Origin of the sequence: Nocardioides carbamazepini, assembly GCF_024614185.1 — a bacterium.
Classification (GTDB): domain Bacteria; phylum Actinomycetota; class Actinomycetes; order Propionibacteriales; family Nocardioidaceae; genus Nocardioides; species Nocardioides carbamazepini.
Genome location: NZ_JAHTLF010000008.1, coordinates 339,898 through 453,112, shown reverse-complemented (window position 1 = coordinate 453,112; position 113,215 = coordinate 339,898). Strand labels below are relative to the sequence as shown.

111 protein-coding genes and 1 tRNA gene (2 of these 112 running past the window's edge) are annotated in these 113,215 nt (G+C 71.2%); 81 read left to right on the top strand and 31 right to left on the bottom strand.

What is annotated here, in order from left to right:
• Window positions 1-1,283 carry the 3' portion of an MMPL family transporter gene (locus tag KVF89_RS04730; RefSeq protein WP_257423811.1) on the top strand. Its footprint begins 823 nt before the window's first position, so 1,283 of the gene's 2,106 nt are visible here — the last part of the coding sequence; the start codon falls outside the window, past its left edge; the stop codon is at window positions 1,281-1,283.
• Between the two features lie 213 nt (window positions 1,284-1,496).
• Here KVF89_RS04730 and KVF89_RS04725 read toward each other — a convergent pair whose 3' ends face one another.
• Together KVF89_RS04725 and KVF89_RS04720 are read right to left on the bottom strand one after the other, a co-directional pair.
• The gene (locus tag KVF89_RS04725; RefSeq protein WP_179650634.1) at window positions 1,497-1,673 is read right to left on the bottom strand and encodes a DUF6104 family protein; all 177 of its coding nucleotides are present in this window, start codon (window positions 1,671-1,673) and stop codon (window positions 1,497-1,499) included.
• Between the two features lie 12 nt (window positions 1,674-1,685).
• The gene (locus KVF89_RS04720; RefSeq protein WP_257423810.1) at window positions 1,686-5,399 is read right to left on the bottom strand and encodes a multifunctional oxoglutarate decarboxylase/oxoglutarate dehydrogenase thiamine pyrophosphate-binding subunit/dihydrolipoyllysine-residue succinyltransferase subunit; all 3,714 of its coding nucleotides are present in this window, start codon (window positions 5,397-5,399) and stop codon (window positions 1,686-1,688) included.
• Window positions 5,400-5,653: 254 nt separating this feature from the next.
• Here KVF89_RS04720 and KVF89_RS04715 point away from each other — a divergent pair, with 254 nt between their 5' ends.
• Window positions 5,654-6,196 (top strand): hypothetical protein, encoded by a 543-nt coding sequence (locus tag KVF89_RS04715; protein WP_257423809.1) that lies wholly within the window; start codon window positions 5,654-5,656, stop codon window positions 6,194-6,196.
• A gap of 1 nt (window position 6,197) precedes the next feature.
• Window positions 6,198-7,097 carry an LCP family protein gene (locus tag KVF89_RS04710; protein ID WP_257423808.1) on the top strand — a complete coding sequence of 300 codons (900 nt, stop codon included), beginning with the start codon at window positions 6,198-6,200 and terminating at the stop codon, window positions 7,095-7,097.
• A 383-nt stretch (window positions 7,098-7,480) separates the two neighbouring features.
• Here the strand turns inward: KVF89_RS04710 and rnhA are convergent, their stop codons facing one another.
• Both rnhA and KVF89_RS04700 read right to left on the bottom strand, forming a co-directional pair.
• On the bottom strand, window positions 7,481-7,945 hold the full coding sequence (gene rnhA, locus KVF89_RS04705; RefSeq protein WP_257423806.1) for a ribonuclease HI: 465 nt from the start codon (window positions 7,943-7,945) through the stop codon (window positions 7,481-7,483).
• Window positions 7,946-8,008: 63 nt separating this feature from the next.
• Window positions 8,009-8,081 (bottom strand) — tRNA-Arg (locus KVF89_RS04700).
• A gap of 83 nt (window positions 8,082-8,164) precedes the next feature.
• Between KVF89_RS04700 and argS the strand changes: the two genes are divergently transcribed.
• Both argS and lysA read left to right on the top strand, forming a co-directional pair.
• Window positions 8,165-9,841, top strand: a complete 1,677-nt coding sequence (gene argS, locus KVF89_RS04695; protein WP_257423804.1) for an arginine--tRNA ligase — start codon at window positions 8,165-8,167, stop codon at window positions 9,839-9,841.
• On the top strand, window positions 9,838-11,238 hold the full coding sequence (gene lysA, locus KVF89_RS04690; protein ID WP_257423802.1) for a diaminopimelate decarboxylase: 1,401 nt from the start codon (window positions 9,838-9,840) through the stop codon (window positions 11,236-11,238). Before argS ends, lysA begins: the two co-directional genes overlap by 4 nt.
• Before the next feature lie 37 nt (window positions 11,239-11,275).
• Here lysA and KVF89_RS04685 read toward each other — a convergent pair whose 3' ends face one another.
• Both KVF89_RS04685 and soxR read right to left on the bottom strand, forming a co-directional pair.
• Window positions 11,276-11,824 carry a hypothetical protein gene (locus KVF89_RS04685; protein ID WP_257423800.1) on the bottom strand — a complete coding sequence of 183 codons (549 nt, stop codon included), beginning with the start codon at window positions 11,822-11,824 and terminating at the stop codon, window positions 11,276-11,278.
• Window positions 11,825-11,861: 37 nt separating this feature from the next.
• Window positions 11,862-12,329, bottom strand: a complete 468-nt coding sequence (gene soxR, locus KVF89_RS04680) for a redox-sensitive transcriptional activator SoxR (RefSeq protein ID WP_257423798.1) — start codon at window positions 12,327-12,329, stop codon at window positions 11,862-11,864.
• Between the two features lie 36 nt (window positions 12,330-12,365).
• Between soxR and KVF89_RS04675 the strand changes: the two genes are divergently transcribed.
• The 40 genes from KVF89_RS04675 to KVF89_RS04480 all read left to right on the top strand — a co-directional run bounded on the left by KVF89_RS04675 (window position 12,366) and on the right by KVF89_RS04480 (window position 52,149).
• On the top strand, window positions 12,366-13,325 hold the full coding sequence (locus KVF89_RS04675; RefSeq protein WP_257423796.1) for a zinc-binding dehydrogenase: 960 nt from the start codon (window positions 12,366-12,368) through the stop codon (window positions 13,323-13,325).
• A complete protein-coding gene (locus KVF89_RS04670; protein ID WP_257423794.1) occupies window positions 13,322-14,662 on the top strand; it encodes an MFS transporter in 1,341 nt (446 codons plus the stop codon). Before KVF89_RS04675 ends, KVF89_RS04670 begins: the two co-directional genes overlap by 4 nt.
• A 70-nt stretch (window positions 14,663-14,732) precedes the next feature.
• Window positions 14,733-16,043 carry a homoserine dehydrogenase gene (locus tag KVF89_RS04665; RefSeq protein WP_257423792.1) on the top strand — a complete coding sequence of 437 codons (1,311 nt, stop codon included), beginning with the start codon at window positions 14,733-14,735 and terminating at the stop codon, window positions 16,041-16,043.
• A gap of 2 nt (window positions 16,044-16,045) precedes the next feature.
• Window positions 16,046-17,125: a threonine synthase gene (thrC, locus tag KVF89_RS04660; protein ID WP_257423791.1), complete on the top strand. Its 1,080-nt coding sequence runs from the start codon at window positions 16,046-16,048 to the stop codon at window positions 17,123-17,125.
• 10 nt (window positions 17,126-17,135) lie between these two features.
• Window positions 17,136-18,056 (top strand): homoserine kinase, encoded by a 921-nt coding sequence (gene thrB, locus KVF89_RS04655; RefSeq protein WP_257423789.1) that lies wholly within the window; start codon window positions 17,136-17,138, stop codon window positions 18,054-18,056.
• Window positions 18,057-18,239: 183 nt separating this feature from the next.
• The gene (rho, locus tag KVF89_RS04650) at window positions 18,240-20,189 is read left to right on the top strand and encodes a transcription termination factor Rho (RefSeq protein ID WP_308212701.1); all 1,950 of its coding nucleotides are present in this window, start codon (window positions 18,240-18,242) and stop codon (window positions 20,187-20,189) included.
• Between the two features lie 120 nt (window positions 20,190-20,309).
• On the top strand, window positions 20,310-20,528 hold the full coding sequence (gene rpmE / locus KVF89_RS04645) for a 50S ribosomal protein L31 (RefSeq protein ID WP_257423788.1): 219 nt from the start codon (window positions 20,310-20,312) through the stop codon (window positions 20,526-20,528).
• A 165-nt stretch (window positions 20,529-20,693) separates the two neighbouring features.
• Complete coding sequence (prfA, locus tag KVF89_RS04640; protein WP_257423787.1) at window positions 20,694-21,776, top strand: peptide chain release factor 1; 1,083 nt, start codon at window positions 20,694-20,696, stop codon at window positions 21,774-21,776.
• 2 nt (window positions 21,777-21,778) lie between these two features.
• On the top strand, window positions 21,779-22,666 hold the full coding sequence (gene prmC / locus KVF89_RS04635; RefSeq protein WP_257423785.1) for a peptide chain release factor N(5)-glutamine methyltransferase: 888 nt from the start codon (window positions 21,779-21,781) through the stop codon (window positions 22,664-22,666).
• Window positions 22,663-23,370, top strand: a complete 708-nt coding sequence (locus tag KVF89_RS04630; RefSeq protein WP_257423783.1) for an L-threonylcarbamoyladenylate synthase — start codon at window positions 22,663-22,665, stop codon at window positions 23,368-23,370. The genes prmC and KVF89_RS04630 overlap by 4 nt, the downstream gene beginning before the upstream one ends.
• The gene (locus KVF89_RS04625) at window positions 23,363-24,568 is read left to right on the top strand and encodes a glycosyltransferase family 4 protein (protein ID WP_257423781.1); all 1,206 of its coding nucleotides are present in this window, start codon (window positions 23,363-23,365) and stop codon (window positions 24,566-24,568) included. Before KVF89_RS04630 ends, KVF89_RS04625 begins: the two co-directional genes overlap by 8 nt.
• Window positions 24,569-24,638: 70 nt before the next feature.
• On the top strand, window positions 24,639-25,082 hold the full coding sequence (locus KVF89_RS04620; protein WP_257423780.1) for a hypothetical protein: 444 nt from the start codon (window positions 24,639-24,641) through the stop codon (window positions 25,080-25,082).
• 30 nt (window positions 25,083-25,112) lie between these two features.
• Entirely contained in the window at window positions 25,113-25,367 is a 255-nt protein-coding gene (locus KVF89_RS04615; protein ID WP_257423779.1) for an AtpZ/AtpI family protein, read from the top strand.
• 16 nt (window positions 25,368-25,383) lie between these two features.
• The gene (atpB, locus tag KVF89_RS04610) at window positions 25,384-26,181 is read left to right on the top strand and encodes a F0F1 ATP synthase subunit A (protein ID WP_257423777.1); all 798 of its coding nucleotides are present in this window, start codon (window positions 25,384-25,386) and stop codon (window positions 26,179-26,181) included.
• Window positions 26,182-26,246: 65 nt separating this feature from the next.
• Window positions 26,247-26,465, top strand: coding sequence for an ATP synthase F0 subunit C (gene atpE / locus KVF89_RS04605; RefSeq protein WP_036542107.1), 219 nt, complete (start codon window positions 26,247-26,249; stop codon window positions 26,463-26,465).
• Between the two features lie 44 nt (window positions 26,466-26,509).
• A complete protein-coding gene (locus KVF89_RS04600) occupies window positions 26,510-27,073 on the top strand; it encodes a F0F1 ATP synthase subunit B (protein ID WP_257423773.1) in 564 nt (187 codons plus the stop codon).
• Window positions 27,073-27,879: a F0F1 ATP synthase subunit delta gene (locus KVF89_RS04595; RefSeq protein ID WP_257423771.1), complete on the top strand. Its 807-nt coding sequence runs from the start codon at window positions 27,073-27,075 to the stop codon at window positions 27,877-27,879. The genes KVF89_RS04600 and KVF89_RS04595 overlap by 1 nt, the downstream gene beginning before the upstream one ends.
• A 50-nt stretch (window positions 27,880-27,929) precedes the next feature.
• The gene (gene atpA, locus KVF89_RS04590) at window positions 27,930-29,567 is read left to right on the top strand and encodes a F0F1 ATP synthase subunit alpha (RefSeq protein WP_257423769.1); all 1,638 of its coding nucleotides are present in this window, start codon (window positions 27,930-27,932) and stop codon (window positions 29,565-29,567) included.
• 3 nt (window positions 29,568-29,570) lie between these two features.
• Window positions 29,571-30,485, top strand: coding sequence for a F0F1 ATP synthase subunit gamma (locus KVF89_RS04585; protein ID WP_257423766.1), 915 nt, complete (start codon window positions 29,571-29,573; stop codon window positions 30,483-30,485).
• Window positions 30,486-30,518: 33 nt separating this feature from the next.
• On the top strand, window positions 30,519-31,973 hold the full coding sequence (atpD, locus tag KVF89_RS04580) for a F0F1 ATP synthase subunit beta (RefSeq protein ID WP_257423764.1): 1,455 nt from the start codon (window positions 30,519-30,521) through the stop codon (window positions 31,971-31,973).
• A gap of 2 nt (window positions 31,974-31,975) precedes the next feature.
• On the top strand, window positions 31,976-32,383 hold the full coding sequence (locus KVF89_RS04575; RefSeq protein ID WP_257423763.1) for a F0F1 ATP synthase subunit epsilon: 408 nt from the start codon (window positions 31,976-31,978) through the stop codon (window positions 32,381-32,383).
• Between the two features lie 18 nt (window positions 32,384-32,401).
• Window positions 32,402-32,854 carry a DUF2550 domain-containing protein gene (locus KVF89_RS04570; RefSeq protein ID WP_257423761.1) on the top strand — a complete coding sequence of 151 codons (453 nt, stop codon included), beginning with the start codon at window positions 32,402-32,404 and terminating at the stop codon, window positions 32,852-32,854.
• A 362-nt stretch (window positions 32,855-33,216) separates the two neighbouring features.
• On the top strand, window positions 33,217-34,122 hold the full coding sequence (locus KVF89_RS04565) for an ABC transporter ATP-binding protein (RefSeq protein ID WP_257423760.1): 906 nt from the start codon (window positions 33,217-33,219) through the stop codon (window positions 34,120-34,122).
• A 60-nt stretch (window positions 34,123-34,182) separates the two neighbouring features.
• A complete protein-coding gene (locus KVF89_RS04560; RefSeq protein ID WP_257423757.1) occupies window positions 34,183-34,833 on the top strand; it encodes an Rv1363c family protein in 651 nt (216 codons plus the stop codon).
• Window positions 34,830-35,627, top strand: coding sequence for an MlaE family ABC transporter permease (locus KVF89_RS04555; RefSeq protein WP_257423756.1), 798 nt, complete (start codon window positions 34,830-34,832; stop codon window positions 35,625-35,627). The genes KVF89_RS04560 and KVF89_RS04555 overlap by 4 nt, the downstream gene beginning before the upstream one ends.
• Before the next feature lie 5 nt (window positions 35,628-35,632).
• Window positions 35,633-36,484 (top strand): ABC transporter permease, encoded by an 852-nt coding sequence (locus KVF89_RS04550; RefSeq protein WP_257423754.1) that lies wholly within the window; start codon window positions 35,633-35,635, stop codon window positions 36,482-36,484.
• Complete coding sequence (locus KVF89_RS04545) at window positions 36,485-37,666, top strand: MCE family protein (RefSeq protein ID WP_257423751.1); 1,182 nt, start codon at window positions 36,485-36,487, stop codon at window positions 37,664-37,666. It abuts the gene before it with no gap.
• Window positions 37,663-38,751, top strand: a complete 1,089-nt coding sequence (locus KVF89_RS04540) for an MCE family protein (protein WP_257423750.1) — start codon at window positions 37,663-37,665, stop codon at window positions 38,749-38,751. Before KVF89_RS04545 ends, KVF89_RS04540 begins: the two co-directional genes overlap by 4 nt.
• On the top strand, window positions 38,748-39,806 hold the full coding sequence (locus KVF89_RS04535) for an MCE family protein (RefSeq protein ID WP_257423747.1): 1,059 nt from the start codon (window positions 38,748-38,750) through the stop codon (window positions 39,804-39,806). The genes KVF89_RS04540 and KVF89_RS04535 overlap by 4 nt, the downstream gene beginning before the upstream one ends.
• The gene (locus KVF89_RS04530) at window positions 39,803-40,996 is read left to right on the top strand and encodes an MCE family protein (RefSeq protein WP_257423745.1); all 1,194 of its coding nucleotides are present in this window, start codon (window positions 39,803-39,805) and stop codon (window positions 40,994-40,996) included. Before KVF89_RS04535 ends, KVF89_RS04530 begins: the two co-directional genes overlap by 4 nt.
• Window position 40,997: 1 nt before the next feature.
• The gene (locus tag KVF89_RS04525) at window positions 40,998-42,131 is read left to right on the top strand and encodes an MCE family protein (RefSeq protein WP_257423743.1); all 1,134 of its coding nucleotides are present in this window, start codon (window positions 40,998-41,000) and stop codon (window positions 42,129-42,131) included.
• A complete protein-coding gene (locus KVF89_RS04520; RefSeq protein ID WP_257423741.1) occupies window positions 42,128-43,171 on the top strand; it encodes an MCE family protein in 1,044 nt (347 codons plus the stop codon). Before KVF89_RS04525 ends, KVF89_RS04520 begins: the two co-directional genes overlap by 4 nt.
• A gap of 288 nt (window positions 43,172-43,459) precedes the next feature.
• Window positions 43,460-44,251, top strand: coding sequence for a hypothetical protein (locus KVF89_RS04515; RefSeq protein ID WP_257423739.1), 792 nt, complete (start codon window positions 43,460-43,462; stop codon window positions 44,249-44,251).
• Window positions 44,252-44,507: 256 nt separating this feature from the next.
• Window positions 44,508-45,671, top strand: a complete 1,164-nt coding sequence (locus KVF89_RS04510; RefSeq protein WP_257423737.1) for a hypothetical protein — start codon at window positions 44,508-44,510, stop codon at window positions 45,669-45,671.
• Window positions 45,668-46,447: a hypothetical protein gene (locus KVF89_RS04505; RefSeq protein ID WP_257423736.1), complete on the top strand. Its 780-nt coding sequence runs from the start codon at window positions 45,668-45,670 to the stop codon at window positions 46,445-46,447. The genes KVF89_RS04510 and KVF89_RS04505 overlap by 4 nt, the downstream gene beginning before the upstream one ends.
• Before the next feature lie 190 nt (window positions 46,448-46,637).
• On the top strand, window positions 46,638-47,963 hold the full coding sequence (locus KVF89_RS04500) for a hypothetical protein (protein ID WP_257423734.1): 1,326 nt from the start codon (window positions 46,638-46,640) through the stop codon (window positions 47,961-47,963).
• Between the two features lie 75 nt (window positions 47,964-48,038).
• The gene (locus KVF89_RS04495) at window positions 48,039-48,839 is read left to right on the top strand and encodes a hypothetical protein (protein WP_257423733.1); all 801 of its coding nucleotides are present in this window, start codon (window positions 48,039-48,041) and stop codon (window positions 48,837-48,839) included.
• 110 nt (window positions 48,840-48,949) lie between these two features.
• Window positions 48,950-50,653: a hypothetical protein gene (locus KVF89_RS04490; RefSeq protein WP_257423731.1), complete on the top strand. Its 1,704-nt coding sequence runs from the start codon at window positions 48,950-48,952 to the stop codon at window positions 50,651-50,653.
• 349 nt (window positions 50,654-51,002) lie between these two features.
• Entirely contained in the window at window positions 51,003-51,281 is a 279-nt protein-coding gene (locus KVF89_RS04485) for a hypothetical protein (RefSeq protein ID WP_257423729.1), read from the top strand.
• Between the two features lie 256 nt (window positions 51,282-51,537).
• On the top strand, window positions 51,538-52,149 hold the full coding sequence (locus tag KVF89_RS04480; protein WP_257423727.1) for an apolipoprotein A1/A4/E family protein: 612 nt from the start codon (window positions 51,538-51,540) through the stop codon (window positions 52,147-52,149).
• Window positions 52,150-52,238: 89 nt separating this feature from the next.
• Here the strand turns inward: KVF89_RS04480 and KVF89_RS04475 are convergent, their stop codons facing one another.
• Entirely contained in the window at window positions 52,239-52,508 is a 270-nt protein-coding gene (locus KVF89_RS04475) for a helix-turn-helix domain-containing protein (RefSeq protein ID WP_257423725.1), read from the bottom strand.
• Window positions 52,509-52,755: 247 nt separating this feature from the next.
• Between KVF89_RS04475 and KVF89_RS04470 the strand changes: the two genes are divergently transcribed.
• From KVF89_RS04470 to KVF89_RS04460, 3 genes are all read left to right on the top strand, one after another.
• On the top strand, window positions 52,756-53,436 hold the full coding sequence (locus KVF89_RS04470) for a TetR/AcrR family transcriptional regulator (protein ID WP_257423724.1): 681 nt from the start codon (window positions 52,756-52,758) through the stop codon (window positions 53,434-53,436).
• A gap of 9 nt (window positions 53,437-53,445) precedes the next feature.
• Window positions 53,446-54,840, top strand: a complete 1,395-nt coding sequence (locus KVF89_RS04465) for an MFS transporter (RefSeq protein WP_257423722.1) — start codon at window positions 53,446-53,448, stop codon at window positions 54,838-54,840.
• A 117-nt stretch (window positions 54,841-54,957) separates the two neighbouring features.
• On the top strand, window positions 54,958-55,260 hold the full coding sequence (locus KVF89_RS04460; protein WP_257423721.1) for a hypothetical protein: 303 nt from the start codon (window positions 54,958-54,960) through the stop codon (window positions 55,258-55,260).
• A 185-nt stretch (window positions 55,261-55,445) separates the two neighbouring features.
• Here the strand turns inward: KVF89_RS04460 and KVF89_RS04455 are convergent, their stop codons facing one another.
• The 4 genes from KVF89_RS04455 to KVF89_RS04440 are packed head-to-tail and all read right to left on the bottom strand — an operon-like array spanning window position 55,446 to window position 60,797.
• On the bottom strand, window positions 55,446-58,616 hold the full coding sequence (locus KVF89_RS04455; protein WP_257423719.1) for a DEAD/DEAH box helicase: 3,171 nt from the start codon (window positions 58,614-58,616) through the stop codon (window positions 55,446-55,448).
• Between the two features lie 57 nt (window positions 58,617-58,673).
• Window positions 58,674-59,207, bottom strand: a complete 534-nt coding sequence (locus KVF89_RS04450) for a hypothetical protein (protein ID WP_257423717.1) — start codon at window positions 59,205-59,207, stop codon at window positions 58,674-58,676.
• A gap of 43 nt (window positions 59,208-59,250) precedes the next feature.
• Entirely contained in the window at window positions 59,251-60,222 is a 972-nt protein-coding gene (locus KVF89_RS04445) for a lytic transglycosylase domain-containing protein (RefSeq protein WP_257423715.1), read from the bottom strand.
• A complete protein-coding gene (locus KVF89_RS04440; protein WP_257423714.1) occupies window positions 60,222-60,797 on the bottom strand; it encodes a cob(I)yrinic acid a,c-diamide adenosyltransferase in 576 nt (191 codons plus the stop codon). The genes KVF89_RS04445 and KVF89_RS04440 overlap by 1 nt, the downstream gene beginning before the upstream one ends.
• Before the next feature lie 131 nt (window positions 60,798-60,928).
• Between KVF89_RS04440 and KVF89_RS04435 the strand changes: the two genes are divergently transcribed.
• Window positions 60,929-61,294 carry an STAS domain-containing protein gene (locus KVF89_RS04435; RefSeq protein WP_257423712.1) on the top strand — a complete coding sequence of 122 codons (366 nt, stop codon included), beginning with the start codon at window positions 60,929-60,931 and terminating at the stop codon, window positions 61,292-61,294.
• 97 nt (window positions 61,295-61,391) lie between these two features.
• Window positions 61,392-63,431 carry an ethylmalonyl-CoA mutase gene (locus KVF89_RS04430; RefSeq protein WP_257423711.1) on the top strand — a complete coding sequence of 680 codons (2,040 nt, stop codon included), beginning with the start codon at window positions 61,392-61,394 and terminating at the stop codon, window positions 63,429-63,431.
• 82 nt (window positions 63,432-63,513) lie between these two features.
• Here KVF89_RS04430 and KVF89_RS30355 read toward each other — a convergent pair whose 3' ends face one another.
• A complete protein-coding gene (locus tag KVF89_RS30355; protein WP_257423708.1) occupies window positions 63,514-63,879 on the bottom strand; it encodes an ArsC/Spx/MgsR family protein in 366 nt (121 codons plus the stop codon).
• A 93-nt stretch (window positions 63,880-63,972) separates the two neighbouring features.
• On the opposite strand from KVF89_RS30355, the gene KVF89_RS04420 reads away from it, so the two are divergent.
• Together KVF89_RS04420 and KVF89_RS04415 are read left to right on the top strand one after the other, a co-directional pair.
• Window positions 63,973-64,176 carry a hypothetical protein gene (locus tag KVF89_RS04420; RefSeq protein WP_257423706.1) on the top strand — a complete coding sequence of 68 codons (204 nt, stop codon included), beginning with the start codon at window positions 63,973-63,975 and terminating at the stop codon, window positions 64,174-64,176.
• A gap of 38 nt (window positions 64,177-64,214) precedes the next feature.
• The gene (locus KVF89_RS04415) at window positions 64,215-64,739 is read left to right on the top strand and encodes a ferritin (protein WP_257423705.1); all 525 of its coding nucleotides are present in this window, start codon (window positions 64,215-64,217) and stop codon (window positions 64,737-64,739) included.
• A gap of 22 nt (window positions 64,740-64,761) precedes the next feature.
• Here KVF89_RS04415 and KVF89_RS04410 read toward each other — a convergent pair whose 3' ends face one another.
• Together KVF89_RS04410 and nucS are read right to left on the bottom strand one after the other, a co-directional pair.
• Window positions 64,762-65,364 carry a DUF952 domain-containing protein gene (locus KVF89_RS04410; protein WP_257423703.1) on the bottom strand — a complete coding sequence of 201 codons (603 nt, stop codon included), beginning with the start codon at window positions 65,362-65,364 and terminating at the stop codon, window positions 64,762-64,764.
• Window positions 65,365-65,378: 14 nt separating this feature from the next.
• Window positions 65,379-66,077: an endonuclease NucS gene (gene nucS / locus KVF89_RS04405; RefSeq protein ID WP_257423701.1), complete on the bottom strand. Its 699-nt coding sequence runs from the start codon at window positions 66,075-66,077 to the stop codon at window positions 65,379-65,381.
• A 25-nt stretch (window positions 66,078-66,102) separates the two neighbouring features.
• Here nucS and KVF89_RS04400 point away from each other — a divergent pair, with 25 nt between their 5' ends.
• The 3 genes from KVF89_RS04400 (at window position 66,103) to KVF89_RS04390 (ending at window position 68,585) form a co-directional block, all read left to right on the top strand.
• Window positions 66,103-66,405, top strand: a complete 303-nt coding sequence (locus KVF89_RS04400; RefSeq protein ID WP_257423699.1) for a DUF167 domain-containing protein — start codon at window positions 66,103-66,105, stop codon at window positions 66,403-66,405.
• 83 nt (window positions 66,406-66,488) lie between these two features.
• Entirely contained in the window at window positions 66,489-67,655 is a 1,167-nt protein-coding gene (locus KVF89_RS04395; protein WP_257423698.1) for a 3-hydroxyacyl-CoA dehydrogenase family protein, read from the top strand.
• A gap of 132 nt (window positions 67,656-67,787) precedes the next feature.
• The gene (locus KVF89_RS04390) at window positions 67,788-68,585 is read left to right on the top strand and encodes an alpha/beta fold hydrolase (RefSeq protein WP_257423847.1); all 798 of its coding nucleotides are present in this window, start codon (window positions 67,788-67,790) and stop codon (window positions 68,583-68,585) included.
• A 27-nt stretch (window positions 68,586-68,612) separates the two neighbouring features.
• On the opposite strand, the gene KVF89_RS30350 is transcribed toward KVF89_RS04390, so the two are convergent.
• Window positions 68,613-69,152, bottom strand: coding sequence for a CGNR zinc finger domain-containing protein (locus tag KVF89_RS30350; protein ID WP_257423696.1), 540 nt, complete (start codon window positions 69,150-69,152; stop codon window positions 68,613-68,615).
• Window positions 69,153-69,191: 39 nt separating this feature from the next.
• On the opposite strand from KVF89_RS30350, the gene KVF89_RS04380 reads away from it, so the two are divergent.
• The gene (locus KVF89_RS04380) at window positions 69,192-70,154 is read left to right on the top strand and encodes an EamA family transporter (protein WP_257423695.1); all 963 of its coding nucleotides are present in this window, start codon (window positions 69,192-69,194) and stop codon (window positions 70,152-70,154) included.
• A gap of 15 nt (window positions 70,155-70,169) precedes the next feature.
• On the opposite strand, the gene KVF89_RS04375 is transcribed toward KVF89_RS04380, so the two are convergent.
• From KVF89_RS04375 to ccrA, 3 genes are all read right to left on the bottom strand, one after another.
• Window positions 70,170-71,321, bottom strand: coding sequence for an AI-2E family transporter (locus KVF89_RS04375; protein WP_257423693.1), 1,152 nt, complete (start codon window positions 71,319-71,321; stop codon window positions 70,170-70,172).
• A complete protein-coding gene (locus tag KVF89_RS04370; protein WP_257423692.1) occupies window positions 71,318-72,559 on the bottom strand; it encodes a coiled-coil domain-containing protein in 1,242 nt (413 codons plus the stop codon). Before KVF89_RS04370 ends, KVF89_RS04375 begins: the two co-directional genes overlap by 4 nt.
• 295 nt (window positions 72,560-72,854) lie before the next feature.
• Window positions 72,855-74,204 (bottom strand): crotonyl-CoA carboxylase/reductase, encoded by a 1,350-nt coding sequence (ccrA, locus tag KVF89_RS04365; RefSeq protein ID WP_257423691.1) that lies wholly within the window; start codon window positions 74,202-74,204, stop codon window positions 72,855-72,857.
• A 182-nt stretch (window positions 74,205-74,386) separates the two neighbouring features.
• Between ccrA and KVF89_RS04360 the strand changes: the two genes are divergently transcribed.
• The 3 genes from KVF89_RS04360 to KVF89_RS04350 are packed head-to-tail and all read left to right on the top strand — an operon-like array spanning window position 74,387 to window position 76,655.
• Window positions 74,387-75,163 carry a LamB/YcsF family protein gene (locus KVF89_RS04360; RefSeq protein WP_257423689.1) on the top strand — a complete coding sequence of 259 codons (777 nt, stop codon included), beginning with the start codon at window positions 74,387-74,389 and terminating at the stop codon, window positions 75,161-75,163.
• A complete protein-coding gene (locus KVF89_RS04355; RefSeq protein WP_257423687.1) occupies window positions 75,160-75,795 on the top strand; it encodes a 5-oxoprolinase subunit B family protein in 636 nt (211 codons plus the stop codon). The genes KVF89_RS04360 and KVF89_RS04355 overlap by 4 nt, the downstream gene beginning before the upstream one ends.
• A complete protein-coding gene (locus KVF89_RS04350) occupies window positions 75,792-76,655 on the top strand; it encodes a 5-oxoprolinase subunit C family protein (protein ID WP_257423684.1) in 864 nt (287 codons plus the stop codon). The genes KVF89_RS04355 and KVF89_RS04350 overlap by 4 nt, the downstream gene beginning before the upstream one ends.
• A 9-nt stretch (window positions 76,656-76,664) precedes the next feature.
• Here KVF89_RS04350 and mce read toward each other — a convergent pair whose 3' ends face one another.
• Entirely contained in the window at window positions 76,665-77,135 is a 471-nt protein-coding gene (gene mce, locus KVF89_RS04345) for a methylmalonyl-CoA epimerase (protein WP_257423683.1), read from the bottom strand.
• Window positions 77,136-77,269: 134 nt separating this feature from the next.
• Between mce and KVF89_RS04340 the strand changes: the two genes are divergently transcribed.
• Both KVF89_RS04340 and meaB read left to right on the top strand, forming a co-directional pair.
• Window positions 77,270-78,469, top strand: a complete 1,200-nt coding sequence (locus KVF89_RS04340; RefSeq protein WP_257423681.1) for an acetyl-CoA C-acetyltransferase — start codon at window positions 77,270-77,272, stop codon at window positions 78,467-78,469.
• Between the two features lie 78 nt (window positions 78,470-78,547).
• Entirely contained in the window at window positions 78,548-79,468 is a 921-nt protein-coding gene (meaB, locus tag KVF89_RS04335; RefSeq protein ID WP_257423679.1) for a methylmalonyl Co-A mutase-associated GTPase MeaB, read from the top strand.
• Window positions 79,469-79,589: 121 nt separating this feature from the next.
• Here the strand turns inward: meaB and KVF89_RS04330 are convergent, their stop codons facing one another.
• Window positions 79,590-80,681, bottom strand: coding sequence for a polysaccharide deacetylase family protein (locus KVF89_RS04330; RefSeq protein WP_257423677.1), 1,092 nt, complete (start codon window positions 80,679-80,681; stop codon window positions 79,590-79,592).
• A 124-nt stretch (window positions 80,682-80,805) separates the two neighbouring features.
• Here KVF89_RS04330 and dxr point away from each other — a divergent pair, with 124 nt between their 5' ends.
• Both dxr and KVF89_RS04320 read left to right on the top strand, forming a co-directional pair.
• On the top strand, window positions 80,806-81,909 hold the full coding sequence (gene dxr, locus KVF89_RS04325; protein ID WP_257423676.1) for a 1-deoxy-D-xylulose-5-phosphate reductoisomerase: 1,104 nt from the start codon (window positions 80,806-80,808) through the stop codon (window positions 81,907-81,909).
• A 184-nt stretch (window positions 81,910-82,093) separates the two neighbouring features.
• Complete coding sequence (locus KVF89_RS04320; protein WP_273475592.1) at window positions 82,094-83,467, top strand: M50 family metallopeptidase; 1,374 nt, start codon at window positions 82,094-82,096, stop codon at window positions 83,465-83,467.
• A 29-nt stretch (window positions 83,468-83,496) separates the two neighbouring features.
• On the opposite strand, the gene KVF89_RS04315 is transcribed toward KVF89_RS04320, so the two are convergent.
• The gene (locus KVF89_RS04315) at window positions 83,497-83,898 is read right to left on the bottom strand and encodes a VOC family protein (RefSeq protein WP_257423675.1); all 402 of its coding nucleotides are present in this window, start codon (window positions 83,896-83,898) and stop codon (window positions 83,497-83,499) included.
• Window positions 83,899-83,974: 76 nt separating this feature from the next.
• Between KVF89_RS04315 and KVF89_RS04310 the strand changes: the two genes are divergently transcribed.
• The 5 genes from KVF89_RS04310 (at window position 83,975) to KVF89_RS04290 (ending at window position 89,700) form a co-directional block, all read left to right on the top strand.
• Window positions 83,975-84,751, top strand: coding sequence for a TetR/AcrR family transcriptional regulator C-terminal domain-containing protein (locus KVF89_RS04310; protein WP_257423673.1), 777 nt, complete (start codon window positions 83,975-83,977; stop codon window positions 84,749-84,751).
• 74 nt (window positions 84,752-84,825) lie between these two features.
• Window positions 84,826-85,977 carry a flavodoxin-dependent (E)-4-hydroxy-3-methylbut-2-enyl-diphosphate synthase gene (gene ispG, locus KVF89_RS04305; protein WP_257423671.1) on the top strand — a complete coding sequence of 384 codons (1,152 nt, stop codon included), beginning with the start codon at window positions 84,826-84,828 and terminating at the stop codon, window positions 85,975-85,977.
• A 35-nt stretch (window positions 85,978-86,012) separates the two neighbouring features.
• Window positions 86,013-86,858, top strand: a complete 846-nt coding sequence (locus KVF89_RS04300; protein WP_257423669.1) for a GNAT family N-acetyltransferase — start codon at window positions 86,013-86,015, stop codon at window positions 86,856-86,858.
• Between the two features lie 303 nt (window positions 86,859-87,161).
• Entirely contained in the window at window positions 87,162-88,955 is a 1,794-nt protein-coding gene (locus KVF89_RS04295) for a proline--tRNA ligase (protein ID WP_257423667.1), read from the top strand.
• A 34-nt stretch (window positions 88,956-88,989) separates the two neighbouring features.
• The gene (locus KVF89_RS04290) at window positions 88,990-89,700 is read left to right on the top strand and encodes an HAD family hydrolase (RefSeq protein WP_257423665.1); all 711 of its coding nucleotides are present in this window, start codon (window positions 88,990-88,992) and stop codon (window positions 89,698-89,700) included.
• Between the two features lie 490 nt (window positions 89,701-90,190).
• On the opposite strand, the gene KVF89_RS04285 is transcribed toward KVF89_RS04290, so the two are convergent.
• Window positions 90,191-90,658: a DUF4439 domain-containing protein gene (locus KVF89_RS04285; RefSeq protein WP_257423663.1), complete on the bottom strand. Its 468-nt coding sequence runs from the start codon at window positions 90,656-90,658 to the stop codon at window positions 90,191-90,193.
• The gene (locus KVF89_RS29900) at window positions 90,655-91,167 is read right to left on the bottom strand and encodes a hypothetical protein (RefSeq protein ID WP_273475594.1); all 513 of its coding nucleotides are present in this window, start codon (window positions 91,165-91,167) and stop codon (window positions 90,655-90,657) included. Before KVF89_RS29900 ends, KVF89_RS04285 begins: the two co-directional genes overlap by 4 nt.
• 70 nt (window positions 91,168-91,237) lie before the next feature.
• Between KVF89_RS29900 and rimP the strand changes: the two genes are divergently transcribed.
• The 9 genes from rimP to KVF89_RS04235 all read left to right on the top strand — a co-directional run bounded on the left by rimP (window position 91,238) and on the right by KVF89_RS04235 (window position 100,580).
• A complete protein-coding gene (gene rimP, locus KVF89_RS04275) occupies window positions 91,238-91,756 on the top strand; it encodes a ribosome maturation factor RimP (RefSeq protein WP_257423661.1) in 519 nt (172 codons plus the stop codon).
• Entirely contained in the window at window positions 91,756-92,724 is a 969-nt protein-coding gene (gene nusA, locus KVF89_RS04270) for a transcription termination factor NusA (protein ID WP_257423658.1), read from the top strand. Before rimP ends, nusA begins: the two co-directional genes overlap by 1 nt.
• A 72-nt stretch (window positions 92,725-92,796) precedes the next feature.
• On the top strand, window positions 92,797-93,168 hold the full coding sequence (locus KVF89_RS04265; protein WP_308212702.1) for a YlxR family protein: 372 nt from the start codon (window positions 92,797-92,799) through the stop codon (window positions 93,166-93,168).
• A gap of 93 nt (window positions 93,169-93,261) precedes the next feature.
• The gene (gene infB, locus KVF89_RS04260; RefSeq protein WP_257423654.1) at window positions 93,262-96,153 is read left to right on the top strand and encodes a translation initiation factor IF-2; all 2,892 of its coding nucleotides are present in this window, start codon (window positions 93,262-93,264) and stop codon (window positions 96,151-96,153) included.
• A 190-nt stretch (window positions 96,154-96,343) separates the two neighbouring features.
• Window positions 96,344-96,811 carry a 30S ribosome-binding factor RbfA gene (gene rbfA / locus KVF89_RS04255; protein ID WP_257423653.1) on the top strand — a complete coding sequence of 156 codons (468 nt, stop codon included), beginning with the start codon at window positions 96,344-96,346 and terminating at the stop codon, window positions 96,809-96,811.
• Window positions 96,808-97,677, top strand: coding sequence for a tRNA pseudouridine(55) synthase TruB (gene truB / locus KVF89_RS04250; RefSeq protein WP_257423651.1), 870 nt, complete (start codon window positions 96,808-96,810; stop codon window positions 97,675-97,677). The genes rbfA and truB overlap by 4 nt, the downstream gene beginning before the upstream one ends.
• A gap of 38 nt (window positions 97,678-97,715) precedes the next feature.
• Window positions 97,716-98,675, top strand: a complete 960-nt coding sequence (locus KVF89_RS04245) for a bifunctional riboflavin kinase/FAD synthetase (RefSeq protein ID WP_257423649.1) — start codon at window positions 97,716-97,718, stop codon at window positions 98,673-98,675.
• Window positions 98,676-98,688: 13 nt separating this feature from the next.
• On the top strand, window positions 98,689-99,630 hold the full coding sequence (locus KVF89_RS04240) for a hypothetical protein (protein ID WP_257423646.1): 942 nt from the start codon (window positions 98,689-98,691) through the stop codon (window positions 99,628-99,630).
• Complete coding sequence (locus KVF89_RS04235) at window positions 99,627-100,580, top strand: nucleoside hydrolase (protein WP_257423645.1); 954 nt, start codon at window positions 99,627-99,629, stop codon at window positions 100,578-100,580. Before KVF89_RS04240 ends, KVF89_RS04235 begins: the two co-directional genes overlap by 4 nt.
• A gap of 38 nt (window positions 100,581-100,618) precedes the next feature.
• On the opposite strand, the gene arfB is transcribed toward KVF89_RS04235, so the two are convergent.
• Window positions 100,619-101,041 carry an alternative ribosome rescue aminoacyl-tRNA hydrolase ArfB gene (gene arfB / locus KVF89_RS04230; protein WP_257423643.1) on the bottom strand — a complete coding sequence of 141 codons (423 nt, stop codon included), beginning with the start codon at window positions 101,039-101,041 and terminating at the stop codon, window positions 100,619-100,621.
• A 6-nt stretch (window positions 101,042-101,047) separates the two neighbouring features.
• Complete coding sequence (locus KVF89_RS04225; protein WP_257423641.1) at window positions 101,048-103,168, bottom strand: molybdopterin-dependent oxidoreductase; 2,121 nt, start codon at window positions 103,166-103,168, stop codon at window positions 101,048-101,050.
• Between the two features lie 141 nt (window positions 103,169-103,309).
• On the opposite strand from KVF89_RS04225, the gene rpsO reads away from it, so the two are divergent.
• Entirely contained in the window at window positions 103,310-103,585 is a 276-nt protein-coding gene (gene rpsO, locus KVF89_RS04220; RefSeq protein ID WP_257423640.1) for a 30S ribosomal protein S15, read from the top strand.
• Window positions 103,586-103,842: 257 nt separating this feature from the next.
• A complete protein-coding gene (locus tag KVF89_RS04215; RefSeq protein WP_257423638.1) occupies window positions 103,843-106,074 on the top strand; it encodes a polyribonucleotide nucleotidyltransferase in 2,232 nt (743 codons plus the stop codon).
• A gap of 74 nt (window positions 106,075-106,148) precedes the next feature.
• Here KVF89_RS04215 and KVF89_RS04210 read toward each other — a convergent pair whose 3' ends face one another.
• Together KVF89_RS04210 and KVF89_RS04205 are read right to left on the bottom strand one after the other, a co-directional pair.
• Window positions 106,149-107,303 carry a hypothetical protein gene (locus KVF89_RS04210; protein ID WP_257423636.1) on the bottom strand — a complete coding sequence of 385 codons (1,155 nt, stop codon included), beginning with the start codon at window positions 107,301-107,303 and terminating at the stop codon, window positions 106,149-106,151.
• Window positions 107,300-107,680, bottom strand: coding sequence for a hypothetical protein (locus KVF89_RS04205; RefSeq protein ID WP_257423634.1), 381 nt, complete (start codon window positions 107,678-107,680; stop codon window positions 107,300-107,302). The genes KVF89_RS04210 and KVF89_RS04205 overlap by 4 nt, the downstream gene beginning before the upstream one ends.
• A gap of 99 nt (window positions 107,681-107,779) precedes the next feature.
• Here KVF89_RS04205 and KVF89_RS04200 point away from each other — a divergent pair, with 99 nt between their 5' ends.
• On the top strand, window positions 107,780-109,105 hold the full coding sequence (locus tag KVF89_RS04200) for a M16 family metallopeptidase (protein ID WP_257423632.1): 1,326 nt from the start codon (window positions 107,780-107,782) through the stop codon (window positions 109,103-109,105).
• A gap of 99 nt (window positions 109,106-109,204) precedes the next feature.
• Here KVF89_RS04200 and KVF89_RS04195 read toward each other — a convergent pair whose 3' ends face one another.
• Window positions 109,205-111,001, bottom strand: a complete 1,797-nt coding sequence (locus KVF89_RS04195) for a BCCT family transporter (RefSeq protein ID WP_257423631.1) — start codon at window positions 110,999-111,001, stop codon at window positions 109,205-109,207.
• Window positions 111,002-111,227: 226 nt separating this feature from the next.
• Complete coding sequence (locus KVF89_RS04190; RefSeq protein WP_257423629.1) at window positions 111,228-111,743, bottom strand: class I SAM-dependent methyltransferase; 516 nt, start codon at window positions 111,741-111,743, stop codon at window positions 111,228-111,230.
• 90 nt (window positions 111,744-111,833) lie between these two features.
• Here KVF89_RS04190 and dapB point away from each other — a divergent pair, with 90 nt between their 5' ends.
• A complete protein-coding gene (gene dapB, locus KVF89_RS04185; protein WP_257423844.1) occupies window positions 111,834-112,571 on the top strand; it encodes a 4-hydroxy-tetrahydrodipicolinate reductase in 738 nt (245 codons plus the stop codon).
• A gap of 165 nt (window positions 112,572-112,736) precedes the next feature.
• On the opposite strand, the gene KVF89_RS04180 is transcribed toward dapB, so the two are convergent.
• Complete coding sequence (locus tag KVF89_RS04180) at window positions 112,737-113,042, bottom strand: AzlD domain-containing protein (protein WP_257423628.1); 306 nt, start codon at window positions 113,040-113,042, stop codon at window positions 112,737-112,739.
• Window positions 113,039-113,215, bottom strand: partial view of an AzlC family ABC transporter permease gene (locus KVF89_RS04175; protein ID WP_257423626.1) — the end only. The gene runs 522 nt beyond the window's last position; 177 of the gene's 699 nt are visible here — the last part of the coding sequence; its start codon lies beyond the right edge, outside the window; it ends in the stop codon at window positions 113,039-113,041. The genes KVF89_RS04180 and KVF89_RS04175 overlap by 4 nt, the downstream gene beginning before the upstream one ends.

The window sequence follows — 113,215 nt, the reverse complement described above, 5'->3', positions numbered from 1 at the left end:
CCATCGCCTTCAGCGCGACCACGGTCGCCGTGGCGCTCGCGGCGCTGCTGGTGTTCCCGATGTACTTCCTGCGCTCGTTCGCCTACGCCGGCATCGGCGTCATGCTGATCACCGCCTTCGCCGCCGTGGTGGTCCTGCCGGCCGGCCTCAGCCTGCTCGGCGACCGGGTCGACGCCTGGCCGGTGCCCCGGGTGCGCGGCATCCGCGGCGAGGAGGCGCCCGCCTGGGCGCGGCTGGCCCGGTTCGTGGCCCGGCGTCCGCTGCTCAGCGCGCTGCCCGTCCTCGCCGGCCTGGCCGTGATGGCGGTGCCGCTCGCCGGCATCGAGCTCGGCACGCCGGACGACCGGGTGCTGCCCACCAGTGCATCGAGCCGACAGGCCGGTGACGTGCTGCGCTCGTCCTTCGCGGGCGACGGCACCCATCCGATCCAGGTCGTCACCACCTCCGCGGTGCCCGAGGCCGACCTCGCGTCGTACGCCGCGACGCTGGGGGAGCTGCCCGGCGTGGTCCGGGTGGACACCCGGACCGGCCGCGACGCCGACCTGGTCTCCGTGGTGACCGGCCTCGACCCGATGTCGGCCGACGCGCGGGCGCTGGTCGACGAGGTCCGGGCGGTCCCCGTGCCGACCGGGGCCGACGCCCTCGTGGGCGGCGCCAGCGCCGAGCTGCACGACCAGATGTCCGGCATCGGCGACCGGCTGCCGCTCGTCGCGGGCTGGCTGGTGCTGACGACGCTGGTGATCCTGTTCCTGTTCACCGGCAGCGTGATCCAGCCGCTGCGGGCCCTGGCGCTCAACGCGGTCGGTCTCGGCGCCACCCTCGGAGCGATGGTGTGGGTGTTCCAGGACGGCCACCTGTCCGGGGTGCTCGGCTTCACGCCGCAGCCGATGGACAGCTCGATGATGGTGCTGCTGTTCTGTGTCGCCTTCGGCCTGTCGATGGACTACGAGGTCTTCGTGATGAGCCGGATCAAGGAGATGCGCGACCGCGGCATGACCAACGACGAGGCACTGGTGCACGGCCTGGCCCACACCGGCCGGATCGTCAGCACCGCGGCGGCGCTGATCGCGATCAGCTTCTTCGCCTTCTTGGTGAGCTCGGTGAGCTTCATCCAGTTCTTCGGACTCGGCACCGGGCTGGCCATCCTCATCGACGCCACGCTGATCCGGGGTGTACTGCTGCCCGCCAGCATCCGGCTGCTGGGGGAGCGGTCCTGGTGGGCGCCGCGCCCGCTGCGGGCGCTGCACCGCCGGATCGGACTCTCCGAGGCGGTGCCGGTCTGATGGGACGCCGACCCGGCGCAGATTGAGTTCTCAGACACGCCGACCCGGCGCAGATTGAGTTCTCAGACACGCCGACCCGGCGCAGATTGATGTCGACAACACGCGGACCCGTCTCGCCTTCAACGTGATCTTGTTGAAGACGAGACGGGTCGGCGTCGTTCGGACTTCAGTTTGGGCCGGGTCGGTGCGATTCCGAGCTCACTCTGCGCCGGGTCAGTCCTCGGGGTCGTCGAGACGGGCCAGCCAGGTCGCGAACCGCTCGACGGCGACCTCGAACTCCGGGTGCGTGTCGACGAACTCCTGCAGCCGCTCGCCGAGCCAGGCCAAGGTGACCTCCTCGTCGCCCCGGCGCTGCTCGAGCTCCTCGATCCCGCGGTCGGTGAAGTACATCCGTCCTCCAGATCAGGCGAAGGCCTCGCCGATGAGGACCTTGGCCTCTTCGAGGTGGCGCTTGGCGGTGCCGACCGCGGTGGTCGAGGACGCGGCCCGGGTGACAGGCTGGATCGCGCGACCCAGGTCCGGGACGACGTTCAGGTAGAACGACGGCCACGGGCCCTGGTTGTAGGGCTCGTCCTGGACCCACTTGACGGTGGCGTTCGGGTACTTGTCGAGCTCCGCCCTCACCTGGGCCGTCGGCCACGGGTACAGCTGCTCGACCCGCAGGATCGCGACGTCGTCGCGCTCGGACTTCTGGCGCTCGACCACGAGGTCCCAGGTGAGCCGGCCCGAGACGAGCAGCACCGTCTTGACCTTCGCCGGGTCTGCCGTCGCGTCGGCGATCACCGGACGGAACTCGCCGGAGGTGAAGTCGGCGGGCACCGAGGCCGCCTCCTTGCGTCGCAGCATCGACTTGGGCGTGAACACGATCAGCGGCTTGTGCTCGCCGCCGAGGGAGTGCCGGCGCAGCAGGTGGAAGTACGACGCGGGCGTGGACGGCTGGGCGACGACCATGGAGTCCTCCGCGCACAGCGTGAGGAACCGCTCGATGCGCGCGGACGAGTGGTCGGCCCCCTGCCCCTCGTAGCCGTGCGGCAGCAGCAGCACGACGCCGGAGTCCTGGCCCCACTTGGTCTTGCCGGCCGAGATGTACTCGTCGATGACCGACTGGGCGCCGTTGACGAAGTCGCCGAACTGGGCCTCCCAGAGGACCAGGGCCTCGGGGCGCGCCACGGAGTAGCCGTACTCGAAGCCGAGGGCGGCATACTCCGAGAGCAGGCTGTCGTAGACGAAGAACTTCGCCTGGTCCTCGGTGAGGTTGGCCAGCGGTGTCCACTCGTCGGCGTTGACCCGGTCGATCATCGTGGCGAAGCGCTGCACGAAGGTGCCGCGACGCGAGTCCTGGCCGGCGAGGCGGACCGGACGGCCCTCCATGAGCAGTGAGCCCAGCGCGAGCATCTCACCGGTGGCCCAGTCGATCGGGCCGTCCGCGATCGCGCCCGCGCGCCGCTGCAGCTGGGGCATCACCTTCGGGTGCACGGTGAAGCCGGTGGGCGGGCTCACATACGCATCGGCGATCCGCTTGAGGACCTCCGGCATCACCGAGGTCTGGGTCTCGCCGGCAGGCTTGTCCGGGTAGTCGGGGACGGTGGTCCACTCCTTCGGCGCCGTCGACGCCTCGCGCACCTCGGTGAAGACCCGCTCCAGCTGCTGCTGGTAGTCGCGCAGGACCTGCTCGGCCTCCTCGATCGTGATGTCGCCACGACCGATGAGGGACTCGGTGTAGAGCTTGCGCACCGAGCGCTTCTGCTCGATGAGGTCGTACATGAGCGGCTGGGTGTACGACGGGTCGTCGCCCTCGTTGTGCCCGCGACGGCGGTAGCAGACGAGGTCGATGACGACGTCGCTGTTGAACGCCTGGCGGTACTCGAACGCGAGCCGGGCGACCCGGATGCAGGCCTCCGGGTCGTCGCCGTTGACGTGGAAGATCGGCGCCTGGATCATCCGGGCCACGTCGGTGGCGTACAGGGTCGAGCGGGACGCGCCCGGCGAGGTGGTGAACCCGACCTGGTTGTTGATGACGACGTGGATCGTGCCGCCGGTGCGGTAGCCGCGCAGCTGCGAGAGGTTGAGCGTCTCGGCCACGACGCCCTGGCCCGCGAATGCCGCGTCGCCGTGGATGAGCATCGGCAGCACCGGGAACTCGGTGCCGCGGTCGAGCATGTCCTGCTTGGCGCGGGCGATGCCCTCCAGGACCGGGTCGACCGTCTCGAGGTGCGACGGGTTCGCGGCGACGGAGACCTTGATGGTCTCGCCGGTGCCGGCCACGAACGCGCCCTCGGCGCCCAGGTGGTACTTCACGTCGCCCGAGCCCTGGACCGTCCGCGGGTCGATGTTGCCCTCGAACTCGCGGAAGATCTGGTTGTAGGACTTGCCGACGATATTGGCCAGCACGTTCAGCCGACCGCGGTGGGCCATGCCGATGGTGACCTCGTCGAGCCCCGCCTGGGCGGCGGCCTCGGCGATCTCGTCGACCACCGGGATGGTGGTCTCGCCGCCCTCGAGCGAGAACCGCTTCTGGCCGACGAACTTGGTCTGCAGGAAGGTCTCGAACGCCTCGGCCTGGTTGAGCTTGAGCAGGATCCGCAGCTGCTCCTCGCGGGGCGGCTTGGTGTGGGGCTGCTCGACCCGCTCCTGGATCCAGCGACGCTGCTCGGGGTCCATGATGTGCATGTACTCGATGCCGGTCGTGCGGCAGTACGAGTCGCGCAGGATCCCGAGGATGTGGCGCAGCTTCAGGAAGCGGCGGTCACCGCCGCCGAACGACCCGGTCGGGAACTCCCGGTCGAGGTCCCACAGGGTGAGGCCGTGGGACTCGATGCGCAGGTCGGGATGGCTGCGCTGCTTGTACTCGAGCGGGTCGGTGTCGGCCATCAGGTGGCCGCGCACTCGGTAGGCGTGGATCAGCTCGAGGATCCGGGCCTGCTTGTCGATCTCGTCGTCGTGGGACGTCGCGACGTCGGCGTTCCAGCGGATCGGCTCGTAGGGGATCCGCAGGGCGCGGAAGATCTCGTCGTAGAAGCCGTCCTGGCCGAGCAGGTACTTGTGGACCTGGCCGAGGAACTCGCCCGACTGCGCGCCCTGGATGACCCGGTGGTCGTAGGTCGACGTCATGGTCATGATCCGGGAGATCGCGTTGCGTGCGATCGTCTCCTCGGAGGCGCCCTGGAACTCCGGCGGGTAGTCCATCGAGCCGACGCCGATGATCGCCGCCTGGCCCTGCATGAGCCGCGGCACCGAGTTGTTGGTGCCGAGGCCGCCGACGTTGGTGAGGCTGACCGTCGTCCCGGAGTAGTCCTCCATGGTCAGCTTGTTGTCCTTGGCCTTGCGCACGATCTCCTCGTACGCCGTCCAGAACTGCGCGAAGTCCATCGACTCGCACGCCTTGATGCTGGGAGCGACCAGCTGGCGGGTGCCGTCCTTCTTCTGCTGGTCGATCGCCAGGCCCAGGTTGATGTGGGCCGGCGTCACCATCGTGGGCTTGCCGTCGATCTCGTCGAAGGTGTTGTTCATCGCCGGCAGCGCCTTGATCGCCTTGACGATGGCGTAGCCGATGATGTGGGTGAAGGACACCTTGCCGCCGCGGGCGCGCTTGAGGTGGCTGTTGATGACGATGCGGTTGTCCCACAGGAGCTTGACCGGCATGTTGCGCACCGAGGTCGCCGTGGGCACCGCCAGCGAGATGTCCATGTTCTTCGCGGTGGCGGCCGGGATGCCGCGCAGCACGGTCAGGGTCGGCTCGTCGCTCGCGGTCACGGGCGCCGGACGCGGGGCGTCCTTCGGGGTCGGCGCGGGGGAGTCGGCCTTCGGCGGCATCGGCGTGGTGGAGGAGGCGGGGCTGACCTGCGGGGCAGGGGTGGCCCGCGGGGTCGGCGCCGCGGCGGCGGGAGCCGGCGTGGCCGGGGCAGCGGCCGGGACAGCAGGCGCCGCGGCAGGGGTGGCCGCGGCGGGCGCGGTCGCCGGCGTACCGTTGCCCTTCTTGAAGTACGTCGCCCAGGCGGGATCGACGCTGTTCGGGTCGGCCTCGAACCGCTCCTTCATCTCCTCCACGAGCCACTCGTTGGCTCCGAAGTCCGCAGGAACGGGAGATCCGGTGGACTGGTCTGACGACTGCGTCACGACGTGCTTCGCCTCTTCCGATGAGCTGGACGCACTCGCCGCCGATAGCGAGTGGCTGTCGACCGCCAAGGCTAGTCCCATGCCGAAGCAAATACCGACCCGTGGGCACCGTTTGCGGCAGGGTGTTGCGCAACAGACATCGGGGCGCGGTTTCGGAGTGACGGAGAACGGGGGCAGCGGACGTGCGGACACGACCAGGACGGGGCCGGCACAGGGGTCGGCAGGGTGTCGTCGCGGCGGCTCTCGTGGCGGTCGTGGGGCTCGCCCTCACGGGCTGCTCGGGCGACGGTGACGGCACCGACGGAGGCAGCGGGGGCGCCGACGGCGGCTCGGGCGGCGAGCACGCCGTCGAGACCGAGGCCACGCTCGGCAAGGTCCGTGGCGACCTCGACGACGCGCAGGCGGCCGAGGTGCTCGAGGCCGTGACCGGGGTGGTCGACGGCTGGATCGACGGCGGGTACGCCGGCGACTACCCCCGCAGCGCGTTCGACGACGCGTTCGGGGCGTTCACCGACGACGCCCGGGAGCTGGCACTGGCCCAGCCCGCGGTGATGAGCAACGCCGAGGTCGGCGGCCAGATCGAGGGGGCAGAGGTGACTCAGCGCTCGGTGAGCGTCGACGTGCTGGGTGTGCGCGGCAAGCCGGCGGGCGCGACCGCGCACGTGGTGCTGACGGTGGAGCTGGCCGGCGGCGCCGAGCGGACCGACGAGGTCACCGGTCGGCTGCTGCTGACGCCGGGCAAGGACGGCTGGCGGGTGTTCGGCTTCGATGTGAGCCGCGGCGAGGGAGGAGCCTGAGATGCGCTTGATGTTCCGGACGCTCGTCCTCGGCCTGGTGCTGGGCCTGACCGCGCTGCTGGTGCCGGACAGCACGCCGGCGCCGACCCGGTTCACCCTCGTGAAGGTGGACCGCGCCGCCGGCGTCGATGTCGACCCCGATGTGCTGTGGATCCTCGGCGTCGGTTCCGACGCCCGTCCTGGCGAGGACCCGTCACGCTCCCGCGGCGACGCCCTCCAGATGGTCGGCATCGACACCCGCACCGGCGCGGCCACCGCCGTCGGCATCCCGCGCGACAGCTGGGTGCCCATCCCGGGCGTCGGCTCCAACCGGGTCAACGCCGCGCTCTACTACGGCGGGCCGCAGCTGCTCGGCGAGACTGTTGGCAACCTGCTCGGCGTCCAGCCCGACTACGTGATGCTGGCGCCGTTCAGCTCGCTCGCCAACCTGATCAGCGGCATCGGCGGGATCACGGTCGACAACCCGCGGGCCTTCGCCGACCAGTACCTCCATCCGGAGGGCTGGCCGGCCGGCAAGGTCCGGATCAACGGCATGAAGGCCGTCGAGTTCGCCCGGGTCCGCAAGGCGCTGCCGCGCGGCGACTTCGACCGGTCCGCCAACCAGCAGCTGGTGTTGCGTGGCATCCAGGAGAAGATCTCCCGCAAGGCCGACCAGCCCGGCTGGATCGAGAAGCAGGTGCTCTCGGTCCTCAAGCACCTCAAGACCGAGAACGTCTCCCCGAAGGAGCTGTTCCGCATCGCCCAGGCGATCGCGCAGGTCGACTCCGCGAAGGTCACCACCTGTGTGCTCCAGGGCAGCATCGGCAATGTGGGCGGCGCCAGCGTCGTGCTCCCCAACACCGCGGACGCGAAGCGGTACGGCGACGCCGCCCGCGACGACGCCACGATCGAACGCTGCTGACTCATTGCGCGAGCGTGTCGCAGACCGGGCTCGCCGCACGGACCTCGCTTCGCTCGGCCCGCGGGCGTCGCCCGGTGCGGCTGCGCCGCCGTGCGCCACGCTGCCGCGCACGCGGTCGAGACCGGTAGATGGTTGCGTTCGCATGGCGGCAAGACCGCTTCATTTGGCGCGAGCGTGTCGCAGACCGGGCTCGCCGCACGGACCTCGCTGATTGTCCGGCGCGAGCGTGTCGCAGACCGGGCTCGCCGCACGGACCTCGCTTCGCTCGGCCCGCGGGCGTCGCCCGGTGCGGCTGCGCCGCCGTGCGCCACGCTGCCGCGCACGCGGTCGCGTCCCGTAGGTCTTGCCTCCGTCGGGCGGCGAGCCTCGACGACCGAGCGCGGCTAGGCCGGCAGGTCGCCGCGGGCCTCGCGAGCGCCCTTGCCGGCGAGAGCGTCCGCCCGCTCGTTGCCGGGGTCGCCGGCATGTCCCTTGACCCAGTGCCAGGTGACCTCGTGTGCCGCGGCGGCCAGGTCGAGCCGGCGCCACAGGTCGTCGTTCTTGACCGCCGCCTTGGCGGAGGTGCGCCAGCCGTTGGCCTTCCACTTCGCGACCCAGGACATGATCCCGTTGCGGACGTAGCTGCTGTCGGTGTGCAGGTCGACCTCGGAGCGGCGGGTCAGCTCCTCGAGCGCCCGGATGGCCGCCATCAGCTCCATCCGGTTGTTGGTCGTCGCCGGATCGCCGCCGTACAGCTCCCGCTCGTGCGCGCCGTACCGCAGCACCGCGCCCCACCCGCCGGGGCCTGGGTTGCCCAGGCAGGCGCCGTCGGTGTGGATGGTGACGCGGGAGGCGGATTCGGTCGACACAGGGGAAGAGCGTACGGCCCTGAAACGCGCGAACCGCAGGCCGTGGGGCCTGCGGTTCATGTGCGCCTCCGGCAGGATTCGAACCTGCGACACCTGGTACCGGAAACCAGTGCTCTATCCCCTGAGCTACGGAGGCATGCGCCCCGGGAGGCGCGGTGAGGAACCTTACCGGGCCATATCCGTGCAAAGGAAACCGGTGCCTCTCGATACCCTTGGCCGGTGACCCCAGCGCAGCTCTCCACCACGATCGTCGACGCCCTCTCGGCGCTCGTCGAGCAGGGCGACCTCGTCCTGCCCGACGGCGTTCCCAGCGAGGTGACGGTGGAGCGACCGCGGCAGAAGGGGCACGGTGACTACGCGACCAACGTCGCGCTGCAGCTGGCGAAGAAGGCCCGGACCAACCCGCGGGCGCTCGGTGAGCTGCTGGCCGCGCGGCTGAAGGCCGCCGACGGGGTCGCGGACGTCGAGCTGGCCGGCCCGGGCTTCCTCAACATCACCGTCGAGGCGGGCGCCCAGGGACAGGTGGCGGCGGAGGTCGTCGCCGCGGGTGCGTCGTACGGCCGGACCACGACGCTCGACGGCCAGAAGATCAACGTGGAGTTCATCTCCGCCAACCCGACCGGCCCGCTGCACCTCGGGCACACCCGCTGGGCGGTGCTCGGCGACGCGATCGGCCGGGTGCTCGCGGCGGCGGGTGCCGAGGTGACCCGCGAGTTCTACGTCAACGACCGCGGCGTGCAGATGAACCACTTCGCCGACTCGATCATCGCCTCGGCGCTGGGGGAGCCCAAGCCCGAGGACGGGTACGCCGGCGCGTACGTCGACGACCTGGCGAAGGCCGTCGAGGCGGCCAGTCCCGGCATCTTCGCCCTGCCTGCCGACGAGCGGCGGACCGCCGTGCGGGCGAAGGGCTACGAGATCCAGCTCGCCGAGCAGCAGGCGCAGCTCGACTCCTTCAACACGCACTTCGACGTCTGGTTCTCCGAGCTGTCGCTGCACGAGTCCGGCTCGGTCCCCGAGACCCTGCAGCGGCTCAAGGACCTCGGTCACGTCTTCGAGGACGGCGGTGCGCTGTGGATGCGCACGACCGACTTCGGCGACGACAAGGACCGGGTCCTCATCAAGAGCGACGGCGAGCTGACCTACTTCGCGAGCGACACGGCCTACTACCTCGACAAGCGTCGCCGGGGCTTCGACCACTGCATCTACCTGCTCGGCGCCGACCACCACGGGTACGTCGGCCGGCTGCGCGCGATGGCGGCCTGCGTCGGTGACGATCCGGACCAGACGCTCGACGTGATGATCGGCCAGCTGGTCAAGATCCTGCGGGACGGCCAGGAGCTCAAGCTGTCCAAGCGGGCCGGCACGATCGTGACGCTCAACGAGCTCGCGGAGGAGATCGGCGTCGACGCGCTGCGCTACTCGCTGGCGCGCTACCCGGCCGACTCGCCGCTGACCCTCGACGTCGCCGAGATCACCAAGGCGTCCAACGACAACCCGGTCTACTACGTGCAGTACGCCCACGCGCGGACCTGTCGGATGCTCGCCAACGCCGCGGACCTCGGCATGACGCTGCCCGATCTCGAGACCGGGTTCGACCCGAGCCTGCTCGCCCACGAGCGGGACGGCGAGCTGCTGCGGGCCCTCGCGGAGTACCCGCGGGTGGTGGCCAGCGCCGCCGAGCTGCGTGAGCCGCACCGGGTCGCGCGCTACCTCGAGGACACGGCCTCGGTCTTCAACAAGTGGTACGACACCAAGGAGTGCCGGATGCTGCCCCAGGGCGACGAGCCGGTCGGCCCGGCCAACCTGGCCCGCATGGTGCTGGTCGTCGCGACGCAGACGGTCATCGCCAACGGCCTCGGCCTGCTCGGCGTGACCGCGCCGGAGCGGATGTGAACGCCCACGTCTCGCCCGGAGGGTTCACCGGTACGTCGCCCGTCTGGCTCCGCGAGCCGCGGGACGTCAACGCGCTGGTCCCGTCCCTGTGGTCGTCGTCGGCGCGCAAGGACGACGGCGTACTGCACGTCGGTGGCCTGGCCGTCCCGGACCTGGTCGCCGACGTGAACACCCCGGCCTATGTCCTCGACGAGGACGACTTCCGGGCGCGGGCCCGAGCGTTCCGCGACGGCTTCGCTCGCCAGGAGGATGTGCATTGGGACGTCTACTACGCGGGCAAGGCCTTCCTGTGCACCGCCGTGGCCCGGTGGGTGGCGGAGGAGGGGCTCTGCCTCGACGTGTGCAGCGACGGTGAGCTGACCGTCGCGCTGCGGGCCGGGGTCGACCCGGCCCGGATCGGCTACCACGGCAACAACAAGACGGCGATGGAGCTGCGCCGCGCCGTCGACGCGGGGGTCGGCCGGATCATCGTGGACTCGTTCCACGAGATCGAGCGCCTCGGTGACGTCGCGCGTCAGCTCGGCGCCACCCAGGGCGTGATGGTGCGGGTGACCGCCGGCGTCGAGGCGCACACCCACGAGTTCATCGCGACCGCCCACGAGGACCAGAAGTTCGGCTTCTCGATCTCGTCGGGCGATGCCTTCGAGGCCGCGTCGCGCGTCCTCACCCAGGACGGCCTCGAGCTGAGCGGGCTGCACAGCCACATCGGGTCGCAGATCTTCGACACGTCGGGGTGGGAGGTCGCCGCGCGCCGGGTCCTCGCGCTGCATGCCCGCATCGCCGCCGAGCTGGGACACGTCCTGCCCGAGCTCGACCTCGGCGGCGGCTTCGGCATCGCCTACACCACGCAGGACGACCCGGCCACGCCCGCGGTGCTCGCCGAGCAGCTCACCAAGATCGTCGCGGGGGAGTGCGCGGCGCTCGGCATCGACGTCCCGCACCTGTCGGTCGAGCCCGGCCGCGCGATCGTGGGCCCGGCGATGTGCACGGTCTACACCGTGGGCACGGTCAAGGAGGTCGCTCTCGACGGGGGCGCCACCCGCACCTACGTCTCCGTCGACGGCGGGATGAGCGACAACATCCGACCCGCGCTGTACGACGCCGACTACTCCTGCACCCTGGCCTCCCGGGTCTCCTCGGCGGAGCCGGTGCTGGCCCGGGTGGTCGGCAAGCACTGCGAGTCCGGCGACATCGTGGTCAAGGACGAGTTCCTGCCCGGCGACATCGCCCCCGGTGACCTGCTCGCGGTGCCCGGCACCGGTGCCTACGGCCGGTCGATGGCGTCCAACTACAACCACGCCCTCCGCCCGCCCGTCGTCGCTGTCAAGGACGGCCGGGCCCGGGTGGTCGTGCGGCGGGAGACGGTCGACGACCTGCTCGCCACCGACGTCGGCTGAGGGTCCCTGCCCGTCCGGCCGCTCGCCGGAGCCGCGGTCAGCCTCTGCGCTTCGCCTTGCGCAGGTTGTGCTTGAGGCCGGACACCACGACGTCGTCGATGATCCAGCGGACGTAGGCGCAGTAGAGGACCTTGCGGGTGGTGCCGCTCTTGTAGGGGAGCACCTTCTTGAACGCGCCGCCCTCGCCGAGGTGGAGGCCGCTGTAGAGGTGCGCGGTCTTGTCGCCGTTGGCGATGAAGATGCTCCGCATCTCGTCGAACGCGACCGGGCAGGCCTTGACCACCGACCGGGCGGCGACGAACAGGTCCAGGTCATAGGTGTAGGTGATGGAGCTGCCGGGGGAGATCGGGCCGGACCTGTTGGTCCCCCAGACCTTCAGGCGCACCCGGCCACTCGCCTGCGGGCGGCCCTTCACGTCCAGGTAGAGCTCGCTCTCGGGGAAGTTCGGTGCGGCGGCGTACTCCGACTTCCAGCCCCCTTGCGCGGCTGCTTCGGCCGGGCGTTGCCCCGCGGCGTGGACGGATGCGCCGGGCGCGGAGACCAGCAGCGCGATCAGGAGGAGCAGGACGCCGAGTCGGTTGCTCATGCGGACACATCAACATGACTTCGGCGGCGGCGCAACCTCAGCCGGACCGCCCGACGAGCCGCACCGGCCCGTCGCCGTACTCCCGCAGGACGTCGCCCGGGTTGGCCAGCGAGCACGACCGCAGGGACAGGCAGCCGCAGCCGATGCAGTCGTCGAGCGTGTCGCGCAGCCTCCCCAGCCGGGCGATCCGCTCGTCGAGCGCGCTGCGCCAGGTGCGTGACAGCCGCGCCCAGTCCGCCTTCGTGGGTGTCCGACCCTCGGGCAGCGTGGCCAGCGCGTCCCGGATCTCCGCGAGGGAGACACCGACGCCCTGGGAGACCCGGATGAACGCGACCCGGCGCAGCACGTCGCGGTGGTAGCGGCGCTGGTTGCCGGCGGTCCGGAGGCTGGTGATCAGGCCCTCCCGCTCGTAGTAGTGCAGGGCGGACACCGCGACACCCGAGCGGTGGGCGAGATCGCCGGGAGTGAGATCGTGGCTGCGCAGGGAGCGGTTGATGTCAGTCATTGACCTCAACCCTAGTTCAGGTTATCGACTTGCGTCATGCGAGCGATCCGCCACCACGCCTTCGGGCCCGCCGACGTCCTGCGCCTCGAGCAGCTCCCCGACCCCGAGCCCGGGGCGGGTCAGCTCCGGGTCGCGGTCGAGGCGGCCGGCGTCCATCTGCTCGACACCTCGATCCGCGCCGGCATGTCCTTCCCGTCGACGCCGCTGCCCGAGCTCCCGATGGTTCCCGGACGCGAGGTCGCCGGCGTCGTCGACCGCGTCGGGGCGGGGGTCGACGACGCCTGGGTCGGTCGTCGGGTGGTCGCCCACCTGGGGCCGGGAGCCCGGGGCGGCTACGCGGAGCTGACGCTCGTCGACGCCGGACGCGTGTACGACGTCCCAGACGGACTCGACGCCCCGACCGCGGTGGCCGCGATAGGGACCGGCCGCACCGCCGCCGGCATCCTCGACCACGCGGCGATCACCGCCGACGACGTCGTGGTCGTCACCTCCGCGGCCGGCGGTCTCGGCGCCCTCCTGATCCAGGGCGCCCGCAACGCCGGCGCCCGCACTGTCGGCCTGGCCGGTGGCGCCAAGCTCGACCTCGTCCGCGGCTTCGGCGCCGACACGGCCGTCGACTACCGCGACCCGGAGTGGCTCGACGTGTTGCGGGCGGCCGAACCGCGACTGACCCTGCTCCTCGACGGTGTCGGCGGCAAGGTGCCCCGCGCGCTCCACGGGCTGCTCGAACCGGGCGGGCGGATGGTGAGGTTCTCCGGTGACACCGAGGGCTACGACGCCCCGGACCGCCGTATCGTCGACGTGCTCGGTCCGGTGATGCTGTCCCGGCTGGCCGAGTTCGAGCAGCAGGCCCTCGCCGCGGCGGCGGACGGCAGCCGGGTGCCCCACGTCGGCACGACCGTCCCGCTCGCCGACGCCGCCGCGGCGCACCGCGCCCTCGAGGACCGCACGTCCGTCGGCAAGGTCGTCCTCCTGGTCGACCGGACCGGCGGGTGACGTCCGTCCTCCCCGCCACGGTGACCTCACCGTGGCGCGGCCGGCACGGTCGGACCACCGTCGGCGTCTTCTCCCTCGCCTTCCTCTTCGCCTTCGAGGCGCTCGCCGTCGCGACGGTGATGCCCGACGTCGCCGAGGAGCTCGACGGGCTGCGCTGGTACGCCGTCGCGTTCGCCGCCCCTCTCGCCGCGGCCGTGGTGGCCCTGCCCGTCACGGGCGCCGCGGTCGACCGGCTCGGCCCCGGACCGGCGCTGCGCCGCGGCCTGGTCGTCTTCTGCGTCGGCGTCGTGGTCGCCGGGCTCGCGCCGAGCATGCCGGTCTTCCTGCTCGGTCGTCTCGTCCACGGGTACGGCGGCGGGGTGCTCGGCGTCGCCCTCTACGTCCTCATCGCCCAGACCTACCCCGAGCACCTGCGCCCACGGGTGTTCGCCGTGCTGACGATGGGCTGGGTGCTGCCCGCGCTGGTCGGCCCGGTGATCGCGGCGCGCGTGGCCGACACGGTCGGCTGGCGCTGGGTGTTCCTCGGCGTACCGGTGCTAGCGGTCGCCGCCTGGCTGCTCGTCGCCGACGCGCCCTCGCGCGCCACACCGGCCCGCCCACAGCCGGGCCGGCTGCCGTTCGCCCTGCTGGCCGCCGGTGGTGTGCTGCTCGTCAGCGTCGCCGGGCAGCGCGCGCTCCCGCTCTGGCCGCTGCTCGTCGTAGCCGGCCTCGCGGCGATCGTCGCCGGGGGAGCGCGGCTGCTCCCACCACGGGTCTGGACGCTGCGCGCCGGGCTGCCCGCGGTACTCGGCACCCGCGCGGCGGCCGGGACGGCCTTCGCCGCAGCCGAGGTCTACCTGCCGCTCCTGCTCACCCTGGAGCGGGACCTCACCCTCACCCGGGCCGGTTGGGTCCTCACCGTCGGTGCGGTCACCTGGTCCGGTGGCGCGGTGCTCGCCGCGCGCTGGTCGGTGCTCGCGGACCAGGCCGGCCGGGTCCGGCTCGGGGCGGCGCTGCTCGGGGCGGGGATCGGCGGCTTCGCGCTGGTGTCGGTCCCGGCGGTCCCGCTGGTCGTACCGGTGCTGGCCTGGGGATGCGCCGGCCTCGGCATCGGCATGGCGTTCCCGACGCTGTCGGTGCTCGCGCTGGCGACCGCCACCGAGGGCGAGGAGGGCCGGACGTCCTCCGCGCTGCAGCTCAGCGACTACCTGGCCACCAGCGCCGGCGTCGCACTCGGCGGCGTGCTCTTCGCGGGCTTCGCCGAGACCGCGCCGGTCCCGGCCGCGACCGCGCTGGTCGTCGCGGCCGCCGTGCTGGGCCTCCTCGCCCTCGTCCCGGCCCGCCGTCTCCACGCCTGAGGCGACCGCAAGGTGTCCGCGATCTGCCGTCCCTGACCGGACGGACCACAACCGCCGATACCCTTGCGGCGTGAACAGTCCTCTCAAGGTTGCCGTGCTCGGCTGCGGTTCGGTGGGGTCGCAGGTGGTGCGCCTCCTCGGCGAGCAGGCCGATGACCTGGCTGCCCGCGTCGGGGCGCCCGTGGAGCTGGTCGGCGTCGCCGTACGCCGCCTCGATGCGCCCCGCGAGGTCGACGTGCCGGCCCAGCTGCTCACCACCGACGCCGCCGCGCTCGTCGCCCGCGCCGACGTCGACGTCGTCATCGAGGTGATCGGCGGCATCGAGCCGGCCCGGTCCCTCATCCTGTCCGCGCTCGAGCACGGTGCCTCGGTCGTCACGGCCAACAAGGCGCTGCTCGCCGAGGACGGCGCGACGCTCTTCGAGGCGGCCGAGAAGGCCGGCCGTGACCTCTACTACGAGGCGGCCGTGGCCGGCGCCATCCCGATCCTGCGCCCGCTGCGCGAGTCGCTCGCCGGCGACAAGGTGACTCGGGTGCTGGGCATCGTCAACGGCACGACCAACTTCATCCTCGACAAGATGGACACTGCGGGCAGCGGCTTCGGCGACGCGCTCGAGGAGGCCCAGGCCCTCGGGTACGCCGAGGCCGACCCGACGGCCGATGTCGAGGGCTTCGACGCCGCAGCCAAGGCCGCGATCCTCGCGAGCCTGGCCTTCCACTCGCGGGTGACCGCTGCCGACGTGCACCGCGAGGGCATCACCGAGGTGACCGCCGGCGACGTCCGCTCGGCCCGCGACATGGGCAGCGTCGTCAAGCTGCTGGCCATCGCCGAGCTGCGCGAGGACATCGACGGGGAGGCGGACGGAGCGATCTCGGTCCGCGTCCACCCGGCGATGATCCCCCGCTCCCACCCGTTGGCCAGCGTTCGCGAGGCCTACAACGCCGTCTTCGTCGAGTCGGAGGCCGCCGGCCAGCTGATGTTCTACGGCCCCGGAGCCGGCGGCTCGCCGACCGCGAGCGCGGTGCTCGGCGACCTCGTCACGGTCGCTCGCAACCATCGGCAGGGCACCCGCGGCGTCGGCGAGTCGGCGTACGCCGACCGGGCGGTGCTGCCGATGGGCGAGACCCGGACCCGCTACCACGTGGCCATCGACGTCGACGACCGCGCCGGCGTGCTGGCCGCGGTCGCGTACGCCTTCGCCGAGAACGGCGTCTCGATCCAGACCGTCCGCCAGGAGGGCAGGGGCAACGACGCCCAGCTCGTCGTCGTCTCGCACGAGGCGACGGACGCGGCGCTGGCCGCAACCGTGGAGCAGCTGCGGGACATGGAGATCGTCCGCGAGGTCACCTCGGTGATGCGCGTCGAGGGAGCCGAAGAGTGAGCATGAGCAACCCCGTCCGTCCTGCCAACGGGCAGTGGCGCGGTGTGATCGAGGAGTACCGCGAGCTCCTCGACATCCCGCAGGACACCCCGGCGGTGACGCTGCGGGAGGGCGGGACGCCGCTGGTCCACTCCGAGTGGCTCTCGGGGCTGACCGGCGCCCAGGTGTGGCTCAAGGTCGAGGGCAGCAACCCCACCGGCTCCTTCAAGGACCGCGGCATGACCGCGGCCCTGTCGGTCGCCGTCCACGAGGGTGCCAAGGCCGTGGTGTGCGCGTCCACCGGCAACACGTCCGCGTCGATGGCGGCCTACGCCGCGAAGGCCGGCGTCACCCCGATCGTGCTGGTCCCCGAGGGCAAGATCGCGGCGGGCAAGATGGCGCAGGCCGTGCTCCACGGCTCCCAGGTCATCCAGGTCCGCGGCAACTTCGACGACTGCCTGCGGATGGCCCGAGAGATGGCCTGGAAGTATCCCGTCGCCCTCGTCAACTCGGTCAACCCGGCCCGGCTCGAGGGGCAGAAGACGGCCGCCTTCGAGATCGTCGACTTCCTCGGCGACGCCCCCGACTTCCACCTGCTCCCGGTCGGCAACGCCGGCAACATCTCGGCGTACTGGCTCGGCTACACCCAGTACGCCGCCCTCGGCCGCGCCACCCGGAAGCCGGTGATGCGCGGCTTCCAGGCGGAGGGCGCAGCGCCGCTGGTGACCGGTGAGCCGTTCCCCGACCCGGAGACCCGCGCGACGGCCATCCGGATCGGCAACCCCGCCTCCTGGAAGCTCGCCGAGGCCGCCCGCGACGAGTCCGGCGGCCAGTTCGCCGCCGTCTCCGACGCGCAGATCCTGGCCGCCCAGAAGGCCCTCGCCGCCAACGACGGGGTCTTCGTCGAGCCCGCCTCGGCCGCCGGGATCGCCGGACTGCTCGCCGAGCTCGACGCGGGGGAGTCCTACCAGGGCACCACCGTGGCGATCACCGTGACCGGCCACGGCCTCAAGGACATCGCCACCGCTCTCGACGGTCTGGTCCTGCCCGAGACCGTGGTCGACGCCGATGTCGACGCCGCCGCGCAGGCCGCCGGACTCTGAGCTGCAGCCGATGACCTTCGTGGAGGGCCCGGCCCGGGTCCGGGTGCCCGCGACGTCGGCCAACCTCGGCCCCGGCTTCGACACCCTCGGCCTCGCCCTCGACCTGCACGACCGGCTCGAGGCGGAGGTCACCTCCGGAGGGCTCGCCGTCGAGGTGCGCGGGTACGGCGCGGGTCAGGTCCCGCTCGATGACCGGCACCTCGTCGTCCGCGCCATGCGCGCGACCTTCGAGCGTCTCGGCAAGCAGCCGCCGGGTCTGCGGCTGTCCTGCACCAACGTCATCCCACACGCCCGTGGGCTCGGGTCCTCCTCGGCCGCGATCGTGGCCGGGGTGTGGCTGGCCCGCGAGCTCGTCGCCGGCGGTCGGCTGCTGCTCGACGACGCCGCCCTGCTCGACCTGGCCGCCCGGCTCGAGGGTCACCCGGACAACGTCGCCCCCGCGCTGCTGGGCGGCTTCGTCATCTCGGGCCAGGACGCCGACGGCTCCTTCTGGGCGGTCCCCGGCAGCGTCGACCCCCGAGTGGGCGTCGTGGTGTTCGTGCCCACCACCCCGGTCGAGACCGAGGCCGCGCGCGGCCTCCTGCCCGCCGTCGTACCCCATGGCGACGCGGCCGCGAACGCCGGCCGGGCCGCGCTCCTGGTCGCCGCGCTGTCGGGCCACCCCGAGGAGCTGCTGCGGGCGACCGAGGACCGGTTGCACCAGGAGTACCGCCGTCCCGCGATGCCCGAGAGCCTCGCCCTCGTCGAGGACCTGCGGGCGGACGGCGTCCCGGCCGTGGTCTCGGGGGCCGGGCCGACCGTGCTGGCCTTCGCCGACGGCCCCGGCTCGGCCACGACCGAGGCTCTGCTCGCGCGGTGTCCCGAGGGCTGGTCCGGGCGGGCTCTCGCCGTCACCGGGATCGGCGCCGCGCCCGACGACCGCCGGCCGTGACCGCGGACCCTGTGGTGGTACATTGACGCTGCGCCGCAGTTCTCGGCGCCCGGCGAGCATGGCTCGCCCCTCTTCCAGGTCCACACCGGCCGTCCGCCGGACGGACCTTCGCAGAACCAGACCAATGCGCGTTCCGCCCGTCCTCCGGACCCGGAACCCGCGAGATACGTGGGAAGGACTCACGTGACCGAGACCCCCGACTCCACCGCGCCCGCCCCGGCGGCCACCACGGCCCCGAAGAAGCGCACCGGTGGACTCAACGCCATGCTGTTGGCCGATCTCAAGGCGATGGCCAACGGCATGGGCATCGCCGGTGCCGGCTCGATGAGGAAGGCCGCGCTCGTCGACGCGATCAAGGCCGCTCAGGCCGGCGGCACGGCGCGGCGCAGTGCCCCTGCCGCCGACGCCGGGCGGCCGAAGGCTGACGCGCCCAAGGCTGACGCCCCCAAGGCCGACGCCCCCAAGGCCGAGGCGCCGAAGACCGAGGTGCCCAAGGCTGACGCCCCCAAGGCCGACGCGCCGAAGGCTGAGGCGCCCAAGGCTGAGGCGCCCAAGGCCGACGCCCCCAAGGCCCAGACGAAGCCGGACCGGAAGTCCGAGCAGGTCGCGGAGCCGAAGAGCGAGCAGAAGAACGAGCAGCGGAACGAACGGAAGGCCGAGCAGAAGAACGGCCAGCCCAAGGCCGCGCAGCGCCAGAACCGGCAGCAGGACGGCGGGGGCAAGCAGGACGGCAAGCAGGACGGTCCGGGCAAGCAGGACGGCTCGAGCAAGCAGGACGGTCCGAGCAAGCAGGACGGTCCGAGCAGGCAGGACGGTCCGAGCCGGCAGGGCAACCAGCAGCAGAGGCAGCAGGACCAGCCCCGCGCCGAGGTGCCGAAGCCGGACGCGGCCCGCGACCTGGACGACGCGGACGACGACGGCGAGGGAGGCAGCCGGCGCAACCGCCGCCGCCGCGGCCGTGACCGCGATCGGGCCAGCCGCACCGGCCGCGAGCCCGACACCGAGGTCCGCGAGGACGACATCCTGGTGCCGGCCGCCGGCATCCTCGACGTCCTCGACAACTACGCGTTCGTCCGCACCGGTGGCTACCTGGCCGGGCCGGACGACGTCTACCTGTCGCTGTCGATGGTCCGCAAGTACGGCCTGCGCCGCGGCGACGCGATCACCGGTCAGGTCCGGCAGCCCCGCGACGGCGAGCGCCGCGAGAAGTTCAACCCGATGGTCCGCATCGAGACGGTCAACGGCGTCGATCCGGAGCAGGCGAAGAACCGGGTGGAGTTCACCGAGCTCACTCCGGTCTCGCCGACCGAGCGGCTGCGCATGGAGACCGGCTCGGACGACCTGACCGGCCGCCTCATCGACATGGCGGCGCCGGTCGGGAAGGGGCAGCGCGGCCTGATCGTGTCGCCTGCCCGGGCAGGCAAGACGACGCTGCTGCAGTCGATCGCCAACGCGATCACCGCCAACAACCCCGAATGTCACCTCATGGTCGTCCTCGTGGACGAGCGGCCCGAGGAGATCACCGACTTCGAGCGCTCGATCAAGGGCGAGGTCATCGCGAGCACGTTCGACCGGCCCGCGATCGACCACACCACGGTCGCCGAGCTGGCCGTCGAGCGGGCCAAGCGTCTCGTCGAGCTGGGCCACGACGTGGTCATCCTCCTCGACGGTCTGACCCGGCTCGGCCGCGCCTACAACCTGGCGGCTCCCGCCAGCGGCCGGATCCTGTCCGGCGGCGTCGACTCGTCGGCGCTCTTCCCGCCGAAGCGGTTCTTCGGCGCGGCCCGCAACATCGAGAACGGCGGGTCGCTGACCATCCTCGCGACCGCGGTCGTTGACTCCGGCTCGCGGGTGGACGAGGTGATCTTCGAGGAGTTCCGCGGCACCGAGAACCTCGAGCTGCGGCTGCGCAGCGAGTTCGCTGAGAAGCGGCAGTTCCCGGCGATCGACGTGGTCGCCTCCGGCACCCGTCGCGAGGAGCTGCTGCTCGGCAAGGAGGAGCTCGAGATCATCTGGAAGCTCCGCCGCGAGCTGGCCGAGGGCGACCGTGCGGAGGCGCACGCCGCCCTGCTGCAGCGGCTGCGGAGCTCCCGCACCAACTACGAGTTCCTGCTCAAGGTCCAGCGCGACTGAGCGCCGGCCCTCGGGCGCACCGAGCATTTGGGCGGCGTCGTCGCCACCCGTAGAATCGACTGTTGGCTCCGGTTCACGCTGCGCAACCCGCGCTGCGACCCGGACCCGTGAGAGGACACCATGAAGAAGGACATCCACCCCGACTACGTCGTGACCCAGGTGACCTGCACCTGTGGCGCCAGCTTCACGACCCGCAGCACCGCGACCTCCGGCTCGATCCACGCCGACGTGTGCTCGCAGTGCCACCCGTTCTACACCGGCAAGCAGAAGATCCTCGACACCGGCGGCCGCGTCGCCCGCTTCGAGGCCCGCTACGCCAAGAAGACTGCCAGCAAGTAGCTGCCTCCGAGCGCCGGTCCGTCCCCTTCGGGGCTGGACCGGCGTTCGTCATTTGTCCGTGCTTCTTGACTGTTCCCTGCGCTTCTTGACCGCTGCAAAAGCCAGGAAGCGCAGGAATCGCCGCTGAAGCGGTGATTCCTGCACCACCCACACCGAGGAGTCCAGGTGTTCGAAGCCGTCGAGGGCATGCTCGCCGAGCATGCCGAGCTCGAGGTCAGGCTGGCTCTTCCCGAGACCCACGCCGACGCCCGGCTGGCCCGCACCGTCAACCGCCGCTATGCCGAGCTCAACGCGGTGATCGCGACCTGGCGCGAGTGGCAGCGGTACGGCGAGGACGCGGAGGCCGCCCGTGAGCTGGCTGCCGACGACCCGAGCTTCGCTGCCGAGGTCGACACCCTGCTCGCGCAGCGTGAGGAGGCGGCCGAGCAGCTGCGTCGGCTGCTGGTGCCGCGCGATCCGGCCGACGACAAGGACGTCCTGCTCGAGGTGAAGTCGGGGGAGGGCGGCGAGGAGAGCGCCCTGTTCGCCGGCGACCTGCTGCGGATGTACAGCCGCTACGCCGAGCGGCGCGGCTGGAAGACCGAGGTCCTCGACGCGACCGAGTCGGACCTGGGCGGCTACAAGTCGGTGACCGTCGCGGTGAAGGCCACGGGTGCCACGGCGACATCGGGGCCCGGCCAGGCGCCGTACGCGCTGCTGAAGTTCGAGGGCGGCGTCCACCGGGTGCAGCGGGTGCCCGTCACCGAGTCGCAGGGCCGGATCCACACCAGTGCAGCCGGCGTGCTCGTGATGCCCGAGGCCGAGCAGGTCGACGTCGAGGTGAACGAGAACGACCTGCGCATCGACGTCTTCCGGTCCTCCGGCCCTGGCGGCCAGAGTGTCAACACGACCGACTCGGCCGTCCGGATCACCCATCTGCCGACCGGGATCGTGGTCAGCTGCCAGAACGAGAAGTCGCAGCTGCAGAACAAGGAGCAGGCGATGCGCATCCTGCGTGCCCGGCTGCTCCAGGCGGCCCAGGAGGCGGCGGACGCGGAGGCCAGCGACGCCCGGCGCAGCCAGGTCCGCACCGTCGACCGGTCCGAGCGGATCCGCACCTACAACTTCCCGGAGAACCGGATCTCCGACCACCGCACCGGCTACAAGGCCTACAACCTCGACCAGGTCCTCGACGGCGACCTGCAGCCGATCCTCGACTCCTGCGTCGACACCGACATGGCCGCCCGGCTCGCCGCCCTCGAGGACTGAGGATGAGCGCGCCCAGGCAGTTGGTCCGCGATGCCGCCGGCCGACTCGGGGCGGCGGGCGTCGCCAGCCCCGAGCATGACGCCGGTGAGCTGCTCGCGCACGTCCTCGGCACCTCCCGCGGGCAGCTCCACCTGGTCGCCGAGGTCGACCCCGACCACGTCCGCCGGTACGACGACCTGCTGGCCCGCCGGGCAGCCCGGGAGCCCCTGCAGCACCTGTTGGGGGCGGCCTGGTTCCGGCACGTCGAGGTCGCCGTGGGGCCGGGGGTCTTCGTGCCGCGGCCGGAGACCGAGCTGCTGGCCGGCTGGGCGATCGAGCACGCCGGCGCCGTCGCGGCGACGGGGCAGGCCCCGGTCGTCGTCGACCTGTGCACCGGCTCGGGCGTGATCGCCAAGAGCATCGCCGACGAGGTGCCCCAGGCGCGGGTGTTCGCCGTCGAGCTCGACCCGCCCGCGCATGCCTGGGCCGAGCGCAACCTGGCCGGGACGGGCGTCGAGCTGCGGCTCGGTGACCTCGCCACCGCGTTCGACGAGCTGGCGGGCGAGGTCGACGTCCTGGTGAGCAACCCGCCCTACGTCCCGCTCGAGGCGTGGGAGTCGGTGGCCGTCGAGGCCCGTGACCACGACCCCCACCTGGCCCTGTTCTCCGGCGACGACGGCCTCGACGCGATCCGGGTGATCGCGCGCCGTGGCCTGGTGCTGCTCAAGCCCGGTGGCGTCGTCGGCGTCGAGCACGCCGACGTGCAGGGCGTGTCCGCGCCCGCGGTGTTCAGCGGCGGCGCTCGGTGGGAGGAGGTCCGCGACCACCGTGACCTCGCCGGGCGCCCACGGTTCACCACGGCACGCCGCCCGCGCTCCGAGCACGACACGGTGGGAGGATGGACGGCGTGAGTGCCGAGCGGTTCCCGACCGAGACCGACGAGGAGCGCGAGGCCGCGCTGGACGCGGCCGGCCGTGCCGTCCGCCTGGGCCGCCTGGTCGTGCTCCCCACCGACACCGTCTACGGCGTCGGTGCCGACGCCTTCGACCCCGACGCCGTGGCCCGGCTGCTGGCCGCGAAGGGACGGGGCCGGGAGATGCCGCCTCCGGTGCTCGTCGGCACGAAGGGCACGCTCGAGGCGCTCGCGACCCGGGTGCCGCCGTACGTCGCCCCGCTGGTGGAGCGGTTCTGGCCGGGCGCGCTGACCATCGTGTGCCACCAGCAGCCGTCGCTGCAGTGGGACCTGGGGGAGACCCGGGGCACCGTCGCCGTCCGGATGCCCGATCACGAGGTGGCCCGTGCGCTGTTGGACCGCACCGGTCCCCTCGCGGTGAGCTCCGCCAATCTCTCCGGCAGGCCGCCCGCCCTCGACGCGGACGCCGCGATGGAGATGCTGGGAGAGGCGGTCGCGGTCGTCGTCGACGCGGGCACCTCGCCCGGCGGGGTGGCCTCCACCATCCTCGACGCCACGACCGACCGGCCCCGGCTGCTGCGGCTCGGTGCGATCCCGGTCGCCGACCTCGACGCCGCGCTGGCCGAGCTCGGCGTGACCGTCGAGGTGGAGCCCGAGGCCGAAGGGGAGCCGGAGGAGGGGGCCGGGCCCGCCGATGCGTGAGTACCTCGTCGTCTTCCTCGTTGCCGCGATCGTCACCCACCTGCTGACGGTCGTCGCCCGGGAGATCGCGATCCGCACCGGTGCGGTCGCGAAGGTCCGCGACCGCGACGTCCACGCCGAGCCGATCCCCTACCTCGGCGGCATCGCCATGCTGGGGGGCCTGTGGGCGGCCTATGTCGTCGCCCAGCAGCTGCCGTTCCTGAGCACCCGCAACCCGTTCGCGAGCGATGCTCTGCCGGTGCTGGTGGCAGGCACGCTGGTCTGCGCGGTCGGCGTCGTCGACGACATCCTGGATCTGGACGCGCTGACCAAGTTCGGCGGCCAGGTGCTCGCCGTGGGTGTGCTCGTGTACGCCGGCATCCAGTTCAAGTACTTCTACCAGTCGACCGGCGAGGTCTTCTCCCTCGATCCCAGCCAGGGCGCCCTGCTCACGGCCTTCGTCGTCCTCGCGACCGTCAACGCCGTCAACTTCATCGATGGGCTCGACGGTCTCGCCGCGGGCGTGATCGGCATCAGCGCCGCGGCGTTCTTCCTGTTCTGCTACGCGCTGGCCTATCTCAACGACCTCACCCTGGCCACGACCGGCGCCATGCTGGCGGCGGCGCTGACCGGTGCCTGCGCGGGCTTCCTGATCCACAACTTCCACCCCGCCCGGCTGTTCATGGGCGACAGCGGGTCGATGCTGATCGGGCTGGTCCTGTCGGCCACGGCGATCACCATCACGACCCAGTTCCCCCCGGGCGACCTGGTCGAGGGCGCTGACGGCGCCCGGGCGAGCCTGCTGCCCGTCTTCCTCCCCTTCGCGCTGCCGATCCTGATCCTGATCGTGCCGCTGGCCGACCTCGTCCTGGCCGTGGTGCGACGGACGAGGGCCGGTCGTTCGCCGTTCGCGCCGGACAAGCAGCATCTGCACCATCGCCTGCTCGAGATCGGCCACTCGCACCGCCGGGCGGTGATCATCATGTGGATGTGGGCGGGGTTGATCGCCTTCGGCGTCGTCCTGGCCAGCGTGTTCACCGGACCCGTGGTGTGGGCCGGCCTCGGCGTCAGCCTGCTGGTGACGGTCGCCCTGACCTTCGCGCTGCCCCACGTGCACGACCCCAACGAGACAGCGCACGAGACAGCGGGCGAGGTGTCGGACGAGGCGTCGGACGAGGCTGTCGTCACCCCCGATGCGGAGCCTTCCGGGACTTTGTGATAACTTTCACGAACTCCCGGAGTACGCCTCCGGGGACCGCCCACGCACCCGAGCAGGACGGCCGCCGACGATGACGACCGAAGCCCGAACACCCCCCGTGGTGATGCGCGCGGCCGTCGTCTCTGTGCTCGGCGCGGTCGTGCTCGTGGTGGTGGGTGCCGTCGCCGGCGGCTCCTCGGCCGCCGGTGGCGCCGCCGTCGGGGGAGTGATCGCGGTCGGAGTGCTCGCCTTCGGAGCCTTCGCCGTCGATGCGGTCTCCCGACTGATGCCCACGGCCGCGCTGCTGTTCGCGATGGTCACCTACACCTTCCAGGTCGTGGCCATGGCGCTGGTCTTCGTCGCGCTCAACGAGTCCGGTCTGCTGGACGACGCGCTCGACAGCATGTGGGTCGGCATCGCCATCATCTTCGGCGTCTTCGTGTGGATGACGGTGCAGATCGTGCTGGCCACGACGGCCCGGATCCCGGCCTTCGAGCCCCGTCCGACCGCCCCGGCAGAGGGCGGTGCGCGATGACCCGAGCCGACTGCTATTGTCCGGGTCGCAATGAGTCAGCCCGAGGAGAAGCCCCAGGGCGACCCGTGGCATGCGTTCGGCTACGTCGTGGCCGGGGTCGGGTGCTACGGCTTCCTCGGTTGGCTCGCGGATCGCTGGCTGGGCACCACGTTCCTCGTTGCAGTGGGCATCCTCGTGGGTGCCGCGCTGGGGATCTACATGACTGCCAGGCGGTTCCGCACGATGCCACCCGGCTCACCAGTTTCGCCCGACAGCCCCAAGCCCGACAGTTCCGACGAGCAGTGACCGCAGAGGAGACCTGGTGACCATCGCAGCCAGCGCCACCATCGCCGCCGAGGGTGGGGAGGGGTACCACGCCCCGGGCCCGAGCCTTTTCGAGCTTCCCGGCATCGCCGGCAGCGATGTGACCAAGCCGATGGTGCTGCTCTTCCTGGCCGCGTTGCTCGTGTTCGGCTTCTACTACATGGCCTCGCGCAAGCGGGCGCTGGTGCCGGGCAAGCTGCAGTTCGCCGGTGAGGAGGCCTACGGCTTCGTCCGCAACAGCGTGGCCCGCGACATCATCGGCGGCCACGACTTCCAGAAGTTCGTGCCCTACCTGGTCACGGTCTTCTCCTTCATCCTGGTCAACAACCTGTTCGGCACGATCCCGTTCATCCAGTTCCCGACCTTCAGCCGGGCCGGCATGGCCTATGCGCTGGCAGGACTCTCCTGGCTGGTCTACAACGGGGTCGGCGTGCACAAGCACGGCCTGGTCGGCTACCTCAAGCTGCAGAGCGTCCCGTCCGGCGTCAGCCCGGCGATGTACCCGCTGCTGGTCCCGCTGGAGTTCTTCTCCAACATCCTGGTCCGCCCGGTCACGCTGGCCCTGCGTCTGTTCTGCAACCTGTTCGCCGGTCACATCCTGCTCGCGCTGTTCTCGACCGGCGGTCTCTACCTCATCCAGCACGTCGGAGGGATCGGCTACGTCGCCGGCCCGCTGGCCTGGGTGCTCGCGATCCTGGTCGGCTTCCTGGAGATCCTCGTCCAGGTGCTGCAGGCCTACGTGTTCGTCCTGCTCAACGCCATGTACATCCAGGGCGCGCTCGCCGACGAGCACTGACGCACCCGCTTCACCTCAACCCCCACAGTTCTCACACGAGAAAACAACCCGAAAGGAAAGTAGCCATGGGTGGCTCTCTCAACATGATCGGTTACGGCCTGGCCGCCATCGGCCCGGGTATCGGCATCGGTCTCATCTTCGCCGCGTACATCAACGGCGTTGCCCGCCAGCCCGAGGCGCAGAGCCGCCTCCAGTCGATCGCGATCCTCGGCTTCGCGCTCGCCGAGGCGCTCGCCATCATCGGCATCGCCCTGGCGTTCGTCCTCAAGGCCAGCAACACCTGAGCCTTACCGGCCGCCTCCGTTCCCACGAGATCTAGGTCAGGTCCATGAAGTCACTTTTGGTGATCGCCGCCGCTGAGGGCGAGGAGCACAACCCGCTCCTCCCCGAGTGGATCGAGGTCGTGCTCGCCCTCGTGGTGTTCGCGATCCTGTTCTTCCTCATCAAGAAGTTCGTCGCCCCGAACTTCGAGAAGACGTTCGCCGAGCGTTCCGCGGCGATCGAGGGCGGTATCGCCGCGGCTGCGACCAAGCAGGCCGAGGCGGACGCCAAGCTGGCCGAGCTCGAGCAGCAGCTCGCCGACGCCCGTCACGAAGCCGCGCGCATCCGTGAGGAGGCGCGTGAGCAGGGTGCCGCGATCGTGGCCGAGATGCGGGAGCAGGCCCAGGCCGAGTCCACGCGCATCCTCGAGCACGGCAAGGCTCAGATCGAGGCCGAGCGCCAGCAGGCGGTCACCTCGCTGCGGGCCGAGGTCGGCACCCTCGCGACCGGCCTCGCCGGCCGGATCGTCGGTGAGTCGCTCGAGGACGACGCGCGTCAGGCGCGGGTCATCGAGCGGTTCCTCGCGGACCTCGAGACGGCCGACGCCTCCGACGCGGGCAAGGACGCCTGATGGTGTCCTTCCGCGGCGGCTCCGCCGACGCCATGGCCGCCCTCACCGACCTGGTCGGTGGGGTGGCCGAGGCGTCCGCCTCGGCGGTGGCCGGCGACCTGTTCGGTGCGGCCCGCACGGTGCGCTCCGAGGCGTCACTGCGCCGTGTCGTCACCGACCAGTCGGTGCCGGCCCAGGCCCGCGCGGGCCTGGTCGGCGACCTCTTCACGGGCAAGGTCGACGCGGCCACGCTCGGCCTGCTGCGAGACGCGGCCGGCCGGCGCTGGACCCGCACGCGCGACCTCGCCGACGCGCTGGAGCAGCTCGGCGTCGTCGCGGCCGTCCGCTCCGTCGGCCTCCAGGCCGGGACGCTGGTCGACGAGCTGTTCGAGGTGCGCCAGCTGGTCACCGGCAACAGCGACCTGCGCAACGCGCTCTCCGACCCGGTGCGCTCCGTCGCCGACAAGGGCGCCCTCATCGACACCCTGCTCGCGGGCAAGGTGCTGCCGACGACGGTGCAGCTGGTCAAGCAGGCCGTGTCCGGCTCCTACCGGACCGTCGTCGCGGCGCTCGAGGACTACGAGCGCACCGCCGCGCAGGTGCAGGGGGAGCGGGTGGCCACCGTTCACGTCGCCCGCCCGCTCGCCGCCGCCGACCAGCAGCGCCTCGCCTCCGCACTGACGCGCCAGTACGGCCGTCCGGTGCATCTCAACATCGTCGTCGACGCCGACGTGCTCGGCGGTGTCCGGGTCGAGATCGGCGATGACGTCATCGACGGCACCGTCCTCAGCCGCCTGGACGACGCCCGCCGCAAGATCGCCGGCTGACCGGCACCCCACCAGACACCCACGCAGCAGAGAAGAGAGAAGGCACAGAGATGACGGAGCTGTCCATCCGTCCGGACGAGATCCGCGACGCCCTCGCCAAGTACGTCGCGGACTTCCAGCCCGCGGCCGCCAGCAAGGAAGAGGTCGGCACCGTCGCCTCCGCCGGCGACGGCATCGCCCGCATCAGCGGTCTTCCCTCGGCGATGGCCAACGAGCTCCTCGAGTTCGAGGACGGCACGCTGGGCCTCGCGCTGAACCTCGAGGACCGCGAGATCGGTGTCGTCATCCTCGGTGACTTCGACAAGATCGAGGAGGGCCAGACGGTCCGCCGGACCGGTGAGATCCTCTCGGTCCCCATCGGCGAGGGCTACCTCGGCCGCGTGGTCGACCCGCTCGGCAAGCCGATCGACGGCCTCGGCGAGATCGCCACCGAGGGCCGCCGCGCCCTCGAGCTCCAGGCCCCGGGCGTGATGGCCCGCAAGTCGGTCCACGAGCCGCTGGCCACCGGCATCAAGGCCATCGACTCGATGACCCCGATCGGCCGTGGCCAGCGTCAGCTGATCATCGGCGACCGCGCGACCGGCAAGACCACGATCGCGATCGACACGATCATCAACCAGAAGCAGAACTGGGAGTCGGGCGACCCGACCAAGCAGGTCCGCTGCATCTACGTCGCCATCGGCCAGAAGGGCTCCACCATCGCCTCCGTGCGCGGTGCCCTCGAGGAGGCCGGCGCGCTGGAGTACACCACGATCGTCGCCGCTCCGGCGTCCGACAGCGCGGGCTTCAAGTACCTCGCCCCCTACACCGGCTCGGCTATCGGCCAGCACTGGATGTACGACGGCAAGCACGTCCTCATCGTGTTCGACGACCTGACCAAGCAGGCCGAGGCCTACCGTGCCGTGTCGCTCCTGCTGCGCCGCCCGCCGGGCCGTGAGGCCTACCCGGGCGACGTCTTCTACCTGCACTCCCGCCTGCTGGAGCGCTGCGCGAAGCTCTCAGACGAGCTCGGCGCCGGCTCGATGACGGGTCTGCCGATCATCGAGACCAAGGCCAACGACGTCTCGGCGTTCATCCCGACCAACGTCATCTCGATCACCGACGGCCAGATCTTCCTGCAGTCGGACCTGTTCGCGGCCAACCAGCGCCCGGCCATCGACGTCGGCATCTCGGTCTCCCGCGTCGGTGGCGCGGCGATGACCAAGGCGATGAAGGCTGTCACCGGCTCGCTCAAGGTCGACCTCGCGCAGTACCGCGCGATGGAGGCGTTCGCCATGTTCGCCTCCGACCTCGACGCCGCGTCGAAGCAGCAGCTGGCCCGCGGCCAGCGGCTGATGGCGCTGCTCAAGCAGCCGGCCTACTCGCCGTACCCGCTGGCGGACATGACCGTCTCGCTGTGGCTCGGCACGTCCGGTCGCCTCGACGTGCTGGCGACCGAGGACGTGCTGCGCTTCGAGCGCGAGTTCCTCGACTTCCTGCACCGCTCGCACGACGGCATCCTGGCCGCGATCCGCGAGACGCAGAAGTTCGAGGACGAGGACGGGCTCGTCGCGGCGTACGACTCCTTCCTGGGCCAGTTCGAGACCTCCGAGGGAGGCAGCATCAAGGTCGGGCACGAGCCCGAGGCCGGGGCGCTCGCCGACGACGAGCTCGAGCAGGAGCAGATCGTCAAGCAGAAGCGGGGCTGACACATGGCCGTATCGCTGCGTGAGTACCGCGCGCGGATCAAGTCGACGGAGTCGATGAAGAAGATCACGCGCGCCATGGAGCTCATCGCTGCGTCCCGGATCATCAAGGCGCAGCAGCGGGCCGCGGCGGCAGCGCCGTACGCCCGTGAGCTGACCCGCGCCGTGTCGGCGGTGGCGACGTTCTCGAACGTCGACCACCCGCTGACCCGCGAGGAGGAGAACCCGAAGCGGGCCGCGGTCCTGGTCATCACCAGCGACCGGGGTCTGGCCGGTGCCTACTCGTCCAGCGTCCTCAAGGAGGCCGAGCGCCTCAGCGAGCGGCTGCGCGACGAGGGCAAGGAGATCGACTACTTCCTGGCCGGTCGCAAGGCGGAGGCGTACTTCAAGTTCCGCGGCCGCTCCTACGTCCAGGCCTGGACCGGGTTCTCCGACCAGCCGACCTATGACAAGGCCGCCGAGATCGGCGCGGCGCTGATCGCGGCCTTCCTCAAGGAGCAGGGTGAGGATGGCGACGTGGACGAGGTCCACGTGGTCTACACCCGGTTCCGCTCGATGCTGACCCAGGAGCCGACAGCGATCCGCCTGCTGCCCCTGGAGGTCGTCGAGGGCGAGGAGGCCCCGGAGGCCGACGACCTCCTGCCGCTCTACGAGTTCGAGCCGTCGGCCGAGCAGGTGCTGGACGGGCTGCTGCCGCAGTACGTCCAGAGCCGGATCTTCTACAGCCTGCTGCAGGCGGCGGCCTCCGAGCTCGCCGCGCGCCAGCGGGCGATGAAGGCCGCGACGGACAACGCGGACGAGCTGATCAAGAAGCTCACCCGGACCGCCAACCAGGCGCGCCAGGCCGGCATCACCCAGGAGATCAGCGAGATCGTCGGTGGCGTCAATGCGCTCGCCGACGCCCAGGCTGCCAACGACTGACCGACCACGAGAAAACACCAAACGGAGTAAGACATGACTGCAACGGTTGAAGAGACCACCGCCAGCGGTGCGGCCTCGGTGGGTCGGATCGCGCGGGTCATCGGCCCGGTCGTCGACATCGAGTTCCCGCTCGACGCCATGCCGGAGATCTACAACAAGCTCGAGGCCGAGGTCACCCTCGACGGTGAGACCTCGACCCTGCCGCTCGAGGTGGCCCAGCACATCGGCGACGGCCTGGTCCGCGCCATCTCGCTGAAGCCCACCGACGGCCTCGTCCGCGGCCAGAACGTGACCGACACCGGCGGCCCGATCACGGTGCCCGTCGGCGACATCACGCTCGGCAAGGTGTTCAACACCACGGGCGACGCGCTCAACCTCGAGGTGGGCGAGACGTTCGAGCCCACCGAGCGGTGGGGCATCCACCGCAAGGCGCCGGCGTTCGACCAGCTCGAGTCGAAGACGCAGATGTTCGAGACCGGCATCAAGGTCATCGACCTGCTGGCGCCGTACGTCACCGGTGGCAAGATCGGCCTGTTCGGTGGTGCCGGCGTCGGCAAGACCGTGCTCATCCAGGAGATGATCGCCCGCGTGGCCAAGAACCACGCCGGTGTGTCGGTGTTCGCCGGTGTCGGCGAGCGCACCCGTGAGGGCAACGACCTGATCGTCGAGATGCAGGAGGCCGGCGTCTTCGACAAGGTCGCCCTGGTCTTCGGCCAGATGGACGAGCCGCCGGGCACGCGTCTGCGCGTCGCCCTGTCCGCCCTGACGATGGCGGAGTACTTCCGCGACGTGCAGAAGCAGGACGTGCTGCTCTTCATCGACAACATCTTCCGGTTCACGCAGGCCGGCTCCGAGGTCTCCACGCTGCTGGGCCGGATGCCGTCCGCGGTGGGCTACCAGCCCAACCTCGCCGACGAGATGGGCACGCTCCAGGAGCGGATCACCTCGACGCGTGGTCACTCGATCACCTCGATGCAGGCGATCTACGTCCCCGCGGACGACTACACCGACCCGGCCCCGGCCGCGACCTTCGCGCACCTCGACGCCACCACCGAGCTGTCCCGTGACATCGCGTCGCAGGGCATCTACCCGGCCGTCGACCCGCTGACGTCGACCTCGCGCATCCTCGACCCGCAGTACATCGGTCAGGCGCACTACGACTGCGCGATCCGCGTCAAGCAGATCCTGCAGCGCAACAAGGAGCTCCAGGACATCATCGCGATCCTCGGTGTCGACGAGCTCTCCGAGGAGGACCGGGTCATCGTGTCCCGCGCCCGCCGGATCCAGCGGTTCCTGTCGCAGAACACCTACGTCGCCAAGCAGTTCACCGGCATCGAGGGCTCCACGGTCTCGATCGGCGACACCATCGAGGCGTTCAACAAGATCGCGGACGGCGAGTACGACCACGTCGCCGAGCAGGCCTTCTTCATGTGCGGCGGTCTCGACGACGTCGAGCGCAACTGGGCCGAGATCCAGAAGAGCCTCTGATCATGGCGGACACCACGGTCGAGCACCTGCACGTCGAGCTCGTCGCGGCCGACCGGACCGTCTGGTCCGGTGAGGCGGCGATGATCATCGCGCGCACGCTCGAGGGCGACATCGGCGTGCTGCGCGGCCACGCGCCCACGCTGTCGCTGCTGCAGGCGTCGGTCATCGAGATCCAGGTGGCCGGGACCAACCAGCTCGTGGTCGCCGCGGTCGACGGGGGCGTCCTGTCGGTCGCGAACGACCGGGTCTCCATCCTGGCCGAGCGCGTCGAGCGGGCCGAGGACATCGAGGTCCAGCAGGCGCGGATCGATCTCGAGGAGGCCAAGCGGCTGCTCGACTCGAGCAACGAGGCGGAGCAGCGCGTGCGGCACGCCGAGGCGCGGATCCGCGCCGCGGAGAAGGTCTCGTAGAAGGTCACTGATACGCAGATGACATGGTGGGAGTGGCTGCTCGACATCTCTGGCGCGCTCCTGCTCCTGTGTGTGCTGTACGGCGTCGGACTCATCGTCCGGCGCCGTCTGCTCTCCCGGGACGGTGGCACCTTCGAGCTGAGTCACCGGCTGCGGGACTCGACGCCGGAGCGCGGCTGGGTGCTGGGCCTGGGCCGCTACTCCGGCGAGCGACTGGAGTGGTTCCGTGTGTTCACCCTGTCCCGGCGCCCGCGCCGCTCGTGGGGTCGTGACGAGCTGTCGTACGACGGACGCCGGGAGCCGGTCGGCACCGAGCAGGCGTCGCTGTACCCGGATCATCTGGTCATCCGCTGCCAGTCGCCCGACGGGCTCGTCGAGCTCGCCATGAGCGTCTCGTCGCTCACCGGGTTCCAGGCGTGGCTGGAGGCCCAGCCGCCCGGGACGGACTGGAACCGCTCGAAGGGTCTCTGAGCCGGCGTCGAACCCGGCTCGCCCTCGCGGGGCGATCGTCGCCCGGGCCGTCGCCGGGAGGCCTCTGCGGCCGGCTCCGACGCGACCATTCCGGTGAACAGAAACCGGACACCAGTTCACGTTCGAGCCTGGACCTGGCGCTCACGTGACAATTTGTGGTGACCTTTCCGTTATCACCTCACGTGACGCTTGACACACGGCCCTTACTGGTGTGAGGTGGAGGCGATGTGTAACAGCTTGTTACAACTGGCAGTTGCACTCGCCGTTCGAAAGGGAGAGCGAGCGGCGAAGGTACGGTCCGTGCGGGGAAGCAGGAGCCCCGCGGCGAGCCGTGCACAACCCGCTCACCGGAGGGTTCGTCAGTGACGACCGGAATGCCACTCACCCAGTTCGAGACCGCGGCAGCAGTCGCGGCCGCCAACGCCGACCGCGACGCTGCCTCGGCCGCCGGGATCGCCCCCGACGCCGTCATCGCCCTCCGCGGCGTCAGCAAGTCGTTCGGCCCCATGCAGGTGCTCGACGACGTCAGCTTCGACGTGACCCGCGGCCAGATCACCTCCGTGCTCGGGCCCTCGGGCACCGGCAAGTCGGTCCTGCTGAACACCATCATCGGGATGTATCCACCCGAGCAGGGACAGATCTACGTCGACGGCGAGCCGATCGTCGGCATGCGCCACCGCGACCTGATGCGGGTACGCCGCAAGTTCGGCGTGCTCTTCCAGGACGGTGCCCTCTTCGGCTCGATCAGCCTCTACGACAACATCGCCTTCCCGCTGCGTGAGCACACCGATCTCACCGAGGAGCAGGTGCGCGAGATCGTGCACACCAAGGCGGACATGGTCGGTCTGGTCAAGCACCTGGGGAAGATGCCCGGTGAGGTGTCCGGCGGCATGAAGAAGCGCGCCGGCCTGGCCCGGGCGCTGGCGCTCGATCCCGAGATCGTGTTCTTCGACGAGCCCGACTCCGGCCTGGACCCGGTCCGCGTCGCCCACCTCGACGAGCTGATGAAGTCGGTGCAGGCCGTGACCGGGTGCACGTTCTTCGTGATCACCCACAACATCGACTCGGTCCGGCGCACGGCCGACCACATCGGGATGTTGTTCCGCTCCAAGCTGGTCGCGTTCGGCCCCGCCGACGAGGTGCTCGCCAGCGAGCGGCCGATCGTGGAGCAGTTCTTCGCCGGTCGCGCCCGCGGCCCCATCGGCATGGACGAGATGGTCGACGCCGAGGTCGACCTCGACGTCGCCGACGAGCTGTACTCCGCCTGACTCAGCGCCTGCCCCGAGAGCAGTGCGTCACTCGATGTTCCGTCGACCCTAGGGAGAGCCATGTCTACGAGCGTCATCACGAAGAAGCGGCTGGTCACCAGCAAGAGCACGGCCGTGGAGACCGTTGCGGAGAGCGCCGCCGACGAGCCGGAGAGCACCGCGCCGGACGGCGCCGGCGGCGGTCCGCCGGCCGAGCCGCCGGCCGGCTCCCGCTTCGGCGGGAGGACTCCACTGGTGGGGGTGGCCCTGCTCGTCGTACTCCTCCTCGCCGCGGTGGGCTACCTGTGGTTCCGGCTCGACGACAGTCGGGCCGAGGTGGATCGCCTGGAGACGGCGAAGGTCACCCAGGCCGAGGTCCTCGAGCGGGCCCGCGACCTGGCCGTGGCGCTGACCACCTACGACTATCGCGACCTCGAGGCCCAACAGCGGCTGCTGGAGGAGGGCACCACGGATGCCTTCCAGCAGAAGTTCGCCGAGACCAACGAGACGTTGGCGCCGATGTTCACCCAGCTGGAGGCATCGGCCCAGGGGACGGTCGTCGACGCCGCCGTCCAGAAGGTCGACGGCGACCTGGCCACGGTGCTGGTCTTCGCCGACCAGTCCGCGAGCAGCACGCAGAGCGAGGAGCCGACGAGCCAGGCCAGCCGCCTGCGTCTCCACCTGGTCCGCCACGGCGGGACCTGGCTCCTCGACAGCGTGGACCTGCTGTGAGCCTCGGCTCGGTCCCGGGCCTCGGGGAGAGCGCACGCAGCTTCGGCGGCATGATCGCCATGTTCGTCGACTCGTGCGCGGTGACCGTGCGTGCGCTCGTACGACGGCGCTTCTCCTGGTGGGAGTTCCTGCTCCAGACCCGGTTCCTCGCCTCGGTGTCGTTGCTCCCGACGATCCTGATCGCGATCCCGTTCGGCCTGGTGCTGGTGCTCACGGTGGGCGGGCTCACCAGCCAGGTCGGCGCGGCCTCGCTGGTGGGTGGCGTGAACTCGGTCGGCACCGTGCGCCAGGCGGCGCCGATCATCAGCGGGATCGTGCTCGCCGGCGCCGGCGGCTCGGCCATCTGCGCCGACCTCGGCTCCCGGGCGATCCGCAGCGAGATCGCCGCGATGCGGGTGATGGCGGTCGACCCGCTGGAGCGCCTGGTCGCGCCGCGGATCCTCGCCACCATGCTGGTCAGCGTCCTGCTCAACGGTGTGGTCGCCTTCGTCGGCATCGTGAGCGGCTATCTCTCGGCGGTCTACCTGCTCAACAGCACCGCCGGCGGCTTCCTGCAGTCCTTCAGCGCCTTCTCGCAGCCGGCGGACCTGATCGAGTCGACCGTCAAGGCCGCTCTCTTCGGCCTGGTCGCGGCGCTCGTCGCGTCGTACCAGGGGCTCAACGCGCAGCACGGGCCCGCCGGAGTCGGCGACGCCGTCAACCGGTCGGTGGTGCTCACCGGCGTGCTGCTGTTCGTGATCAACCTGGTCGTGAGCCAGATCTTCCTGCTGGCCGCGCCACCGAGGGTGGGGTGAGGACGATGGCGACCTCACTGCTGCCGCGCACCGGGCAACGCTGGAGCGGGATGCTCGTGCGCGGCGTGGCCGACAACCTGCGGCGCCAGGGCACCATGCTGCTCTTCTGCATCCATGCCGTCGTCACGATCCCGATGGCCCTGCGCCGCTACCGCCACGAGGTGTGGCGCCTGCTCGCCGAGATCGCCTTCGGCAAGGGTCTGCTCACGGTCGCGGCCAGCACCGTGTTCGTCTCCGCGCTGCTGTCCGCGGTGATCGGCGTCCAGCTCGGTCTGGAGGGGATGGAGGGCCTCAGCATCGTCGGCCTGGCACCGCTCTCGGGCCTGGTCGCCGCGGTGGGCAACACGCGTGAGCTGGCACCGCTGATCACGGCGTTCGGGCTGGCTGCCCAGATGGGCTGCCGCTTCACCGCTCAGCTGGGTGCGATGCGGATCAGCGGCGAGATCGACGCCATGGACACGATGGCGGTCTCCAGCATGGAGTACCTCGTGACGACCCGGCTGATCGCGGTCAGCATCTTCGTGATCCCGCTCTACCTGGTCACCCTCTCGGGCGCCTACTTCGCCTCGAAGCTGACGGTGCAGCTGATCGCGGGGCAGGGCACCGGCACCTACGACCACTACTTCTTCCTCTTCCTCGATCCAGGCGACGTGTTCCTGTCGGTGCTCAAGGTGGTGGTGCTCGCCTTGATGATCACCTTCATCCACTGCTTCTACGGCTACACCACCTCCGGCGGCCCGGAGGGTGTGGGCGTGGCATCGGGCCGCGCGATCCGGGCCAGCATCGTGACCATCGCGGTGGCCGACATGCTGATGACGCTGCTGTTCTGGGGCACCTCGACGGGGGTGCGGATCTAGGTGGACATCTACGCGCTCTACCGCAATCCCCGGCTTCTCGCCCGGCTGGGTGTCGTCTTCACGGTCGTCGTGCTGACCGTCGGGGGACTGGTGTTCGCCCAGTTCCGTGGGGCGTTCTCAGGGGCGCCGGTCCTGCGCGTCCAGCTCCCGCCGGCCAGCTCGGTCGTCGCGGTGGACAGTCCGGTGACCTACCGCGACGTACGCATCGGCACCGTCGTCGAAGGCGCCCGGAGCGCCGTCGGCGACGAGGCGGGCGAGCTGCCCGAGGTCCGGGTCCGGATCGACCGGAAGTGGCTGGACAAGCTGCCCCGCGACGTCGTGGCGACCGTCGGGCCGATCTCGATCTTCGGCAACCAGTACGTCCAACTGCTGGCCACCGAGGACGCGGGGCCCGCCGGTCTGGCCGACGACGCCGTCGTCCCGGCGTACGACGCGTCGCGGAACCCCTCGCTGCAGGGCACCTTCGTCGCGCTCAACGACGTCCTCAAGGAGGTCAGCCCGGCCCGCCTGAACGCCGGCCTGTCCGGCCTGTCGACCGCACTGCAGGGTCAGGGCGCCGAGATCGGCAAGACCCTGGTGGCCACCAACGACTACCTCGGCATCATGCTGCCGCTGTGGCCGACGCTGGTCGAGAACCTCGACGAGCTCGCCACCTTCGCGGGCGGCCTCGGTGAGATCACGCCCGAGTTCCTCTCCCTGATCGAGAACGCCTCGACCACCGCCAAGACCGTCAGTGAGAACGCCGCGTCCTTCCGCTCCCTGGTGAGCAACGGCGCCAAGCTGGCGACCACGTCTTCCGCGCTGCTGCGGAGCACGATGGAGGCCTACGCCGATTCCGTGGACGGCGCGGTGGCGCTGCTCGCGGCGCTCTCGCAGGGGCCGGACGTCATCACCAAGATGCTCAAGGGCATCGACAGCTGGGCGGCGACCTGGGCGCCGGCGCTGGCCGACGGGATGCCCGACATCCGGATGGCAGCGCTCTCGGTCCGCAATCCGGCCGACCTGGTGCTGGCGATGACGGCCGGCGGCGATGCCGACCAGCTCGCCCGACTGCTCAACGAGGCGGTCCGGGCCGGCTTCGCCAACCCACCGACCTACCAGGGCTGCCCGGAGCCGCTCTGCTCGTTCAGCCGCCGCCCGCTCGACGGCCCGGCCGGCTCCGTCGAAGGGAGCACGCCATGACGAGCGCTCGTCCCGACCGTGCCGGGCGCCTGTTGGCCTCGGTCGCCGTCTTCGTGGTGGTCTCGGTGCTGCTCACGGTCTTCGTGGTCATGTCCGTGCTCGACCTGGGCCAGCGCAACGGCGAGGAGTACCACGCCCGGCTCACCGACGCCGCCGGACTGCGCTCGGGCGACGACGTGACCGTCGCCGGACTGGAGGTCGGCAAGGTGACGGACGTCGAGCTGCGTGGCAAGGACGTCGAGGTCACCTTCGTGGTCAGCGGCGGCCACACCCTGCACACCAACACCCGGGCGGCGGTCCGCTACGCGAACCTGATCGGCACGCGCTATCTCGCCCTGGTGCCGCCCGACGGTGCGCCCGCCGGGCGGCTGCGCGCCGGCGGCACACTGCCGGTGGCCCAGAGCCTGCCGGCGGTCGACCTGACCGCGGTCTTCGACGGCTTCCAGCCGCTCTTCGACGCGCTGGACCCGGAGCAGGTCAACCAGCTGACGGCATCGATCGTCGCGATCTTCCAGGGCGAGTCCGGGACGGTCGCCAACCTGGTCGAGCAGGTCGGCACGATCACCACCCATCTCGCGGGACGCAAGGAGGTGATCTCCACGGTGATCACGAGCCTCGCCGACCTGCTGACCAGCGTTAACGAGCAGGGGGAGGCGTTGGGCGGCATGATCGACGACTTCGGCTCCGTGGTGGGGACCTTGAGCGACCAGCGCACGGTGCTCGCCTCGACCATCGACGGCCTGGCCACGTTCGGCGAGGACGCCGCCGGCCTGACCCGGGACTCGACCGACGCGATCAACAAGGGCATCGACGGCGTCGCCGAGGCCTCGGCCGTGTTGACCAAGAGCTCCGGCGCGATCATCGACCTGATGCGGGACATCCCGGACCTCGTCGACAACCTGAACCGGATCATGGACTCGGGCTCGTTCGTCAAGGTCTACCTCTGCAACCTCGACCTCCGCGCGACCGGGCGACTCAACCTGTCGCTGGTCCCGGGAGTGCCCGCTCCACAGGATCCGGTCGGTCTCGAGCTGCCCTCGGGCCAGGTCGGCGATCCTGCCCGGGCCGGAAAGGTATGCCGATGAGCCCGATGAGGTGGCGCGACTTCGACCTCGACGACTGGCGGGTCTCGGACCGGGACCCGCTCAAGGTGGCGGGCATCGCCGCGGCCGTGCTGCTGGTACTGGTCCTCCTCGGCCTGAACCTGACCCGGCTGCCGCTCCTCAACAGCAAGGACGACTACTCCGCCTATCTGACCAGCGCCTCCGGTCTCACCGGCGGCGAGACCGTGCAGGTCCGCGGCGTCCGGGTCGGCGAGGTGACCGGCATCGTCTTGGAGGACGACCTGGTCCGGGTCGACTTCAAGGTGAACGGCGATGTCGACCTGGGCGAGGAGACCTCGGCCCGGGTCAAGGTGCTCAACCCGCTCGGGGCGCAGTTCCTCGCACTCGAGCCGGCGGGGCCGGGCCGGTTGAGCGAGCCCATCCCCGTCGAGCGGACCTTCGCCAGCCGCACCCTGGTCAACGAGCTGGGCCGGGTCTCGGGTCAGCTCGACCAGACCGACATCCCCCAGCTGCAGCAGGCCCTCGACGTGCTGACCGAGACCCTGTCGGCCTCCTCGTCCGACGCGGTGGCCACGGCGCTCACCGGCCTCAACGACTTCGCCGGCAACCTCGCGGAGGACGCCGACAAGATCTCCGAGCTGGTGTCGTCGGGCAGCGAGCTGATCGCGATCATCAACGACCGCAGCGACGTGATCGTCAACCTGGTGTCCCAGGGCGACGCACTGGCAGCGGTGCTCAACGAGCGCCGCGACGCGATCGGCCGGCTGGTGCGCGGCACCGCCGACCTCAGCGCACAGATCGCCAAGATCCTGTCCGTCAACCGCGACAAGCTCGGCCCGATGCTGCGCAACCTGGAGGAGATCTCCCAGGCGCTGGCGACCGAGAACGAGAGCCTCGGCAAGGCGATCCCCGCGATGGAGCAGCTGAGCAAGAACATCGCGCGCGTCACCGGCACCGGGCGGTTCGTCGACATCGTCGTCCCGAACGGGCTGATCCCCGACGCCGTGATCCAGCAGTGCGCCGACGCCGGCGCCTTCCCAGCGCCGAACGACCCGAGAGTGGGGTGCCGTCCATGAGTAGGCGACGACTGCCGAGACCGCCCCGACTGCCCCGCGGGCGCGGCCTTCTCCTGGCCGGTGCCGGGGTGCTGGTCCTGGCCGTGGTCGTGGCCGGGGTGCTGGCCTGGCGGACCTCGGGCCCCGACGACTACCGGGTGACGGCGACCTTCACCGAGGCCCCGGGCGTCTACGAGGGCAATGCCGTGAAGATCCTGGGCGTCCCGGTGGGCCGGGTCACCCGGGTCGAGCCGGGGCCCAAGGGCGTCGAGGTGGAGCTGAAGGTCAGCGGCGAGCATCGGCTCCCGGCCGACGTCAGTGCCTTCCTGATGGCGCCCAATGCCGTCAACGACCGCTTCATCGAGCTGGCGCCTGCCTACAGCGGCTCGGGACCACATCTCGACGACGGCGACCGGCTCGGCGTCGACCGGACCGTGGTCCCGCAGTCGGTGGACCAGATCATCGACAACCTCGACGAGTTCGCGCGCACCTTGGGGCCGGAGGGTGCCAATGCCGACGGGTCGCTCTCCCGGGTCCTGGCGGCCCTGGCCGACAGCATGGGTGGGCAGGGCTCCACGATCCACGAGCTGGTCGACAACCTGGGCACGACGCTCGACGCGACCGCGGCTGACAGCGACGCGCTGACCTCGGGCCTGACCGACCTCGGCGAGCTGAGCACGGCGGCCGCGGGAGTGAGCACGACGTACCGCAACCTGGCGGAGAACCTCGCGTCGGTGAGCGGCACGCTGGCGGGCGACGCCCCGCAGGTGACGGCGGTGCTGACCAACCTGCAGGACCTGCTGGCCGAGCTCAACACGTTCGTGAAGGAGAACAAGGACCAGATCGCCGGCACCATCACCAGCCTCTCCGGCGTGGCCGGTGAGGTGGGCAAGCAGCAGAAGTCGCTGACCCGCCTGATGCGGAATCTCCCACTGGCGGTGTCGAATGCCGGCAACGCCGTCGTCGACATACCCGGGGGCAAGGCGGTCCGGGCGCGTCTCGACCCGGTGGCGAACTCCCCGGTCCGGGCGCAGATCTGCGGGGACGGCCTGCTGCGGCTGATGGCGGCGTCGCTGGCGGCGCCGGCCGAGCGCACCGTCCTCGACGTCGCGTGCGGTGCCGACCGGTGGCTCGACGAGCTGGCCAAGCCCAAGGGAGCGCCCGACGGCGGCGCCTGGACCCGGCAGGCACTCGAAAGGCTGGGGAGCTGAGATGAGGCTGGTGGAGATGAGGATGGCGGTGCGTCCACGACGCGCCCTTACGGTGCCGGGCCTGGTCGCAGCCGTCACCCTGACCGCACTGTCGGGCTGCTCGCTCAGCCTGCAGGACATGCCGAAGCCCGGTGGCCTCAACGAGGAGACGTACAGCGTCACGGCGTCCTTCGACGACGTCCTCAACCTTCCGGCCAACGCCGAGGTCCGCGACGGCGCGCGGGTGGTCGGCGAGGTCGGCGCGATGGAGGTCGACGGCTACCGGGCCGAGGTCGAGCTGCGCTTCCTCTCCGGGGTCGAGATCCCCACCGGAACCACGGTCGAGGTCCGCTTCGACAACCCGCTGGGCGACCAGTACGTCGAGATCCACCGTCCGACCGACGGCGGGCCCGACGGTGGGGGAGCGGCGCCGCCCCTGCGTGACGGCGACACCATCGACGCCGAGGACACCGCCGCGGCGCCGACCGTCGAGGACACGCTGGGCGCGTTCGCCACCGTGCTGACCGGCGGCGGTGTCGGCGACCTGCACTCCATCTCCCGTGAGCTGAACGCCGTGTTCTCCGGCAACGAGCCGCAGATCCGGCAGCTGCTCGGCCGCCTGGCGGAGTCCGCGGAGCTGCTCGCCGGCGGGCTGGGGCCGATCGACCGGGCGCTGGACGAGGTCGCGCGGCTCTCGAAGCAGCTCGACGACAGCAGTGACGTCCTGGTCGACGGGATCAAGGAGATCTCCCCGGCGATCGGCGTACTGGCCGACCTCAACGAGGACTTCACCACGCTGCTCGAGGGCCTGGACGGGTTCGCCGAGGCGGGCAACCAGATCATCGCCCGCAGCGGGAAGCAGACCGTGCGCGCGCTGAAGCGGCTGGTGCCCGTCGTCCAGCAGATCGTGGACTCCCGCGCCCTGATCACGCCGATGATCAAGAACATCCGCACGCTGGCCGACCAGGTGCCCGACGTCACCGCCTACGGCTACGCACGCACGTCGGTCGCGGCCCAGCTCGACTTCAGCTCGGCGCCGTCGACGGCGAGCGGAACCGTGACGGGGCGGTCGACCGGACAGTCGGCCGCGCGATCACTGATGACGGTAGTCGGACCGGTCGAGTCGAGCCGTCTCGATGAGGGGAGGCAGCCATGAGCCGGACATCACTGGTCCCACGACTGCTCGGGATCGTGGTCGGGCTGCTGCTCGGCCTCTACTACATCGGCGTGCAGATCATCGGCTGGTCACCGGTCGACGACGACTACGCGGTCTCGGTGGAGGTCCCGCGTGCGGCCGGGCTCTTCGAGGAGAGCGACGTGAGCTACCGCGGTGTGCGCGTCGGCAAGGTCACCTCGATCGCGGTGAGCCCCTCCGGTGTGCAGCTGCGGCTGGAGCTGTCCGACGACCAGCCGGTGCCGCAGCAGGTCGAGGCCCGGGTCCGCATGCTCTCGGCGTTGGGGGAGAGCTATGTGGACCTGGTCCCGACCGGCGGGGCCGAGCCCCGGCTGCGCGAGGGCGGCACCATCGCCACGGCCACGGTGCCGACCACGGTCAGCGAGTCGCTGGCCAGCAGCGCCGCGCTGCTGCGCTCCCTGGACCCGGCCGACCTGGAGACGGTGCAGACGCTGATGGCCGACGCGTTCAGCGGCTTGGCGCCCGAGCTGCGCACCCTGGTCGTCGGTGGGCAGCGGCTGATCAACGCCGTGACCGCGGCCGCCCCGGGCACCCGGCAGCTGATCGTGGACGGCCTCACGGTGCTGCGCACCGGCAACGCCACCCAGGCGGAGCTCGCCCAGATCGTCAGCTCCTTCGACATCTTGGCCCAGCAGTTCGCCGACAACGACGCCGACTTCGAGCAGCTGCTCGTCGACGGCGGCGAGGCCGCCGACACCATCGAGGACCTGGTCCGCACCCAGACCGGCCCGTTCCAGGAGCTGCTGCAGGGCACCGGCGCCATCGGCACGGCCCTGAGCCGCAACACCGACGCGATCCAGGTGCTCTTCGACCTACTCCCCGGCGTCAGCAACGACCTGAGCAAGGTCGCCCGCGACGGCGTCTTCCACGGCGACCTGACCCTCAACCTCGGGCAGCCGCTGTGCAGCACCCGTTCCCTGGCGGTGCCATCGACCTCCGGCACCGCCGTACCCAAGGCCTGTGTGAAGGGTCCGCGCCTGCTCCAGCGCGGCCCGGACTGAGAACGAGGAGCGATATGGCGGGAGTTCTATCCATAAATTGATATCGAATCATGGGGGTGATCGAGTGCTATTGCGGCCCAAATTCTCGGTATGGATCGTGAGTTAGTGGATCGCGGCCAAAACCAGATTCAGCAGATAAGAAAAATCTAAAAAAGGTTCCGCAAAGGGGTTTTCAATGCGTGTAACACGGTGTTGCAATGGTCCTGTCAAGAGATCCCCTCTCATGACGAGACGGCTGGTCGACAGGCGACCAGTTCCATCCACAAGGATTGGTAAGGAGAGTTTTCAATGCGGAAGAACTTGAAGACCATGAAGACGGCCACGGCCATCGGCGGAGCTGCGGCTGCCCTCGTGCTGGTGGGTTCGTTGACCTCGCCTGCCGAGGCGGCTGGCACCAAGTGGGTGCTGGGCTACGCGGACAGCACGTCGGGCACCCCGCACTACGCGGGTGTCGGCGACGTGATCAACAGCACCAACCTGAACCTGAAGTTCACCGGCCGCTACAACGGCAACGTCGCGTCGATCGACTGCGCGAACGTGGCCACCACGGGCTTCAGCTACACCGTGCCCGCCGGGGGACCCCCGAGCGGCGCGCCCGGCTCCACGATCAGCATCATGCTGAACACGCCGACCACGACGATGACCGGGTGCACCAACAGCGTCGACGGCGCCGGGGTGAACGTCACGTTCGCGGCCGGTTCGCAGTGGCAGCTGGACATCGGCCCACTGCCGGCTGCTCACACGGTCGTGGGCACGCCCCACATGGGAACGCTGAACGGCAAGATCACCGTCCCGAGCGGCAGCAGTGGCAACGGCACGGTGACCGTGTCCGCCCCGACGCTGGCGCCGTTCCCCTGCGTCATCCAGGCGCCGGCGGCCGGCCTCGATCTCGAGGTGGCGGGGACCTACAACCCGACCACCGGGGTGGCGGCGGACGACGGCTCGAAGCCGATCATCGACATCAACAACAGCACCAGCCCGGCGAACTGCTCCCAGGTCGATGTCGAGGCCACGCTGCAGTACGCGAACGTGACACTCGCGGGCCCGGGCGGCGTCAAGCCGACCGCGGTCTGGCAGTAGTGATCCAGGGCTCCTGAGTCCGCTTCGGCGGGCTGTGGGAGCGCGGGTGCCGGCCGCCGATGCTGACGGCGGCCGGCACCCGGTCACTCATGGTGGCACAGCCCACCCGTCCGCGGACGGTGTGCCGCGAACACCGCCCCGACAGTTTCGGCGAGGAGATCACCATCCCATGACTATCGATCCGATGGATCCCCCTGTGCGTCGGGGCCGGCGAGCGGCTCGGCGCCCGCGGTTCCTCGCGGCCAGCCTGGCTGGCGTGTTGGCGCTGCTGGCGGGCGTGCTGGCGATCCCCGCCGGCGCGGTCGCCGCCGACCCGGACCCGGACGCCCCCTTCGTGCCGCCCGCGCTGTTCTGGAAGGACTGGCCCAGCATGTTCGACGCCGGCCCCGGCGACGAGGCTGGCTACCTGCGCACTGGCGGCGTGAACTGCCCCCGCCCCGAGCCGCTCGCCGCGAGCGAGGCCGGCAGCGGCCATGGCTACCGGGTGCCGTTCCTGATGGCGCTCACCGACGGCCGGGTGTTGGCCAACTACTCGCCGGTGGCCCTGAGCGCCGGTCAGCTCCCGTTCGGCGCCAGCGTCTACGGCGTCACCGGGTGGGTGCGGGGCTGGGTAGCCCTGCCTTCGCTGCGGATCGAGGTCCCCGACGACGCGGTGACCCTCTGCCCGGGCTCGGGCGTGTCTTGGGCAGAGGGCTTCGCCATGGAACCCCGAGGCAGCTTCGGATTGGTGGTCGCCGCAGCCGACGGAATCGGGAGCAACCGCGCCTGGACCGAGCTGACGCCGGTAGGCGCCCCGCGGGCCTCGATTACCGGGCTCACGTCGAGCGGCGAGCTCGAGTTCTCGGCCTCGATGAAGGTCGAGGTCCACGCCAAGCAGGTTCAAGGTGACGACGCCACCATCGTGCGCGATTGCGCCACGACGGTGGAGATGCGACTGGGCACGACGCCTGATCTGCTGCCGGCGGCGTTCGCGCCGCTCGAAGGTGCCCTGCCGAGCGACCCGAGCCGATGGACAAGCCAGCAGGAGTATGACCGCTTTTATCAGGACCCGGTCGACATGAAGAGCGCCCCCCCGGCCAGGCACCAGATGCCCCCGCGCGCGCTCGACGGGGCTCTCCCGGGGCGGAGCGCCACCATGGTCAACGCCACCGCGGCGGTGCCGGCGCTGGTCTGCCCGCCTGGCAGTGCCAAGTTCGGACAGTTTCTTCAGGGCACCCTCGCACCGCTGAACCGTGACGGGTATGTACAGCCAGGAACGGTCAGGGTGGCAGGACGGGATACTGACTACGCATCAATGCTCAAGGACCCGCGCCCACTGTTCGAAATTCCGGCGGGCGCGGTCCAGACTGCCATCGACATCACCATCGACGACGTCGGGATGCCCCGGGGCCTGCCGACCGGCTACGGGTTCTCCTCATGAGCGCGCGGCGCCGGACCCTCGCGGCCCTCCTGACCACCCTCGCCCTGGCGCTGGCCGGCGGCTGGCTCGCCCCGGCACACGCGGCGGGCGTCACCTGGGTGCTGGGCTACACCGACAGCACGCCGGCCGCCCCGCGGTTCGCTGCCCCCGGAGACGTCGTCACCAGCACCAACCTGAACCTGAGGCTCGTGATCGCCTGGGGAGGAAACCCCATCACGATCGCGTGCGCGAACGTGGCCGTCACGGGCGTGGACTACACGGTGCCGGGCGCGCCGCCGCGCGGCGCGCCCGGTTCCACGATCACCGTCATGCTGGACCCGCCGGCCACGACGCTGACCGGCTGCGTCCTCACGCTCGACGGCTCCCCGGTGAACCTGTCGTTCGCGCCCGGTTCGCAGTGGCAGTTGGACATCGGCCCGCTGCCGCCCGCCCACACGGTCGTGGGCACTCCCCACCTGGGGACGCTGCACGCCAAGCTCACCGTCCCGAGCGGCAGCAGCGGCAACGGCACGGTGACGGCGTCCCTCCCGATGATGGCTCCGTACCCCTGCGTCGTCCAGCTGCCGGCGGCGGGCATCGATCTCGAGGTGCCGGGGACCTACGACCCGGCCACCGGGGTGGCGGCGGACGACGACTCGAATCCGATCATCGACATCAACAACAGCATCAGCCCCGCGAACTGCTCCACTTTGGACGTCGAGGCCACGCTGCAGTACGCGAACGTGACCCTGACCGGGCCCGGCGGCGCGGTCCCGACGATGGTCTGGTCCTCGTGAGCCACCCCTCCGGGCCGGCGCCCCTCGGGTCGGGAGGAGCCGGGTGCCGGCCGCCGATGCGACGGCGGCCGGGACCCGGCCGGTCAAGGGCGGTCGACGCCCCACTGCGATCGCCGGCGCCCCAGAGAGCTCCGCGAGTTGGTCCGCGGGGAAGTCAAACGCACCACACCTCAACGAAAGAGATTCTGACATGTTCCGAAAACTGCGCCTTCGGCGCCCCGTCGTCGCCCTGGCGTCGGTGGCCGTCGCGATCACCGGCCTGAGTGCCGGCCTCGGTGCCGCTCCCGCCCAGGCCGATCCGCTGCCTGCTCACCTCCAGAAGTTCGCCAACTGCCCGGTTCTGAACGACGCGGTCACCGTGTGCTACGTCATGGAGACCAGCAGTGTCTCGATCAAGGCCGGCAAGTTCGACGAGGCGACCTCCACCGACCCGATGATCCTGCAGTTCGGTGGCATCGCCGACACGTACACGCAAACCACGATCTCAGTCCCCCCTGCCAACGGGATCAGCGCCCTGCAGGCTCCGCCCATCGAGTTGCCGGGCGGCATCCTCGGTCTCCCTGGCTTCGAGTTCTGGCCGCTGGAGGCATACATCACCCCGCAGATCGTCGGGCTGCCGCAGCTCAACCTCGACAATCTGATGACCAACGATCCGGTGATGAACCTCAACCTCAAGGCCAAGATCTCCAACCCGTTCACCGACGTGCTGACCATGCTGGGCGACAAGTGCACCATCGGTTCGGACGCCTCTCCGATCAAGCTGAACCTGACCGCCGGCACCACCGACCCGCCGCCGCCCAACCAGCCGGTCACCGGTGACCCCGGCACCATCGACTATGACTACCAGGGCACCGGAGTGATCCGGATCAGCGGGCAGACCGTCGTGGACAACTCCTGGGGCCTGCCCAAGGCCAGCAACTGCGGTCTCACCGGAGCGCTCAATGGAGTTATCGACATCGCCGACGACCAGGCCAACTCCGGTCCGGGCAAGAACTCGGCCACGATGGACACGACGATCTGGTCGGTGAGTGCCAACACGGTGCGCACCGCGATGGGCCTGCCGACGACCCGGCCGCCGCGTCCGGGCCGCATCCAGGAGGCACTGTCCGACGGTGACTTCGCGGATGCCGGCATGGGCCCGTGGGAATGCGCCGGTCAGTGCGGCGTCGACCACGGCCTCGGCAACGCCCGCACGGGGCCCGACAACGGCTGGGTGCGCAACAACAACAACAAGTGGAACGACCTCCACCAGAAGACAATTCTCGCTCGCAACAGCAACTACACCCTGAGCGGGTGGATTCGTACGTCGTCGAACAACGCCGACGGCTACTTCGGCGTGCGCACGCTCGACGGCACCGTGATCGCCGAGCAGAAGTTCGGCCACTTCGCCGGGTACACCAAGGTGACCGTGACCTTCAACAGCGGCAACCACACCGGCGTGGAGGTCTTCGGCGGCCTGTGGCCGCACGGCGACACCTGGGCGCAGTTCGATGACCTCTCGTTGATCAACAGCTGAGGTCGGCGACCCACACCAGGCCCGGGGGACTCGGCTGAGTGCCGAGGCCCCCGGGCTCACAAACAGTAAGGAAACATGAGGAAGCAGAGCATGACCATGCCCGCACGGTCGGCCACCTGGACGCGGTACGCCCGGCGGTGGGCGCCGCCACTGGCGATAGCCGCCGTGGTCCTGACCATGCTGCCCGGCTCGGCGGCACCCGAGGTGACCACGGTGGCGGCAGCCCTGCCCGAGGCGGTGACGTCGGTGGTGCCGCGGCCGGCGGCGTGTAAGCCGAATCCCAACCCGCCACCCACGGAGTACGGGTTCGTTGCTCGGGTCACGGACGGGACGGTCACCGGAGAAGGCCCGTTGAGCGTCACCGAGATCGATGTCTCAGTCTGCGGCGTCGTCCGCTTGGTCGCGGCAAGCTCCGGCGGCTGCACTGGTGTCCAGGGTCGCCTGATCATTCCCGCCGACGGGGTGATCACCAACAGCCTCAAGGCCGATTTCTCGATCGCGGGCCTGCCTGCGATGGAGAACGTGCCCACGGAGGTGATAGCCGAGCCGATGAGCAGTGACATCTCCTGCGACGACTCCGACGACGGCCTGACCATGGACCTCCGGCTCCGTGTCAGCGGCTCCGCCGGCGTCTTCGGCCTGCAGTGCCGGGTCCCGTTCACCGGTGAGGTGCGCGCCACCGTCACCGGCCCGCTGCTCACCCCGCCCTATCGGGCACAGGCCGTCATCACGGGCGCGGTCCAGGCCGGGGCGGTGAGCAACAACGACAAGTTCTGCCCCGGCAGGCTGCCGGAGCGGGTGAATCGAGTGGCCGGCCTGCCGGACGCCGGATACCAGGTCGACTGGCCGGTGGAGGTCTCGATCTACCAGCCCTGAGAATGACGTTGTCAAGAAGTCGGCAAATGACCTGTCGTTTGCCGTAACAGAGTGTTACAAAGATTCCGGGACATTCTCTATATGATTTCGAGGAGTGATTCACTGTGCGAGTGCGGATATCAACAGCGCTGGTGGGGGTGATCGGCCTGGTGGCCGGAACTGTCGCCGTTGCATCGCCGTCGGCCGTGTCGATGGAACCGATGGAGTCGGGCGGCAGTGTCTCCCTGGTCGGGGTGGACTCCACGGTGCCGGCGGGGACCGAGGCGGAGGGCTACACAGCCATCAGCCAGCGCACGGACAACAACGTCTTTGCGGTCCGTGCCAGCGACGGCACCTTGGAGCGGATCAAGAGCGACGCCAATGTGGCGTTGGACATTCCGTCCGGCCCCGGCGGCGTGGCCGGCAAGCGGATCCTCTCGCTCGGCGCGTCAGGGAGCGCGGGCGGCGAGATCGTGGGGGTGGTGACCGACGACGGCCTTCCGCATGTGTGGGGATCAACTGCTTCCGCGGCTGACCTCGCGGGAGTCGTGAACGGTTTGACGAGTGCGGAGTTGCTCGGCGGCTCTGGCGCGCCGGCCAAGGCTGCGAGGATGGCGGCCAACGGCGAGATCATCGGGATCCTGCTGGACGACGGCAGGGTCGGCGTCGCGACCTACGCCATCATCGACGAGGTCGGGGCGTACATCTACCGCGTCCTCGATCTGCCGGAGCAGGTCGAGCAGGTCGACATCTTCAGCGAGAAGCCCGGTCTGGTGCTGAGGCTGGCCAACGGGGGTGTCTTGATCTGGAACCACGACAGCACCAGCCAGGGGACCGTGACCGTGCCGGCGTTCCCGGAGATGGCGGGCCGTCCGAGCGGACCGGCGGATCCGCTGGTCGACGTCCAGGCGAGCAAGCAGGTCGCCGTCGGCGTCACCGCGGCCGGCAAGGTCTACGCCATGAAATCCGACGGGACCCGCATCGACGACACGATGCTTCCCCCCAACCTCCCCACGCCCGGGGCGACGGTGGAGGGCAACCCGGTCGAGGCCGCGTTGATTGCTGTCTCGGGGGCGACCGTCTATCTGTACGTCGTGCGTACCGATGCGGACAAGCTCTACGTCTACGGCCGCAGCAGTGGCTCCGTGGCCGCCAAGGTCGCGGCCTATCGCGAGCAAGTCGACGGTCTCGACCTGTCCGGCAAGACGATCTCATCGGTCACCGGCGGTATCGCCAACCTCCAGGTGATCCTCGCCGACGTGGTGGTTCCGCCCATGGAGGTCGTGAGCGCGGCCACGATCGCGTCGTCCACGGGTGATCTTGGCAACCCGAAGGTAGGGGACACGCTGACCGGCACGCCGGCGACGTTCAACGCGACCGAGGGGGTGGTGCTGACCAACCAGTGGCTGGCTAATGGCATCGAGATCGATGGTGCTACTGAGCTCACGCTGGCGCTGTCCAGCGCCGAGGTTGGGAAGCAGATCACGTTCCGCACCACTGCGGTGCGGGGCGAGGAGAGCGTGTCCGGGACATCGTCCGAGGTCGGGCCCGTCGCCGAGCCGGCCGTTGTCATCCCGCCGGTCCCCAACCCCGCCGATACACCCGCCTGCCAGGCAGCTCAGGCTGCCGCTGGCTCGGCGCAGGTCGCCCTGACCGAGGCCACGGCCAAGGTGAAGAAGGCGAAGACCAAGCTGAAGAAGGCAAAGAAGGCGCACAAGCCCGCGAAGAAGATCAAGAAGCTGAAGAAGAAGCTGAAGAAGGCGAAGAAGGCCCAGAAGGCCGCCTCGTCGGCGTCGGCCACGGCTAGTGCCAATGTCACGGCGAAGTGCAGTTGATCGGGGCGATCTGGCCTTGATCTCGCCTGGCTAGGAAGGTGGCACAGCGGATCGCTCGGCGGGGGCGGGGACACAGGTCCTCGCCCCGCCGGGTCCACCTGTGCAGTCCCCTTGGCCGACGTGCGTAGTGCCTCGACCTGCCACGGCGGAGGATCCGCCTGGAAGCACGCGGTCGACCCGTACCGAGCCGCTCAACCCGGATCCGCTGTGGGCGTCCCGACGAGGCGCCCACCTGATTCTGGTCCCCTGATCGCACGGCCGGCGCTGTAACTCTCCCATGGCGCCGGTCGTGCTCCTTCATGCGTCACCGGTCACCCGCACGTGCATCCGCGAGGCCAGGAGATCCCTCATGGGGAGCCGTCCGATCGACCACCTCATCGACCACCTCATCGACCGAGTCGTCGTCAGCGGAATTCTCGGCGACGGAGTCGCCGGTCGTGTCGCGGACCAGATCATCGACCGCATCCCCGGCGGGGTTCTCAACGAGCTCGTCAACCGAGCCCCTGCCCGGGTTGCCGAGCGAGCCGCCCGGCGAGGCGCCGCGGATCCGCCCCGCTATGTCGGCCGCGACAACTGGGATCTCGCTGACAGTCTCGACGAGCGGTCCCGGCTGGATGACCCCACCTGAAGGTCCTGGCTGGCACCGTCCCGACGATCACGGTGCTGCCGGCGTGCGCCAGCATGCTGACGGCGCCGGTCATGGGCCTTGCCTTCAGCCGCTCGGGTTCACTCCTGTGTCGCGAAGGACCACGTTCTGTCCACAGCCTGCCGCGGAGTCGGTGTCGTCCACAGGCCGTGTCCAGTGGGCGTCGTGGCGTCGTGACCACTGCCTATTCTCCGCATACCTGCTGGCGATCGCCGCTGCCGTCACGCACACTGGAGGAGTGGAGATCACGATGGACCTCGACACCTGGGTTTCCCTGGCCGCCCTGCTCGGCACCGCAGCCGCGCTCTACGGTCTCATGGTCAGACAGCTCGACAGCTTCAAGGCCGACGTCAAGGCCAGCTTCGCTGGCCTTGACGCGAAGGTCGATGCTGTGCGGGGTGCGGCGAAGGATGACGCTGCTGAACTCGGAAAGAAGGTCGACGCGACGCGGGCCGAGTCGAAGGCTGATATTGCCGACCTTGGCGAGAAGCTCGATGAGACGCGGGGTGAGTTGTCCGCGAGGATCGATGAGACGCGGGGTGAGTTGATCGCGAGGATCGATGAGACGCGGGGTGAGTTGTCCGCGAGGATCGATGAGACGCGGGGTGAGTTGACCGGGAGGATCGACGAGACCCGGAAAGAGCTGAGTGCGAGGATCGACGAGACCCGGAAGGAGTCGAAGGCGGATCTCGCGGACCTCGGCAGCGCACTCAGGGCCGCTATCCAGGGTCTTGATGACCGGGTGTACGCGTTGGCTACGGGTCTGCATCTGCCCACAGGGCCTACGGCTGCTGCGGCGGGTGCCGCGCCTGATTCTCTGTCGGGTGGCCCGACCCGCCCTGCCAGTTAGCCGCGGCCGGGTCGGGCCGGTGACCGGTCGCGACGTGGAGTAGCAGCTTGTTCCGCACAGAGCCCGTTGCGGGTGGACGACTCCCGGCCTCAAGCGCCGGTCGCTGCCTCCTTGATCAGATCCCAAGGGTGCACGTCCAGGGCCTCGGCGATGCCGAACAGTGTGTCCATACGGAGATTGATCTGGCGACCCATATCGACTCGGCCGGGGGCCGCGCGTCCGGCGGCCTCGATCACCTGCACGTGGTTCTTGGTGCATCCCGCGAGTTGGGCCAGCGCCTCCTGGGTCAAGGCCTTCTCGTCGCGGAGCTGGCGTACCCGCTGCCCGAGCAGGCGACCGGCGTCAGCACTCCAAGGCATGTGTAGATCGTCGCGAGAAGGCCTTACAAAGAACACCAATAGGATGAGGCCTTCTATATATTGTCAGCCGCGATGGCTGCGCTCCGAGCGGGTCGGGCCGCGGTCGTGCCGCACTATGCTGTTTTCTTGACGAGTGACCAGGTAGGGGGAGTGACTACCTGGGGTGCATGCTCGTTGGGGCTGGGAGCCAGTGACACGGGGAAGGGGGACGGGCCGGATCGCCGTCGGCGCCGGCTCCGACAACGAGATGCCAGCTGTGGACCAGCGGGCTGCACGGACCGAGAAGATCCTGGCAGCCACCCGCGCCCTTTTCGACGAGCGCGGCATGCGCGAAGCGCACGTGGAAGACATCGCCCGCGTGGTGGGGATCAACCGCGCCGTCGTCTATCGACACTTCTCCAGCAAGGAGGAGCTCTTCGCGCTGACCCTGGTCGGCTACCTCGCCGACCTGGACAGCCTGATGACGGAGCGGCTCGACGACTCGGCGTCGCCCGCCGACCAATTGCGAGCCCTGGCCGGTGCCTTCCTCGACTTCGGCCAGCAGCACCCGGCCTTCGTCGACTGTGCCCTGGTCCTGCTGCGGCGGCGCGGTGACGAGCTGCTCAAGGAGATCAGCGAGGAGACGATGCTCAAGCTCGGCATCGGCATGGCCAGCTGCCTCGGCCGGATGACGACGATCCTGGAGCACGGCGTCGCCGCGGGGGACTTCCATGTCGAGGATCCCGGCATGCTCTCCAACCTCTACTACGCCCAGGCGCTCGGCGTGCTCAACCTGACCCACATGCGCATCGCCGTCCGCGACGAGGACCCCGGGCTACCCGGCACCGAGGCGATTCCGTACGAGCCGGTGAAGGCCTATGTCATCGAGACGGCCGTCGCCATGGCCCAGGGCACCGGTCCCGCCACCGCCCGACGCGACGACGTCTAGCCTCTCACCGTGGATCCGACCTGCGCCGAGGTCACCGTCGGGTCGCGGACGGGGCGGGCGGTGCTCGCCGCCGCGATCCTCGGCTCGTCGCTGGCGCTGCTCGACAGCACCGTCGTCAACGTCGCCCTGCACCGGATCGGCGAGGACCTCGATGCCAGCCTCGAGCAGCTCCAATGGGTGTCGAACGGCTATCTGCTCAGCCTCGCGTCGCTGACCCTCCTCGGCGGGTCGCTCGGCGACCGGTTCGGTCGCCGTCGGGTCTTCGTGATCGGAGTCCTCGGGTTCGCCCTGACCTCGGTGGCGTGCGGCCTCGCGCCGACGGCGCCGGTGCTGATCCTCGCCCGGATCGCCCAGGGCGTCACGGCGGCCCTGCTGGTGCCGGGCAGTCTCGCGATGATCCAGGGCACCTTCGCGCCGGTCGACCGGGCCCGGGCGATCGGGACCTGGTCCGGTCTCGGTGGTGTCGCCACCGCCGTCGGCCCCTTCCTCGGCGGCTGGTTGGTACAGGCGGTGAGCTGGCGCTGGGTGTTCCTGATCAACCTCCCGGTCGCCGTGGTGACCCTCGTCGTGGCCCGCCGGGTCCCCGAGACCCGAGACCCGGCAGCCGTGCCCGGGTTCGACTCGACCGGGGCAGTTCTCGGCACCCTCGGGCTCGGCGGGCTCACCTATGCCCTCATCCAGGGGACGGCCGAGCCGGGTGTCGCCGCCGTGTCCCTCGGCGTGGGTCTCGTCTCCGGTGTCGCGTTCGTGATCAACGAACGACGCCGGCCGCACCCGATGCTCCCGCCGGCGCTGTTCGCCTCGCGCCAGTTCAGCGCGGCGAACGCGATGACCCTGCTGACGTACGCCGCCCTCGGCGGGGTGCTCTTCCTCCTCGTCCTGCAGCTGCAGACCGTCGCCGGTCTCGGCCCGCTGGAGGCCGGCCTCGCCACCCTGCCCATCACCGTCATGATGCTGCTGCTCGCCGGACGCGGCGGCGCGCTGGCCGGGCGGATCGGGCCGCGCCTGCCGATGACGGTGGGGCCGCTTCTCTGCGCCGTCGGCACCCTGCTGCTCAGCCGGGTCGACGACGACCTGCACTACTGGACGGACGTCGCCGTGCCGTTGACCGTGTTCGGGCTGGGCCTGGCTGCCCTCGTCGCCCCGCTGACCGCGGCCGTCCTGGCCGCCGCGCCCGACCACCACGCCGGCGTCGCCTCGGGCGTCAACAACGCCGTCGCGCGCGCCGGGTCGCTGCTGGCCGTGGCGGCTCTTCCCCTCATGGTCGGTCTCGCGGGTGCGGATTACCAGCGGCCGGAGGTCTTCAGCGCCGGCTACCGGGCCGCGATGCTGTGGTGCGCCGGGCTGCTCGTCGCCGGCGGTGCGCTGTCGTGGCTGCTCATCCGCAATCCCGAGCGGGAGTGAAGGGGAGGAGTGCTTGCTCCACGGGTTGGAGAAGCTTGGAGCAAGGTTGGCGCAGATCGAGAGCAGCAAGCACACCCTGTGCGTGAGGCCTGCTGTCCGGCGGCAGCGGCGTTAGACGTGCACCATGACGTCTGCCGAGGTCATCCGCGCCGCGATGGAGCTGTCATCGTCGAGCGCGAGCACCTGGCATACGCGCTGTTGGACAGCCTCGAGGGCACGGGCGAACACGCCGCCAGGCTGACCACGCTCCGCGCGGAGGTCCACAAGGGCTTCGACGATCTCGCCCAGGGCCGCTACGTCGAGGTCTCGGACGCCGACCTCGACAATCTTGTCGCGGACATCGGGCGCCGCGCTGCCCAGCCCGAAGCCGGGACAGCGCGCTGCTCAAGAACCGCCCGGAACTCGGAACCGACGTTCTGAGCTGGCACCTGAGGTACAGCGTGGGTCGAACCCGAAACGACCGAGCAAAGCGACCACGTCACGTCCTGTACCGCCAAGGGCAGGCGAGAGGCTGGCCGTCGGTCGGTTCCTTCACGAGGTCATGGACCCACGACTGCACCTCGACTCAGCAGCCGAGTGGGCGTGGGCCAGCGCCAACGGGCGCGTCAGTCTTCGAACAGCCCGCGGATGTCTGCGGCTCCGATGGAGGTGCTCATCGCGCCGTCACCGTCGATGACCTGGGCGAACAGCTCGGCCTTGCGGGCCTTGAGCTCCATCACCTTCTCCTCGATGGTGTCGGTCGCGACCAGCCGATAGACGTGGACATGGCGGGTCTGCCCGATCCGGTGCGCGCGGTCGACGGCCTGCGCCTCGGCGGCGGGGTTCCACCACGGGTCGAGCACGAACACGTAGTCGGCCTCGGTGAGGGTGAGGCCGGTGCCGCCGGCCTTGAGCGAGATCAGGAAGACGGGCGCCCCACCGGAGCGGAACCTCTCGATCACGCCGCCCCGGTCGCGGGTGGCCCCGTCGAGATAGGTCGTCGTGATGCCGGCGTCGTCGAGGCGCGAGCGGACCCGGGTGAGGAAGGAGGTGAACTGGCTGAACACCAGGGCCCGGTGGCCCTCGGCGGTGATCTCGCGGAGGTGCTCGACGAGGAGGTCGAGCTTGGCCGAGCCGACCGTCTCGTGCTCGTCGTCGACGAGGGCCGGGTCGAGGGCGAGCTGGCGCAGCTTGGTCAGCGCGCTGAAGATCGCCACCCGGTTGCGGTCGAAGTCCTCGACCAGGCCCAGGATCCGCTGGCGCTCCTTGGCCAGGTGGGTGTCGTAGATCTTGCGGTGTGCCGGCCCGAGATCGAGCTGGAGCACCTGCTCCTGCTTCGGCGGGAGGTCGTCGGCGACGAGCTCCTTGGTCCGCCGCAGCAGGAACGGCTTGATCCGGGCCCGGAACCGGTCGAGGACGACCTGGTCGGCATCGCGCTCGACCGGCCGGACCACCTTCTCGTTGAAGGCGCGCGGCCACGGGTAGAGGCCGGGCACGGTGATCGAGAGCAGCGACCACAGCTCCATCAGTCGGTTCTCGAACGGGGTGCCGGTCACGGCCAGCTTGAACGGCGCCGCCACGCTCCGGACCGCCTGATAGGTCTTGCTGTGGTGGTTCTTGGCCTGCTGCGCCTCGTCGAGCACGAGCCCGGACCAGCCGACGGCGGCGTACGCCTCATGGGCCAGCCGGATCAGTGTGTAGGTGGTGACGACCACGTCGTGGTCGCGCGCCAGCGCCGCCACGTCGTCGGTACGACGCGAGGCGACTGCGACGCGCAGTCCGGGTGCGTGCCGGGCGGCCTCGGTGGCCCAGGCTGTGACGACGCTGGTGGGGGCGACCACGAGGAAGGGCGGGTCGTCGGGCCGCTCGCCGCGCGCGTGGGTGAACAGGGCGAGGACCTGCAGGGTCTTGCCGAGGCCCATGTCGTCGGCGAGCACCCCGCCGAGGCCGTGCTGCCACAGGAACGCCAGCCACCAGAAGCCCTCGCGCTGGTAGCTGCGCAGTGCCGTGGCGAGGTCGCGGGGCTCGGGCTGGGGGATGTCGGTGAGGTCGCGCAGCGCCTGCGCGCGCTCGACCCACTCCGCGACCTGGGCGTCCACGAGCCCGGTCTCGGCGAGCTGGGCCCACAGCCCGAGATCGTGGTGGCCGATCCCGATCCGGTCGCCGTCGCGCTCGCGGAGCTCGGCGGCGGCGGTGACGACCTCGCGCAGCCGGTCGAACTCGGGCCGGTCGGTCGTGACATAGAGGCCGCTGGGCAGGACCAGGAACTCCAGGTCGAGGGTGAGGGCGGCGAGCACGTCGGGCAGGGGGATCTGCTCGCTGTCGACGGTGACGGTGACCGCGAGGTCGAGCCAGTCGGTGGCGCCGGCCTCCGGCTCGACGAGGTCGAAGCGGATCTCGGGCGCCACGTCGGCCTCGCGGAAGTCGGGACGCTCCTCCTCGACCACCTGGATGCCTTCGATCTCGCGCAGGTGGGGCAGGTCGTGGATGGCGAGAGTGAGCGCGTCGCCGTCGGTGACGGTCGAGACCTGCAGCAGCGCCGCGGGGACGAGGGACAGCAGGGCCTGCTCCAGCGCGCGGTCCCGGACGCCGCCGAGGGTGTCGCGGCTGGTCAGCGGGCAGCTCCGGTCGGGAGCGTCGCCGTACTGCCAGTGCCAGGTGAGGCCGGCCTTCGTGGCGGTGTGCCACGACACGGTCAGCACCAGCGTCGGTGTCAGCGGCGCGGGCAGCTCGACGGCCGAGTCGGCGGCGCGCACCGGCACCAGCCGCATCAGCCCGGGCAGCGTCTCGCGGAAGTCGGCGAGGTCGGACGGCGGGACCAGGATCGGCGGCCCGTCGACGAGGTGGCGCAGCGCGGGCGGCACCGCCGCCGTCGTGGCGGCGACGACGAGGTGCCCGGTCTCATCGAGCAGGCCGACCACGGAGGCGGGCGAGCCCACCAGCACCACGGACTCGCCGCGCCAGGTCCGCTCGCCGAGCGTGACCGCGGCGCGCATGGTCGTGCCACCGTCGACGTCGCCGAGCTCGGCGACCACCTCGGCCGCCTCGTCGGCGATCGCGACGGACCGCAGGGGTCGCGCGGCGAGCAGCTCCACCCCGGCGTCGCGGGCGTTGCGCAGCGCGCGGACGACCTGGTCGCCGAACTCGTCGAGCGCCGGCGCGACACCGGCCGAGTAGTAGCCGCGGTGACCGGCCCACTGGGTGTGGAGGGCGGCGAGGGCGTCGGCCTGACGCGCCACGAACCCGCGGGAGTTGCCGGCCACGTCGTTCCACTCGGCGCCGGTCTTGATCCAGGGCTTGCTCTTGCCGCGGCGCAGTGGACGCACCCGCAGGGTGGGTCCGGCGGTGCGATAGCCGCCGCGTCCCTGGTCGAGCGAGAACTCCAGCGCCAGCGGCACCTCCTCGTGCACCAGCGGCTGCTGGCGCTCGAGCTCGCCGACGAGCCGCTCGAGCGAGCGCCGCCAGGCCGACTCGCCCGCCGGCTGCGTGAAGGTCTGGCGCAGGGTCAGCGCGAGGGCCGCGCCGTGCTTGCACACCGAGCGCACCGGACAGGTGCACACCGTGAACACCCAGCCGGTGTAGCCGGCGCTGGGCGCCTCCGCATGGATCTGGACCTGGTAGGGCGCCGGGCGGCTGCCGACGACCTCGGCGGTCGCCGTCACGGACGCCGCCGACAGCATCCCGATCTCCGGTCGGCGCACACCGCCCTCGGCCACGATGCCGCGGGCGCGGTCCAACGTCTGGGCGTCGAAGTGACGCGCCAGGAAGTCGTCGGTCAGCTCGGCAAGGATGTTCACGGTCCGCTCATCGTGGCACGCGGGTCCGACGGCGCGGACATCCATCCACAGGTCCGGTCAGCGCCCGGCCCGCCGCCGCTTCCCGCTGCCCTCGGGGAAGGGCCACGCGATCGTGACGGATCCACCTGCCGGCAGGCCCGCCCACCGGGCCGCGAAGTCGTCGTACCTGGCGAACAGCCGCTCGAGCAGGCCCGCGTCGACCCCGCTGTCCTCGGGGCGGCCGGGCCACGCCGGGTCCGGCCGGCGCCGACCGCGCGCGACCTCCCACAGCGCCACGGTGAGCGACGCGAGCCGCTCCGAGCGGGCCATGTCGGCCGACTCGTCCGGTGTCGGCGCCCGGCGATTCTTCAGCGATGCCCGCCGCGCCGCCGGGTCGACCGGCCAGAACAGGCCGTCGTCGCCGTCCGCCGCGGCGAGCCGCCCGTAGACCCCGCCGCGGATGCCCTCCTCGGTCTCGACGAGCAGGTGCGCGACGTCGTGGGGTACGGCGTCGCTGTGCCCCGGACCGTTGCGCGGGGCGAGCTCGGCACCCGCGGTGCGGCGTACGGCGATCTCATACCGGCCGGCCAGCTTCGTGAAGGTCACGTCCACCGGCACCATGCTCGGGGGCGGGCGTCGGCGCGGCAACCGGGTTTCAGTCCGTCGCGGTGCCGAGCAGCCGGTCCGGGTGGCGGGCGACGTACGCCGTGACGGGCATCGGGGCGCGGCGACGGTAGCCCTGCGGGAGCCAGAGGTCGCCCTGCTCGGAGAGGTAGAGGATCTGCCAGCGGTACAGGCCGGCGAGGGCCCGGGGATCGCGCTCGAGGATCCGGGCGTAGGCCCGCACGCCACGCACGTAGCCGGTGTGGCGGTTGTAGGCGTGCAGCGCCCCGTCGAGCCGCGCGGGGCGGTCGCCGCCGTTGGCCGCGAGGTAGCGGGCAGCGGCCAGGATCGAGTCGCGCGGGTCGTCGATGTCACCCTCGCCGTACTGGGCCCAGGTCGCGGGGATGAACTGCATCGGTCCCCGCGCGCCGGCGGTGGAGAAGCCGCGGATCCTGCCGAACCCGGTCTCCACCAGGTTGACCGCCGCCAGTACCTCCCACGGCACGCCGAAGGTCCGCTCACCCTCGTCGTAGTGGGCGCGGAGCTCGTCGACGGGAGCGGGGGCGACGATCCGCCAGGCCGGCACCTCGGCGGACAGCCGGGTGAGCACGCCGCGCAGCTCGCTGCGGGCCTCGACGTGGTCGGCCATCAGGTCCCGGTAGGGACCGGCGGCCGCGAGCACGGAGTCCTGCCAGCCGGAGCGGCGCGCGAGCTGGCGGTAGAGCAGCTGGGTCTCGAACGCCGCCTGCTCCAGCGCGTCCTCGTTGGTGTCCGGGTCGCGAAGGGCGTCCTCGGCGGCGATCAGGCGGCGTGCCAGTTCGTCGGGGTCGGCCGCGAGCGCGGGAGCGGTGAGCGTCGCGGGTGCGGCGTCCGTCGGTGCCGTCGTTGGTGCCGGCGCCGGGGGAGTGGCGGACGCGGGAGGCGCGGGCGTGCGGGTCTGCGGCCGCGGTGCCGGGTCGCCGCCGCAGGCCGCCAGCAGCGCGGTCGCGGCGACCAGCGCCACGGAGCGCCGCGGCGCGGCCACTAGTCCCGCTCGCCGCCCGGCACCCACAGCACGTCGCCCTGCGCGCGGTTGGCATGCCGGGCGAGGATGAACACGAGGTCGGAGAGCCGGTTGAGATAGGTGATCGCGACCTTGTTCATGATCTCCCCGTGCACCTCGTACGCCGCCCACGCCGCTCGCTCGGCCCGTCGTACGACGGTGCGGGCCACGTGGAGCTGAGCGGCGCCGGGCGTGCCGCCGCTGAGGATGAACGAGCGCAGCTTCGGGAGGGACTCGTTGTACGCGTCGCACCAGCCCTCCAGCCGGTCCACGTAGTCCTGCTCGACGCGCAGCGGCGGGTACTCCGGCTCGGCGACCACCGGCGTGGACAGGTCGGCGCCCACGTCGAAGAGGTCGTTCTGCACCCGGAACAGCACCTGCACCACGTCGTCCTCGAGCCCACCGGTCGCGACGGCCACGCCGATGTGGGCGTTGGCCTCGTCGACGTCCGCGTAGGCCTGCAGGCGCAGGTCGGTCTTGGTCGTGACGCTCATGTCGCTCAGGCGGGTCTGCCCGGCGTCGCCGGTGCGCGTGTAGATGCGGGTGAGGTTGACCATGACTCGGAGCGTAGTCCGGAGCGGCCGCCGAAAAACTTCGGACCGGGATGCAACCGATCGGACTGCCGGAGCGTCATGGTGGGTAACAGGCGTGTGGGGCGTCTGTCCGGATCGATCTCGGGAGGGGAACCATGGCAGCACGGCAGTCCACTCGGCCGTTCAACGAGCACAGCCGCGTCGAGCATGTCCTCGGCGAGCCCATCTTGATCCTGGCAGGTGATCTCGACGTCCGGTCGACCGGCGAGCTGCGGGCGGCGGTCCACGACCACATCCGCAGGTGCGGCACCGACCGGATCAGCCCGGTCGTGATCGACATCAGCGCGGTGCACTCGGTCGACGCCACGGCGCTCAAGGTGATCGCGGCCGCGAGCCGCCAGGCCCAGCGCTACGGCGTCCGCGTCGTGCTGCGTGGTGCCCAGCCCGCGGTGCGCCGCATGCTGCACCTGACCCGGCTGATCCGGCTGATCGAGCTCGAGCGGGAGCCCATTCCCGCCTGACCGCCTCCCCGACGCCGCCGGCTCGGGGACGGCGTTGTGGACAACCCCACACGTCAGGCGGTTACCTCGCGGTAGGGATCGGCCTACGCTTCGGCCTATGAGCACCTCGCCCGACGCAGCCGGCTCCGCCGGGAAGGCATCGCACGCCAAGGACCGTCCCTGGGTGATGCGGACCTACGCCGGTCACTCGACCGCGGAGGCGTCCAACGCGCTGTACCGCACCAACCTGGCCAAGGGGCAGACCGGGCTGTCGGTGGCCTTCGACCTGCCCACGCAGACCGGCTACGACCCGGACTCGGTCATGTCCCGCGGCGAGGTGGGCAAGGTCGGCGTACCGGTGCCGCACCTGGGTGAGATGCGCAAGCTCTTCGACCAGATCCCGCTCACCGACATGAACACCTCGATGACGATCAACGCGGTCGCGATGTGGATGCTCGCGATGTACCAGGTCGCCGCCGAGGAGCAGAACCCCGAGATGGAGCCGGCGGAGGTCGCCAAGCTCCTGGCGGGCACCACCCAGAACGACATCATCAAGGAATACCTCTCGCGCGGGACCTACGTCTTCCCGCCCGAGCACTCCCTGCGGCTGATCGCCGACATGATCGCCTACACGGTCCACCAGATCCCGAAGTGGAACCCGATCAACATCTGCAGCTACCACCTGCAGGAGGCCGGCGCCACGCCCGTGCAGGAGATCGCCTATGCGCTCTGCACCTCGATCGCGGTGCTCGACCAGGTCAAGAACGCGGGGCAGGTCTCCGACGAGGACTTCGAGAAGGTCGTCGGCCGGATCTCGTTCTTCGTCAACGCCGGCGTCCGCTTCATCGAGGAGACGTGCAAGATGCGCGCCTTCGTCGAGCTGTGGGACGAGATCGCCCGGGAGCGGTACGGCGTGCAGGACGCGAAGATGCGCCGCTTCCGCTACGGCGTCCAGGTCAACAGCCTCGGCCTCACCGAGGCGCAGCCCGAGAACAACGTGCAGCGGATCGTGCTCGAGATGCTCGGTGTGACGCTCAGCAAGAACGCCCGGGCCCGGGCACTCCAGCTGCCCGCGTGGAACGAGGCGCTCGGCCTGCCGCGGCCGTGGGACCAGCAGTGGTCGCTGCGGCTGCAGCAGGTGCTCGCCTTCGAGTCCGACCTGCTCGAGTACGAGGACATCTTCGACGGCAGCCACGTGATCGAGGCCAAGGTCGCCGAGCTGGTCGCGGGCGCGAAGGCGGAGATGGACCGGGTCCAGGCGATGGGCGGTGCGATCGCCGCGGTCGAGTCCGGGTACATGAAGCAGGAGCTGGTCTCGGCGCACGCCGCGCGCCGGGGCCGGATCGAGGCCGGCGAGGAGATCATCGTCGGCGTCAACAAGTACGAGACGACCGAGCCCTCGCCGCTCACCGCCAACCTCGACGAAGCGATCATGGCGGCCGATCCCGAGGCGGAGGCGTCGGCGCTGGCGTCGATGAAGGCGTGGAAGGAGCAGCGTGATGACGCCGAGGTGGCCGCTGCCCTCGCTGCTCTCGCCGAGACGGCCAAGACCGACGAGAACCTGATGGCCGCCACCCTGCGTGCCGTGCGCGCGGGCGCGACGACCGGGGAGTGGGCCGCCACCTTGCGCGAGGTCTTCGGCGAGTTCCGCGCCCCGACCGGTGTCGCGGGTGCGGTGGGCGTCGCCGAGGCCGGAGCGGAGCTGACCACTGTCCGCGAGGCCGTGCGCACCACCGGTGAGGAGCTCGGCGGGCGGCTACGCCTGCTCGTTGGCAAGCCCGGCCTCGACGGCCACTCGAACGGCGCGGAGCAGGTCGCCGTGCGTGCGCGGGACGCGGGCTTCGAGGTCATCTACCAGGGCATCCGGCTCACCCCGGAGCAGATCGTCGCGGCCGCCGTCGCCGAGGACGTCCACTGCGTCGGCCTGTCGATCCTCTCCGGCTCCCACATGGAGCTGGTGCCCGCCGTCCTCGACGGCCTCGCGGCGGCCGGGATGGGCGACGTGCCGGTCATCGTTGGCGGCATCATCCCCGAGTCCGACGGCAAGGCGCTCGTCGAGCTCGGCGTGGCGGCCGTCTACACGCCCAAGGACTTCGGCCTGACCGAGATCATGGGCGGCATCGTCCAGGTGATCCGGAAGGCCAACGGCCTCTCCTGACGGCCCCTTGTAACTAAGGGTTACCCACTCGATCTGGGACTCGTGTGCTCAGTGTGGTGGACAACCTTGCCGTAACACGTAGTTACAGTTGGCTGGCGGCGATCACCCGGGACAGCGACGCGGGGTCGCGGCCGACGACCGTCGTACCGTCCGACGCGGTGAGGATCGGCCGCTGGATGAGCTTGGGGTGGGTGGCCATCAGGTCCAGCCACTGCGCGCGGTGTGCGGCGTCCCTGCCCGGCAGCGAGACGCCGAGCCTGCTCGCGTCGGCCGCGCGGGCGATGTCCCACGGCTCGAGCCCGAGTCGGGCCAGTACGTCCTCGAGCTCGGCGACCGTGGGCGGCTCGTCGAGGTAGCGCCGCACGGTGTAGTCGGCTCCGGCAGCCCGGAGCTCGCTCTCGGCGGTGCGGCACTTCGAACAAGCAGGGTTGAGCCAGATCTCGATCACGACCGCACCCTAGTGGCCGCCGCCGCCCGGAGTATGCGTGACGTGGGTCACGTCGGTTAGGTCTGCCTACCCTCAATGACCTACCCTCCTCACGTGGGCAAGGGCAAGAAGAAGTCGAAGGGGAAGCAGAAGCTCCCCAAGACGAAGTGCTGCGTCTCGAAGTCGAAATGCGGCCGCTGCCCCCTGCGCATGCTCAAGGAGGGCACGCTGCCCGACGGGCTCACCGTCAAGCGGCGGGTGCTGGTGACCACCAGCGGCAAGAAGGTCTCCAAGAAGGACCTCCAGAAGGCCGCCTGAGCGGGTTCGGGTCCTCGGTCTCCACTAGGGTTGACGCCATGGCCGCTCCGCGCTTCACCGACCAGCTCAACGTCCAGATCGGCAACGAGTTCGCCGCGCACAACCAGTACCTCGCGTGCGCCGTCCACTACGACGCGCTGACGATGCCGCAGCTGGCGGCGTTCTTCTATGGGCAGGCGCTCGAGGAGCGCCAGCACGCCATGATGATGGTGCAGTACCTCCTGGACACCGACGCCGCGGTCGAGATCCCCGGCGTCGAGGCGCCGGTCGCGGGCTTCGCGGACGTCGTCGCACCGGTCGCGCTGGCGCTGGAGCAGGAGCAGCGGGTCACCGAGCAGATCAACGGCCTGCTGCGGATCGCCCGTGAGGAGAACGACTTCGCCTCCGAGCAGTTCATGCAGTGGTTCATCAAGGAGCAGGTCGAGGAGGTCGCCACGATGAACGACCTGCTGACCGTCGTGACCCGCAGCAAGGACGACATCAACGCCATCGAGGACTGGGTCGCCCGTGAGCAGGGCGGCGCCGCCGCCGACCCGACCGCGCCCGCGGCCGCCGGCGCCTGACCGGACCCGGGCCTGGCCGGACTCAGGGCTCGCCGTGTCGGCGGCGGAACAGCAGTACCGCCGCCGCGATGCCCACCGCGATGCCCGCGAGGCCGCCGATGCCCCGGCCCCCGTCGTCCGACACGGCGTGGCCCACGACCGCGCCCAGCAGCCCGACGGCGATGACGACGCACAGCAGGGCCACGTTGACGAACATCTCGCGGAAGTAGAGCCGCGAGAAGCTCTCGGCCGGCGGCCCGCCGACGGGGCGGGTGGCGGCCGGTCCCGGCACGACCGGGGGCACGGCAGGCGATGTGGCGGCGGTGCTGCTCGGCAGGGGGATCGCCTTGACCACCGCGCCCACCGGCAGGGGACCGTAGATGTGGGGGAACGTCACGTCGCTGCCCGGCTCGGCGGCCTCCTCGACGACTGGTACGTCGAGCAGCGCCGGGTCGATCTGCAGCAGCACCATCGGCTCGGTGACGTCGGCATAGAACCGGTCGCGCACGCCGGTCCACTGGTCGGCGCGGCTGGCGTGGATGAACCCGACGTCGGCCAGCGACCTGCCGCGGGTGGAGACGGTGTAGCTGCCTGCCCGCTGTGCCACCTCCCAGTCGTGGAGAAGGGCGAGGTGGAAGATCGGCATCGTCGTGGCCGCGCTCAGAACAGCCGGTCTTCGGCGTTGTCGAGCCCCCGCAGCGCGTCGTAGTCGACGACGGCGCAGGCGATCCCGCGGTCCTCGGCGAGGACCCGGGCCTGGGGCTTGATCTCCTGGGCGGCGAAGATGCCGCGCACGGCGCCCTTGCCGGTGAGGAGGGGATCGCGGTTGAGGAGCTCGAGATAGCGGGTGAGCTGCTCGACGCCGTCGATCTCGCCGCGTCGTTTGATCTCGACGGCGACCGACAGGCCGTCGCCGTCGCGGCACATGAGGTCGACCGGCCCGATGGCGGTCGGGAACTCGCGACGGACCAGGGTCAGCCCCGCGGCCAGCGTGGCCGGGTGCTCGGCGAGCAGCTCCTGCAGGTGCTTCTCGACGCCGTCCTTCTGCAGGCCCGGGTCGATGCCCAGCTCGTGCCGGGTGTCGTGGTGGATCTCCTCGATGAGGATCCGCAGCGTGTCGGGCTCCTGGCCCTTGGCGGCCCTCGCCGTGACCGTCCACTCGACCCTGCCGTCCTCGGCCTCGCCCTCGCGGACGGTGCAGGGCGGTGACATCCAGTTCAGCGGTTTGTAGGAGCCGCCGTCGGAGTGCACGAGCACCGAGCCGTCGGCCTTGATCATGAGCACCCGGGTCGCCATCGGGAGGTGGGCGGTCAATCGGCCGGCATAGTCCACCTGGCAACGCGCAACGACGAGTCTCACGGGCGACGAATCTACAGTCCTCTGTGTGGAGATCGAGCCCGACCAGCCGTGGTGGCGTCCGGAGCCGGGAAGTACGACGGCCTGGCTGCTCGCCGTGCGGGTCCAGCCGGGCGCCTCGCGCACCGGTGCGGCCGGCCCGGCGGGCGTCGACGGCGCCGAGCTCAAGATCCGCCTCGCCTCACCGCCGGTGGACGGCCGGGCCAACGACGAGCTGGTCCGGTGGCTGGCCAAGGCGCTCGGCGTACCGCGGTCGGCGGTGACGATGGTGCGTGGGCGCACCTCGCGCTCGAAGGTGGTGCGGGTCGTCGTTCCGCGCCCGCGGGACTGAGTCTCTGTGACCTCTGTCTCGATCGCCGACCGATGGTTACCGACGGGTAGTCAGGGCCTGCTCCGGCTGCCAGAATCCGGCCCATGACTTCGAGCGAGCAGATCTTCAACACGCTGGTGCTGCCGTACCTCAACCACGCGGTGCGCACCTACGAGTCGGGCTATGCCTCGGTGACCGACATCGACGCGGCCATGCGCTTCGGGTGCGGCTACCCGAAGGGTCCGCTGACGGTCGTGGACGAGATCGGCGTCGGCGAGGTCCGTGACCTGCTGGCCGCCCGGTACGCCGAGACCGGCGACCAGCTGCACGAGCCGGCCGGCCTGCTCGACAAGCTCGTCGCCGAGGGCCGCACCTTCGCCGACGAGGCCGCCGCCGCGGGCGAGGGTGCCGTGCCGCAGTTCAAGCACGACATCAACCGGGTCGGCGTCGTCGGCACCGGCACCATGGCCTCGGGCATCGTCCAGGTCTTCGCCCAGGCCGGGTACGACGTCGTCTTCGTCGGTCGCGGCCAGGAGAAGCTCGACGGCGTCATCGGCTACATCACCAAGAACCTCGATCGGGCGATCGCGAAGGGCAAGAGCACCGAGGGCGACAAGGACGCGCTGCTGGGTCGGCTCACCGGCTCCACCGAGCGCGAGGCGCTGGGCGACGTCGACATCGTCGTGGAGGCCATCGCCGAGGACCTCGAGCTCAAGCTCCAGCTCTTCCGCGACCTCGACCGGATCGCCAAGCCGGGTGCCATCCTCGCCACGACCACGTCCTCGCTCCCGATCACCAAGCTGGGCGAGGCCACCGACCGTCCGCAGGACGTCATCGGCATGCACTTCTTCAACCCGGCGCCGGTCATGAAGCTGGTCGAGGTCATCACGACCCCAGCCACCTCCGCCGACGTCGGCGAGACGGTGCGCGCGCTGACCGCCAATGTCGGCAAGGTCGGCGTCTCGGCCGGTGACCGCGCGGGCTTCATCGTCAACCTGCTGCTGTTCCCCTACCTCAACGACGCGATCAAGCTCGCCGAGGGCGGCGAGGAGCTGGCGACCATCGACGCCGCGATCAAGGAGACCGCGGCCTTCCCGATGGGCCCGTTCGAGCTGCTCGACGTGGTCGGCAACGACGTGTCGCTGGCCATCCAGAAGGAGTTGCACGGTGAGTTCGGCCAGCCCGGCCTCGCGCCGGCCGCGACGTTGGTCGCCAAGGTCGAGGCCGGCGAGCTCGGCCGCAAGACCGGCAAGGGCTTCCACACCTACTGAGCCGGTGAGTTGTTGCGGTTTGGTCCCAAACCGCAACAATTCAGGCTCCGGGCGTGCGGTTCGTGCCCAATTGGCGGGTCCCGGACGGCGTCGTCGGGGCCGACCGTGGGGAGCAGTAGGCTCGCTTGCGTGATGCTTCACCACACGGCTCTCGGTTCCACCGGGAGCCGTGTGGTCTTCCTCCACGGCCTCTTCGGCCAGGGCAAGAACTGGACCGGCATCGCCAAGCAGCTCGCCGAGAGGCACCGGGTGCTGCTCGTCGACCTGCCGCACCACGGTCGCTCGCCGTGGCCGGCGAGGTTCGACTTCGCCGACGCCGCCGCCGATGTGCTGGCCACCCTGGCCGACTGGGCCGGGCCGGGCGCCGAGCCGGTCACCCTGGTCGGCCACTCTCTCGGGGGCAAGGTCGCCATGGTGCTCGCCCTGCTCCACCCCGAGCGGATCGAGCGGCTGTGCGTCGCCGACATCTCGCCGGTGGCCTACCCCGAGAGTCGCGAGTTCCCGGGCTACATCGCCGCGATGCGTGGGATGGACCTCGGCCAGGTGGTGCACCGCTCGGACGCGGACCGGCTGCTCGAGCCGGCCGTTCCCGATACGACGGTGCGCTCGTTCCTGCTCCAGAACCTCCGCCGTGACCCCACCGCGCCCTCGGGATGGGCCTGGCAGGTCAACCTCGACGTGCTCGACCGGGACCTGGCGGTCATCGGCGAATGGCCCGAGGCGCAGCTCACCGACGTGCCGCCGTACGACGGTCCGGTGCTGTGGCTCGCCGGGGGGCGCTCGTCGTACGTCCGCCCGGAGTACGAGCCCGCGATGGACCGGTGGTTCCCGCGCAACCGCAAGGTGACGCTCAAGGACACCGGTCACTGGCTGCACTCCGAGCGGCCCGAGCTCTTCCTCGAGGTGCTGCGTCGCTTCCTGGGGGACTAGCGGCCGTCCCCCTGGCGGCTGGATCCGCTAGCCCTCCTCGGCCTGTCGGGCCCGGTAGGCGGCGACGGCGTTGCGGTTGCCGCAGGTGACCGAGCAGAACCGCTTCGACCGGTTGCGCGAGAGGTCGAGGACGATGCCCCCGCAGGTGTCGTCGGCGCACACCGAGAGCCGGGACATCTCGTCGGCCCGGATCACGTCGATCATCGCCATCGCCGTCTCCACCAGGATCCGCTCGGGGAACGGTGCGTCGTTGTCGACGGCGTGCAGGTGCCAGTCGTAGCCGTCGTGGCGGCGCAGCTGGGGGAGTGCGGAGGCGTCGCGCAGCATGGCGTTCACGATGTCGGCGGCGTCGTCGCGGTCGGCGGTGAGCAGCTCGCGCAGTCGCGGCGCGACGGCGAGGGTGGCGTCCACCTCGGGCTGGTCGCGGTCATGGCGGCCCGTGTAGCCGAACTCGGTGAAGAAGGTGTCGAGCTCGTCGGGCGTGCTGATGGTCACCGGATCGAGGCTGCCGTTGACGAGGGCCACGGCGGCCTGGAGGGAGAGGGAGGTGTCATGGGCGAAGACCACGTTGACAGGTTACTCCATTCGGGCCTACTGTCATGAGTCATGACGACGTTGACCCGTGACGCTGGTCGGGATGCGACGACCACCGGCCTCACCTTCGCGCTGACGTCGGCGATTACCTTCGGCCTGTCCGGATCCCTGGCCCGCCCGCTGCTCGACAGCGGCTGGACGGCGGGCAGCGTCGTCCTGCTCAGGATCGCGATCGGTGCCCTCGTCGTCCTGCCCTTCGGCCTGGTCGCGCTGCGCGGACGCTGGGGCGTGCTGCGCCGCGGCGCGCCCACGGTGCTCCTGTACGGCGGCCTGGCCGTCGCCGGCGCGCAGTACTGCTACTTCTCGGCCGTGCGCACCTTGGAGGTAGGCCCCGCCCTGCTGATCGAGTACACCGCGCCCGCGGCGGTCGTCGGGTGGATGTGGCTGGTCCATGGCCAGCGCCCGGGCCGCCTCACCGTCGCCGGGGCCGTCATCGCCGCGTTCGGACTGGTCCTGGTGCTCGACCTCTTCGCCGGGGCCGACGTCGACCTGCGGGGGGCGGCATGGGCGCTGGGCGCGATGGTCGGCGCGGCGACGTACTTCGTCATCTCCGCCGATGAGCGCAGTGGGATCCCACCGCTCGGCCTGGCCGCCGGCGGTCTGGTGATCGGCGGTGTGCTGCTGGGCCTGCTGGGTCTGCTGGGGCTGATGCCGATGGCGATGAACGCCGAGCAGGTGGCCTACGCCGGCCTCGATGTCGCGCCGTGGGTGGCCCTGCTGCTCCTCGGCCTAGTCACGGCCGCCCTCGCCTACACGACGGGCATCGCGGCCAGCCGCCGGCTCGGCTCGCGGCTGGCGTCGTTCGTCGCGCTCAGCGAGGTCGTCGCCGCCGTGGTCTGGGCCTGGCTGCTGCTCGACCAGCTGCCGGGCGCCGTCCAGTTCCTCGGCGGAGCGCTGATCCTGGCCGGCGTGGTCGCGGTCAAGCTGGGCGAGCGCAGCGTGCTCCTCGAGGCGGACGAGCCGGTCCTCGTCTGAGGAGCCGAGGACGCGTCAGCGCAGGTCCTGGCGCTTCACCACGACCTCGCGGATGATGAGCAGGATCGCGGCCGCGACCGGGATGGCGAGCAGCGCACCGACCACGCCGAGCAGCCCGGCGCCGATGAGCGCCGCGATCACGATCACGGCTCCCGGCAGGTCCACCGACTTGCTCATCACGCGCGGGTAGACGACGTAGTTCTCGAACTGCTGGTAGATGACGTAGAAGATGACGCAGGCGATGCCGGTCTTGAGGTCGGTCGCGAACGCGATCGCGGAGACCAGGACGGCGCCGATCGTCGCGCCGATCATCGGGATCACGTCCAGCAGCGCCACGACGAAGGCGAGTGCGACGGCGTACTCGCGCACCTCGGTGAAGTAGAGGAAGACCAGCGAGCTCAGGCCGGCGCACAGCGCGACCAGGAAGGCGCCGGAGACGTAGCCTCCGATGTTGGCGATCACCTTGTCGCCCAGTGCGGAGACGCGGTCGCGGCGCGAGGCCGGGGCGAGGCGGTACATCGCGCCGGTCGTGGTCTTGAGCGAGGCGAGGAAGTAGAGCGTCAGCACGATGACGATGAAGGCGTTGAAGAGCGCCGAGATGACCTTCAGGCCGACGCCGAGCGCACCGCCGAACAGGTTGGAGATGAAGTCGCCGTCGGTGACGAAGCTGGTGATCCGGTCGAGGATCCCGTACTCCTCGTTGAGCTCCTGGACCTTCTTGTTGCGCTCCAGCTCGTCGATCCAGACCGGGATGTTCTTGCTCAGCGCCGTCACCTGGTCGGTGATGACCGGCACGATCGCGACCAGGAACAGCACCACCGCGATCAGGGCCGCCACGATCACCACCACGACCGCGAACGACCGGCGCAGGCCTCGGCGTTCCAGGAACTCCACCGACGGGTTCAGGCCCGCGGCGAGGAAGAACGCCACCACGATCAGCATCAGCGTCGAACCGATGCCCAGGAGTGCGTTGAAGAGCCAGAAGGCGATCAGCGCGCCCAGCGCGCCGACGAAGCCGTAGAAGAACGGCGAGCGGCGATCGAACGGCTTGCCCGGCTCGCCGTACGGCGACGCGACGGGCGCGGGTGCGGCAGCGGCGGGATCGATCCCGGCGTGCTCGCTCACCCCGTCCGCGTTCGTGACCTCCGCGTGGCCGGACCCGCTCAACTCTCGTCCTCGCCGAAGCCGGCGACGAGGTCGGCGAGCGAGGAGAGCTGGGCGGTGATCGAGGCGCGGCGCTTCGTCAGTCGGTCGAGCTCGGCGCGCTTGGCGGCGAGCTCGCGCTGGAGGTCCGCGTCGCCGCTGGAGGTGATGGCCTCGGCCTGGGCGCGGGCCGACGCGATCACCTGCTCGGCCTCGCGGCGGGCACGGGCGAGCACACCCTCGGCCTCGGTCTGGGCGGCGGCGCGGTTGGCGGTGGACTGCTTGCTGGCCTCCGCGGCGCGCGCCTCCGCGGCGTTGGCGCGCTGCTCGGCCTCCTCGACCAGGCGGCGGGTCTCGGCGACCGCCGTGTTGTGGTGCTCCGTCGCCTCGCGAGCCAGCCGCTCCTTCTCCATGGCCAGCGCCCGGCGGGCCTCCTGGACCTCGCGGTCGACCGCCGCTCGCGCCTGCTCGACCTCCCGCTGGGCCTGGCTGCGCAGCTCGGTCGCCTCCTGCTGCGAGGCCAGCCGGAGCTGGTCGGACTCGCGGCGCGCGGCGGCGAGGGTGTCCTCGGCCTCGCTCCTCGCCAGGGCCCGCTCCTGCTCGGCGTCGGTCAGCAGGCGGGTGCGGTTCTCCTCCAGCTCCCGCAGCTGGACCGCACGCATGTCGTCGGCCTCGCGGGCGGCCTCGGCGCGGATCGCCTTCGCGTCGCGGGTGGCCTGGTCGCGGACCTCGGCCGCGTCGGCCTCGGCCGTGGCGCGAATCTCGGAGGCCTCCTCCTCGGCGAGGCGCAGCATGGCGCTCGCCCGGCCACCGAGCCCGGCGTACGACGGGTTGTCCATCTCGGCGAGCTCGGACCTGAGCCGGGCGACCTCCTTCTCGAGGTCGATCACGCGCTGCTCGGACTCGGTCAGGCTGGCGCCCAGCGTGGCCTTCTCGCTGGCGAGCTGGCGGATCTGCGCGTCGACCGCGTCGCGGTCGTAGCCGCCCTTGCGGACGATCGGCAGGCCGCCGGTCGCTCCGGGGGAGTTGAAGCCGACCGGTCGACCGGCCGGCGCGGCGCTGGGGGTGGCCGGCGCCGAGGTGGGCCGCGGGGTCGTGACGGGGCGGGCAGCCGCCTGCGCGGGAGCCGCCGGGGTCTCGGCCGTCTTCACCGCCGGGATGACCTGGGTGGGCTCGTCGTCAGTGGCCTTGGTCGTCACGGTCTTGGACTCCTCGGTCGGGGTGGGCTCGTCGTCGAAGATGGACAGACCCTCGTCGCTCATGGAACTGAGCCTCCCTGGCTCTCGGTGCGGTCATGGGGGGTGTGCGTGCACGAACCCCGCCCATGATCCCTGATCGTTCCAATGTTGCCCACCCCGGCTCGCCGGTTCGGCTGGACCTGGCACGGGATGTGTCGCCACGACATCGACCCGGCGCGGAATGAACGCGGAACGACGCCGACCCGGCGCAGTTTGAACAGCGGCTGTTCAAACTGCGCCGGGTCGACGTGATCTCAGATTCAATCTGCGCCGGATCGGTGTCCCAGAGGGTTCAATCTGCGCCGGGTCGGCGGGACGGTCAGATGCCGCGGAACAGGTTGATCTTGTCGAGGTGCTTCGCGCGGAGCTCCTCGTTCTTCACGCCGAGGCCCTCCTGCGGGGCGAGGGCGAGCACGCCGACCTTGCCCTGGTGCTTGTTGTGATGCACGTCGATCGCGGCCTGGCCGACCTCGTCGAGGCTGTAGACGCGCGACAGGGTGGGGTGGATCTTGCCCTGGGCGATGAGGCGGTTGGCCTCCCACGACTCGCGGTAGTTGGCGAAGTGGCTGGAGATGATCTTCTTGAGGTTCATCCACAGGTAGCGGTTGTCGTACTCGTGCATGTAGCCGGAGGTCGACGCGCAGGTGGTGATGGTCCCGCCCTTGCGGGTGACGTAGACCGAGGCACCGAAGGTCTCGCGGCCGGGGTGCTCGAAGACGATGTCGATGTCCTCGCCGCCGGTGAGCTCGCGGATGGCCTTGCCGAAGCGCTGCCACTCCTTGGGGTTCTGCTTGGTGCCCTCGTCGTTCCAGAACTTCGGGGCGAGCTCGGAGCGGTTGATGACCATCTCGGCGCCCATGTTGCGCACGATCTGGGCCTTCTCCTCGTTGGAGACCACGCAGACCGGGTTGGCGCCGCCGTTGAGGGCGTACTGGGTGGCGAAGCCGCCGAGGCCGCCGGACGCACCCCAGATCAGGACGTTGTCACCCTGCTTCATGTTGCCGCCGTTGGACGAGACGAGCTGGCGGTACGCCGTGCAGTTGACCAGACCGGGGGAGGCGGCCTCCTCCCAGGTGAGGTGCTCGGGCTTGGGCATCAGCTGGTTGGCCTTGACCATGGCGACGTCGGCGAGGCCGCCGAAGTTGGTCTCGAAGCCCCAGATCCGCTGGGAGGGGTCCATCATCGTGTCGTTATGGCCGTCGGGGGCCTCGAGCTCGACCGAGAGGCAGTGCGCGACCACGCGGTCGCCCGGCTTCCACTTGGTCACGCCCGCGCCCACGGCGAGGACGACGCCGGACAGGTCGGAGCCGACGATGTGGTACGGCAGGTCGTGGCGCTTGCCGAGGTCGGACTCGCGGCCGTAGCGCTCGAGGAAGCCGAAGGTGGAGACGGGCTCGAAGATCGAGGTCCACACGGTGTTGTAGTTGATCGCGGAGGCCATCACCGCGACGAAGGCCTCCCCGGGGCCGAGCTCGGGCAGGGCGACCTCGTCGATGTGCAGCGACTTGCGGGGGTCCTTGTCGCGAGAGGCGACGCCCTCGAACATGTCGACCTCGTCCTTGTGGACCGTGACGGCCCGGTAGGACTGGGGAAGCTCGAGGTTGGCGAAGTCCTCCGCGGAGGCCTCCCCGGACTCGCTGGCGAGGATGGCATCGAGGATGTGCTGCACGGTCGTCGTCTCCCTGGGATCGGTGCGTGCCAGTTGGGCTGGGTGGCAATACGGCCGCCGCGAAGATACCCGTCGGTAATCACTCAGTGGTGGGTTCGTGACTCTCGTCTCACCCCAATGCCGTTCGCGGCGACGGCACCGTCCTGGGCTCGGCGGCGCGTTCCATGGGCCACCATAGGGCCATGGAGCCGCACCCGGGCCGTCCGTCCACGCCGTCCACGCCGACGCAGCGGGTGATCGACCTCAACGCCGACGTGGGTGAGTCCTTCGGGCGCTGGCGGCTCGGTGACGACGAGGCCCTGCTGCCGCACCTGACCAGCGCCAACGTGGCCTGCGGATTCCACGCCGGCGATCCGCTGACGCTGCGCCGCACCTGCGAGACGGCGGTCGCCCGTGGCGTGGTCATCGGGGCCCAGGTGGGCTATCGCGACCTCGCCGGATTCGGGCGCCGCTACATCGACGTGCCGACGGCCGAGCTGGCGGCCGACGTGCTCTACCAACTGGGTGCGCTCGACGGGATCGCGCGCGCCGCCGGTGCCCGGGTCGCCTACGTCAAGCCGCACGGCGCGCTCTACCACGCCGTCTCGCGGCACCCGGAGCAGGCGACGGCGCTCATCGACGCGGTGCGGGCCTACGGCGGGCTCCCCGTGCTCGGGCTCGCGGGCTCGTCCTTCCTGGCGGACGTGGCCGAGGCCGGCCTGGAGGCGGTGGGTGAGGGCTTCGCCGACCGTGCCTATCTCCCTGACGGTGGCCTCGTGCCGCGCTCGGCTCCGGGGGCGGTGCTGACCGATCCGGTGGTCGTGGCCGCCCAGGCCGTCGAGCTGGCCCGGTCCGGCGACGTCCGTTCGCTGTGTGTCCACGGTGACTCGCCGGGGGCGCCGGAGTTGGCCGCCGCGGTGCGGGCGGCGCTGGCGGCCGCCGAGCTCCCCGTGGGCGCGTTCGCCGTCGCACCGGCATGAGACTGCTCCCGTACGGCGACCGCGCGCTCCTCGTCGAGCTCGACGACACCGCCGCGGTCGTGACGGTGGCCGACCTGGTCCGCGCCCACCCGGCGGCCGCGACCCTGGTCGCCGACGTCGTCCCGGGAGCCCGCACGGTGCTGGTCGTGGCGCGCCCGGGCGTCACAGTCGACCAGCTCCGCGCGATAGTCCCTGCTCACAAGCACCGTGACAGGTCGGATCCCGGTGCTTGTGAGCAGGGACTATCGCAGCGGGAGACCGTCATCCCGGTCGTGTACGACGGCCCGGACCTGGCGGTCGTGGCGGCGCTCACCGGGCTGAGTGAGCGGGAGGTCGTGGCGGCGCACACAGGGACGCCCTGGCGGGTGGCGTTCGGCGGCTTCGCGCCGGGGTTCGCCTATCTGGTGGGCGGCGACCCGCGGCTGCGGGTGCCGCGCCGCGACGAGCCACGAACCGCCGTCCCGGCGGGGGCGGTCGGCCTCGCGGGGGAGTTCAGCGGCGTCTACCCGCGCCCCTCGCCGGGCGGCTGGCAGCTGATCGGGCGCACCGACCTGCCGCTGTGGGACCTCGACCGCGACCCGCCCGCCCTGCTGACCGCCGGTGCGACGGTCCTCTTCGAGGAGGTGCGATGAGCACTCCCGTGACCGGGCTGCTCGTCCGCGCGGTCGGCGGACCCTGCCTCGTGCAGGACGCCGGCCGGCTCGGCCATGCCGCGATCGGGGTCGGGGTGAGCGGGGCGGCCGACCGGGCGTCGTACGCACTGGCGAACCGGCTGCTCGGCAACACCGTCGGCGCGGCCGTCCTCGAGGTCACCCTCGGTGGGCTCGAGGTCGAGGCCACCGGTGTGGTCTGGGCCTGCGTGACCGGCGCCCCGGCACCCCTCGAGGTCGACGGGCGGCCCGAGCCGACCGGCGCCGTGCTCGCGTTGCGGCCGGGGCGACGGCTCCGCCTGGGGCTCCCCGCCACCGGCCTGCGCAGCTATCTCGCCGTCCGCGGCGGCCTCGACACCCCGGCGCTGCTGGGCTCACGCTCACGCGACACCCTCGCCGGCCTCGGCCCCGAGCCGGTGCGCGCCGGCGACGTCCTCGGCGTCGGGCACGAGGTCGCTGGAGAGATCCTCGTCGACGCCGTCCCCCCGGCGACGTACGACGACCGGCCGGTGCTCCGCGTCGTGCGCGGCCCGCGGGCCGACTGGGTGGCTGACGCGGACCGGCTCGTCGAGCGGGTCTGGCGGGTGGGGTCAGCGAGCGACCGGGTGGGGCTGCGTCTCGAGGGGGAGCCGCTGACCGCTGTGCCCACGAGGGGCGAGCTCCCGAGCGAGGGTGCGCTGCGCGGGGCGATCCAGGTCCCGCCGGGCGGCGGGCCCGTGGTGTTCGGCCCCGACCATCCGGTCACGGGCGGCTACCCGGTGGTCGGTGTGGTCGTCGACGCCGACACCGACCGGCTCGCCCAGCTGCGCCCGGGCGAGCAGCTCCGGTTCCGCTGGGCCTGACCTCGTCGGTCAGTGAGCGTCCGCGGCGGGCTCGACCAGCTCGACGAGCACCCCGCCGGCGTCCTTGGGGTGGACGAAGTTGATCCGGCTGTCCGCCGTACCGCGTCGGGCCTCGGGGTAGAGCAGGCGCAGGCCGCGCTCGCGCAGGATCGCGCAGACCTGGTCGAGGTCGGTGACGCGGTAGGCCAGCTGCTGCAGGCCCGGCCCACTGCGGTCGATGAACTTGGCGATCGTCGACTCCGCGTTGAGCGGTGCGAGCAGCTGGATCATGGGTGCTGCGGTGTCGCCCCCCGGGTTGACAGTGACCATGGCCTCGCGCACACCCTGCTCCTCGTTGGTCTCCTCGTGCGCCACGTGCATGCCGAAGTTGTCGCGGTAGAACGCGATCGCCTCGTCGAGGTCGGGGACCGCGATGCCGACGTGGTCGATGGCCGTGAAGAGGTGGGCGGGGACGCCCTCAGTGATGCTCATGGAGGTCATTGTGCCGGGGTGGTCGTGCCCTCGCCTCACGTGTGACATGTTCCTCACCGCCCGCACGCTGGACCCCTCGCCCGGTCCAGATACCCGCGAGTAGAGTCGAAAGAAGTCCGACCACACGTCTGCACGGAGGAAACATGTCCGACAACCCCAGCGTCATCGTCGCCGGCGCCCGTACGCCGATCGGTCGCCACCTCGGCGCTCTCAAGACCCTGTCGGCCGCTGACCTCGCCGGTGTCGCCATCAAGGGCGCGCTGGAGAAGGCCGGTGTCTCCGGAGACCAGGTCGACTACCTGATCGTGGGCCAGGTCCTCCAGGCCGGCGCGGGTCAGAACCCCGCGCGCACCGCGGGTCTGGCCGCCGGGCTCCCGGCCAGCATTCCCTCCATCACCATCAACAAGGTGTGCCTCTCGGGCATCAACGCGATCGCACAGGCCGACCAGATGATCCGCGCGGGCGAGGCCGACATCGTGGTCGCCGGCGGCACCGAGTCGATGACCCAGGCCCCCCACCTGCTCCCCAAGAGCCGTGAGGGCTTCAAGTACGGCGACACGGCCCTCGTCGACTCGCTGGCCTACGACGCGCTGTTCGACCAGGCCACCCAGCAGGGCATGGGCAACCTCACGGAGAACACCAACGCCTGCCGCGAGACGCCGCTGACCCGCGAGGAGCAGGACGCTGTCGCCGCCCGCTCGCACCAGCTCGCCGCCGCCGCGCAGAAGAACGGCGTCTTCGACGACGAGATTGTCCCGGTCTCGATCCCGCAGCGCAAGGGCGACCCGATCGTCGTCAGCCAGGACGAGGGTGTCCGTGGCGACACCACCGCCGAGGGCCTCGCGGGCCTGCGCCCGGCGTTCGCCAAGGACGGCACCATCACCGCCGCCTCCTCCTCGCAGATCTCCGACGGTGCCGCCGCGGTCGTCGTGACCAGCAAGAAGAAGGCGCAGGAGCTCGGCCTGCCGATCCTCGCCGAGATCGTCAGCCACGGCCAGGTCGCCGGCCCGGACTCCACGCTGCAGCTGCAGCCGGCCAACGCCACCCAGAAGGCCCTCGACAAGGCCGGCCTCACCGCCGCCGACCTCGACCTGGTCGAGTTCAACGAGGCCTTCGCCGCCGTCGGCATCGAGTCCGCCCGCGCGCTCGGCATCGACGAGGACAAGGTCAACGTCAACGGCGGCGCCATCGCCATCGGCCACCCGCTGGGTGCGTCCGGTGCGCGGATCACCCTGCACCTGGCCCTCGAGCTCAAGCGCCGCGGTGGCGGCCTCGGCGCGGCCGCCCTGTGCGGCGGCGGCGGCCAGGGCGACGCCCTGGTCCTCCGGGTCCCCGCCAGCTGATCGCCTGAGCGGACCGCTTTGCCTGAAGCAACGACCCAGGGCGGCCGTCGCGGGATCACCGCGGCGGCCGTTCCTGGCATGGTGGACAAGGCCCGCGCGGGCGATCCCCGGTCCGTGGGCCGGCTGGTGTCGCTCGTCGAGGACGAGTCGCCCCTCCTTCCCGACCTGATGCGGACCCTCGCGCCGTATGCCGGGCACGCGCACGTCGTCGGGCTGACCGGCTCGCCGGGCGTCGGGAAGTCGACGTCCACCAGCGCGCTGATCGGCGAGCTCCGGCGCCGCGACCGGCGGGTCGCCGTCCTTGCCGTGGATCCGTCCTCCCCGTTCTCCGGCGGCGCCCTCCTCGGCGACCGGATCCGGATGGGCGACCACGTCCTCGATCCCGGCGTGTTCATCCGGTCGATGGCCGCCCGCGGCCACCTCGGCGGGCTCGCCTGGACCACCCCGCAGGCGTTGCGGGTGCTCGACGCGGCCGGCTTCGACGTGGTCCTCGTCGAGACCGTCGGCGTCGGCCAGAGCGAGGTCGAGGTCGCCCGCCAGGCAGACAGCACCATCGTGCTGCTCGCGCCCGGCATGGGTGACGGGATCCAGGCCGCGAAGGCCGGCATCCTCGAGATCGGTGACCTCTACGTCGTCAACAAGTCCGATCGTGAAGGTGCCGACAAGGTACGTCGCGACCTGCGCTCGATGCTCGGCCTCGCCGAGCGTCGCGAGGGCGCCTGGCGCCCGCCCGTGCTCAAGACCACCGCCTCCACCGGCGACGGTGTCGCCGACGTCGCGGACGCGCTCGACGAGCACGCCACCTGGCTGCGGGAGAGCGGCGAGCTGCAGCGCCGTCGCCTCCGGCGCGCGCGCGACGAGATCGAGACGCTCGCTCTCACCGCGCTGCGTCGCCGCTGGGGGACGGTCGGCGGTGGCGACCGGCTCGACGAGCTCGCGGCCGCGGTCGTCGCGGGCGAGGTCGACCCGCACACGGCGGCGGCCGAGCTCGCCGGCTGACGCAGTCGGTGGGGCCAGGCGGGGCGGCTGTAACTGTCTGTTGTTGCCACTGCCGTACCGGTAGACCGGTGTGGTAGAGGTCGCGACAGATAGTTACAGCCATCCGCCGCGGCCACGCCGCTCAGCTGTGCTTCGGGCCCATCAGCAGGAACGGCGGTTCCGGCAGATCGATCCGGGTGGCTCCGGCCGCGTCGATGATGGCGACCTGCACCGTCTCCTGCCCGAGGGTCAGTCCCTCGGGGTGGCGCAGCCGGAGGGTGACGTGCTCGGTCGGCTCGACCACGGCATCGCTGCTGATCGGGATCCGGACCTTCGCCGTCAGCCGCCCGGCCGGGATCACCACCCGGGCGTGGAACGCCGGCAGGTCGGTGCCGACGCTCGCCGTACCGGACACCGCCTCGACCACGACGGCCGTGTCCCGCCCGGGGGCCCTGTCGAGCTCGAGCCGGACGACGGCCTCACCGCCTTCGACGCCGTCCTTCGCGACCGTGGTCATCGTCGGCGTCGGGAAGCCGGGGCGGCCCCTCTCGTTCAGGGCGGTGAAGCAGTAGCCGCGCCGCTGGGCGGTGCGGACCACCTGGCTCACCGCGGCCACCGAGATCGGCGAGCGGTTCACGCCGTCGTGCTGGAGCACGATGTTCCGGCCCGGGCGGAGCTCGGAGAGGATCCGGCGCGCGATCTGCTGCGCGTTGCCGGACTTCCAGTCCAGTGAGTCGGCGCTCCACATCACCGGCACATAGCCGGCGTCGCGGATCGCCCGGCGGGCCGGCGGGGCGAGGGCGCCGTACGGCGGTCGCATGAGGTCGGTCGGGTGCAGGCCCGCGCGCTTCATCGCGCGTCGCGTCGCCCGCAGCGACTGCCGGACCTCGCGGTAGGACTGGGTGCGCATGTCCCGGTGCGACCAGCTGTGGTTCGCGGTGAGGAACCCGGCCCGTTCCACCTCCCGTGCCGCGCGCGGGTCCGCGGCGACCCGCTGGCCGACCATGAAGAAGGTCGCGGGCACCTCCGATCTCTTCAGCACCCGGATCAGCCGGCGGGTCGTCCCGCGCGCCGGGCCGTCGTCGAAGGTCAGCGCCACGACGCCCGTGCAGCCGTCTGACCGGGGCGCCTGCTCGGGCGGCGTCGCCACCGCCGGGGAGGCCAGCGCCGGGCCCAGCAGGGCGACGAGGACGAGTACGACGGGACGGAGAAGGAGGGCAACCGGACGGAGCACGGGGCACAGCATGGTCGTAGAAGGGTCTCCAGTCCTGCATTTCCGGCGTTTCTCACCCTGTGAGGAAGCTCGCCGGGTGGCCGGGCCTGCCGTGCGCCCGGACCAGCCCTGACAGGATGACCGGGTGAAGGACGTCGTCATCCTCGGCTCGACCGGCTCCATCGGCACCCAGGCGCTCGACCTGGTGCGTGCGAACCCCGACCGCTTCCGGGTGGTCGGCCTGACCGCGGGGGGCGGCAACCCGGACCTCTTCGCCCAGCAGGTCGCGGAGTTCGCGCCGTCGTACCACGGGCTGGGGGAGGAGGCGAGCGTCGAGGCGGCCCAGCGGCCGTGCGACGTCGTGCTCAACGGGATCACCGGTGCGGTGGGCCTGCGGCCCACGCTCGCGGCGCTGGAGGCCGGGACGACGCTGGCGCTGGCCAACAAGGAGTCGCTCGTGATGGGCGGCCCGCTCGTGCTGGGGAAAGCGAAGCCGGGGCAGATCGTGCCGGTCGACTCCGAGCACAGTGCGCTCGCGCAGTGCTTGCGCGGGGGCACTCCCGACGAGGTGCGTCGGCTGGTGCTGACCGCCAGCGGTGGCCCGTTCCGGGGCCGGACCCGCGCGGAGCTCGCCGAGGTGACGCCGGCGCAGGCCATGGCGCACCCCACCTGGGACATGGGACCGGTCATCACCATCAACTCCGCGACCCTGGTCAACAAGGGGCTGGAGGTGATCGAGGCTCATCTGCTCTTCGGCATCCCCTACGACCGGATCGAGGTCGTGGTGCACCCGACGAGCGTCGTGCACTCGATGGTGGAGTTCGTCGACGGCTCGACGCTGGTCCAGGCGAGCCCCCCGACGATGCTGATCCCGATCGCACTCGGCCTCGCGTGGCCGGAGCGGGTGCCCGACGCGGCACCGGCGGTGGACTGGACGCGGCCGGAGACCTGGCAGTTCCTTCCGCTCGACGACGAGGCGTTCCCCGCCGTGGCGCTGGCCCGGGAGGCGGGGGAGCGGGGCGGTACCGCCCCGGCCGTCTACAACGCGGCCAACGAGGTCGCGGTCGACGCGTTCCGGACCGGTCGGCTGGCGTTCCCCGGCATCGTCGACGTGGTGGCCGGTGTCCTGGCCGCCCACGACGCGCCGGCGCCCTCGCCCTCCCTCGACGACGTGCTCGACGCCGACGCCTGGGCGCGTGAGACCGCCACCGTGCTCGTCGAGGCGGCGCCGGCGACCGCCGGCGGATGACCGGGCACCGGCGTCTCGACAACCGGCCCAGCCGCCGACGACGTACCCTCAGGGGGACGGCTCTGCCTCGACGACGCGCCCGGTGCGGACGCGCATGGCGAGGGGAGGCCGCCGGCACCGCCATCGCCCGGGCCCCGGCCCCCTGATCGAGGACAGCAGCTCACCCCATCATGGACAACGCAGCATGACCGCCCTGCTCTACCTGCTCGGCGTCGTCGTCTTCGCGGCGGCGATCCTGGCGTCGATCGGGCTCCACGAGCTCGGCCACCTGATCCCGGCGAAGCGGTTCGGCGGCAAGGTGACCCAGTACTTCATCGGCTTCGGGCCGACGGTGTGGAGCCGACAGGTCGGTGAGACCGAGTACGGCGTCAAGGCGATCCCGCTCGGCGGCTACGTCAAGATCGTCGGGATGCTGCCGCCCGGCGCCGTCGAGCTCGCCGACGAGTTGACTGACGAGCTCGACGCCGACGGCCGTGTCATTGGGCAGGTGGTCCGGGTCCGCAAGTCCAACACCGGCATGTTCACCCAGCTGGTCTCGGACGCGCGGGCGGCCGAGTGGGAGACGATCCAACCCGAGGACGCCGACCGCCTCTTCTACAAGTTCTCGTGGTGGAAGAAGGTCATCGTCATGGGCGGCGGCCCGACGGTGAACATCCTCATCGCCTTCCTCATCTTCACCGGCGTCTTCGCGACCTACGGCAACCCGGGCGACCAGACGATCGAGACCACCGTCCGGGAGGTCCAGGCCTGCGTGATCCCCGCGGAGGAGGACGGCCGTGCCTGCACCGAGCAGGAGCTGGCGGACTCCCCGGCCCCGGCCTACAGCGCCGGGATGCGGCCCGGCGACCGGATCGTCTCCTTCAACGGCACCGAGGTGACGTCGTGGGAGCAGGTCCAGTCCCTGGTGCGCGCCAACGGCAGTGGCGAGGCCGAGATCGTCGTCGAGCGCGACGGCGCGGAGCGCACGCTCCACACCAACACGACGGTCACCCCCCGATTCCTGGAGGCGGACGACGAGAAGCCGACCGAGGTCGGCTTCCTCGGCGTGGTGCCCGGTTCCCACCCGACCACCGGCGGCGTGGTCTACACCGTCGAGCAGATGGGCCACATGACCGTCGAGGTCGTGAAGTCCCTGGCCACGCTGCCCGCGAAGGTCTGGGGGGTCGCCAAGGCGATCGTCGGCCTCGAGGAGCGCGACCCGATGGGCCCGGTCAGCATCGTCGGCGGCGGCCGGCTGGCCGGCGAGACCGCCGCCCACGACGAGATCCCCGTGGACGGCAAGGTCGTCTCGCTGTTCCTGCTCATCGCCGGCTTCAACTTCTTCATCGGCATGTTCAACTTCGTGCCGCTGCTGCCGCTCGACGGCGGTCACATCGCCGGGGCGTTCTGGGAGGCCCTGCGGCGGGGCTGGGCCCGGCTGCGCCGTCGCCCCGACCCCGGGTACGTCGACGTGGCGAAGCTGCTGCCGATCGCGTACGTCGTCGGCATGGCGGTGCTCGTCATGGGCGTCGTGCTGATCGTCGGCGACCTGGTCGTGCCGGTGCACCTGGAGTCCTGAGCGGCGGGCCCGGGCCCGGCCCGGCCGGATCAGCCGGCGTACTGCGGGTCGGTCGGCGCCACCCACTGCACGAGCTGGTAGATCACCCCGTTGGGGTCGGCCATCTGGAAGTAGCGCTCGCCCCAGGGCTCGGTCTCGATCGGGGTGACCACGTCGACCCCCTGGTCCCGCAGTCGTTCGTAGTCGGCGTCGATGTCCTCGACGGTGAAGACCACGAGCAGCCCGTCGGCGCGACCGGCGGCGGACGCCGGCTTGAAGGTCGACAGCCCGGTGCGCAGGTAGATGAGGTGGCAACCCGACTCGGGGTGGGCCAGGGAGCAGAACCCGTCGGCGGACATCTCCTCGGTGAAGCCCAGGTGCCGCTGCACCCAGGCGGCGGAGGCCTCGACGTCGGGGACGTTGAGGGAGACGGCAGTGGCGGTGATGCGCATGGAGAAGCTCCTGTCCTCGTTCACTGTACGACGTACAGTGTACAACGTATAACGAACCTGTGACAGAATGGTTCCCGTGACCGCCCGCACCGGCTCCGGCGAGCCCAGCCGCACGCTCGCTCTGCTGTGGGGCGAGCCGACCGGAGCCTCGGACGCGCCGCGGCGCAAGGGCCCGGCCCGGTCGGTGACGCCGGCGCAGATCGTCGACGCGGCGCTCGCGCTCGCCGACGCGGAGGGGCTGGCCGCGGTGACGATGCGGGCGGTGGCCGATCGCGTGGGCGTCTCGGCGATGTCGGTCTACACCTACGTCCCGGGCAAGCCCGAGCTGCTCGACCTGATGGTCGATGCCCGCTACGCGCGGATGCGCCGCGAGCCGTGGGCGGGGGAGACCTGGCGGGAGCGGCTCGCCGACGTGGCGCTGGCCAACCGGGCCCTGCTCACGGCCCATCCGTGGCTCACCGAGGTGGCTGCGCTGAGCCGGCCGCCGCTCGGGCCGGGGGTGATGGCGAAGTACGAGCACGAGCTCGCCGCTTTCGACGACGCCGGACTGACGGACGTCGACACGGACGCCGCACTGAGCCATCTGCTCGGGTTCGTGCAGTCGCACTGCCGGTCCGCGCACGACGCGGCTCGGGTCGGCACCGACGCGGCGATGAGCGACGCCGAGTGGTGGGCGGCCAACCAGCCCCTGCTCGCGCGGGCGTTCGACCCGGCGGCCTACCCCCGCGCGGTCCGGATCGGTGCTGCGGCCGGTGCGGCCCAGGGCAGCGCGTGGAGTGCCGAACGGGCGTGGGAGTTCGGCCTGGCGCGGACGCTCGACGGCCTGGCCGCTCTCATCGAGGGCGCCGGCTGAGGTGCCTGCGCATCGCGCTCGTCACGACTCCGGCGATGGCGCCCGGTGCCGGGGGAGCCTCTAATCTTGACGTCATGACGTCGATCAGCCTCGGCATGCCGGAAGCGCCCCCGCCGGTGCTCGCCCCCCGCCGCCCGACCCGCCAGATCCGGGTCGGCAAGGTCGGGGTCGGCAGCGACCACCCGATCTCGGTGCAGTCGATGACCACGACGCTGACCTCCGACGTCAACACCACCCTCCAGCAGATCGCCGAGCTGACCGCCGCCGGCTGCGACATCGTCCGCGTCGCGTGCCCGAGCCAGGACGACGCCGAGGCGCTGCCCGAGATCGCCCGGCACAGCCAGATCCCCGTCATCGCCGACATCCACTTCCAGCCGAAGTACGTCTTCGCCGCGATCGAGGCCGGCTGCGCGGCGGTCCGGGTCAACCCGGGCAACATCAAGAGGTTCGACGACCAGGTCAAGGAGATCGCCGCCGCGGCCCGGGACCACGGCACGTCGATCCGGATCGGCGTCAACGCCGGATCTCTCGACAAGCGGCTGCTGGAGAAGTACGGCAAGGCCACGCCCGAGGCGCTGGTCGAGTCGGCCGTGTGGGAGGCGAGCCTCTTCGAGGAGCACGGCTTCCGCGACTTCAAGATCTCGGTCAAGCACAACGACCCGGTCGTGATGGTGCGCGCCTACGAGCTGCTCGCCGAGGCCGGTGACTGGCCGCTGCACCTCGGCGTGACCGAGGCCGGGCCCGCGTTCCAGGGCACGATCAAGTCAGCCACCGCGTTCGGCGCGCTGCTCTCGCGCGGCATCGGCGACACGATCCGGGTCTCCCTCTCGGCGCCGCCGGTCGAGGAGGTCAAGGTCGGCATCCAGATCCTGCAGTCGCTCAACCTGCGCCCCCGCAAGCTCGAGATCGTCTCCTGCCCGTCGTGCGGCCGCGCCCAGGTCGACGTCTACACGCTCGCCGAGCGGGTGACCGCCGGTCTCGACGGCCTCGAGGTCCCACTCCGTGTCGCGGTCATGGGCTGTGTGGTCAACGGTCCCGGTGAGGCGCGGGAGGCCGACCTCGGCGTCGCGTCGGGCAACGGGAAGGGACAGATCTTCGTCAAGGGCGAGGTCATCAAGACCGTGCCCGAGTCCGAGATCGTCGAGACGCTGATCGAGGAGGCGATGAAGCTCGCCGAGTCGATGGAGCCGGTCGAGGGCGCGGAGCCCAGCGTCTCGGTCTCCTGAGGGCCGGCGCGGCTGGAAGGCCCTAGGGTGGTCGCGTGTTGACCACCCGGCACGGCGTGCGCGTCCTCGCGCAGGCCGATCTCCCCGCGTTCGTCGCTCTCGCGGGTCGTGACCCGGTCGTCAACGTGTTCGCGATCCACCGCGCCCACACCACGAACCTCGAGCCGCGCTGGCTCGGCGGCGAGATGTGGGGCCGGTTCGAGGGCGGCCACCTGGTGGCCGCCTGCCATGTCGCCGCCAACCTGGTGCCGGTCCAGGCCACGCCGGAGGACGCGATGGTCTTCGCCGGGCGCGCACTGGCCCGGCGCCGTACCGCCTCCACCATCGTGGGGCCGCAGGACGCCGTCCGGGCGTTCTGGGACGAGGTCCGCCCCGAGTGGGGGCACCCGCGCGACGTCCGCTGGGACCAGCGCCACCTCGCCATCGAGACCGAGCCGCTGGTCGCGCCCGATCACGGCGTCCGCTGCGGGACCCAGGACGACCTGCGCACGCTCTACCCGGCCTGCGTCGCGATGTACACCGAGGAGGTCGGCGTCTCGCCGGAGCTCGGCGGGGGAGCCGACCTCTACCGTGCGCGGGTCGCGCAGCTGGTGGGTCGCGCCTGGTCCTTCGTCCGGTACGACGGCGACGAGCTGGTCTTCAAGGCCGAGGTCGCCTGCGCCACCGCCGACGCCGCCCAGGTCCAGGGCGTCTGGGTCCCGCCGCACCGCCGCGGCCAGGGGATCGCGACGGCCGGCATGGCAGCTGTCGTGCGGCAGGTGCGGGCCCGGATCGCGCCGACGGTGTCGCTCTACGTCAACGACTGGAACCACGCGGCCCGCGCGGCCTATGAGCGGGTCGGGTTCACCGAGACCGCGCGGTTCGCGACCGTCATGTTCTGACCACTACCGCTCGCCCAGGCGCGGAAGCCCGCTCCACAGCAGCCGGGGCGCGACGTCCGTGACCTCCTCGAGGGTGGCCGCCGGATGCTCCTGCCACCAACGGGCGACGCCGTCGACACCCCGTGATGAGGAGCTCGACCGCCACCTCGGCCCCGGTGGATCCGGGAGGGAGTCCGGAGCGGGCGAGGTCCGGCCCGTGCCCTCACGTTTGATACCGCATGGGCACGCGCTCGCCCGAACCCCCTGGGTGCGTGCCCCGATACCGGTTCGTGCGCCGGGGCACCGCGCCGTAGGCTTCGCCCCGTGCTGATGCGGATGTCGACCCTGTTCGTCCGGACCCTGCGAGAGGACCCCGCGGACGCGGAGGTCCCGAGCCACCGGCTGCTCCTGCGTGCCGGCTACATCCGCCGCGCCGCGCCGGGCATCTACACCTGGCTGCCGCTCGGCCTGGCCGTGCTGCGCAAGATCGAGGGCATCATCCGCGACGAGATGAACGGCATCGGCGCGCAGGAGGTCACCTTCCCCGCGCTGCTGCCGCGCGAGCCCTACGAGGCGACCGGCCGCTGGACCGAGTACGGCGACAACATCTTCCGGCTCCAGGACCGCAAGGGCGGTGACTACCTGCTCGGCCCCACGCACGAGGAGATGTTCACGCTCCTCGTCAAGGACATGTACGGCTCCTACAAGGACCTGCCGCTCAGCCTCTACCAGATCCAGACCAAGTACCGCGACGAGGCGCGTCCGCGTGCCGGCCTGCTCCGCGGCCGCGAGTTCACCATGAAGGACTCCTACTCCTTCGACGTCAGCGACGCGGGCCTCGACGCGTCGTACCAGCGGCACCGCGACGCCTACGTCCGGATCTTCGACCGCCTCGGCTTCGACTACGCCATCGTCCGCGCCACCGCCGGCGCGATGGGCGGCTCGAAGTCGGAGGAGTTCCTCGCCAAGGCCGCGGTCGGCGAGGACACCTACGTGCGCTGCACCAGCTGCGACTACGCCGCCAACGTCGAGGCGGTCAAGGTCCGTCCGCCCGCGGCGACGTCGACGGAGGCCAACAGTTGGGGCGACGCGCCCGCCGCCCACGCGGAGGCGACCCCCGACACCCCGACCATCGACAGCCTGGTCGACCACCTCAACACGGCCTTCGCGCGCGAGGACCGTCCGTGGACCGCGGGCGACACGCTCAAGAACGTGCTCGTCGTGCTCAAGCACCCCGACGGCACCCGCGAGCCGCTGGCCATCGGCCTGCCCGGCGACCGCGAGGTCGACCAGAAGCGGCTCGAGGGCCAGCTGGAGCCGATCGAGGTCGAGCCCATGGGCGAGGCCGAGCTGGCGAAGCACCCTGCGCTGGTCAAGGGCTACATCGGGCCCGGCGTCCTCGGGGAGGAGGGCGCGAGCGGCATCCGCTACCTCGTCGACCCGCGCGTCGCGGAGGGCACCCGCTGGGTGACCGGCGCCGACGTCGCCGGCTCCCACGTGATCGACCTGGTCGCCGGTCGCGACTTCACGGCCGACGGCACCATCGAGGCCGCCGAGGTCCGTGACGGCGACGCCTGCCCGAACTGCGAGGACGGCACCCTGGAGTCCGCGCGCGGCATCGAGATGGGCCACGTCTTCCAGCTCGGCCGCAAGTACGCCGAGGCGCTCGACCTCAAGGTCCTCGACGAGAACGGCAAGCTGGTCACCGTCACGATGGGCTCCTACGGCATCGGCGTCACCCGCGCGGTGGCCGCGATCGCCGAGGACACCCTCGACGAGATCGGCCTGTGCTGGCCGCGCCACGTCGCCCCGGCCGACGTGCACGTCGTCGCCGCGGGCAAGGAGGAGGCGGTGTTCGCCGCCGCCGAGGAGCTCGTGGCCGGGCTCACGGCGGCCGGACTCGACGTCATCTACGACGACCGCGCGGGCAAGATCAGCCCCGGCGTGAAGTTCAAGGACGCCGAGCTGATCGGCGTCCCGACCATCGTGACCGTCGGCCGCGGCGTGGCCGACCCCGACAACAGGGTGATCGAGGTCAAGGACCGTCGCACCGGCGAGCGCCAGGAGGTCGCCCTCGACGGCGCGGTCGACGCGCTCGTGGGCATCGTGCGCGGCTGAGCACGGCCGGGGGCCGGTCATCTAGGGTTCCCGCATGGCTATCGAGGCGGTCATCTTCGACTGGGGCGGCACGCTGACCGCCTGGCACGACATCGACTTCCACGCGGAGTCGCTCGCCCTCGCCCAGGCCGTGCTGACCACGCCCGACAGGTCCGACGACCACCATGCCCACGCGGCCCGCCTGCACGAGGCCGGGAGCGTGATCTGGGGGCGTAGCCGCGACCACCAGCAGAGCGCGACGATCGCCGACCTGTTCGACGCGGCGGGGCTCGAGCACGATCCGGACCTGCTCGACGCCTACTACGGGTTCTGGGAGCCGCACACCCTCACCGACCCCGACGTCGCGCCACTGTTCGCCTGGCTGCGCGGGGAGGGGATCAAGGTCGGGGTGCTCTCCAACACGATCTGGCCGCGGGCCTGGCACCGCGGGTTCTTCGAGCGGGACGGTGTCCTCGAGTTGATCGACGGCGACGTCTACACGAGCGAGGTGCCCTGGACGAAGCCGTCGCCCGACGCGTTCCGCGCCGCGATGGACGCGGTCGGCGTGACCGACCCGGCTGCCTGCGTGTACGTCGGCGACCGGCTCTTCGACGACGTCTGGGGTGCGCAGAACGCCGGGATGCGCGCGGTCCACGTGCCGCACAGCGCCATCCCGGCCGAGCAGGTCGGGCATACGGAGGGGGAGCCGGACGCGGTCGCCCGCCGCCTCGCCGATCTGCCCGGGCTGCTGACGCCCTGGCGCTGAGCCCTCCGGAGGCGGTCTGTCACGCTCAGGGGAGGGCTCCTCGATCTGCAGGTTTGTGCAGTGCACATTTATGAGGATCGCGATCACGGGCTCCCGGTCCCGTTCTGTTGCATGATTGTGCACACGGCGATCGGCGAGCCCCACCTCTCCCGTCGTCAATGACCGTTGTCCCCGGTCACCAGCGGTTCGCGACCCCGACTTCGGGGGACGTCTCGGGAGTTCCCCGAACGTCGGAGGTCGCGAACCGTTGTTCTTTTTTGTTGGCGCGAGCGTGTCGGAGACCGGCCTCGCCGCCCGGACCTCGCTGCGCTCGGCCCACGGGCTTCGCCCGGTGCGGCTGCGCCGCCGTCCGCCACGCTGCCGCGCGTTCGTCGGCGCGAGCGTGTCGGAGACCAGCCTCGCCGCCCGGACCTCGCTGCGCTCGGCCCACGGGCTTCGCCCGGTGCGGCTGCGCCGCCGTCCGCCACGCTGCCGCCGCGAGCGGGCCGGCTCAGAGGCCGGGCAGCCGGTCCGGTCGGGCCCCGAAGCCCAGTCCACGCACGGCGGCGTCGAGCAGCGCGGCGATCGCCCAGGCGCGGGCGTCGTCGGTGGTGCTGGCCACCAGGTAGGCGTAGGTTGCCGCCGCCGCCTCCTCGAGCTCGCGGGCCCGGGTGGTGACCACCGCCGGCGTACCGAGGTCGGCGGGCAGGCCGTAGCCGGGCTCCGCCGTGACCGGCTCCGCGCCCGCGGCCCGCAGCCGGGCCATCAGCTCGTCGCGCCGCGTCCGGTGGACGGCGTACGCCGAGGTGACGGCGCCGTAGAGAGCCGGGTTGCCGGACTCCGAGGTCTGGCCGCCCAGCGCGCCGTACACGAAGACGGCCGCGTGCTCGGCCGCCAGCGTCGTCTGGAGAGCGGCGACCGCGGCGTCGGGCTCCTCGGGACCCGCCCCGGGGGGCGGCGTGGTCGGTGTCGCCGTCATGGGAGGACCGCCTGCTGCTGGGCCAGCGAGGCCGCCATGGCGGCCAGGACCTGGGCGAGGGCACCGCTGTGGGCCTGTTGTGCCGCCTCGACCAGGCGGTGCTGCAGCTCGGCCTCCGCGGCGAGCAGGGCTGCCCACGCCTGCTGGGCGTCGCCCGGGACCTCGGGCGCATCGGCGGCGACGCTGCCGCCCAGCTCGGCTGCGTGGGCGTCGTGGATCCGGGCCAGCCGGGCGCCGGCCCTGCCCAGGCCCGGGGTCGTCGCGGCGGCGGCTGCGGTCGCTGTGGCCAGGGCGCCGGTCGCCGAGATCGCCTCGACGACGCCCTCGACGAGGGTGCTGTCCGCGTCTGCCGCGGGAGCGGTCGGCGTGACCGCGCCCGACACGCCCGGGTCGTCGTCGTCGCCGAGGACGTCGTCGATCAGGTCGCAGCCCGCGAGGACCAGCGCCGCGCTGCCGATCCCGCCGGCGAGGACCAGGCGTCGCGAGACGGACGGGGGACTGTCGGGCACCCGGTGACCCTATATCGGCGGGTAGGGTGGGCCCCGCACAGCCACAACAGGACACGGGGAGGACTCGCCCATGGGTACTCATTCCGCTCAGGGAGCGACAGCAGAGCGGATCGAGCACGTCCTCGTCGCTCCGCTCGCCGAGCTCGGCCTCGATCTGGAGGCCGTCGAGCTCACCCCGGCGGGGAAGCGTCGCGTGCTGCGGATCGCCGTCGACACCGACGGCGGGCTCACGCTCGACGACGTCGCCGCGGCGACCAAGGCGATCGACCGGGTCCTGGAGGACGACGGCCCCGACGGCGCCGCGAAGGCCCTCGGGGAGCTGCCCTACACGCTGGAGGTCACCTCCCGCGGGGTCGACCGGCCGCTGACGTTGCCGCGCCACTGGCGCCGCAACGAGGGCCGGCTGGTCAAGGTGTCGCTCGTCGACGACGAGACCGTGACCGGCCGGATCGGCGCGTCCGACGACGACGGCGTCGTGCTGGACGTCGCCGGTGCCGAGCGGCGGGTCCCCTACGGCGACGTGGGCAAGGCGCTGGTGCAGATCGAGTTCAACCGCAAAGACCGCACGACTGACAAGGACGCCGACTGATGGACATCGACCTCAGCATCCTCCGGACGCTGGAGCGCGAGAAGGAGATCAAGTTCGACGTCCTCGTCGAGGCGATCGAGCAGGCGCTGCTCACCGCGTACCACAAGACCGAGGGCTCGGTCGCCCAGGCGCGGGTCGAGCTGAACCGCAAGACCGGGCACGTCACCGTCCTGGCCGCCGAGCTCGACGCCGAGGGCACCAAGATCGGCGAGTACGAGGACACCCCCGACGGCTTCGGCCGGATCGCGGCGACCACTGCCAAGCAGATCATGCTGCAGCGCCTGCGCGACGCCGAGGACGAGATCAAGTTCGGTGAGTTCTCCGGCAAGGAGGGCGACATCATGTCCGGCGTCATCCAGCAGGGGCGCAATCCCGACGACGTGCTCGTCGATCTGGGCCGGATCGAGGCGCACCTGCCCGCCAGCGAGCGGGTCCCGGGCGAGAGCTACGCGCACGGCACCCGGATCAAGTGCCTCGTGATCTCCGTCCGCAAGGGCATGCGGGGACCCCAGGTCACGCTGTCGCGCTCGCACCCCAGCCTGGTGAAGAAGCTGTTCGCCCTGGAGGTCCCCGAGATCGCCGACGGCACCGTCGAGATCGCCGCGATCGCCCGCGAGGCCGGTCACCGCACCAAGATCGCGGTCAAGTCGACCGTCTCCGGCGTCAACGCCAAGGGCGCCTGCATCGGGCCGATGGGCCAGCGGGTCCGCAACGTCATGGCCGAGCTGGGTGGCGAGAAGATCGACATCGTCGATTGGTCCGACGAGCCGGCGAAGCTGGTCGCGAACGCGCTCTCGCCGGCCCAGGTCCAGTCGGTGACGGTCGTCGACGAGGCCGCCCGCTCGGCGCGGGTCGTCGTCCCCGACTTCCAGCTGTCGCTCGCGATCGGCAAGGAGGGCCAGAACGCCCGCCTCGCCGCGCGCCTCACGGGCTGGCGGATCGATATCCACTCGGACGAGGAGGCGTAGACCCCCGCCGGGTCGCGTCGGACCGGTCCCGGTTCGTGAAGTCGGCCACCCAACGGGTAGAGTCGACCCTTGGTGGCACGCCGACTGAATTCCCCTGCGCGACCTGACGACCTCCCGGTGACGGGACCCGTCCGGACCTGCATCGGATGCCGGGAGCGGGCCAGCAGAAGCGAGTTGTTGCGGGTGACCGCCGGCTCGGGCACCGACGGCCACGCGGTCGTCGTACCCGATCCCGACGGCACCGCGCCGGGGCGTGGAGCGCACCTGCACCCCACGACCGGTTGCTACGACCTCGCGGTACGGCGGAAGGCCTTCTCCCGCGCGCTCCGGATCAACCCGGGCGCGGGTGGGCTCTCCAACGTGCCGGTCGGGGAGTACATCACCACCCAGGCAGCGACAACTCGGACCGATCCGACCGACAGAGACTGGAGCAACAGCTCATGAGCACTCGATGAGTACCTCGCGATGAGCCAGTTCGTTCTGCACCACCCACCAACGGTCTGAGATCCACCCCGGGTCTGGGCCAGAAGGAGAACCGTGGCCAAGACCCGAGTTTCCGAACTCGCGAAGCAGTACGGCATCAAGAGCGCCGATGCGCTCAAGATGCTGAGTGACATCGGAGAGTTCGCCAAGACTGCGTCCTCGAGCATCGAGCTTCCTGCCGTCAAGAAGTTCGAGGCGACCTATGGAGCCGACCTCCTCGCGAAGATGAAGCCGGCCGCCGAGCCGGGTGGCGAGGCGGCGAAGCCGGCTCCCAAGGCTCCGGCGAAGAAGGCTGACGCCGCGCCCGCCCCCGAGGCACCGGCTGCTGCGACGCCCGCTCCCGCCGAGGCCCCCGCCGCCGAGAGCCCGGCCCCACGGCCGGGTGGCCCCCGGCCGGGCCCGCGCCCGGCGCCGACCAAGGCTCCCGCCGCGTCCGAGGTGCCCGAGGCACCCGAGGTGCCGGTGGCTCCGGTCGAGGAGAAGCCCGCCGCTGCCGCGGCTCCGGCTGCTCCCGAGGCACCGACCGCGTCGGCCAGGCCGGCCGCGCCGAAGCCTCCGACGCCGAAGGCCCCGGCCCCCGCGCCGCGACCGGTCGGCAAGCCCAGCGGCACCCCGCGTCCGGGCAACAACCCGTTCGCACCCAGCCAGGGCATGGGCCGTCGTCCCGCTCCGCCGCCGCGCGAGGGCGAGGCCGGTCCGGCCGGCCCGCGTCCGCCGGCGTCCGCGGGTGGCGGCGGTCGTCCCGGCATGCCGCGTCCCAACCCGGCGATGATGCCGAAGTCCGCCGGCTCGTTCGGTCAGGGCGGTCCCGGTGGTCCTGGCGGCCGCGGCGGTCCGGGCGGTCCCGGTCGTCCCGGTCCCGGTGGTCGTGGCCCGGGTGGTCCCGGTCGGGCCGGTGCGCCCGGTCGCGGCGGCCCCGGCGCGGGCGCCGGTGCTCCCGGTGGTCGTGGCCCCGGTGGCTTCGGCCCCGGTGGCGGCGGTCGTCCCGGTGGCGGTGGTCGTCCCGGTCAGCGTGGCCAGACCCAGGGTGCCTTCGGTCGCCCGGGCGGTCCCGCCCGGCGTGGCCGCAAGTCCAAGCGGGCGCGTCGCCAGGAGTTCGAGGCCATGGAGGCCCCGACGATCGGCGGCATGCGGGTCCGCAAGGGCAACGGCGAGACGATCCGTCTCGCCCGGGGCTCCTCGCTGACCGACTTCGCCGAGAAGATCGGCGTCGACGCGGCCTCGTTGGTGCAGATGCTGTTCCACCTCGGTGAGATGGTGACCGCCACCCAGTCGGTGGGCGACGAGACGCTGGAGCTGCTCGGTGACGAGCTCAACTACGTCGTCGAGGTCGTCTCCCCGGAGGACGAGGACCGCGAGCTGCTCGAGTCGTTCGACATCGAGTTCGGCGCCGACGAGGGCAGCGAGGACGACCTGGTCGTCCGCCCGCCCGTCGTGACCGTCATGGGTCACGTCGACCACGGAAAGACCAAGCTCCTCGACGCGCTCCGCGACGCCAACGTCGTGGCAGGCGAGGCCGGTGGCATCACCCAGCACATCGGTGCCTACCAGGTCCACACCGAGGTCGACGGCAATGACCGCCGGATCACCTTCATCGACACCCCGGGTCACGAGGCGTTCACCGCCATGCGTGCCCGTGGTGCCCAGGCGACCGACATCGCCATCCTGGTGGTCGCGGCCGACGACGGCGTCATGCCGCAGACGGTCGAGGCGCTCAACCACGCCAAGGCGGCCAACGTGCCGATCGTGGTCGCGGTCAACAAGATCGACAAGGAGAGCGCGGACCCGACCAAGGTCCGTGGCCAGCTCTCCGAGTACGGCCTGGTGCCCGAGGAGTACGGCGGCGACGCGATGTTCGTCGACGTGTCCGCCAAGGCGGGGCTCAACCTCGACAAGCTGCTCGAGGCGGTCGTGCTCACGGCCGACGCGTCCCTCGACCTGCGGGCCAACCCGGTGCAGGACGCGCAGGGTCTCGTGGTCGAGGCGCACCTCGACCGTGGTCGCGGCCCGGTCGCGACGATCCTGGTCCAGCGCGGCACGCTGCGGGTCGGCGACTCGATCGTCGCCGGTCCGGCGCACGGTCGCGTCCGCGCCATGCTCGACGAGCACGGCAACGAGCTGACCGAGGCCGACCCGGCCCGGCCCGCGATGGTTCTCGGTCTCTCGTCCGTCCCGGGCGCCGGCCAGAACTTCATCGTGGTCGAGGACGACCGGATGGCGCGTCAGATCGCCGAGAAGCGTGAGGCGCGCGAGCGCGCGGCCATGCAGGCCAAGCGCCGCGTGCGTCGTACCCTCGAGGACTTCATGGCCTCCATGGAGAAGGGCGAGAGCCAGGAGCTCAACCTCATCCTCAAGGGCGACGTGTCCGGTTCGGTCGAGGCCCTCGAGGACGCGCTGGCGCAGATCGACGTGGGCGAGGAGGTCAGCCTCCGGGTCATCGACCGTGGTGTCGGTGCGATCACCGAGACCAACGTCGACCTGGCTGCCGCATCCGACGCGATCATCATCGGCTTCAACGTCCGCCCCCAGGGCAAGGCGGGGCAGATGGCCGAGAAGGAGGGCGTCGAGATCCGCTACTACTCGGTCATCTACCAGGCGATCGAGGAGATCGAGGCGGCCCTCAAGGGCATGCTCAAGCCGGAGTACGAGGAGAACACCCTCGGCCAGGCGGAGATCCGCGCGATCTTCCGCTCCTCCAAGATCGGCAACATCGCGGGCTGCATGGTCATCGACGGCGTCATCCGGCGCAACGCGAAGGTCCGGGTGCTGCGCGACGGTGCGGTCATCGCCGACAACATCGACCTGGCCTCGCTCAAGCGGGAGAAGGACGACGCGGCGGAGGTCCGGGAGGGCTTCGAGTGCGGTCTCGTGCTCAAGAACTTCCAGGACATCAAGGAGGGCGACATCGTCGAGGCCTTCGAGATGCGGGAGATCCCGCGGAGCTGACGCTCTGAAGGGCGAGGCGCTCGCTTCGCTCGCACTGATTGGCTGTTCCGCCGGGCCAGGCGGCCGGATTCGCTCGTACCTCGCGAATGCGGCCGCGGCCCGGCGGTCAGCCTCGCTCGCTGGCGCTCGCTTCGGTTGAGGCGAGCGCTGTCGGGTTCTGCACGCCACGACTTTCTGATAGGACTCGACCATGGCCAGCCCGCGGGTACGCAAGATCGCCGACCGGATCCAGGTGATCGTCGCCGAGATGCTCGAGCGGCGGATCAAGGACCCGCGGCTTCGCCAGGACAGTGGGCACCTCGTCACGATCACCGAGGTCCGCCTCACCGGCGACGCGCAGAACGCCACCATCTACTACACCGTGCTCGGGGAGAACGCCGACCTGCAGGCGACCGCGATCGCGCTGGAGTCGGCCAAGGGTGTGCTGCGCGCCGAGGTCGGCAAGCAGCTCGGCATGCGGCACGTCCCGACCCTGGCCTTCGAGTTCGACGGGGTCCCGGAGACGGCGCGCCATCTCGACGAGGTGCTGGCCCGCGCTCGCGAGGCGGACGCGGCCGTCGCCGCCGCCCGGGCCGGTGCCCAGCCGGCGGGCGAGGCCGACCCGTACAAGAAGCCGCGCGAGGCCGAGCCCGACGAAGAGGCCGAGGACGCCGAGTGACCGCCGCCGGCGTGCCGTCGGGCATCGTCGTCGTCGACAAGCCCGCCGGCATGACCTCGCACGCCGTCGTCTCGCGGGTGCGCCGGGCCGTCGGCACCCGCAAGGTGGGCCATGCCGGCACCCTCGACCCGATGGCCACCGGCGTGCTCGTGCTGGGCGTCGAGCGGGCCACCCGGCTGCTCGGCCACCTGATGCTCACCGAGAAGGCGTACGACGCCACGGTGCGCCTGGGCGCGGCGACGTCCACGGACGACGCGGAGGGCGAGGTCGTCGCCGAGGCGCCGGCCGGCCACCTGCCGCCCGAGCTCGTCCTGGCCGAGTTCGAGAAGCAGGTCGGCGAGATCCTCCAGGTGCCGACCGCGGTCAGCGCGATCAAGGTCGACGGCAAGCGTGCCTACCAGCGCGTGCGCGACGGTGAGCAGGTCGAGCTCGTGGCACGACCGGTGACCGTCCACGCGCTGCACGTCCACGACCAGCGGGTCGTGGACGACCGGCTGGACGTCGACATCACGGTCCGCTGCTCCAGCGGCACCTACATCCGGGCCATCGCGCGTGACGTCGGCGCCGCGCTCGGCGTCGGCGGACACCTGACCGCGCTGCGCCGTACCGCTGTCGGGCCGTTCACGCTCGAGGGCGCCGTCACCGACCTCGACGAGGTCACCGTCACGCCCCTGGCCGATGCCGCCCGCGCCACCTTCCCGGTGCTGGACCTCGACGCGGCACAGGCGCAGGCCGTCCGCTACGGCCGTCCGCTGCCGCTCGCGATCGACACGCTCACCGGGGTCTTCGCCCCGGACGGGGAGTTCCTCGCGCTCTACCGTCCCGAGGGCGGGGCCGCCCGACCGGCGGCCGTCTTCGTCGGCTGACCTTCGGTCCACGCCGCCGATGTGGGAGAGTTGCCGCCGTGCGAGTGTGGCGTGACTTCTCCGACGTGCCCCGCGATCTCGGTCGCACGGTCGTGACGATCGGGAACTTCGACGGCATGCACCTCGGTCACCAGCACGTCATCCGGCGAGCGCGCGAGATGGCGGCCGAGGTCGGCGCCACGACGCCCGTCGACGGCGTGGTCGCGGTGACCTTCGACCCCCACCCGATCGCGGTGCTCCGCCCCGAGCACGCGCCGCCCACCATCACCACCATCGACCAGAGACTGCGGCTCCTCGGCGAGGCAGGCATCGACGACGTGCTCGTCATCCCGTTCTCCCGCGACATCGCCGCCTGGACGCCGGCGGAGTTCATCGACCGGATCCTGCTCGACACGCTGCACGCCAAGGCGGTCGTCGTCGGCGCCAACTTCCGGTTCGGCAACCGGGCCGCGGGCGACTGCAACCTGCTGCGCGCGGCCGGTGCCGAGCACGACTTCGTGCTGGAGGAGGTCAGCCTCGACGGTGGCCCCCAGGTGTGGTCGTCGACGTACGTCCGGACCTGTCTGGCCGCCGGCGACGTCACCGGCGCCGCCGAGGCGCTCGGCCGCGCGTTCACCGTCACCGGGATCGTCATCGAGGGCGACAAGCGGGGCCGCGAGCTCGGCTTCCCGACCGCCAACGTGCCGGTCCGCTCGGGTGCGGCCGCACCCGCCGACGGCGTCTACGCCGGACGGCTCACCCTGCTCGACGGCCCGGACGACGGTACGACCTACCCGGCGGCGATCAGTGTCGGCACCAACCCGACCTTCGCCGGGGAGCGCGAGCGCCGGGTCGAGTCGTACGTGCTCGACCGCACCGACCTCGAGCTCTACGGTCGGGAGGTCGAGGTCGCCTTCGTCGAGCGACTGCGGGGCATGGTGCGCTTCGACTCGGTGGAGGACCTGCTGACCGCGATGGCCGACGACGTCGACCGGGCGCGGGCGATCCTCGCGGACTGACGGGCTGTCCGACATGACCGGTGCGCAGGACGACGTCGCCGTCGCCGAAGGGTGGTTCGTCGACCACGGGCTGCCCTACTTCGTCGATGACGTGCGAGCCGGGGTGGCTCGCGGCCTGGGCCGTGGTCGCCTCGTCGGCGTCCTCGCGGCGGCGGTCCTGCTCGGCATCGCGGGCGGCTGCGGCGTCGCGGCCGGGCTCGGGGCGGCCGCCGGGGTCGGCGGCGGTCTCACCGTCGCCGGCATCGTGGCCGCCGTCTACGCCACGGCGACACTGCGGGCCTGGCTGATCGTCGGCTGGGCGGTGCGGCGCACACTCCGCTCCTTCGGCCTCGTCCTTCCGCTGGTGACCCGGGCGCTGCCGCTGCTCCTGCTGTTCATCACGTTCCTGTTCATCAACGCCGAGGTGTGGCAGGTCGCGGCCAGCCTCGACGGCGGTGTGCTGTGGGTCGCGGTCCTGCTCTTCGCCGCGATCGCGGTCGGCTTCCTGCTCACCCGGCTCCCGGAGGAGCTGGACACCGTCGACGCCGGCCTGCGGGGCCTGGAGCGGGTCAACCTGCTCCTGGTGCTGCTCGTCGCCCAGGCCGTCCAGGTGCTGCTGCTCGCCCTCGCGGTGTTCGCGTTCTTCATCGTGTTCGGTGTCGTCGCGATGGAGCCGTCCGTCGTGAGCCAGTGGACGGGTGGCGCGCTGCACCCGCCCGACGGCCCGGTCGGCGACTGGCTCGGCGACCGGCTCAGCCTCGAGCTGCTGCGGGTGTCGACCTTCCTGGCGGCGTTCAGCGGGCTCTACTTCACCGTGTACGCCGTCACCGACGAGATGTACCGGACCCAGTTCTTCTCCGTGGTGCTGCGCGAGCTGGAGAGCGCGGTCACCGCCCGCTCGGCGTACCGGGCCCTGCGCGACGACGCGCCCGATGTGACCGATGTGACCGGCGAGCCCGACGGGGCAGGGCGGTGAGCACGCGGCTGCCCGTCGTGCTCGACTGCGACACCGGCACCGACGATGCCGTCGCCATCCTGCTCGCCGCACTGCATCCGCGCCTCGACCTGCTCGGCGTGACCACGGTCTGGGGCAACCACGACGTCCGGCACACCACCGACAACACGCTGCGGGTGCTCGACCTCGTGGACCGCGGCGGCGTCGGCGTCCACCCGGGCCGCAATGAGCCGGTCCGGCCGCGGCTCGAGCCGCTCCCGTCCGGACGGGCCGACCTGCCGCCGACCCTCGACCTGCCGGCGCCGACAGCCGCCGCGGGCGGCGACGCGGTCGAGTGGCTCGTCGCCACGCTGCGGGCGGCCACGGAACCCGTGGCGCTGGTCGCGACCGGACCGCTCACGAACCTCGCCGCGGCGCTGGCGGCCGACCGGTCGATCACCGGCTCGGTGGGCCGGCTGGTCGTGCTCGGTGGCACCCACCGCGAAGCCGGCGTGACGCCGTACGCCGAGCGGAACGTGTGGTGCGACCCCGAGGCCGCCGCCGACGTCCTCACGGCGCGCTTCCGCGACGTGCTGCTCGTGACGATGGACGCGACGTTCTCGGCCCCGCTGACAACGGTGGACGTCGCCCGGCTGCGCGCGCTCGGCACACCGGCCGGAGCGGCCGCCGCCTCCTTCGTCGCCGCCCGGATCGACTGGTACCGCCGGGACGCGGCGATGGCCGCGCTCGGGGGAGCGCCGCTGCACGACCCGCTCGCCGTGGCCGCGCTGGTCGACCCCGATCTGCTCACCACGCTGCGCGCCGGGGTACGCGTGGAGCGATCCGACCCGGCGACGTACGGTGCCACGCGCTTCGCGGCCGAGGCCGACGAGTCCCTCGGCCGGATGTCGGTAGCGGTCCGCGCCGACAAGGACCGCTACGTCGACCTGCTCTGCGCGACACTGGGGAGTCGGCCGGCTCGGTCGGAGTAGCGCGCGAGGTGGCGCGACGACCTCGTCGTGTCGTCCGCTCAGTCTTCGATGCGACCGCGCAGCTGCTTGGTCTGCCCGCGGCGGCGCTTGGCGTCGAGTCGCCTCTCCTTCGAGCCGCGGGTGGGCCTGGTGGCGCGTCGGCTCGGCGGGGGCGGGGCCAGGAGCTCGCGGACCCGGGCGGCGAGGCGCTCTCGAGCGGCCACCCGGTTGCGGTGCTGGGACCGGTGCTCGTGGGCGACCACGCTGATCGGCCCGTCGATCCGGGTGAGCAGCCGTGAGCGCTGGGTGTCGGTGAGCACGCCGGAGGCGGCCGGGTCCCAGACCAGCTCGACCCGGCTGTCGGTCGTGTTGACCGACTGTCCTCCCGGACCGGGGGAGCGGGAGAACCGCTCGACCAGCTCCGGGGCAGGGATGACCAGGCCTGCCGGAATCCCCGGCCCGGGCGCGACGACGAGGTCCACCGGTGCCTAGGACACCGTCACGGGCACGCCGGACAGCGCCGCGTTGCCCGACACGTCGAGCCGCTCGGGATCGGTGAGGTCGTTGATCGAGACGCCCGCGACACCGGCGGCGATGCCGAGGCGGGCCCCGGCACGGCCGTGGCCGTAGCCGTGGGGGAGGGAGACCACGCCGGGCATCACGTCCTCGGTCGCCGCCACCTCCACCGTCACCTCGCCGACCCGGGAGCGGACCGTGACGACGGCGCCGTCGGCGAGCCCGCGGGCGTCGAGGTCGGCGGGGTGCATGAGCAGCTGGTGGCGGGCCTTGCCGCGGGTGAGCCGGTCGGTGTTGTGCATCCACGAGTTGCAGTCGCGCTGGTGGCGGCGGCCGATGAGCAGCAGCTCGCCGTCGCGGGGGAGTGCCTGCTCACGCAGCCGGGCGATGTCGTCGGTGACGAGGGCGGGGACGGCGTCGATCCGGTGGTCCCGGGTCCGCAGTCGGTCGGGCAGCTGTCCGGGGCGCAGCGGCCCGAGGTCGACACCCTCGGGGTGGCGGCGCAGCTCGGTCAGCGTCGTCTGCGAGCGGCCGGTCCGCAGCAGCGTGCCGATCAGGAAGGTCGGGCTCAGCCGCATCCGGGCCGCGGCCGTGATCCGGCGCTTCAGCGGCGGCTTCCGCCGCCGACGCCGGGTCACCCGCAGGTAGAGGTCGCGGAAGATCTCCCAGTCGTGGCGCTGGTCGCGGCCCTTCGGGAACACCGCCGGCGTGAACCGTGCGGTGTTGCGCACCGCCAGCAGGTGGAAGACCAGGTCGTAGTGGTCGCGCTCCAGCAGGGAGGTCGGCGGCAGGATCACGTCCGCATGGCGGGTCGTCTCGTTGATGTAGAGGTCGATCGCGGCGTAGAAGTCGAGCCCCCGGATCGCCCGGTCCAGCGCGACCCCGTCCGGTGTCGAGAGCACCGGGTTGCCGGCGACGGTGAGCAGCGCCCGCACCTGTCCGTCACCGGGGGTCTCGATCTCCTCGCGCAGCACCGAGACCGGGAGCTCGCCGCCGAACTCGGGCGCCTGCCGCACGCGCGAGCGGTAGCGGTCGTGGTGCCCCCGACCGATCAGCCCCCGCCCGATCGCGTCGATCGCCGGGGTCGTCAGCAGCACCCCGCCCTCGCGGTCGAGGTTCCCGGTGACCAGGTTGATCATCTGGACCGCCCACTGGCACAAGGTCCCGAACTCCTGGGTCGACACACCGATCCGGCCGTATGCCGCCGCGCCGTCTGCCGCCGCGAAGTCCCGCGCGATCCGGCGGATCTCGTCCGCCGGTACGCCGCTCGCCTGCTCGGCCAGCTCCGGGGTGAAGCCGGCGACCAGCTCCTCGACGGCCGCCAGCCCGTCGACGTACGACGGAGGGTGGGTGCGGCCCTCGGCGAAGAGCACGTGCAGCAGGGCGAGCAGCACCCAGGCATCGGTGCCGGGCCGCACGAAGTGGTGCTCGTCGGCGACCTTCGCGGTCTCGGTGCGCCGGGGATCGAGCACGACCATCCGGCCGCCGCGGGCATGCAGCTCGCGCAGCCGTCCGGGGAAGTCCGGCACCGTCATCAGCGAGCCGTTGGACGCCATCGGGTTGGCGCCGAGCACCAGGAAGTAGGAGGTCCGGTCGATGTCGGGCACCGGCAGCAGCAGCTGATGGCCGTAGAGCAGGTAGCCGATCACCTGGTGGGGGAGCTGGTCGACCGAGGTCGCGCTGAACTTGTTGCGCGTCCGGAACGACTGCGCCAGCGCGACGCCGTGGGTCATCGCGCCGAGGCTGTGGACGTTGGGGTTGCCGAGGTAGATCGCCAGCGCGTCCTCCCCGTGGTCGTCGACCGTGGCCGCGAGTCGGTCGGCGACCAGGTCGAGCGCCTCGTCCCAGCCGATCTCCTCGAACCGTGCGTCGGCGCCGTCGCCGACGCGTCGTACCGGACGGCGCAGCCGGTCCGGGTCGGCGTGGATGTCACCGAGGGCGACGCCCTTGGGGCAGATGTGGCCGCGGGAGAGCGGGTCTGCGGGGTTGCCGCGGACGCCGGTCACCCGGCCACCGTCGACCGTCGGGTCGATGGTCAGCAGCAGGCCGCAGGTGGCCTCGCACAGGTTGCACACGCCGGTCCGTGTCTCCACGCTGGCATCGTCGCACAGCGATTCGGCCCCCTGTGACCACCGCTGTTAGCCTTGTGCGGTTGCCGTCAGAACGGCCGCGGACTAAGAGAGCTCCAGGATTTCAGGCTGGGGCGCCGCGCAACGAGCGAACAAGGAGTCCCCATGGCAGTCGGTACCGACGCTGAGACCAAGAAGAAGATCATCGCGGAGTACGCCACCGCCGAGGGCGACACGGGTTCGCCCGAGGTGCAGATCGCGCTTCTCTCGCACCGCATCAGCCACCTGACCGAGCACCTCAAGCAGCACAAGCACGACCACCACAGCCGTCGTGGCCTGCTGCTCCTCGTCGGCCAGCGCCGTCGTCTTCTCAACTATCTGAAGAAGACCGAGATCGAGCGCTACCGCTCCATTGTCGAGCGCCTCGGCCTGCGCCGCTGATTTCCGCCGTCCGGCGGGGGCCGCTTCGCTCAGACCCCTCCGGCGTTGCGGGCCCTCGACGGCCCGCTTCGCTCGACGGCCGCCTTCGGGCCCGCGCCTTGGAGCCGCACGCGCCGGACGACGGAAATGCTCTTGAACGGGCGACCCTCGGGGTCGTCCGTTCTGCATTTCCCTGTGTTGGTCGTTACTCTGGCCGGTGACAACAAGTCCATTCCCGCGGGGCAGCGTGCCCTGCACGTACGAATAAGAGAAAACTGTTGACTGAACCCGTCATCTCCGCCGTCGAGACCGTTCTCGACAACGGCAAGTTCGGCACCCGCACCGTCAAGTTCGAGACGGGCCTCCTGGCCCGCCAGGCCGCCGGTTCGGTGACCGCCTACCTCGACGACGACACCATGCTGCTCTCGGCGACGACCGCCGGGAAGCACCCCAAGGACCACTTCGACTTCTTCCCCCTGACGATCGACGTCGAGGAGCGGATGTACGCCGCGGGCAAGATCCCCGGCTCCTTCTTCCGCAGCGAGGGTCGTCCGGGCGAGGACGCCATCCTCACCTGCCGCCTCATCGACCGGCCGCTGCGCCCGACCTTCAAGAAGGGCCTGCGCAACGAGGTCCAGGTCGTCATCACCGTCATGGCGCTCAACCCGGACGCGCCGTACGACGTGCTCGCGATCAACGCCGCGTCCATGTCGACCCAGCTCTCCGGCCTGCCGTTCTCCGGTCCCGTCGGCGCGACCCGGGTCGCCCTGATCGACGGCCAGTGGGTCGCCTTCCCGACGCACAGCCAGCTCGAGAACGCCGTCTTCGACATGGTCGTCGCCGGCCGGGTCACCGAGACCGGTGACGTCGCCATCATGATGGTCGAGGCCGAGGCCACGGAGCAGTCGTGGGGCCTGGTCACCTCCGGCGCGCAGGCGCCGACCGAGGAGATCGTCGCCGGCGGTCTGGACGCTGCCAAGCCGTTCATCAAGCAGCTGGTCGAGGCCCAGGTCGAGCTCGCCAACGTGGCCGCCAAGCCGATCCAGGAGTTCCCGATCTTCCTCGACTACGAGGACGACGTCTTCGAGGCCGTCGAGGCGGCCGCCAAGGCCGACCTGACCGAGGCGATGACCATCGGCGACAAGCAGGAGCGCGAGGCGCGCACCGACGAGCTCAAGGCCGAGGTGCTCGACAAGCTGGCCGGTCAGTTCGAGGGCCGGGAGAAGGAGATCGGCGCGGCGTTCCGCTCGCTCAACAAGCAGGTCGTCCGGGAGCGCGTGCTGCGCGACAAGGTCCGCATCGACGGCCGCGGCCTCGCCGACATCCGTCCCCTGCACGCCGAGGTCGACGTCGTCCCGCGGGTGCACGGCTCCGCGCTGTTCGAGCGTGGCGAGACCCAGATCCTGGGTGTCACGACCCTCGACATGCTCAAGATGGAGCAGCAGCTCGACACGCTCTCCCCGGAGAAGCACCGCCGCTACATGCACAAGTACATCTTCCCGCCGTTCTCCACCGGTGAGACCGGTCGCGTCGGCTCGCCGAAGCGCCGCGAGGTCGGCCACGGGGCGCTCGCGCGCCGGGCGCTGCTGCCGGTGCTGCCGAGCCGTGAGGAGTTCCCCTACGCGATCCGTCAGCTCTCCGAGGCGATGGGCTCCAACGGCTCCACCTCGATGGGCTCGGTCTGTGCGTCCACGCTGGCGCTGCTCCAGGCCGGTGTGCCGCTGAAGGCCTCCGTCGCCGGCATCGCGATGGGCCTGATCTCGGGCGAGATCGACGGCAAGCTCGAGTATGTCGCGCTGACCGACATCCTCGGCGCCGAGGACGCCTTCGGCGACATGGACTTCAAGGTCGCCGGCACCAAGGAGTTCGTCACCGCGCTGCAGCTCGACACCAAGCTCGACGGCATCCCGGCCGAGGTCCTGGCCAAGGCCCTCAACCAGGCTCGCGACGCGCGCCTGGCCATCCTCGAGGTCATGGCCGAGGCCATCGACGGCCCCGAGGAGATGTCGATCCACGCGCCGCGGATCATCACCGTCAAGGTGCCCGTCGACAAGATCGGCGAGGTCATCGGGCCCAAGGGCAAGGTGATCAACCAGCTGCAGGACGACACCGGCGCCTCGATCTCCATCGAGGACGACGGCACCGTCTACATCGGCGCGACCAACGGCGAGGCTGCCGAGGCGGCCCGGGCGGCGATCAACGCGATCGCGAACCCGACCATGCCCGAGGTCGGCGAGCGCTACCTCGGCACGGTCGTCAAGACGACCAACTTCGGCGCCTTCATCGCGCTCATGCCCGGCAAGGACGGCCTGCTGCACATCAGCAAGCTGCGTGGCCTCGCCGGCGGCAAGCGCGTCGAGAACGTCGAGGACGTCGTCGCGGTGGGCCAGAAGATCCAGGTCGAGATCGCCGAGATCGACGACCGCGGCAAGCTCTCGCTCATCCCCGTTGTCGAGGAGGCCGAGGGCGGCGAGTCCGCTGAGGCCGAGGAGTCGACCGACTCCGAGTGAGTCGCTGAGACGCCACGAGGGGGTGGCCGCCTACGGGCGGCCACCCCCTCGTTCCGTAGTGGCCGGCGGGAGGCTCAGTCGCGCTCGTAGTGGCCGGCGGGAGTGGGGTCGGGGCGGGGCATCACGAGCTGGTCGGCGTCGTGGAGGGATGCGGCGAGCGCGGCCATCCCCTCGCCCGCGGTGGTGACCGCTGCGTCGCCCTCCTTCGCGATGTCGCGGAACGTCTGCTCGACCGTGTCGATGATGACCTGGGCCGTCGGCTGCTTCTCGACCTCGACCTCGTTCGCCTCGAGCGTGGTGAGGATCTTGTAGGTGAGGGTGGCCGGCTTGACCGCGGGGATCTTGGAGATCAGCGTGCCCGTGACCTTGTCGAGGGCCCAGTCCTTGCCGAGGTTGCCGAGCGGACCCAGGTCCGGAAGGGTGTCGGAGAGGGCCTGGACCTTGCTCTCGATCACGCCCCCGATCTCGGTCCCGATGTCCTTGAACGTCCAGCCCGAGCCCGGCGGGAACGGGAAGGCGTCGGCGTCGTCGCGCCAGGCCTTGATGGTCGCCTTGAGCGCATCGCGGGCGTTCTCCGCCTGCTGCATCATCGCCTCCTGGGTCGCGCCGATCGCGGCACCGGCCTTCGCGACGCTCGACTGCGCCGCGTAGGCGAACAGCAGCATCGCCGCCGGAGCGGCGTCGGCAACCGCGACCCACGTGAAGAAGGCGTCCATCGAGTCGCCGTCCCAGTCCCACTCGTCGGCGAGCGCCGCGTTGACCTCGCCGAGGTTGGCGGTGAGCGTGGTCCCGTGCTGGATCACCAGGCCTGCCTGCTGGTCGGCCCCGTTGATCAGCGCCTCGGCGTCGACCAGGTGGAAGTTGTCCATGATCGAGCGCAGCCAGGCGCCGGTTCCCGCCGCGGACTGGGCACCCGCGGCGTACGCCTCGTTGATCCAGTCCTGGTAGGACTGTTGGTCGCCCGACGTGTCGAAGGGCGGCTCGGGCAGGATGGGGTAGACGGTGAAGGGCTTGCTGGCCGGCAGGCTGATCGGCCGCACGGTGGGCGCCACCTGCTCGCCTTCGTGGTGCAGCTTGAGGCTCACGAGGTGGGTGCGGAACATCTCCGCGGCGGCCTCGATGCCCATCAGGTCGGCGAGCAGGTCCTCGATCTCGTCGGTGACGGTCTCGAAGCGCTGGTCGCTGTAGTCGAAGGAGATCCCACCGCCACCACCGTCCGGCCGGGTCACGACGTCGCCTGGCCGAACGTGGGAGGCGCCGCCATGGGCGGGGCCTGGATGTCCGACTCCTTGATGCCCAAGGCATGCATGGCGTCGCGCGCTTCGGCGTCCCTGGCCTGGAAGTCCTTGGTGATCAGGACCACCGCCGACGCGGCGTCCTGGAAGGACAGCACAGCCCGGCGGAGCAGGCCGTACACCGTTCGGTTGATCTCGAGTGCCTGGGCGAGCGCGGGCGGTGACCCGGCACGGACCGTCGGCTCGTACCACTGCTGGTGGACCGCGCCGATGCCGTCGAGTGCCGCGGCGAGGTCGGCGGCCTGGTCGGGGAAGCTCTTGGTCCCCGCCCGGTAGAGGACCTCGAACTGCATCTTGACCGACTCAGCCATGGGACCGTGACTCCTCTGCTTGCGAGCGGGCCCGCTGGCCGCCCGTGAGACGGCTTCCCGATGGCGCTCGTTCCCAAACGCTTGGGTACCGTCAGGACCATGCAGGCTCGTGCGTCGTCCGGCGCCATCACCAGGACCGTGCACACGGTCACCGGAGCCGACGGACTCGTCGTCTCCCACGTCCGCCGCACCCGGCTCCCGTCCGGGCTGCGCATCGTCACCGAGCAGATGGCGGGCGCCCGCTCCGCCTCCATCGGGGTGTGGGTCGGCGTCGGCTCCCGCGACGAGAGGGCCACCACCCACGGTGCCTCCCACTTCCTCGAGCACCTGCTGTTCAAGGGCACCACGGAGCGCTCGGCCCTCGACATCTCGATCGAGCTCGACGCGGTGGGCGGTGAGTTCAACGCGTTCACCGCGAAGGAGTACACCTGCTTCCACGCGCGGGTGCTCTCCGACGACCTGCCCCTGGCCGTCGACGTGCTCGGCGACATGATCACCGGATCGGTCATCGCGACCCACGACGTCGACGCCGAGCGCGACGTCATCCTCGACGAGATCGCCATGCACGACGACGACCCGGACGACGTCGTCCAGAACCTGCTCGCCGAGCTGGCCTGGGGCGCGGACTCGGCGCTGGGACGGCCGATCGCCGGCACCACCGGCTCGATCGAGGCGATGACCCCGGCTCAGATCAAGCGCTTCTACCGACGGCACTACGCGCCGAGCAACACCGTGATCTCGGTGGCCGGGGCGCTCGACCACGCCGCCGTCGTACGCGCGGTGAAGAAGGCGTTCGGACGCCACGGCTGGCTCGAGACCCAGGCCGCTCCGGCTCCCGCGCGGACGACGACCGCCCGCCGTCGGCCCAAGGTCGGCCCGGGCGAGGGCCGGGTCGACCGGCCCTTCGAGCAGGTCAACCTGGTCATCGGCCGCGAGGGCCTGACCCGCGACGACGACCGCCGCTACGCCCTCGGGGTGCTCAACACCGCCCTGGGCGGCGGCACCTCCAGCCGGCTGTTCCAGGAGGTCCGCGAGCTGCGCGGGCTGGCGTACTCCGTCTACTCCTTCGCCAGCCACTACGCCGACTCCGGTCTCGTGGGCGTAGCGGTGGGCTGCCTGCCCGACCGCACCGACGAGGTGCTGGCCGTGGTCCGCGACCAGCTGCGCCTGATCGCGGCGGACGGGATCACCGAGGAGGAGCTGAGCCGCGGCAAGGGCCAGCTCGTCGGCGGGATGATCCTCGGCCTGGAGGACTCCGGCTCGCGGATGATGCGGCTGGGCAAGAACGAGCTCGTCAACGGCGAGGTGCTCGGCATCGACGAGGTGATCGCCCGGATCGAGGCGGTCACCCTCGACGAGGTCCGCGAGGTCGCCGCGGAGGTCTTCGGCCGGCCCGAGCTGCTCGCGCTCGTCGGGCCGGCCTGAGCCGGCCGGCGCGAGCGCGCCTGAGGGCGCGGTTCAACTACCGAAGTTGTCGCGACCAGGCCGGTCCGACGACGAACTCGGTAGTTGAACCCACCAACCTCAGGTCACGCGCTCCGGCTCCAGGCCGGGCTCCGGCTCAGCCTCCGGCTCAGCCTCCGGCTCGGGGTCGACCGGCTCGATGGAGAGCACGAAGTCGTCGCCGTGCTCGGTGACGCCCGTGATGACGGCCTGCTCGACCGCCTCCTCGCCGTACTTGCGGCGCACGACCATCGGATCGTGCCGCAGCTCGCGGACGAGGGAGGCGGCGAGGCCGATCATGATCAGCACGAACGGCAGCGCCGCCACGATGGTGATCGTCTGTAGACCGGTCAGCGCATCCTCTCCACCGGCGAGCAGCATCACCGCGGCGACCGCGCCCGTCGCGACACCCCAGAAGATGACGACCGCGCGCCGGGGCTCGGTCGTGCCGCGTTCGGACAGGCTGCCCATCACGATCGACGCCGCATCGGCGCCGGACACGAAGAAGATCGCCACCAGCAGCATGACCAGGATGCTGGCGAGGGTTGCGAGGGGGAGCGCGTCGAGGGTGCCGAAGAGCTGGGCCTCGAGGCCGCCGGCGTCGGCGATGTCCGTGCCGTCACGCTGCAGGTCGATGGCGGTGCCACCGAGGATGCAGAACCAGATCACGCTGACGACGCTCGGGACGAGCAGCACGCCGGTGACGAACTGGCGGATGGTGCGCCCGCGCGAGATGCGCGCGATGAACATGCCGACGAACGGTGTCCACGACAGCCACCACGCCCAGTAGAAGACGGTCCAGCCGCCCAGCCAGGCCTCGGTGTCGGCGCCTTCGGCGCCGGTGCGGGCCGCCATCATGGCGAGGTCCTGGACGTAGCTGCCGAGTGAGGTCGGCACCAGGTTGAGGATGAACACGGTCGGTCCGACCACGAACAGGAACAGCGCGAGGACGAGGGCGAGCACCATGTTGATGTTCGAGAGCCACTGGATGCCCTTGGCGACGCCGGAGACCGCGGACAGGACGAACGCGACGGTCAGCACGGTGATGATCACGACGAGAGCGCCGTTGCCGAGCGGGCCGACGTCACCGACGATCTCGAGCCCGCTGCTGATCTGGAGGGCGCCCAGGCCCAGCGAGGTGGCCGAGCCGAACAGGGTCGCGAAGATCGCGAACATGTCGATCACCTTGCCGGCGCCGCCGGAGGCGCGCTTGCCGAGCAGCGGGGCGAAGGCGGCGGAGATCAGCTGGACGCGGCCCTTGCGATAGACGCCGTACGCGATGGCGAGGCCGACGACCGCGTAGATCGCCCACGGGTGCAGGGTCCAGTGGAACATCGTCGTCGCCATGGCGGTCTGCGCGGCGGCGTCCGGGTCGCCACCGGTGCCGGGTGGCGGGGTGACGAAGTGCGAGAGCGGCTCGCTCACGCCGTAGAACATGAGACCGATGCCCATGCCCGCACTGAACATCATCGCGATCCACGAGGTGGTGCGGAACTCCGGCTCCTCGTCGTCGCGGCCCAGCGGGATGGTGCCGTACTTGCTCATCGCCAGCCAGATCACGAACACGACGAAGCCGCTGGAGGTCAGCACGAACAGCCAGCCTGTGTTCGTCATCACCCACTCCAGCGCCTTGCCGGACGCGGTGCCGAGCGAGGTGGTGCTCAGCAGGCCCCACACGACGAAGGCGATGCTCACGGCGGCGGCGGTGCCGAACACCAGCGGGTCGAGGCCGCGCCGTGCGGCACCGTCCGCCTCGACGGCCTGGTCCAGCGCCGGGTGGGGGACGACGTCCGCCGCCGGTGTGCTCAGCGCGTCGGCGAGCTCGGCGGCTCGGGAGGTGGGGCTCTTGCTCGGGGTCGTGCTGGAAGTCTGGGTCACGTCTCTCCAGGGTCTCGCCGGTCAGGACGCATGTCCGTTTCCGGCGGGTTCCTCGAAGGGCGCGGGCCCGACGTGACGGCGTGGAGCAGTCGCCACGCGGTCACGTCGAGTTCGAGACTCTCCGAGAGACAGGCCAGCCCGAAGCGGGCATGCTGCCCCAGCAGGTTAACAACAGATGGCCTGGTCCCGGCCAATCGAGAGCCGGCACCCGGCGCTCGCGGAGCGCTCAGCGCCTCCCGATGATGCCGATCACCGGCGGCATCTTCGAGTCCACGATGTAGACGCGGAAGCCGCTGTCGCGCAGCTGCGCGGAGGCCTTGGCGAGGATGTCGGGCACCTGCTCGGGACGGCTCGCGTCGAAGAACAGGTTGACCGAGCCCCCGGGCATCAGCCGCTCGTGGAGGAGGGCGATCTCCTCGTGGGCGTCGCGCACCCAGAACAGGTTGACGTCGAAGGCGAACACCTTGGTGAGGCGCTTGACCGGCACCCGCAGCGTGGCCAGGTCGATCTGGCGCACGGTCAGCTTGCCGGCGGTGATGTGCTCGGCGCAGCGGGCCTTGGTGCGGTCGACGCCCGCCTCGGAGCGGTCGATGGCGAACATCTTTCCCTTGCCCTCGAGGCGGCGGCAGATCAGGTCTGCGGCAGCGCCGTTGCCACAGCCGATCTCCAGCACGTGGTCGTTGGGCTGGACGTCCATGAAGTCCACCGCCCACCGGATCCGGGCCGGGATCTTGTTCACCATGGGGGTCAGCCTGCCAGAACGTGACCCGGGGCGACGCACTACCTTGGTGCCGTGAGTTCACGTGTCGCGGATCAGGCAGCGGGAGAGCGCCTGCGAGTGGGGGTTCTCGGGGCCCGAGGCAAGGTCGGGGCCGAGGTCGTCAAGGCGGTCCAGGGCGCCGACGACCTGGACTTCACCGTCGGTGTCGACCAGGGCGACCCGATCACCTCGCTGGCCGAGAGCGGCACGCGTGTGGTCGTCGACTTCACCCATCCCGACGTGGTGATGGACAACCTGCGCCACTGCATCGAGAACGGGATCCACGCCGTCGTCGGCACGACGGGCTTCGACGAGGGCCGCCTCGACACGCTGCGCGGATGGCTCGCCGACAGCCCCGGCACCGGTGTCCTCATCGCCCCCAACTTCTCCATCGGCGCGATCTTGATGATGCGGTTCTCCGCCGTCGCCGCGCCGTTCTTCGAGTCGGTCGAGGTCGTCGAGCTGCATCACCCGACCAAGGCCGACGCGCCCAGCGGAACGGCCGGCCGCACGGCCGAGCTGATCGCCGCCGCCCGTCGGGAGGCCGGCAGCCCGCCGGTCCCGGACGCCACGAGCACCGGGCTCGAGGGAGCGCGGGGCGCCGACGTCGACGGGGTCCGTGTGCACAGCGTGCGGGTGCGCGGGCTGGTCGCGCACCAGGAGGTCATCCTCGGTGGGCTGGGGGAGACCCTCACCATCCGGCACGACTCCCTGGACCGGGTCTCGTTCACCCCCGGCGTGCTCACCGGCGTGCGCCGGATCGGCTCGTTCCCCGGCCTCACCGTCGGCCTGGAGCACTTCCTGTTTTGATGGGCCGAGCGTGTCGCCTATCGAGCGACACCGCACGGTCCTCGCTTCGCTCGGACCGCGGGCGCCACTCGATGCGCTGCGCGCGGGCGCCACGCTGCCGGCCGGGGCGCCGTGCGGGTCCCACCCTGCCGACCGCGGCGCCACGCTGCCGGCCGGCGGCACGGGCTACAGCAGCCTGACGAGGGCCGCCGCGGCCGCCGAGCCGAACACGACGACCAGGAACGGCGCCCGGGCGAGCAGCAGCAGGACGGCCACACCGAGGGCGAACAGCCGGGCGTCGAGGGTCAGGGCCCGTCCCTCCGGGGCGGCCAGCACCTGGACCGTCACCAGGGCCGCGAGCAGGGCGACGGGGATCAGGTCGGCGATCCGGGCGACGAGCGGATTGCCGAGCACCCGGGCCGGGACGGAGAGGCCGGCGAGCTTGAGCAGGTAGCAGCCGACGCCGGCGCCGAGGACGGCCCACCAGATCACGGCGCCTCCTCCGGTGGCGGCGGACGACGAGGCGTCAGCACCGCGACCAGGACGGCGACGCCGGCGGCCACGAGGACCGGTACGCCGGCCGGGGTCACCGTCACCGCGCCCGCCGCGACCAGGGAGGCCAGCACGGCGGTCACCCGCAGGACGGGCGTGCTCAGCCGCGGCCA

Coding starts and splice junctions, on each gene's coding strand:
- KVF89_RS04525 (WP_257423743.1), top strand. CDS start 40,998: ATGAGGCTGGTGGAGATGAGGATGGCGGTGCGTCCACGACGCGCCCTT.
- nusA (WP_257423658.1), top strand. CDS start 91,756: ATGGACATCGACCTCAGCATCCTCCGGACGCTGGAGCGCGAGAAGGAG.
- KVF89_RS04560 (WP_257423757.1), top strand. CDS start 34,183: ATGTCTACGAGCGTCATCACGAAGAAGCGGCTGGTCACCAGCAAGAGC.
- KVF89_RS04575 (WP_257423763.1), top strand. CDS start 31,976: ATGGCGGACACCACGGTCGAGCACCTGCACGTCGAGCTCGTCGCGGCC.
- thrC (WP_257423791.1), top strand. CDS start 16,046: ATGAGCAACCCCGTCCGTCCTGCCAACGGGCAGTGGCGCGGTGTGATC.
- KVF89_RS04340 (WP_257423681.1), top strand. CDS start 77,270: ATGTCCGACAACCCCAGCGTCATCGTCGCCGGCGCCCGTACGCCGATC.
- meaB (WP_257423679.1), top strand. CDS start 78,548: ATGGTGGACAAGGCCCGCGCGGGCGATCCCCGGTCCGTGGGCCGGCTG.
- KVF89_RS04710 (WP_257423808.1), top strand. CDS start 6,198: ATGCGCTTGATGTTCCGGACGCTCGTCCTCGGCCTGGTGCTGGGCCTG.
- KVF89_RS04570 (WP_257423761.1), top strand. CDS start 32,402: ATGACATGGTGGGAGTGGCTGCTCGACATCTCTGGCGCGCTCCTGCTC.
- KVF89_RS04550 (WP_257423754.1), top strand. CDS start 35,633: ATGGCGACCTCACTGCTGCCGCGCACCGGGCAACGCTGGAGCGGGATG.
- KVF89_RS04725 (WP_179650634.1), bottom strand. CDS start 1,673: ATGTACTTCACCGACCGCGGGATCGAGGAGCTCGAGCAGCGCCGGGGC.
- KVF89_RS04520 (WP_257423741.1), top strand. CDS start 42,128: ATGAGCCGGACATCACTGGTCCCACGACTGCTCGGGATCGTGGTCGGG.
- KVF89_RS04685 (WP_257423800.1), bottom strand. CDS start 11,824: ATGAGCAACCGACTCGGCGTCCTGCTCCTCCTGATCGCGCTGCTGGTC.
- KVF89_RS04370 (WP_257423692.1), bottom strand. CDS start 72,559: ATGAGCGACGAGGGTCTGTCCATCTTCGACGACGAGCCCACCCCGACC.
- KVF89_RS04470 (WP_257423724.1), top strand. CDS start 52,756: ATGCCAGCTGTGGACCAGCGGGCTGCACGGACCGAGAAGATCCTGGCA.
- KVF89_RS04475 (WP_257423725.1), bottom strand. CDS start 52,508: ATGCCTTGGAGTGCTGACGCCGGTCGCCTGCTCGGGCAGCGGGTACGC.
- KVF89_RS04625 (WP_257423781.1), top strand. CDS start 23,363: ATGCGTGAGTACCTCGTCGTCTTCCTCGTTGCCGCGATCGTCACCCAC.
- KVF89_RS04495 (WP_257423733.1), top strand. CDS start 48,039: ATGAGGAAGCAGAGCATGACCATGCCCGCACGGTCGGCCACCTGGACG.
- KVF89_RS04395 (WP_257423698.1), top strand. CDS start 66,489: ATGACTTCGAGCGAGCAGATCTTCAACACGCTGGTGCTGCCGTACCTC.
- KVF89_RS04505 (WP_257423736.1), top strand. CDS start 45,668: ATGAGCGCGCGGCGCCGGACCCTCGCGGCCCTCCTGACCACCCTCGCC.
- KVF89_RS04320 (WP_273475592.1), top strand. CDS start 82,094: ATGACCGCCCTGCTCTACCTGCTCGGCGTCGTCGTCTTCGCGGCGGCG.
- rpsO (WP_257423640.1), top strand. CDS start 103,310: ATGGCAGTCGGTACCGACGCTGAGACCAAGAAGAAGATCATCGCGGAG.
- KVF89_RS04535 (WP_257423747.1), top strand. CDS start 38,748: ATGAGCCCGATGAGGTGGCGCGACTTCGACCTCGACGACTGGCGGGTC.
- rimP (WP_257423661.1), top strand. CDS start 91,238: ATGGGTACTCATTCCGCTCAGGGAGCGACAGCAGAGCGGATCGAGCAC.
- KVF89_RS04350 (WP_257423684.1), top strand. CDS start 75,792: ATGAGCACTCCCGTGACCGGGCTGCTCGTCCGCGCGGTCGGCGGACCC.
- KVF89_RS04390 (WP_257423847.1), top strand. CDS start 67,788: ATGCTTCACCACACGGCTCTCGGTTCCACCGGGAGCCGTGTGGTCTTC.
- KVF89_RS04315 (WP_257423675.1), bottom strand. CDS start 83,898: ATGCGCATCACCGCCACTGCCGTCTCCCTCAACGTCCCCGACGTCGAG.
- KVF89_RS04585 (WP_257423766.1), top strand. CDS start 29,571: ATGGCCGTATCGCTGCGTGAGTACCGCGCGCGGATCAAGTCGACGGAG.
- KVF89_RS04485 (WP_257423729.1), top strand. CDS start 51,003: ATGGGGAGCCGTCCGATCGACCACCTCATCGACCACCTCATCGACCGA.
- KVF89_RS04430 (WP_257423711.1), top strand. CDS start 61,392: ATGAGCACCTCGCCCGACGCAGCCGGCTCCGCCGGGAAGGCATCGCAC.
- mce (WP_257423683.1), bottom strand. CDS start 77,135: ATGACCTCCATGAGCATCACTGAGGGCGTCCCCGCCCACCTCTTCACG.
- KVF89_RS04415 (WP_257423705.1), top strand. CDS start 64,215: ATGGCCGCTCCGCGCTTCACCGACCAGCTCAACGTCCAGATCGGCAAC.
- soxR (WP_257423798.1), bottom strand. CDS start 12,329: ATGACTGACATCAACCGCTCCCTGCGCAGCCACGATCTCACTCCCGGC.
- KVF89_RS04615 (WP_257423779.1), top strand. CDS start 25,113: ATGAGTCAGCCCGAGGAGAAGCCCCAGGGCGACCCGTGGCATGCGTTC.
- KVF89_RS04515 (WP_257423739.1), top strand. CDS start 43,460: ATGCGGAAGAACTTGAAGACCATGAAGACGGCCACGGCCATCGGCGGA.
- rpmE (WP_257423788.1), top strand. CDS start 20,310: ATGAAGAAGGACATCCACCCCGACTACGTCGTGACCCAGGTGACCTGC.
- KVF89_RS04380 (WP_257423695.1), top strand. CDS start 69,192: ATGACGACGTTGACCCGTGACGCTGGTCGGGATGCGACGACCACCGGC.
- KVF89_RS04620 (WP_257423780.1), top strand. CDS start 24,639: ATGACGACCGAAGCCCGAACACCCCCCGTGGTGATGCGCGCGGCCGTC.
- KVF89_RS04410 (WP_257423703.1), bottom strand. CDS start 65,364: ATGCCGATCTTCCACCTCGCCCTTCTCCACGACTGGGAGGTGGCACAG.
- KVF89_RS04190 (WP_257423629.1), bottom strand. CDS start 111,743: ATGGTGAACAAGATCCCGGCCCGGATCCGGTGGGCGGTGGACTTCATG.
- ispG (WP_257423671.1), top strand. CDS start 84,826: ATGACGTCGATCAGCCTCGGCATGCCGGAAGCGCCCCCGCCGGTGCTC.
- KVF89_RS04355 (WP_257423687.1), top strand. CDS start 75,160: ATGAGACTGCTCCCGTACGGCGACCGCGCGCTCCTCGTCGAGCTCGAC.
- prmC (WP_257423785.1), top strand. CDS start 21,779: ATGAGCGCGCCCAGGCAGTTGGTCCGCGATGCCGCCGGCCGACTCGGG.
- KVF89_RS04360 (WP_257423689.1), top strand. CDS start 74,387: ATGGAGCCGCACCCGGGCCGTCCGTCCACGCCGTCCACGCCGACGCAG.
- KVF89_RS04675 (WP_257423796.1), top strand. CDS start 12,366: ATGCGAGCGATCCGCCACCACGCCTTCGGGCCCGCCGACGTCCTGCGC.
- rbfA (WP_257423653.1), top strand. CDS start 96,344: ATGGCCAGCCCGCGGGTACGCAAGATCGCCGACCGGATCCAGGTGATC.
- KVF89_RS04600 (WP_257423773.1), top strand. CDS start 26,510: ATGAAGTCACTTTTGGTGATCGCCGCCGCTGAGGGCGAGGAGCACAAC.
- atpE (WP_036542107.1), top strand. CDS start 26,247: ATGGGTGGCTCTCTCAACATGATCGGTTACGGCCTGGCCGCCATCGGC.
- KVF89_RS04285 (WP_257423663.1), bottom strand. CDS start 90,658: ATGACGGCGACACCGACCACGCCGCCCCCCGGGGCGGGTCCCGAGGAG.
- KVF89_RS04500 (WP_257423734.1), top strand. CDS start 46,638: ATGTTCCGAAAACTGCGCCTTCGGCGCCCCGTCGTCGCCCTGGCGTCG.
- thrB (WP_257423789.1), top strand. CDS start 17,136: ATGACCTTCGTGGAGGGCCCGGCCCGGGTCCGGGTGCCCGCGACGTCG.
- KVF89_RS04240 (WP_257423646.1), top strand. CDS start 98,689: ATGACCGGTGCGCAGGACGACGTCGCCGTCGCCGAAGGGTGGTTCGTC.
- KVF89_RS04440 (WP_257423714.1), bottom strand. CDS start 60,797: ATGGTCAACCTCACCCGCATCTACACGCGCACCGGCGACGCCGGGCAG.
- atpD (WP_257423764.1), top strand. CDS start 30,519: ATGACTGCAACGGTTGAAGAGACCACCGCCAGCGGTGCGGCCTCGGTG.
- KVF89_RS04435 (WP_257423712.1), top strand. CDS start 60,929: ATGGCAGCACGGCAGTCCACTCGGCCGTTCAACGAGCACAGCCGCGTC.
- KVF89_RS04540 (WP_257423750.1), top strand. CDS start 37,663: ATGACGAGCGCTCGTCCCGACCGTGCCGGGCGCCTGTTGGCCTCGGTC.
- atpA (WP_257423769.1), top strand. CDS start 27,930: ATGACGGAGCTGTCCATCCGTCCGGACGAGATCCGCGACGCCCTCGCC.
- KVF89_RS04530 (WP_257423745.1), top strand. CDS start 39,803: ATGAGTAGGCGACGACTGCCGAGACCGCCCCGACTGCCCCGCGGGCGC.
- KVF89_RS04205 (WP_257423634.1), bottom strand. CDS start 107,680: ATGGCTGAGTCGGTCAAGATGCAGTTCGAGGTCCTCTACCGGGCGGGG.
- KVF89_RS04595 (WP_257423771.1), top strand. CDS start 27,073: ATGGTGTCCTTCCGCGGCGGCTCCGCCGACGCCATGGCCGCCCTCACC.
- KVF89_RS04290 (WP_257423665.1), top strand. CDS start 88,990: ATGGCTATCGAGGCGGTCATCTTCGACTGGGGCGGCACGCTGACCGCC.
- KVF89_RS04200 (WP_257423632.1), top strand. CDS start 107,780: ATGCAGGCTCGTGCGTCGTCCGGCGCCATCACCAGGACCGTGCACACG.